Here is a 115,343-nt window from a genome sequence, read left to right on the forward strand (position 1 = left end):
CGCGCGGCCGGCCGGCCGGGGGGGGGGGGGGGGGGGGGGGGGGGGGGGGGGGGCGGGGGGGGGGGTTGGGGGGGGGGGGGGGGGGGGGGGGGGCCGGGCGCCCCCCCCCCCCCCCCGGCCGCATTTTCATGACGAAATCCCGGGACGCGTCGGCGAGACGCGTGTGGTACCGCATCGTCGGACCCGAGCCGGCTGAACGAGGAGCAACGGGGCATGGGTCGACTGGGCAACATCTGGCCGCGCCGCGGATCGGGGGCGCCGGCCGGCGACGGCACCACCCCGGATCCCGCCGCAGCGCCGGCGGCGGACGGGGCCGGCGCACCCGCGGTGCCCGCGTCGACGCCGGATCCGGCGGGTGTCGACTCGACGGCGCCGGCCAACCCGGGGGTCGCACCGGGGAGTTCGACCGAGCCGGTGCCGGTGCCGGCCCAGGTGGGGCCGGCCGATCCCGATGCGGCCGACGCGTCGCCGCGGCCGGACGTGGTCGGCGCCGGGGACGACGTCGTGGGCGCGGGTGCGGACGCGGGCACGGTCCTCCCGACGCAGGCCGACGGCAAGGCGCCCGCCACGGCGCCTGTTTCGACCCTCGCACCGCCTTCCTCCCCGGCCCCCGCCCCGGTCCGGCCGTGGACCGGCGTCGGCTCGCGGTTCGGCGAACCGGGCCAACCGCTGCGGCGTTCCTCGCCGTTCTACATCGGCTTCATCGGCGGACTCGGGCTGATCACCGCGTGGTTCCTGGCCCAGGCGGTGATGGGCATTCAGCACGTGCTGATCATCATCCTGATCTCGTTCTTCCTGGCCGCGGGCCTGAACCCGTTCGTGGAGCGGCTGGAGCGTCGCGGCATGGCCCGCCGCTGGGCGGTGTGCACGGTCGCCTTCGGCTTCGTGCTCGTGACCGCCGGGTTCGTCACCGCGATCGCACAACCGCTGGTCGATCAGACGTCGAGCCTGATCAACTCCATCCCGGACAGCCTCACCGAACTGCGCAACAACGAGCGGTTCCGCAAGCTGGACGAGAAGTACGACCTGGTCACCCGGGCCAAGGACTGGGCCGCCAACGCCAATACCGCGCAGAACGTGGCGGGCGGCCTGTGGGGCTTCGGCAAGATGGTGCTGACCTCGGTGTTCGACACGCTCACCGTGATCGTGCTGACGCTGTACTTCCTGGGCGCGCTGCCCAGCATCAAGAACCACCTGTACAACCTGTTCCCGAGGTCGCGTCGGGCCCGGGTGCGGCTGCTCGGCGACGAGATCCTGTCCGGGATCGGCGGCTACGTGAACGGCGCGCTGATCGTGGCCACTTGCGCGGGGTTGTCCTCGTTCATCTTCCTGATGATCCTGGGCAACGACTACGCGCTGCCGCTGGCCCTGGTGATCGCCTTCACCGACCTGATCCCGATGATCGGCGCCACCATCGGCGCCGCGGTGGTGTCGATCGTGGTCTTCTTCGACTCCCCCGGCAAGGCACTCACCTGCGTGATCTTCTTCCTGGCCTACCAGCAGTTCGAGAACTACCTGATCTATCCGCGGGTGATGAACCGTGCGGTGAACGTACCGCCGGCGATCACGGTGATCGCGGCGTTGGTCGGTGGCGCGCTGCTGGGGGTGACCGGGGCGCTGCTCGCGATTCCGATCGCGGCCGCCGTACTGCTCATACTTCGCGAAGTGGTCACCCCGCGTCAGGATCAAGCCTGAGGTTGTCAATCGTCCCTCGGGATGATGTGTGTGACTTCCCTCGCCCCTGTGGGCGGTTTCGCGCCCGTCGCGCGGCTGCCGTCGGCAGCGGCATTCCGGGCCTAAGCTCGAAACCTCGGTACTCGAGTCCCGGTACCCCGGTACCCTCGTCGGCTCATACGCCGAAACCGTCCTGCAAACCACCCTGGGAGTGCGGCAACAGATGATCGAAGCGAGAGGGCTCACCAAACGCTACGGAACCAAGCTGGCGGTGGATCAGCTTTCCTTCCAGGTGCGTCCGGGCTCGGTGACCGGCTTCCTCGGCCCCAACGGCGCCGGTAAATCGACCACCATGCGGATGATCCTCGGGTTGGACGCGCCCACCGGCGGCAACGTCACGGTCAACGGTCGCCCGTACAACCATGTCCAGGCCCCGCTGCGGGAGATGGGCGCGCTGCTGGACGCCAAGGCGATGCACGGCGGCCGGACCGCGTACAACCACCTGCTGTGCCTGGCGCAGAGCAACGGCATCCCCAACCGCCGGGTGGACGAGGTGCTCGGGATGGTCGGCCTGACCCAGGTCGCCAAGAAGCGGGCGGGCGGCTTCTCGCTCGGCATGGGCCAGCGGCTGGGCATCGCCTCGGCGCTGTTGGGCGACCCCGGCATCCTGATGTTCGACGAGCCGGTCAACGGGCTCGACCCCGAGGGCATCCTGTGGATCCGCAACCTGATGAAGCAGCTCGCTTCCGAGGGTCGCACCGTCTTCGTCTCCAGCCACCTGATGAGCGAGATGGAGGTGACCGCCGACCACCTGATCGTGATCGGTCAGGGGCGGATGATCGCCGACACCTCGATGCGCGACTTCATCGAGACCAACTCGCAGTCGTTCACGGTGGTGCGCTCGCCGCAGGTGGACAAGCTCAACACGCTGCTCCAGGGCAAGGGCGCGACGATCACCCCCGACCAGGCGGTGGCGGGCGCGTTCCGCGTGCACGAGTTGCCGCCCGCGGCGATCGGTGACCTGGCCGCCGAGCACGGCATCGCGCTGCACGAACTCTCGCCGCGATTCGACTCGCTCGAAGAGGTCTACATGCGGATGACCCAGCACAGCGTGGAGTACCGCGCCGGGCTGCCGGGCGGTCCGCCGCCCGGCTGGGGGCCGCCCGGGATGGCGCCGCCGCCCGGCTACCCGCAGCAGGGGGGTCCGCAGTTCGCCGGTCCGCCGCCCGGTTACCCGCAGCAGGGCGCGCCCGGCGCGCCGTGGGGAGCCCCCGTCGGGGCACCGGGCACCGGCGCCCCGACCCTGTCCAAGCCGCAGTCCAACGGAAGCGAGGGCTGAGCGATGGCACAGAACACTCCGCCCCCCATGCCGCAGAACCAGCCGCACATGATGCCGCCGGCGCAGATGGCTCCCCCGCAGCAGACGCTCCCGCAGCAGGGTGGGCAGTTCGTGCCGCCCGCGCAGCAGGCGCCCTACCCGCCGGTGCACCAGATGCAGCTCGGCGGTCAGGTCGGTGGCGGCAACGCGGGCTTCGGCCGGGTGCTGCTGTCCGAGTGGACCAAGATCCGCACGGTCCGCTCGACCATCTGGACGCTGGTCGTGATGGTGGTGCTGATCCTGGGTCTGGGTGTGCTGCTCGCCGGCACGGTCAAGCCGGACACCGACGACGACTACGTGAGCGTCTCGCTGATCGGTGTGATCGTCGCGCAGCTCGCCGCCGCGACGCTGGGTGTGCTGACCATCTCCGCCGAGTACACGACGGGCATGATCCGCACGACCTTGACCGCGTACCCGCGCCGGCTCCAGGTGTTGGTGGCCAAGGGCGTGGTCTTCGCGGGCCTGATGTTCGCGGTCGGTGTGGTCACCATGGGTCTGACCGCGATGATCGGCAAGTCGATGCTGACCTCCCGGATCGGCGACTCCACCGCCGATGTCGACCTGCTCCGCAGTGTCGTCGGCGGTTCGCTCTACCTGGCCGTGATCGGGCTGTTCGGGCTCGGCCTGGGCGTGTTGTTGCGGCACTCGGCGGGCGCGATCACCGCGCTGATGGGCGCCATCCTGCTGCCGATGATCATCGGCCCGTTCCTGCCGCAGTCGGTCGGCGAGAAGGTCATGCAGTACTCGCCGATGTTCGCGCTGGGCAAGCTGATCGGCGGTGGCGGCGACGACGGCGGACCGGGCCCGTGGCCCTCGCTGTTGCTGATCGCGACGTACGCGACGGTCGTGCTGATCGCGGGCGGGATTCGGCTGCGTTCGCGCGACGTGTGAGCCGGCCGGTTCCGCGGTTGGGCCCGATCGGCCGACCGTCCGCCGGGGCAATCGGCTGACCATTCGTCAAAAATGTTGGTCCGTATACCGAAAAGGTCTCGCTCGACAGTCGTCGAGCGAGACCTTTCGGCCGTTTTGGGGGCGACTCGCACAGTCGTCGAAAGCACATCGAAAGATGGTCCGACGATATGCTCACGTCTCATGTATGGGCAGGGGGATCCAGGAACACCCAACGCAGCGGACGCGGCACCTGTGCGCGTTCCCGCTCCCGTTCACCAGAGCCGGCGCTCGGGGGGCGGAGTGGCTGCGGGGCTCGGTTCCGCGGCGGCCGTCTTCGCGTTGGCGGGGATCGCGACCGCCGTCGTCCTGCTGGGCGATTCGGACACCGTATGGCAGTCGGTACTCGCCGGCACGCTGCTCACCACCGCCGTCGCGCTGTCCTCGATCGCCGCGTGGTTGCGCCATCGGGTCTCCGAGCGGCGGATCGCCCGACTGCGTGAGCTGACCGTGCGTCAGGCCGCGGAAAGCGCCCGGCTGGAGGCCGAACGCGCCCGTCTGGAGACGGAACACGACGAGTTGTTGCGCGGACGCGCCGCGCTCGCCGACGAGGAGACCCTGATGCGCGGCCGGGTCCACGACGTGTTCGTGAACCTGTCGATGCGCACGCTGACCCTGGTCGAGCGGCAGCTCGACCTGATCGAGAAGCTCGAACACGGCGAGGACGAACCCCAGCGGCTCCAGGACCTGTTCCGGCTCGACCACCTCGCCACCCGGATGCGACGCAACAGCGAGAACCTGCTCGTGCTCGCCGACGCGGACGAGCGGCGCGGGCGACGCCCACCGATCCCGCTCCTGGACGTGGTGCGCGCCGGTGTCTCCGAGATCGAGCGCTACGAGCGCATCGACGTCGGCCACGTACCGCGCGCCGAGGTGCTCGGTCGTGCCGCCGACGACGTCGGCCACCTGCTCGCCGAGCTCCTGGAGAACGCCGCCGCGTACTCGGCGCCCGAGTCCCGGGTGGAGATCGGCGGCTGGACGCTGGAGAACGGCGAGGTCGTGTTGTCGGTGGACGACAACGGGATCGGCGTACCGGCGGACCGGCTCACCGAATTGAACTCGCAGATCGAACGGGACAGCACCGAGGAGGAGGCCGCCGGCGGCGGTGGCGGCCTGGGCGTGTTCGTGGTCGGCCGACTGGCTCGCCGACACGGCATCCGGGTGCAGTTGCGCCCGCGCCCGCAGGGCGGCCTGAGCGCGGTCGTGGTGATCCCGGCGACGGCCTTCAACGGTCAGGGCCCCTCGCCCGCCGAGTTCTCCGCCGAGCGCGATCGGGAACAGGAGCGCGAGCGGGACCGGATGGCCATCCCGGGCGTGGCCCCCGGCGCCCGGGCCATCCCGCCCGGCGCGGCCCGACTGGCGTTGCCGGCGGCCCGGCCGGTCGAGGCCGGTGCGCCGCCCGCCGTCGCGGTCGATCCGCCGACGCGGGCCGGGGCCGCCGCGCCGCGCGGTCCGGTGGTGCCGCGCGAGGACGCCGCACCGCCCGCCCGGACGCCCAAGGGGCTGCCCAAGCGCACACCGGCCGCCAACCCCGCGCCGACGCCGGAGGAGGCGACGGCCAAACTGACCGCCCCGGGCGCGCTGTTCGCGGCCGGCGAGGCGGTCGAGGCCGGGACGGCAGCGGTCGACGGGGCCACGGCTTCGGCGAAGCCGGCCGCCGTGGTCGCGCCGCCCGCCCGGCGCGGTGCCGCGGTGTCGAAGTCGGCCAAGGCCGTTCCTGCTCCCGCTCCCACGAAGCCGGACTCGGCCGCCGGTGGGGACGGCACGGGGCCCGCCGTCTCCGCGGTCGGCCGCACCCGACGCGGGTTGCCCAAGCGCCTCGTGGCGGGCGACAACAGCGGTGCGATGCGCGTCGTACCCGCCGCGGACGCGTCCCGGGACACCGGCACGCTCTCCGCCGACGAACTGCGCAAGCGGCTGACCGGCTTCCAGGAGGGTCTGGAGGCGGCTCGCCGGGAGGGCGAGGCGACCGACCCGGTCGTGTCGTCCGACGAAGAACCCACCTTCCCGCCGCCCGCGCGGGAGGAGACAGGAGGTGGAGACCGGTGACCGGGTCGAATGGCACCACGGCACGCGACGTCGACTGGCTGGTGGCCGGCCTCGCCGGGGATGTCCCGGGGGTCCGCGAGGTCGTCCTGGTCTCCTCCGACGGCCTGATGCTGGCCAGCGCGCGCGGCCCGGACGCGGCCGCCGGCGCGGCGGACGCGGAAGAGCAACTCGGCGCGATCGTCAGCGGCCTGGTCGCCCTGGCCGAGGGCACCTCGCGCGTCCTCGACATGGGCGCGGTTCGCCAGGAGATCGTCACGATGGCCGAGGGCTACGTCGTGGCGATGTCCATCAGCGACGGCTCCTGCCTGGGCGTGCACGCGGGCGGAACCGCCGATCTGGGCGTGATCGCCTATCAGATGACCTCGTTCGTACGGCGCGCCGGCCACGTCCTGACACCGGCCCTGCGCGCACAGATGCACCAGGACCGTGGAGGTGGTCGCGTTGGCTCCTGACGACGGGTATTCCGATCACGACGCAGAGCGGGGGTACGCGACCCGGCCCGACACGGGCGGTCGTACCTCGCGGGTGCGTCCCTACACGCTGACCCGAGGCCGCACCCGGTACGGCCACGTGTTGCTGGTCGAGACGCTGGTCACCACGCTGGACTGCCCACAGGACGGCACCGGCGACATGCCGGAGGTCGCCCGGATCGTGCACCTGTGCCGGGGCGTTCGCTCGGTGGCCGAGGTGGCCGCGATCCTGCACATGCCACTCGGCGTGGTGCGGGTGTTGATCAGCGACCTGGCCTCGCAGGGCCGCATCAGTGTGTACCAGGCCGAGCACGAGGCCGGCCGACCCGATCGCGCGCTGCTGGAGAGGGTGCTCGGTGGACTACGCAAGATTTGATCTCGGCGGGCTCGGCGGACTCGGCGACGAGGTCCCGGCCATCCCGTTGCCCGCGGCGGGGGCCGGCGGTCGCCGGATCGGCGAGGGGCCGCCGATCACCTCGACGAAGATCGTCGTCGCGGGCGGCTTCGGCGTCGGCAAGACCACGCTCGTCGCGGCCGTCTCGGAAATCCCGCCGCTGACCACCGAATCGGTCATGACGGTGCTCAGCGAGGACGTCGACGACCTGTCCGGCCTGCCCGAGAAGCGCACCACCACGGTCGCCATGGACTTCGGCCGGATCACCCTGGAATCCGACCTGGTGCTCTACCTGTTCGGCACCCCGGGACAGAACCGCTTCTGGTTCATGTGGGACGACCTGGTGCGCGGCGCGGTGGGCGCGATCGTCCTGGTGGACACCCGGCGGCTGGAGGACAGCTTCCCCGCGGTGGACTACTTCGAGCGCTCCGGCATCCCGTTCGTGGTGGCGGTCAACCTCTTCGACGACGCACCGCGCTATCCGGAAGAGGACCTGCGCGACGCCCTGTCGATCGGTCCCCGTACTCCGATGACCGAATGCGACGCGCGAATCCGGGAGAGCGCGGTGGACGCGCTGGCCGAATTGGTCGTGCACGCGCTCGACTTCGCCCCCTAGGACGGCACCGGGGCGGGCGACCGGGGACTCCGACTCAGGCCGATCGGGTCGCCAGCCGGTAACGGTAGGTGCGCCACGGCCAGTTCGTGGTCACCCGCCCGTCCGCCCCCTTGTACCAGCTCGTACAGTCCGCCTCCAACGCCGTGCCGGCCAGCCCGGCGACCAGCGCCCGGTGCGCGGCCAGATACCGGTCCTCGCCCACCTCGTGCACCCGCCCGCCGCGCAACTTCCGGACCACATACGCCACCTGACTCTCGATCATGTAGACGATCGAGTTGTGTCCCAGGTTGGTGCCCGGCCCGTACAGCAGGAACAGGTTCGGAAAGCGCGGCACGTCGATGCCCAGGTGCGCCGCCGCCCCCTCCCGCCACACGTCGTGCAACCGCACCCCGTCGCGCCCGACGATCTCCATCGGCCGCAGGAACTCGGTGGCCAAGAAGCCCGTTCCGTGGATCAGCGTGTCCACGTCGTAGCCGCGCACGGCGGTCTGCGGCCCGCGCGCGGTCACCTCGGTGATCGGGTCGGTGACCAGCTCGACGTTGTCCCGGGTCAACGTCGGGTAGAAGTCCTGCGAGATCAGGATGCGCTTGCACCCGATCGGGAAGTCCGGCGTCAATCGCCTGCGCAGGTCCGGATCGGCGATCTGTGCGGCCAGGTGACGCCGGGCCGTCTTCTCCACCAACGTGCCCCTGCGATCGCCGCGCACCGCCCAGTAGACCGCGGTCTCGCCGCGCAGGTAGGTCGCCCCGCGCACGGCCAGGCGGGCCGGCGGCACCAGCCGGAACACCCGGCGGGCGGTGGGCCCGTAGGCCCGATCCGGCTTGGGCACCACCCAGTTCGCCGAGCGCTGGAACACGTACAGCTTCCGGACCCGTTCGGCGATCCGGGGCACGAACTGCACCGCACTGGGCCCGGTACCGATCACCGCGACGGTACGGTCGGTCAGGTCGTGATCGTGCCGCCACCGCGCGGAGTGGAACGCGGTGCCGGCGAACGTGTCCAGGCCAGGCACGTCCGGCAGCCGCGGCCGGTTGAGCTGCCCCACCGCCGAGACCACCGCACGGGCGCTCACCGACCCGCGCGAGGTCTCCAGGCGCCACACCGATTCGTCGGGATGCCAGCCGGCCGAGAATACCTCGGTGTCGAACCGGATCCGTCCGACGACGTCGAACCCCTCGGCACACTCGTGCAGATAACGCAGGATCTCGCGCTGCTCGGGGTACACCCGGGACCAGTCGGCGCGCTGCGCGAACGAGTAGGAGTAGAGCACCGACGGGATGTCGCAACCCGCGCCCGGATAGGTGTTGTCCCGCCAGACGCCACCGAGAGCGTCGGCCTTCTCGTACACGGTGAAGTCGTCGATGCCGGCCTGCCGGAGCCGAATCGCCATGCAGATCCCGGCGAATCCGGCTCCGATGATCGCGATCTCCGGCATCGTGAACCCCCTTGTGGTCAGGGCCAATACGGTCTGATCAGGTCGAAGGCGTTGGGCAGGCCGAGCCGGTAGCGCAGATCGTCCGCGCGCCGCCAACCGGCCAGTGCCGGCTCCTGGTAGAGCGTGAACACCGTCGCCGGGGCGGCGTTCGAACCGGCCGCGTGCAACACCGCGTTGGCCGCCATCCGTCCGCTTTCGTTGGCGCCTTCCATGGTGGCGAGGTTGATGGTGTTGCGTACATAGTCGCCGGCCAGGAACAGGTTGGGGATCCGGGTCGTCGCCTCCGGCCGGTCGTCCCACGAGCCGATCGTGTTCACCAGGAGCGGTTCGTCGTTGGCCACGCTCGGCAGGCCGGCGTCGGTGATCCCGGGGTCCAGGAACCACGAGTGGATCTGCGCGTCCGGCACCGACGTGGCACCGCCGTCCAGGTTGGCCCGCACCTGCGCGAGCACCTCGTCCACGATCTGCGCGGGCGTGCACTTGCGGGCGCTCACCCCGTAGAGGATGCCCGGGTCGTCCCAGTCGGACAGATCCAGCGACAGTATGTCGTGCACGCTGCCGTCGCCGTACCGTGCCGCGAAGTCACCGCGCCAGAACTGGGCCTGGCTGATCGAGGTGACCGCCCAGGGCGCGTCCATGTACGCGACGTGGCCGTGCGTGATCGGGGTCGGCCGGCGCAGATAGATCATCAGGCCGTTCATCCAGTCCGTGGTCAATCGGCGCAGTCGGCCCAACGCCGGGTCGACGGCCACCAGTTGCGGGGTCATCAGCGGCACGGCCCGCTCCACCGGCACCGCGAGCACGTACCAGTCCGCGTCGATCGTCCCGGCGGTGCCGCGCGGGTCGACCACTCGCGCGCCGGTGATCCGGCCGCCGGTCAGGTCGAGTCCGGTGATCGTCCAGCCGATCCTGAAATCCACGCCCAGGTCCACGAGTCGCGTGTGCCAGGGATCGATCCAGACCTCGTTGGTGGGCCCGGCCAGGACCCGGTCCGGAGCGCCGTCGGCACCTCGGCCGAGCATGGTCCACAGGAAGATCTCCACCATCATGGTGATCGTCCGGGTGCCGGCGACGTTCTCCTTGGCCGCGACCAGCGTCGAGGTGAACGCCTTGACCAGGATGTTCCGGTAGGCCGGCGACATGCGATCCATCCGCAGGTAGTCGGCGTAGGACATGTGCTCCCACTGGCCGTTGCGTCGCAGTTCGCCGCTGGTGAGGAAGACGATCATCTTCTCCGCCCAGAACGCGATCTCGTGCAGCGGCACCTGGGAGGCGACGCTCGCCATCGACATCAGCGCGTCGCGCAGCGCCTCCGGTGTGATGCTGCCGATCCCGCTCGGCAGGGTGAAGCGCAGGTCCGGCCGACCCGCCTGGGCGAAGATCGCGTTCGGCGCCGGGACGAGGTTGTCGAAGACGCCGTTGGCGTTGCCCTGGAAGGGAATTCGCCGCATCGTGTCGGGTACGTTCCGATAGAAGCCGGGGAAGAATCGGAAGCCGTGCTCACCGGGCAGATCGCGCCGACCGCCGGTGCCGGTGCCCGGGACGGGGATGCTCCGAGCCTTGCCCCCCGGCGACCTGCGCTCGTACACGGTGACCTGGAACCCGCGCTCGATCAACTCGTGCGCGACGGTGAGCCCGGCCATCCCCCCCGCCGAGCACCGCGACCCGACGCCCGGTGGCGCTCGGTGCCGCGCTCACGGCCCGGGCCGAGGCCGAAGCCACTCCGGCGGCCAATCCCAACGCACCCGCCGCCGCCACGAAGTCGCGTCGCGATGGTGCCGATCCGCTGATTCCGGCCGAACCCTGCACGTGCTCAGTCATGGGTGACTCCCGTAACCGACAACGGTGGCAACAGGTGCGAGGATCCGACTATCGCGTCACTTGGCGAATCCCGCAAGACATCCCCGGACGCCCTTCTTGTCCCCCGGTGATCCACTCACTACCGTCGAAAAGGCATCCCACATACGGCATATGGTCATCATCGGCCCCGCTGGAGGAACCCTCGTGAGCACTCCGGACGCCAACCCCACCCCGGATCTTCCCACCCGTGGTCCCGCTTCCGGATTCACTTCCGAGCCCACCCGGGCGGACCCGCCGCACGCTGCCACCGCCGGGTTCGGCAGGGACGCGGACGCCATCGTGGTCGGGGCGCGCTGCGCGGGGTCGGCGGCGGCGATCGCGATGGCGCGGGCCGGGCGTCGGGTGATCGCGCTCGACGCGGTGCGCTTCCCGTCCACGACCGTGTCCACCCACCTGCTGTTCGCGGGCGGCGTCGCGGAGTTGTCCCGGCTGGGTGCGCTGGATCGGGTCGAGGCCCTGGGAGCGCCGCACCACGACGACGCGTACATCGAGCTGCCGGACGGGCGTGCCCGAGGCACCTACAGCCCGGTCGACGGCATCGCGTACGGAATGTGTGTGCGCCGCTCCGGCCTGGACCAGGCCCTGGTGGACACCGCCCGCGCGGCCGGTGCCGAGGTACGCGAGGGCGCCCGCGTCACCGGCCTGGTGTGGTCCGGCGATCGGGTCACCGGTGTCCACGTCGAGGAGCGCGGCGCGGCCTCGTACACGCTCCGCGCCCCGCTGGTCGTCGGCGCCGACGGCCGCCGCTCGCTGATCGCCAGGGAGGTCGGCGCGGGCAAGCCGCACACCACCAACGTCAACCAACGCGCCTGCTACTACGCCTACTACGACGACCCGCGCACCGAATGGCGCGGCACCGCCGCGATGTGGCGCACCGGCCGCGAACTGGGCACCGCGTTCCCGTGCGACGGCGGCCTGACCCTGGTCCTGCTGATGCCGCCCCGGGAGCGCGCCGACGCCTTCCGCCCGGGCCTGGAGGGCGAGTACGACCGCACCCTCACCCTGCTGCCCGGCCTGGCCGACCGACTCGCCGGCTGCACCCGAACCACCAAGATCGTGCAGGCCACCGACCTGCCGTCGTACTTCCGCCACTCCACCGGCCCCGGCTGGGCGCTCGCCGGCGACGCCGGTCACTTCAAGGACCCGGTCACCGCGCAGGGCATCCGAGACGCCCTCCGCTTCGGTCGCCTGCTCGGCGAGGCGGTCGCCCCGGTACTCGACACCCCGACCCGCCTCGACGCGGCGACCGCGTCCTGGGAACACCGTCGAGACCACGAATGCCGCGAGACCTACCACTGGACCAACATCCTGGCCCGGTCCACCGCCGTATCGCCCCTCGAAGAGACCCTCATGCGCTCGATGGCCACCCGCCCGGAAGGCTCCCGCCCCCTCCTCGACGTCTACTCCCGAATCCGCAAACCCTCCGAACTCCTGACCCCGAGGGTGCTCGCCACCCTGCTGGCCCGCACCCTGACGCATCCGGGCGTGGACCGTACCGCCGTCCTGCGCACGGCCCTCACCGAGGCCCGCTCCCGACTCGCCACCCACCGATCCCTCCGCCGGCGATAGCGGCCATCGGCTCTGCGACGAACCGCGCGAACGGCCGGCCGACCGGTGTCAGAACAGCTTCAGCTTGTCGTCCTCGGTGCCGCGCAGCGCGTTGTAGTCCAGGGTCACGCAGGTGATGCCCCGGTCCACCGCGAGTACGCGGGCCTGGGGCTTGATCTCCTGGGCGGCGAAGACGCCCTTGACCGGGGCGATCAGCGTGTCGCGGTTGAGGAGTTCGAGGTAGCGGGTGAGTTGTTCGACGCCGTCGATCTCGCCGCGGCGCTTGATCTCGACCGCGACGGTGGTGCCGTCCGCGTCCCGGCACAGGATGTCCACCGGGCCGATCGGCGTCGGGTACTCGCGCCGGATCAGCGTCCAGCCGGCGCCGAGCGCGTCGAGCCGGTCGGCCAGCAGCTCCTGGAGGTGCGCCTCGACACCGTCCTTGACCAGACCGGGGTCGATGCCCAGCTCGTGCGACGTGTCGTGCAGCACTTCCTCGATCGTGATGATCAGCTTCTCGCCGGCCTTGTTGATCACCGTCCACACGCCGTCCCCCTCCTTGAGGGTGCACGGCGGACTCATCCAGTTCAGCGGCTTGTACGCGCGGTCGTCGGCGTGAATGGACACGCTTCCGTCCGACTTGACGAGGATGAGCCTGGGGGCGGACGGCAGGTGGGCGGTGAGTCGCCCGACGTAGTCCACGGAGCAACGGGCGATGACGAGACGCATACCCCGACGCTACCGCCTCCGGCCCACCTCCCCCGGCCATCCCACCCGAGCCCCCACGACACGTGTGACGCACCTCATGACGACCCTTGCCCCGGCCGATCCGATACCGCGTGCACGCGTCGGGCCGCAGGCCGTGTTCACCGACCGTTCGCTATGGAGCAACGTGTACCCGATGTCCTACGGTGAGTCAGGAGACGGTGCGGGTCGGGCGGATGGGCGTTCGGGCGTGTCGTGATCGACGCATGGGCGCCAACTGCCAGGTACGAGACACGACCCGAAGCGCCGGGCGGAACTTGCGTACGTCCCGGCCGGAAGGAGCACCCATGTCGCTCGATGTGCCTCCGAAGCTGTTGGAACAGGCCGAACACGGGGACGTGGACGAGGCCGAGTTCGTCGACTGTGTGCGCACCTCGCTGCCCTACGCGTGGAATCTCGTCTCCTCGTTGGTGACGCAACTCCAGGTGGACGGGGGTCCGTTCGCGGACAACCAGGTGCCGCCCGGCACCGAGGCCGAGCGCGGGCAACTGTTGCGCGCGTTGGCCTCGGACGCGATCCGGGGCTCGATGGAACGGCATTTCGGGGTCCGGCTCGCGTTCCAGAACTGCCACCGGGTCGCGGTCTTCCCGGTCGAGGGTCTGGACGCGGACCGGTACGCCAAGTTCACCTCGATCCGAGGCCAACTGCTCAACCAGTCACCGACCCTGCGCGACTGCTGACACCGAGCGCGACCCTTCGGCGGCGCGGGCGGGCCTGACGGCGTGCCCGCGCCTTCGCATCCGGGCGTCCGCGCCATCCGCGCCTCCGCGCCATCCGCGCGCCCGCACCGTCCAGGCATCCACACCGCCCCGCACACCCACACGCGTCCGGGCGGATCGCCCGCCCGCGCACACCCCTGAGCCCCTCCCTCCCCTCCCCCGCGAGGAGCAGCCCATGGGCATCACCCAGCCATTGCACCGATGGGCCCAACAAACCCCCACGCGCCGGGCCGTGATCGACGGCGACGCGGGCCGCACGTTCCACGAACTGCGCGAGCGGGTGGCCCGGTTCGCCGGCGCTCTGCACGGGCTCGGCGTCCGCGCGGACGACCGGGTCGCGATCCTGGCCCTGAACTCCGCCCGCTACCTGGAGTGCCTGAGCGCGATCCCCTGGGCCGGCGGCGTACTGAACCCGGTGAACATCCGCTGGAGCACGGCCGAGATCGCCTTCTCCCTGGACGACTCGCAGTCCCGCGTGCTGATCGTCGACGACGCGTTCGCGGCTCTGGTGCCCGCGTTGCGCGCCGCCTCGTCGAGCGTGCGCGAGGTCGTGCACCTGACCGACGCGCCCACCGGACCCGGGATGCACGACTACGAGGCACTGCTCGCCGCGGCCGAGCCGATCCCGGACGCCGATCGCGGCGGCGCCGACCCGGCCGGGATCTTCTACACCGGCGGGACCACCGGATTCCCCAAGGGCGTGATGCTCTCGCACGCCAACGTGCTCGCCTCCGCGATGGGCGGCCTGCTCGCCACCGCCCCCTACCGGGTCGCGCCGGACGCCCGTGTCCTGCACGCGGCCCCGCTGTTCCACATCGCCGGGTTCGGGGTGTGGCTGATGAACTCGATCGTCGGCACCCCACAGGCGGTCCTGCCGGCGTTCGACCCCGAGCAGGTCGCCGCGACCATCCAACGCGAACGGGTCACCGAGATCTTCCTGGCCCCGACCATGGTGCAAATGATGCTGGAGCACCCGAAGTTCGCCGGGTACGACCTGTCCACGCTGCGACTGCTCACCTACGGCGCGTCGCCGATCACCGCCACGCTGCTGGGCCGGGTGCTCGAAGCGCTGCCGGACACGGCCCTGATCCAGGCCTACGGCCAGACCGAACTATCCCCGCTGGCCACGCTGTTGTTGCCGCAGGACCATCTGGACGCGGACCCGGTGAAGCTGCGCTCGGCCGGCCGGCCGTGCCACCACGCGGAGGTACGGGTCGTCGGCCCGGACGAGCGGGAACTCGCGCGCGGCGAGGTCGGCGAGATCGTCTCGCGCGGGGACCACGTGATGCTGGGGTATTGGAATCGGCCGGAAGAGACCGGACAGGCGCTGCGCGGCGGCTGGATGCACACCGGCGACCTGGGCTTCATGGACGCCGAGGGCTATCTGACCGTGGTCGATCGGCTCAAGGACATGATCGTCACCGGCGCGGAGAACGTGTACAGCGCCGAGGTCGAGAACGCGGTCAACACCCACCCGGACGTGGCGGGCTGCGCCGTGATCGGCCTGCCCGACCCCGAGTGGGGCGAGCGGGTGCACGCCGTCGTGGTGCCGCATCCGGGCCGCGAACTGACGGCCGAGTCGCTCCGGGCCCACGTGAAGACGTTGATCGCCGGCTACAAGGCGCCCAGGAGCGTCGAGTTCGTCGAGGCACTGCCGCTGACCGCGGCCGGCAAGGTGCAGAAGTCGGTGTTGCGAGAGAGGACGAACCAGCCGTGACCACGACCGTGGAGACCTTCGCCTCGTTCGACCCGGCGACCGGCAAGGAGTTGGCCCGCTACCCGATCCACGACGCCGGGCAGGTGCGCGCGGCGGTGGACCGGGCCCGGGTCGGCGGCACCTGGTGGGCCGGCCTGGCGCCCGCCGAGCGGCGCCGCCGGATGCGCGCCTGGGCCGCCGAACTCGTGCGCACCCGCCACACGTTGGCCGCGCTGATCCACGACGAGACCGGCAAACCGCACGACGACGCGTTCCTGGAGCTGCTGTTGGGCCTGGAGCACATCGCCTGGGCGTCGCCGCACGCCGCCCGTGTGTTGCGCCGGCGTCGCCTGCCCAGTGGCCTGGCGATGGCCAACCACGCGGCGTACGTGGAGTATCGGCCGTTCGGTGTGGTCGGCGTGATCGGACCGTGGAACTACCCGGTGTTCACCCCGCTGGGCTCGATCGCCTACGCCCTCGCGGCGGGCAACACGGTGTTGTTCAAGCCGAGCGAACACACCTCGGGGGTGGGGGTGTTCCTGGCCGACGCGTTCGCCCGGGCCAATCCGGACGCGATGGCGGGCGTGTTCGAGGTGGTCACCGGCGGCGGCTCGACGGGTGCCGCGCTGTGCGGGGCCGGCGTGGACAAGCTGGCCTTCACCGGCTCGGGTGCCACCGGCACGCGGGTGATGACCGCGTGTGCGCGCACCCTCACGCCCGTGCTGATGGAGTGCGGCGGCAAGGACGCGCTGATCGTCGGCGCGGGCGCGAACGTCAAGGAAGCCGCCGAGGCGGCCCTGTGGGGTGCCCTCTCCAACGCCGGCCAGACCTGTGTGGGGATCGAACGGGTCTTCGTCGAGCGCTCGATCAGGGCCGAATTCCTGGACGAACTCCGCGCCGGGATCGCGGACTTGATCCCACCCGACGAACCCGGCGGCGGATACGGGCCGATGACCGTGCCGACCCAGATGGAGGTGGTGCGCCGGCACATCGACGAGGCGCTCGCCGGCGGCGCGACGGCGCTGGTGGGCGGGATCGGCGCGGTGCGACCGCCGTACATCGACCCGGTCGTGCTCGTGGACGCGCCGGACGACAGCGGGGTGGCCTGCGAGGAGACGTTCGGCCCGGTGATCGCGGTCCGCACGGTCGAGGACCTGGACGAGGCCGTGCGGTTGGCCAACGGCACCGGTTACGGCCTGGGCGCGGCGGTGTTCGCCCGGACCGGCCGCCTCGGCGTGCAGGTCGCCCGGCGGCTGCGGACCGGCATGGTGTCGGTGGACGCGGTGATCGCCTTCGCGAGCATCCCGGCGTTGCCGTTCGGCGGAGTCGGCGCGAGCGGTTTCGGCCGCATCCACGGCGCGGACGGGCTGCGCGAGTTCGCCCGGCCGCAGTCGATCACCCGGCGCTTGTTCCGGACACCGATCGAGCCCACGTCGTTCGCCCGCACCCGGGGCACCATGAAGCTGCTCGACCGCTACGTCGCCCTGCGCTTCGGACGACGAGCCTGAGTGCGGCGACCGGACCGACCCGTCCGACGCACACCCGACGGTCGAACGTACTCTCGACAAACCCACGGCCGGCGGGCACGATCGCGGCTTATGACGTTGACCCGGGGGATCGTGACGTACGCGGCCGTGGTGACCTTGAGCATCGAGGCGCTGGCGGCGAGCATCGGCTGTGGCGTGGTCGCGCCGATCGTGTTCCTGAATGTCCTGGCCGACCGGTACGGCGACCGACCCGAGGGCCGACAGGCCATCGCGGGCACCGTCGGTGTCACCTTCCTCGTCCTGCTCGCCCTGGTGATCACGATCTGGTCGATCTGGGCGGTGAGCAACCTGCGCGACCGGCTGCGCACCGGCTCGACCTCCCGGGTCGGCCTGATCGGCGCGGCCGGGATGCATGTGGCGGCTTCGGCGGTCGCGCTGCTCTTCCCGCTCGTGCTCGCGGCGACCCTGCCCATCCTGGCGCTGCTGCTCGCGGCGACGCTGGCGACCCGACCCCGGCGGCCGGCCGGTCGACGCATGGCCACGGGGCGGGACCAGGCGTCTACCGTCGCCGGGTGATCCGTCGTTGCCCGCGGCTGTTCCAGCACGGGCGATGCCAGTGCCGACGCTCTTCGACCCGGCCGTCCGCGGACCACGCGACCAGGTGCGGCACACCCGGCGGGATCTCGTGGTCGCACCCGGGGCAACGATAGGTCTTGGTCGCCGCCTGACCGCTGATCGGACGCACCAGCCACTCCCCGTCCGCCCCCGACTCGCGCTCCTCGAAGCCGAGGCTGGGGTCGCGGGGCTCGTCCCGGTCGACGATCCGGGAGCGGCTGGTGGGCTTGTTACGACGCGGCACACAAAAAGGGTACGGGTGCACGTGGTGCGTGCGCCCGTACCCCTCTCGTACTACTGCCCCCGACCGGTCCGCCCGCCTACCGCTTCGCGTAGTCCCGGAACCCGCGACCGGTCTTGCGGCCGAGGTAGCCCGCCGTGACCAGGTGCTCCAGCAGCGGCACCGGCGACCAGCCCGGCTCGCGGAACTCGGCGAACAGCACCTTCTGGATGGCCAGCGAGACGTCCAGCCCGACCACGTCGAGCAGTTCGAACGGGCCCATCGGGTAGCCGGCGCCCAGCTTGATCGCGGTGTCGATGTCCTCGGCCGTCGCGTAGTTGGCCTGGAGCATGCGCACCGCGTCGTTCAGGTACGGGAACAGCAGCGCGTTGACGATGAAGCCCGCGCGGTCGCCGCAGTCCACCGCGTGCTTGCGGGTCCGACGACAGACCTCGTGGATGGTGGCCACCACGTCGTCCGAGGTGGCGACCGTACGCACCACCTCGACCAGCTTCATCACCGGCGCCGGGTTGAAGAAGTGCATGCCGACCACGTCGCCGGGCCGCGAGGTGGCCACCGCGCAGTCGATCACCGGCAACGAGGAGGTGGTGGTGGCCAGGATCGCGCCGGGCTTGCAGATCTCGTCGAAGTTCTCGAACAGGGCCTGCTTGACCGACAGTTCCTCGACCACGGCCTCCACGACCAGGTCCGCGAAGGCCAGGTCGTCCAGCCGGGTCGAGCCGGTCACCCGGGCCAGCGCCTCGGCCTTGGCCTCCTCGGTCAGCCGGCCGCGCTGGATCTGCTTGTCCAGCGAGCGCACCAGCGCGGTGCGCACCCGCTCGACCTTCTCCTCGCTGCGCGCGACGTAGACCACGTCGTAGCCGGACTTGGCGAACACCTCGACGATGCCGGTGGCCATCGTCCCGGTGCCCACCACGCCCACCGCACGCACCTCGCGCGCCGTGCCGGCGACCGCCGCGGACTCGCCCGCCTCGGCCACCACGACCGGCGAGCCGGCCTGCTCGTAGGTGTAGAAGCCACGACCGCTCTTGCGCCCGAGCAGCCCCGCGGTACGCATCTGCTTGAGGATCGGCGCGGGCGCGTGCAGGCGATCGCGCGACTGGCGATACATCTGCTCCAGGATCTCGTACGCGGTGTCGATCCCGACCAGGTCGAGCACCGCGAGCGGACCCATCGGCAGACCGCAGCCGAAGCGCATCGCCGCGTCGATGTCCTCGCGCGTGGCGTACTTCTGCTCGTACATCGACGCCGCGTGGTTGAGGTACGCGAACAGCAGCCCGTTGGCGATGAACCCGGCCCGGTCGCCGGCCACCACCGGCGACTTGCCCAGCCGCTCGGCGAGCGCGACCACGTCGGCGAGCACCTCGGGTTCGGTGACCACCGTGCGGACCACCTCGACCAGCTTCATCACCGGCGCGGGGTTGAAGAAGTGCAGCCCCACCACGTGCGAGGAGCGCGCGGTGGACACCGACAGCTCGGTGACCGACAGTGAGGAGGTGTTGGTGGCCAGGATGGTGTCCGGACCACAGATCTTGTCGAGCCGAGCGAAGAGTTCCTGCTTCTGCTCGAGCTGCTCGGGTATCGCCTCCAGGACGAGGTCCGCCGCGGCCACCGAGTTCAGGTCGGTGCCCAGGGTGATGCGCTCGAAGATGTCTCGCTGCTGGTCCTCGGTCAGCTTCCCACGCGCCGCCGCGCGGGCGGTCGACTCGGCGATCCGGGCCCGGCCGCGCGCGATGGCCTCGTCGGAGACGTCCACGCCCACGACGGTGAGTCCCGCCCGGGCCAGGACCTCGACGATGCCGGCACCCATGGTGCCCAGGCCGACCACACCGACCGTGCTGATGTCACGGGTCATCTGCTGTGCTCCTCGCTGCTGAAATGGCGTCTCCCGAACGGGAGTACGCCTTGGTTACTGCGAAGTAGTACCGCGGGGTTCCAGGAGTATGGCAGCCCCTGTGAGACAGGCACAGGCCGGTGGGATGTGCCGTTCGCCTCGGTCCGTCCCGAATATCTGTTCGGGTGGATGATCGAGTGTTCCCGTCGACGATCGGGCGCGGGTGCCGTCCTGTCGATAGCCGCCCGGTCGGGAGGAAAACCATCAGTGGTGAAGGATTACCTCCGAGGTCCTTCGAGCGTTGTGTTGTCTGTGGCCGCAGGGCCGACGGGAACACGGACAAGGAGGACGCGATGAAGTTGGGCATCTTCCTGCTGGCGGCACAGTTCGACGCGGGCGATCACGGTGAGGTGCTCACCGGTGCCATGGACGCGGGAATCGCCGCGGAGGAGGCCGGGTTCGACGAGGCGTGGATCGCCGAACACCATTTCGTGCCGTATGGGTTGTGCCCGTCGGCGGTCACCTTCGCCTCCATGCTACTGGGGCGTACGCACCGAATCGGGGTGGGTACGGCCATCAGCGTGCTGTCCGACCAGCACCCGGTGGCGCTCGGTGAGCAGACCGCCCTGCTGGACCAGCTCTCCGGCGGCCGATTCACCCTGGGCGTCGGGCGCGGCGGGCCGTGGGTGGACCTGGAGGTCTTCGGCACCGGGCTGCGCCGGTACGACGAGGCATTCCCCGAATCACTGGACCTGCTGATGCGCTGGCTCACCCACCAGCGGGTGGGCGCCGAGGGCGAACACTTCGCGTTCCGCAAGGTGCCCGTGGTGCCGCGCCCGCGCACCTACCCGCACCCGCCGGTGATCGTCGCCTGCACCTCCCGCGAGAGCGCCTCGTTGGCCGCCCGACACGGCCTGCCGATGTTGCTGGGCATGCACGCCGACGACGCGGAGAAGGCCGCGATGGTCCGCACCTACGAATGCGCCGCGTCCGCGTGCGGCCGGGACCCCAACGCGGTCGAGCACGCCGCCGCGAGCGTCGCCTACGTCGCGGACACCTGCCGCGAGGCCACCGACACCCTGCGTCGCGCGATGCCCAGGTGGCTGCGCCGGGGCCTGTCCGCGCACGTGACCGCCGACGACCGGCAACGCCACATGCGCGACCCGGCCGAGTACACCGACTTCCTGTGCCGCATCCACCCCGTCGGCTCCCCCACCGACTGCGTCCGCCGCCTCACCCGCACCGCCGAACGCACCGGCATCAACCGTTTTCTCCTGTTCACCGAAGGCGCGGGAGCCCCGTCGATGACCCTGGAGAACGTGCACCGCTTCGGTAAGGAAGTACTCCCGGCCCTGCACTGACCCGGCCCATCCCCCGAGCCCACCACCGACCCGAACCACCGTCGTGTTCGTCTTCGCGTTCGGCGTGCCGTCCCCCGGCTGCCGCCGAACGTGGACCGGCCGTCCCGCGTGGCGTCGGCGATCCTCGATCGGCGTCGGGTTCCGGCCGCGGGGTTCGCCGCCGGCTCGGGGGCCGAGCCGGCTCAGGTGCCTCCGCCGTCCGCCGGGGCTTGGATCGGGGCCGAGGCGGAGGTGGTCGACGCGGGCGAGCTCGGCGGCGGTGCCGAGGTCGTCGCCGGTGCCGAGCTGTCGGTGTGAGACGGGGAGTTGGCCGGGCTCGACGAGCGCGGCGAGTTGGCCGGTGCCGAAGCGGTGGCCGAGCTCGACGACCGCGGCGTGCTGCCGGTCGTCGTCGTCGCGGCACCCGTCGAGCCGGGTTTGTGGCTGCCGGTCGGCGGAGCCGGCTTGTCCCGGTCGGACTTGGGTTCGGCCTCGACGCCTCGGTTGGGCGTGTTCGGGTCGTACGCCGCCGAGCCGGTGGAGCCCACCGGGCGGCGGCGGTCCTCCTTGTCCGGCGAGTCCGAACCCATCGCGACCACCGCGGCCAGGGTGACCACCAGGACCACGGCCGCGCCCGCCGTCATCAACACGCCGCGTCGGCCGATCCCGCCGCGCGTCACGCCGGCCGCGCCCTCGGTGGTCGCCGCCACCACCCGGTCGCCGCCGGCCAGGGCCAACACCCGGCGGTCCGCCGCGAGGCCGCGCTTGTCCGAGCCGACGTCGCGCATCCGGGTGGCCGCGACCGCCTCTTCGCGCGCGCCCCGCGGATCGCCCGTGCACAGCGCCAGGATGGCCAACTCGTGCCGGAACCAGGCGTGATCGGACGCCGCCGCGGCACCCGCGTCGCGCGCCGAGGACAGGCCCAGGTCGAGCACCTCGCCCCAGGCGTCCCAGCGGGCCGAGGCGCCGAACGCGGGCGCCGAGGCCCGGGCCAACGAACGCGCCGAACCGGCCTTGCCCAGCCGCTCGGACTCGCGCAGGCAGGCCAGGATCGTGTCCGCCTCACGGGCGATCTCGGCGGGAGTGACCGAGGGGTGCGAGACCCACCAGGTGAAGTGCTGTATCGCCGCGACCGCCCACGAGGACGGTCCGCGCACGATCGCCGCGATCGCCTCGGCGGTGCCCCCGGTGAGCCGATATCGGCCGAACTCGCATGTCGCCAGCCCGGCTTCGACCAGTTCGTCGGCGGCGCCCACCGCGTCCACCGCGCCGGTCAGGGCCGGCAGGTGTACCGGGTCCGGCAGTTCGCCGTCCAGGGCCGAGGCCAGTCGCAACACCTGCTGCGCCGACGCGGACACCAGCGGCACCAGGCGGGGTACGAACTGGCGCGGCTCGCCGGGCGAGGGCAGCTCGCCCGACCCGTCCGCCGCGCCGTCGTCGAGCAGCCCGTAGCCGGACCGCCCGCGCTCGCGCCGCGCGAGCAACGCGCCGGCCTGGACGAACCGCCCCGGATGGCCGCCGACCTGGAACCACAACGCCGAGGCCCAGGCGAGTTCCTCGTCGTCGAGTTCGCGCCCGGCGGCACGACGCAGCAGATCGAAGCACGCCTCCTGGGGAAGACCGCCCAGGGTGATCTCGTGCAGCGGCGAATCCCGGCGCACGATCGGATCCACCACCTCCGGACCGGCCACCAGGAACGCGCATTCCGGCGCCATCCGCAGGAGCTCGGACAGGTCGTCCTGACCCAGCGCCAGGTCGTCCACGACCACGAGCGCGGCCGGCTCGGCCAGGAGCCCGGCCAGTTGCTCGCGGGTGGGTCGATACGCCGGGCCGGCGAAGCACGCGTCGTGCAGTTGCTGCAACAGGTCGTCCAGGCCGCGGCGCCGCCCGTCGAGCAGGATCACCCCGTCCGGCGCGCCCGCGGGATCGAGCGCGGCGAGGTAGCGCAGCAGGGTGCTGCGTCCGCTCGACGACGGGCCGCCGATCCGGACCGACGTGCCGCGCTGCAACAGGCCGGTCAGCTCGGCGATCTCCACCCCCCGGCCCAGCGGCGGCAGGTCGGTCGCGGGCACCGAACCGGGCAGCCTGGACGGCCGCGGCGGCCGCGCTCCGGCGGACAGCGGCGCGACGTCGGTGCCGTCCACCCCGCCGAAGGTGAGGAGCAGGTCGCCGGCGACCAGTTGCAGCACCCCCGGCCCGGACTCGCCGACCCCGCTGCGATCGGCCGCCGGGTCCGACCATTCGTCGTCGAGCCGGATCGGCTCGCCCCGACCGATCCGAGGCTCGGACGAAGACGGAAACGAAGGCGCGGCAGGAGGCACGGACGACTCGGCGGCGGCCCCGGCCCAGTCCCCGAACTCCGGCGCGGACGGCTCGAACGCGGCCCCCGAGCCACCCGGCCCGCCCTGCGCCGACCCGGCCCCGGCCCTCGGACGCGGCCCGAACAACTCGTCCAGATAGGCGTCGTCACCCCAGGACTCGCCGAAGGAGTCCATCGCATCGCCGGCGGAATCCGTGCGCGCGTCGGCCGGGGTCCCGAGCGGATCGTCCTCGAAGCGCTTTTCCCCGTCTTCTTCCGGCCGTTCCCTGCCGACGCCGTTCATGCCACTCCCTGTGCTCCCCGTCGTGGTTCCTCGACGCGCCGGTGCGGCCGGGGACAAGTCCGGGCACTCGGGGGCGGAAACCGGTGATCAGTGTGCCGGGCGCGGCCGGCACACCGATACCCGGCGCCGGGTTCGTGACAAGATCGTTGAGCACCGACGCGTCGAGCAGCGGGGCGGCCGACCACGGGCTGCGCGCACCCCCGCCGCACCGCATCCCACCCTGCCACCTCCTGCCGTCGAGCGGACCGGGTCCGGGCCGACCTTCGCTCCCTCTTCACAACACAACGCGCGCGCCTTCGAGTGGTCACGGGACGATCCTGTCGAGCCGGTCCCGAGGGCACCCGGGCTTGTCGAAAAGTCGGTGTATACCCGCCGAGTCGCCCTATGGTGCACAAGTGACGCCACAACGGTCCGGCGCACAGGGGGAACAGGGGGACATACATGTCCGGTTCCATCATGTCCGGTTCCATACGATTGCGATGTACGGGACGGCGGGTGAGCCGGCACAGGACCCGACTCGCCTGCGCCGCCGCGCTGCTCGCCTCATTGGCACTGTCGATACCCTCGGCCGGCGCATCGCCGGCCTCATCCGCCGTCGTCTCCGACGCATCCGCGCGGCCGCCCGGTCCGGAGCTGTTCGGCTCGGCACCCAGCGCGCGTGCCGGCTCCGCACAGGCCGCCGCGGTGCCGCCGAAGTTCTCCGACGATTCGGTACTGACCGGCCTGAGCCAGCCGGTCGACGTGGCCTTCGCCAAGGACGGACGGGTCTTCGTCGCCGAGAAGTCCGGCGTCGTCAAGGTGTTCGACTCGCTCACCGATCCCACGCCCACGGTGTTCACCGATCTGCGGGCGAAGGTGCACAACTTCTGGGACCGCGGCCTGCTCGGCCTGGCCCTGGCCCCGAACTTCCCGACCGATCCGTCGGTCTACGTGATGTACGCGCACGACGCACGTCCCGGCGGTTCGGCCCCCTACTGGGGCACCGCCACCGGCCCGGACGACGGTTGTCCGGACCCGCCCGGCGCCCAGGCCAAGGGTTGTCTGATCACCGGCCGGGTCGCCAGGCTGACCGCGACCGGCAACACCGCGGGCCCGGAGCAGGTGCTGGTCGAGGGCTGGTGCCAGCAGTTCCCGTCGCACGCCACCGGCAGCCTCGCCTTCGGCCCGGACGGCTACCTCTACGCGTCCGCCGGGGACGGCGCCAGCTTCGACTGGGCGGACTACGGCCAAACCGCGGCGAGCGGCCCGATCCCGGGCAAGGATCCGATCCCGGCGAACCCGTGCGCCGACGGGAACAGTCCGGTCGGCACCGTACTGACCGCGCCGACCGCCGAGGGCGGCGCACTGCGGGCGCAGGACTTCCGGACCCCGGGTGACCCGTTCGCGCTCAACGGCAGCATCATCCGAATCGACCCGAACACCGGTGCGGGCGCGCCCGGCAACCCACTCGCGGGCAACGCCGACGCCAACGCCCGCCGTCTGGTGGCGGCCGGCCTGCGCAACCCGTTCCGGTTCGGCTTCCGGCCGGGCACGAACGAGCTGTGGGTGGGCGACGTCGGCTGGGGCACCTGGGAGGAGATCGATCGGCTCACCCCCTCCGGCGGCGCCGTGGCCAACTTCGGCTGGCCCTGCTACGAGGGCTCGGCCCGCCAGGGCGGCTACGAGTCGATCGGCCTGAACCTGTGCAACAACGTGTACGCCGACGGGCCCGGGGCGGTCAAGACGCCCTACTACGCCTACCAGCACAGCGCCGCGGTGGTCCCGGGCGACGGCTGCCCGACCGGCAACGGCTCGGCGATCTCCGGGGTGACCTTCTATACGGGGCAGCGCTACCCGGCCGCGTACCGCAACGCGATGTTCTTCGCCGACCACAGTCGGCGCTGCGTGTGGAGCATGCTGGCCGGTGCCGACGGGCTGCCGGACCCCGCCACCCGCCAACTGTTCGTGAGCAACGCGAACCCGGTCCAGTTGACCACCGGCCCCGAGGGCGACGTGTACTACGTCGGCTTCGAGGACGGCGCGATCCACCGGATCCGCTACACCGGCAGCGCGCCCAACGCGGTCGCCTCGGCCACCCCGACCACCGGCACCACGCCGCTGACCGTGGCGTTCACCGGCTCCGCCTCCACCGATCCGGATCCGGGCGAGACCCTCACCTACGCCTGGGACCTGGACGGTGACGGCGCGTTCGACGACTCGACCGCGGCGAACCCGTCGTACACCTACACCACTCCCGGCACCCGCACCGTCAGACTGCGCGTCACCGACCCGGTGGGCCTGACCGGCGTCTCCGCGCCGATCACCATCTCGGCGGGCAACGCACCGCCGACCCCGGTGATCGACACCCCGGCCGGCACGCTCACCTGGAAGGTCGGCGACCCGATCGCCTTCGGCGGACACGCCACCGACCCGCAGGACGGCGCCATCCCGGGCACCGGCCTGAACTGGCAGATCATCATGCATCACTGCACGACGCCCACCGACTGCCACGAGCACCAGATCACCGGCCAGGTCGGCGCCTCGGGCAGCTTCACGGCGGTCGACCACGAGTATCCGTCGTGGCTCGAACTACGGCTGACCGCCACCGACTCCGGCGGCCTGACCGGGACCACCAGCGTGCGCCTGAACCCGAAGACCGTGGACATCACGCTCGCGTCCGATCCGGCGGGCCTGACCCTGGGCCTGTTCTCCTCACAACGCCCGGCACCGTTCACCAGCACGGTGATCGTGGGCGGCACCTCCTCGATCGCCGCGCCGACGACCCAGGCCCTGAACGGCAAGAACTACGAATTCGTGTCCTGGTCGGACGGCGGCACCGCCGCGCACAACATCACCGCGCCCGCGACGCCGATCACGTTGACCGCCACCTATCGTGAGGTCGACGGCCCGACGCCCGGTCTGATGGCCCAGTACGGCTTCAACGCGTCGAGCGGCACGATCGTCACGGACGACGCCGGCCAGGGCAACAACGGCACCGTCACCGGCGGCACCTGGGTCACCGGCCATTCCGGCAACGCGCTCTCCTTCAACGGCACTTCGTCGATGGTGACGGTGCCGCACAGTGCCCGCCTGACACTCACCACCGGGATGACCCTGGAAGCCTGGGTCAAACCCTCGGCGATCACGAACTGGCGCAGCGTCCTGCTCAAGGAACGCGGAGGCGGCCTGTCCTACGCGCTGTACGCGAACGGCACCGCCGCACCCAACACGTCCATCAACACGACCGGCACCAACAACGACACCTACGCCGACGGCACCGCAGCCCTGGCCACCGGTGCCTGGGCACACCTGGCGGCCACCTACGACGGCACCACGCTGCGTCTGTACGTCAACGGCGTCCAGGTGCAGGCCACCGCCCACACCGGCCCGATCGTGGACCAGGGCGGCGCACTCCACATCGGCGGCAACACCGTCTGGGGTGAGTACTTCGGCGGCCTGATCGACGACGTCCGCATCTACAACCGCCCGCTGACCCCCACCGAGATCACCACCGACATGAACCGCCCGGTCCCGTAACCCAGCCAACCCTCGAACGCCGGCCGGGCGCACATCGCCCGTCCGGCGTTCGAGGACACCCCGGCCGGCCGTCCGCGTTCGAGGACGAGCCAGGCCGGGCGAAGCCTCAGCCCGAAGGCACCGCGGCCCCGGCCGCCAGGCCGTTCGCCGCCCGAATCACCTCGACGATCCGCCCCATGATGTCCGTGATCCCGAAGTCCTTCGGCGTAAAGACGGCAGCAACCCCCTGCGACCGCAACACCACTTCGTCGGCGGAGGGAATGATCCCCCCGACGATCACCGGCACATCACCGATCCCCGCGTCGCGCATGCGCGAGAGCACGTCCGGAATCAGCTCCAGATGCGACCCCGACAGGATGGACAGCCCCACGCAGTGCACGTCCTCCTCGACCGCCGCCGCCACGATCTGCTCCGGAGTGAGCCGAATCCCCTGGTAGACCACCTCGAAGCCGACATCGCGCGCCCGCACCGCGATCTGCTCGGCCCCGTTCGAGTGCCCGTCGAGCCCCGGCTTGCCGACCAACAGCCGCAACCGGCCGCCCAGTTCCTCGCCGGTCCGCCGTACGGCACCGCGCACCTCGGTGAGCCCAGCGCCGTCCTGCACGCCGACCACCCCGGACACCCCCGTCGGTGCCCGATACTCGCCGAACTCCTCGCGCAGCGCCTGCGACCACTCGCCCGTGGTCACCCCCGCCCGCACACACGCCAGCGTGGCCGGCATCAGGTTGACCGCCGAGGCGGCCTTCCACGACCGCGCGTCCTCGCGCAGCCGGGCCATCGCCGCGGTCACCGCCTCCGGGTCGCGGTCCGCGCGCCAGGACCGGATCCGCTCGACCGCCGAGCGCTCGGCGTCCGGATCGGCGCTCATGATCGCCGCGTCCAGGTCGGCGGTCAGCGGGTTCTCCTCGGTGGTCTCGAAGCGGTTCACCCCGACCACCACCTCGTCGCCCGCCTCGATCCGGGCCCGCCGGGCGGCGTGCGAGCCGACCAACTGCGACTTCATGTAGCCCGATTCGATCGCCGCGACCGCGCCGCCCATCGCCTGGACCCGGTCGATCTCCGCGCGCGCACCCGCCACCAACTCGGCGACCTTGGCCTCGATCACGTGTGAACCGTTGAAGATGTCGCCGTATTCGAGCAGGTCCGACTCGTAGGCCAAAACCTGCTGGATCCGCAACGACCACTGCTGGTCCCACGGCCGGGGCAGCCCCAGCGCCTCGTTCCAGGCGGGCAACTGCACCGCCCGCGCCCGGGCGTCCTTGGACAGCGTCACGGCCAGCATCTCCAGCACGATGCGCTGGACGTTGTTCTCCGGCTGCGCCTCGGTCAGGCCCAGCGAGTTGACCTGCACGCCGTAGCGGAACCGCCGCTGCTTGGCGTCGCGTACGCCGTAGCGCTCCAGTGTGAGTTCGTCCCACAACTGCACGAACGCCCGCATCTTGCACATCTCTTCGACGAACCGCACCCCGGCGTTGACGAAGAAGGAGATGCGCTGCACCACCTCGCCCATACGATCCGCCGGCACCTGCCCGGAGTCGCGGACCGCGTCCAGCACGGCGATCGCGGTGCACATCGCGTACGCGATCTCCTGCACCGGCGTCGCGCCCGCCTCCTGGAGGTGGTAGCTGCAGATGTTGGTCGGGTTCCACTTGGGGATGTTCGAGACCGTGTACGCGACGGTGTCGGTGATCAGCTTGAGCGAGGGCCCGGGCGGGAAGACGTAGGTCCCGCGCGAGAGGTATTCCTTGATGATGTCGTTCTGCGTGGTGCCGGTGAGCTTGGCGATGTCCGCGCCCTGCTCCTCGGCGACGACCTGGTAGAGCGCGAGCATCCACAGCGCGGTCGCGTTGATCGTCATCGAGGTGTTCATCTCCTCGACGGGGATGCCGTCGAGGAGCGCTCGCATGTCGCCGATGTGCGAGATCGGCACGCCGACCTTGCCGACCTCGCCGCGCGAGAGCACGTGGTCGGGGTCGTAGCCGGTCTGGGTCGGCAGGTCGAAGGCCACCGACAGGCCGGTCTGGCCCTTGGCGAGGTTGCGCCGGTAGAGCGCGTTGGAGGCGGTGGCCGAGGAGTGACCGGCGTAGGTGCGCATCACCCAGGGACGGTCACGCTTGAGCGGCGCGGCCTGCTCGGTCGGCGAGGGCTGACCGGCCGGGGACGGCGTGGCCGGCTGCGAGGGCTGAGCTGAGGGCGTCTGGCTCGCCACGGAATACCTCCGGAGGGTTCCGGACCGACCGGTACTCGGCGACTACCGGCCTGGGCGTGCCCGCTGGTCCGCTGTCACCGCGCCTGGTGCGGCCCTGCTTACCACGGAGTGTACTGACGGGTAACAGCTCCGGACAGGGTGTGTTCGACCACAGCACGCAAGTCGTCGCCGGACTCGCCTGACACTGTGTCGGCCTGCTCGCACGATCGACCGGCTCGGACCCCGGCGGTTTCGCGGAGGGTGAGGATACGGTGCAATCGAGTCAACACGAGCACCCGGTAGACGTCGGGGTTGACCCCGGTCAGCACGAGGCGACGTTCGCGCCGACCCGCCCGCCGATGCGCGCCGACGATCAGGCCCAGTCCGGTGGTGTCCAGTGCGGGCACCCGGGTGAGGTCGAGAATCAGGTCGCCGTCGCCGTTGTCCAGCGCGTCGTGCAACGCCAGGCGCACATCGGCGGTGGCCCGCACGTCGAGTACGCCCGCCAAGTGCAACTCGCGTGGGTCGCCCCAAACACGCATCGTCTCCTCCTGGGGAATCCGTCCGTTCGATGACGGTTCCGCTTCCCAGAAGAACACCCAAAACCCGATAATCCTCACTCATCACATCGGACTTCACTCGTACAGGTGACGAATCATCAGATGATGCACCGCCCGCGCGCCGCCCATCGGACCAACGGCCGCCCGACGACCGCCTCGTGGGCGTCGAGCCCACGAAACCGGTCGCAAAGCGGCCGTCGCGCCGGACTCAGTACCGGTAGAAACCCTTGCCGGTCTTGCGGCCCAGGTCACCCGCCGCGACCATGCGGTTGAGCAACTCCGGCGGAGCGAACTTCTCGTCCTTGCTCTCGGCGTAGATGTTGCTCGTCGCGTTGCGCATGATGTCCACGCCGGTCAGGTCGGCGGTGGCCAGCGGCCCCATCGCGTGGCCGAAGCCCAACCTGCAGGCGATGTCGATGTCCTCGGCGGTGGCCACCCCCGCCTCGTACAGCTTCACCGCCTCGACCGTGAGCGCGGTGATCAGCCGAGTGGTCACGAAGCCGGCCACGTCCCGGTTGACCACGATGCACGTCTTGCCCATCGCTTCGGCCAGTTCGCGCGCGGTGGCCAGCGTCGCGTCCGAGGTCTTGAAGCCGCGGACCAGTTCGCACAGGCTCATCAGCGGCACCGGCGAGAAGAAGTGCATGCCCACGACCGACTCGGGTCGGTCGGTGACGGCGGCGATCTCGGTGATCGGGATCGCCGAGGTGTTGCTCGCCAACACCGCGCCGGGCTTGCAGATCCGGTCCAGCTCGGTGAAGACGGCCTGCTTGACCTCGACCTTCTCGAACACCGCCTCGACCACGACGTCCGCGTCCGCGACGGCTTCCAGGTCGGTGGTGCCGGTGATCCGGGCCAGCGCCGCCGAGGCGTCCTCGGCGGTCAGCCTGCCCTTGGCGACGAACTTGTCGTACGAGGCCGCGATCCCGCTCAGCCCGCGCTCCAGGGCGGCGTCGGTGACATCGCGCAGGACGACGTCGTAGCCGGCCTGCGCGGCGCCCTGGGCGATGCCCGAGCCCATGAGCCCGGCCCCGATGACGGCGATCTTGTTGGTCACTGCGCTACCCCTCCAGTACACGAACCCGAACCGACGCCCTGCGGACGTCCCTCGCCCGGGAGCGTAGCCGGACCCTCGAAGACACCGACTCACCCCTACCTGACGACCCGTCAGAAACGCGAGGTACTCTCCGGCTCCGGCTCCCGGACGATCTTCGCGCCGAGCGACTGGAGCTGCACCTCCAGGCCGGTGTAGCCGCGATCGATGTGGTGCACCCCGCTGACCGTGGTGTCCCCGTCGGCCACCAGGCCGGCCAGCACCAGTCCCGCCCCGGCCCGGATGTCCGCGGTCAACACCGGTGCGCCGGAGAGCTGTTCGACTCCACGCACGATCGCGTGGTGTCCGTCGGTACGAATCGAGGCACCCAGCCGGAGCAGTTCCTGCAGGAACACGAAGCGCGCCTCGAAGAGGTTCTCGGTGATCATCGCCGAACCCTCGGCGATCGAGTTCATCGCGGCGAAGAACGGCTGCATGTCGGTGGCGAACCCCGGATACGGCAGGGTGACCACGTCCACGGCCCGGGGCCGCCGGTCCATCACCACCCGGAAGCCGTCCCGCACATGCGACACCTCGGCGCCGGCCAGGGTCAACTTGTCGAGCGCGATCTCCAGATGCTCGGGATGCGCGTTGCGTACCGTCACATCGCCCAGCGTCATCGCGGCGGCGACCGCGAACGTACAGGCCACGATCCGGTCCGGCACCGTGCGATGGCGCACCGGCTTGAGCCCCTCGACGCCCTCGATCTCGATCGTGGACGAACCCGCGCCCTCGATCCGCGCGCCCATCTCGGTGAGCATCGAGCAGATGTCCACGATCTCGGGCTCGCGTGCCGCGTTGTCGATCACCGTACGGCCCTGCGCGAGCACCGCGGCCATCAGGATGTTCTCGGTCGCGCCCACGCTCGGGAAGTCGAGCCAGACGGTGGTGCCCTTCAAGCCGTTCGGCGCCTTGGCGATCAGCACACCGTGCGAGTTCTCCACGGTCGCGCCCAGCTTGACCAGGCCCTCGATGTGCATGTCGAGACCGCGCGAGCCGATCGCGTCCCCGCCCGGATAGGCGACGTGCACCTCCCCGCAACGCGCGAGCAGCGGGCCCAACACGCAGATCGACGCGCGCATGCTGCGCACCAGGTCGTAGTCCGCCTCGAAGCGCGGCGCCGCCGGCACATCGATCCGCACCGTCCCGGTGGTCTCCCCCTCGACCTCACAACCCAGCCGCCGCAGCAGCTCGCTCATGATCTCCACGTCGAGGATCCGGGGTGCCTCCTCGAGCACCGTGGTGCCCTCCGCCAGCAGCGCGGCGGCCATCAATTTGAGCGCGCTGTTCTTCGCGCCCGTGATCCGCACCTCGCCGACGAGTCGCTGACCACCTGTCACCCGGAACCTGTCCATCGGAGAATCGTACTGATTCCCGGACCCCGCCACGGACCGCGCCAAGCACGGACAAAGCGCGCCCCGAGGCCGGTTGCGAACGAACCCCAGGCCACGGGCCTAAGGTGTCCGTCATGGTCAACCTCACCCGGATCTACACCCGCACCGGCGACGACGGCACCACCGCGCTCGGGGACATGTCGCGCACCGCCAAGACCGATCCTCGACTCGCGGCCTACGCCGACGTGGACGAGACCAACGCGGTGATCGGCGTCGCGCTCTCGCTCGGCAACCTGGACGAGGATGTGGTCCGGTTGTTGACCCGCATCCAGAACGACCTGTTCGACCTGGGCGCCGACCTGTCCACTCCGGTGGTCGAGGACCCCAAGTACCCGCCGCTGCGGGTGGAACAGGGCTACATCGACGCGCTGGAAGCGGCCTGCGACGAGTACAACGAGAACCTGGAGAAGCTGCGCAGCTTCATCCTCAACGGCGGCACCCCGGGCGCCGCGCTGTTGCACCAGGCCCGCACCGTCGCCCGCCGTGCGGAGCGCACCACGTGGGCCGCCCTCGAAGTACACGGCGACTCGATGAACCCGCTGACGGTGAAGTACCTCAACCGCCTGTCCGACCTGCTGTTCATCCTGGCGCGGCACGCGAACCGCGAGGTCGGCGACGTGTTGTGGGTGCCGGGCGCCAACCGCTGACGCCAACGGCCGGCGCTGCTAGGCGACGTTCACCCGTTGTCCCGGCGGCGCCGCTTCCAACCAGGCCAAAAAGCCGGTCAACGCGTCGTCGCTGAGCGCGAGTTCGATCCGCGCGCCGTCGTGTTCGCAGACCAGGATGACCGCGCCCGCCAGCAGCGCCAACTCCTCCTGGCCGGCCGGTTCCCGGCGACCGATCACGTGGATCCCGCCGCGCTGCAACACCCGGCGCGGTCGCGGCGCGTAGCTGAACACCCGGAACCATTCGATCCGGTCGCCGCTGTAACGGGCGATCCCGAAGACCCAGCCCTTGCCGTGGTCGGGATCGGCCGACGGCGCCGCCGGGTCCCCCTCGGCCGCGTCCGCGGCCCGCTCCGGGGACGACGACGCGGCGCCCCCCGGGGCCTGGTGCCCGGGTGACGCCGCGGTGGTCGATCCGGCTTCGCCGGCCGGCACTACCGGTGGCCGCATGCGAAGCGAACAATCGAAGGTGCCACCCGGTCGCTGGATCAGCCGGCGACGCAGCGCGAAGGCCGCGACGCCGACCACCAATACGACGACAACAGCCAGAATCACGCTCAGCACAACGAGGACCATCCGGATCGACCTCCTCGTTCGCGCGTTGAGCAGTGGTCCCGGCCGTGTGTCGGTCCGGGCTCTGGTGCTGCGACTGGCCTTGTCAGTCCCGCCGCTGGGCGGCCAACAGCCGCGTCTCCGCGCGCCGCTCGGCGCTGGAGTCCTTCGCCGCGCCGGCGCGCTCGAGCGCCCGCTCCGCGCGGGCGACATCGATCTCGTCGGCCAGCTCGGTGATCTCGGCGAGCAGCGAGAGGTTGTTGTCCGCGAACGAGATGAACCCGCCGTGGACCGCCGCGATGACGACCGAACCGTCGGCCTGACGGATCGTCACCGGACCTGATTCGAGCACTCCGAGAACCGGCTGGTGACCGGCCTGGATGCCGATGTCGCCGTCCGCGGTGCGTGCGATGACGATGGTGGCCTCGCCGGACCACACCTTGCGGTCGGCCGCGACCAGCTCGACGTGCAGCTCAGCCAACGTGGCTCCTCATGTCGGGTCGAAGACACGCTGGTCTTCGCCTCCGCCCTCACGGGACGGGTGGTGTCCAAGGATAGTGGCCCGGACGGGCCTGGCTCCAACCGGCGCAGGCGCCGGCGGGTTTCCGGCCACGCCGAAGGGCGCGGTCGGGAACCGACACGAGGGGCGGACCCATGCGGGACCGCCCCTCGTCGATCAGGCGATCGTCAGCCCTTGTTGAGCTCGGCGATCTTCTTCTCGAGGTCGTCCAGCCCACCGAGCATGAAGAATGCCTGCTCGGGAGCGTGGTCGTACTTGCCGTCGGCGATCGCGTTGAACGCCTCGACGGTCTCGGACAGCGAGACGTCCGAACCGTCGAGCCCGGTGAACTGCTTCGCCACGTGGGTGTTCTGCGACAGGAACCGCTCGATGCGCCGCGCCCGGTGCACGGTGAGCTTGTCCTCTTCGGACAGCTCGTCCATGCCCAGAATCGCGATGATGTCCTTGAGGTCCTTGTACTTCTGCAGGATGTTCTTGACCCGCATCGCGCAGTCGTAGTGGTCCTGCGCGACGTAGCGCGGGTCCAGGATCCGCGACGTCGAGTCCAGCGGGTCCACCGCCGGGTAGATGCCCAGCTCCGAGATCGGACGGGAGAGCACGGTCAGCGCGTCGAGGTGCGCGAACGTGGTCGCCGGGGCCGGGTCGGTGAGGTCGTCCGCGGGGACGTAGATCGCCTGCATCGAGGTGATCGAGTGACCACGCGTCGAGGTGATGCGCTCCTGGAGGGTGCCCATCTCGTCGGCGAGGGTCGGCTGGTAACCCACCGCGGAGGGCATCCGGCCGAGCAGCGTCGACACCTCGGAACCGGCCTGGGTGAACCGGAAGATGTTGTCGATGAACAGCAGCACGTCCTGCTCCTGCACATCGCGGAAGTACTCCGCCATGGTCAGGGCCGACAGCGCCACCCGCAGACGGGTGCCCGGGGGCTCGTCCATCTGGCCGAAGACGAGCGCCGTCTGGTCGTAGACGCCCGCTTCCTTCATCTCCTCGATCAGGTCGTTGCCCTCACGAGTACGCTCGCCGACGCCGGCGAACACCGACACACCCTCGTGCAGACGGGCGACACGGACGATCATCTCCTGGATGAGCACCGTCTTGCCGACGCCCGCACCACCGAACAGACCGATCTTGCCACCCTTGACGTACGGGGTGAGCAGGTCGATGACCTTGATGCCGGTCTCGAACATCTCGGTCTTCGAGTCGAGCTGGTCGAAGGCCGGCGCCTTGCGGTGGATCGGCCAGCGCTCGGTCACCTCGAAGCTCGCCCGGTCCACGTCGAGGACCTCACCGAGGGCGTTGAACACGTGCCCCTTGGTGACGTCGCCCACGGGGACGGAGATCTGCGCGCCGGTGTTCGTGACGACGGCGCCGCGAACGAGGCCGTCGGTCGGCTGCATCGAGATCGCGCGCACGATGCCGTCGGCAAGGTGCTGCTCGACCTCGAGGGTGAGGGTGGTCTTGCCCTCGTCCTCGCCCTGGCCCGTGAGGTCCAAGTCGACGTGCAGCGCGTTGTACATCTCCGGCATCGCGTCGACGGGGAACTCCACGTCGACGACCGGGCCGATGACGCGGGCGACGCGGCCCGTGGCAGCGGCCGTCTCAACAGTGGCAGTCATGATGTCTAATCACTCCCCGCGGTCGCGTCGGCCAAGGCGTTGGCGCCACCGACGATCTCGCTGATTTCCTGGGTGATCTCGGACTGGCGAGCGTTGTTCGCCAGACGAGAGAGGGTCCGGATGAGGTCTTCGGCGTTCTCGGTCGCCGACTTCATCGCCCGCCGGCGGGCCGCGTGCTCGGAAGCGGCGGACTGCAGCAGGGCGTTGAAGATGCGGCTTTCGACGTACCGCGGCAGCAGTGCGTCGAGAACACCCTCGGCCGAGGGCTCGAAGTCATAGAGCGGGAAGGGACCGCCGGCCGGCGGCTCGTCCGTCTCCTCGACCGCCAACGGGAGCACCCGCACCGCGACCGGGCTCTGCGTGAGCATGGAGACGAACTCGGTGCTGACGAGATGAATCTCGTCCACACCGCCCTCCTCGGTGGGCGTCACGAACGCGTCGATCAGCTCACCTGCCACCTTCTTGGCGTCGGAGTACTCGGGGCGGTCGGAGAATCCCTTCCACTGCCCGGCCAGGTCCACGTCGCGGAACTGGAAAAATCCGATGCCCTTGGACCCGATCACGTAGCGGCTGACCGTCTTGCCCTCGTCCTCGAGCAGCTTGGTGAGCTGCTCGGCGGCCTTGATGGCATTCGAGTTGTAGCCGCCCGCGAATCCGCGGTCACTGGTTACCAGCAGCACCGCGGCCCGAGTGGGCCGCTCCACCGAAGTGGTCAACGGGTGCTGCGTGCTGGAGAAGGTGGCGACCGCGGAAACGGCGCGCGTCAGCTCGTCGGCGTACGGCTTGGAGGCCGCGACGCGCTGCTGCGCCTTCACGATCCGCGACGCCGCGATGAGCTCCTGGGCGCGCGTGATCTTCTTGGTCGCCGACACGGAACGGATCCGACGCCGGTAGACCCGAAGTTGGGCTCCCATTGGTCAGGGTTCTCCGTTCTTTACTCGGACTTGGCCACGTGACGGGTGATCTTCTCCTGGCCGACGTCTTCCTTCGTCAGCCCGGCAGGCGCCACGTCCTGGATCAACGGCTCGCCGTCGAACTTGGTGAACGTCTGCTTGAAGGAGTTCACCGCGTCGGTGAGCGCCATCACGGTGTCGTCTTCCAGCTTGCCGGTCTCGACGATCCCGGTCAGCAGGGCCGCGTGCTTGTGCTGCACGTACTCGTGCAGCTCCTTCTCGAAGCGGCGGATGTCCTGCACCGGCACGTCGTCCAGCTTGCCGGTGGTACCGGCCCAGATCGAGACGACCTGGAGCTCGATCGCGAACGGCTCGAACTGACCCTGCTTGAGCAGCTCGACCATGCGCGCACCGCGCTGGAGCGAGGCCTTGGAGGTGGCGTCCAGGTCGGAACCGAACGACGCGAACGCCGCCAGCTCGCGGTACTGGGCCAGGTCGACACGAAGTCGACCCGCGACACTCTTCATCGCCTTGATCTGCGCCGAGCCACCGACTCGCGAAACCGAGATACCGACGTTGACCGCGGGGCGCACGCCCTGCAGGAACAGGTCGGACTCCAGGAAGCACTGACCGTCGGTGATCGAGATGACGTTGGTCGGAATGTACGCCGACACGTCGTTCGCCTTGGTCTCGATGATCGGGAGACCCGTCATCGAACCGCCGCCGAGCTCGTCCGACAGCTTCGCGCAACGCTCGAGCAGACGCGAGTGCAGGTAGAAGACGTCACCGGGGTACGCCTCGCGCCCCGGCGGACGACGCAGCAGCAGGGACACGGCGCGGTACGCCTCGGCCTGCTTCGACAGGTCGTCGAACACGATCAGAACGTGCTTGCCCTGGTACATCCAGTGCTGGCCGATGGCCGAACCGGTGTACGGGGCCAGGTACTTGAAGCCGGCCGGGTCGGACGCCGGGGCGGCGACGATCGTCGTGTACTCCAGCGCGCCGGCCTCTTCGAGCGAGCGGCGCACGGACGCGATGGTCGTGCCCTTCTGGCCGATCGCGACGTAGATGCAGCGAACCTGCTTCTTCGGGTCGCCCGAGCGCCAGTTGTCGCGCTGGTTGATGATCGTGTCCAGGCAGACCGCGGTCTTACCGGTCTGCCGGTCGCCGATGATCAGCTGACGCTGGCCCCGACCGATCGGGGTCATCGCGTCGATCGCCTTGATGCCGGTCTGCATCGGCTCGTGCACCGACTTGCGCATCATCACGCCGGGAGCCTGAAGCTCCAGCGCGCGACGGCCTTCGGCCGCGATCTCGCCCTGGCCGTCGATCGGCTGGCCGAGCGGGTCGACGACGCGACCCAGGTAGCCGTCACCGATCGGTACCGACAGAACCTCGCCCGTACGACGGACCTTCTGGCCCTCTTCGATGCCGCTGAAGTCACCGAGGATGACGACACCGATCTCGCGGACGTCGAGGTTCTGCGCCAGACCGAGGGTGCCGTCCTCGAACTTGAGCAGCTCGTTCGTCATGACCGAGGGCAGGCCCTCGACCTTGGCGATACCGTCGTACGCCTCGGTGACGGTACCGACCTCTTCGCGCGCGGCCGTCTCCGGCTCGTACGAGGCGACGAAGCGCTCCAGCGCGTCCCGGATCTCCTCCGGCCGGATCGTGAGCTCCGCCATCTGGTGTCCCTGCTCTCCTAGGTGGTGGGGTTAACGGTCCGCTGTCCGTCGCTTGTCGTACGGAACCGCGGTGCTGCTGTGGGGGTCGCTGTGCCGCTCGGGGATTTCCCCGGGCGGTCGACGACGCCCCTGTCGTCCGGTGTCTCAGCCGGCGAGCCGTCGGCCCGCTTCTTCGAGACGTGTGGTCACGGTGCCGTCGATGACGTCGTCACCGATCTCCACGCGGACCCCGCCGATGACGTCGGCATCGATTTCCACGTTCAGGTGGACCTCGCGGCCGTACATCCGGCCCAGCGCCGCGGCCAAGCGGGTGCGCTGCTCCTCGGTGAGAGGCAGTGCGACCGTGACCAACGCGACCATGCGACGCCGGCGATCGGCGGCAAGGCGCGCGTACGACTCGAGCCCGTGTTCAAGGTTACGGCTACGGGGGTGTGCGACAAGCCTGGTGATCAGCCGCCGGGTGACGGGCTGGGCCCGGCCGTCCAGCAGTCCGGAAACCAGTTCCGCCTTGCGCTCGTTCGCCACACCCGGGTCGGTCAGGGCGGAGCGCAGCTCGCGCTCGCCCACCACGATCCGGCCGAAGCGGAACAGCTCGTCCTCGAGCTCGTCGAGCTTGCCGTCGCGCTCGGCGGCGATCAGCTCGGCGGACACCGAGAGTTCGGCGATCGCGTCGACCAGGTCGGTCGGCCGCGACCAGCGGGTACGGACCAGTCCGCCGAGCAGATCCGCCGTGGTACCGGAGATCTGACCGGAGAGGAGCTGGGCCAGGAAGGCCGCGCGGGCCTCCCCGGAACGTGTCGAGTCGGTGAGGACCCGACGCAGCGACACCGTCCGGTCGAGCAGGATGACCACGGAGTCGAGCTCCTGGGCCAACCCGACCATGTCGGTACCGGTCACGGTCGCGAGCGCGTCGAGGCGCTCACGAGCCGCGGCGAGGGATTCCCTGCTGGCGCCCTGCATCAGCGCACCTTCTCCGAGGTCGCCGTTGCGGAGGCCTTGGCCTCCAGCTCCTCCAGGAAGCGGTCGACGACCCGACGCTGACGCGCCTCGTCCTCGAGCGACTCCCCGACGATGCGCGACGCGAGGTCGACGGCCAGCCGGCCGACGTCCTGACGAAGCGCGTTCTGGGCCTGGTTGCGGTCGGCCTCGATCTGGGTGTGGCCGGCGGTGACGATCTCGTCCTTGATCCGCTGGCCTTCGGCGCGCATCTCGGCGATGGCGACTGCACCCTGTTCGCGGGCGTCCTCCGTGAGGCGACCGGCCTCACGACGGGCTTCGGTGAGCTGGTCGCGGTAGCGCTCCAGCTCGGCCTGGGCCTCGGCCTGCGCCTCTTCGGCGCGCTTGAGACCGCCCTCGATGGCGTCCGTACGGTCCGCCAGCGTCTTGGCGATCTTGGGAAGGAGCATCTTCCACAGGAAGCCGAAGACGATGAGGAACGCCACGCCACCGATGATGATCTCGTCGAGCGGCGGGAGAAGAGGATTCATCTTCTCTTCGCTGTTGGCGAGGAAAATCACGGTGTGAGGACCTTCCGTCCGTAGCGGATTGATCAGGTGCCGTAGACGAACGGCATGACGACGCCGATGAGGGCGAGCGCCTCGGCGAGGGCGAAGCCGAGCAGCATGTTCTGGCGGACCAGACCGGCAGCCTCGGGCTGACGGGCCATGGCCTGGACACCGTTACCGAAGATGATGCCGATACCGATGCCGGGGCCGATCGCGGCGAGGCCGTAGCCGATGGAACCGAGGCTGCCCGAGACGCCGTCGGCGGCGAGGTTCATCATGGGAACTGATCCTTTTTTCGAGGCCGATGGACGATCCACCGGACGACGGTCGAGGAGGGAAAGGGGTCTGCGGGGTCTCTCAGTGCTCGGCTTCGAGCGAGCTGGAGATGTAGGAGGCCGCGAGCAGCGTGATGATGTACGCCTGCAGCGCCTGAATCATCAGCTCGAAAGCGGTCAGGATGACGACCACGATGAACGAGGTCGCCGAGAAGAGCGCCCCGATGTGGAAGCCGAGCAGGTACCAGGCGCCGACGCTGAAGGTGACGATCAGCATGTGTCCGGCGAACATGTTCGCGAACAGTCGGACCGCCATGGTGAACGGCCGGGTGATCAGACCCTGGAGCAGCTCGATCGGCGCGAGGAGGAAGTAGATCGCCTTCGGCAGACCGGGCGGGAACATCATGTTCTTGAAGTAACCGACGAAGCCCTGGTTCTTGATACCGAGGACGAGGTAGGTCACGTACACGACGCCGACGATCGATGCCGGGAAAGCGATGCGCGAGGTCGCGGGGAACTGGGCGAACGGGATGATCGCCATCACGTTCATGACCCAGACGAAGAAGAAGATGGAGAACAGGAAGGGGACGTAAGGGTCGCCCTTCTTTCCCATCGTCTCCCGCGAGATGTTGTCGCGGACGAACAGGTAGCCCAACTCGCCGACGTTCTGCGCGCCGCGCGGGACCATCTTGGGCTTGGCGAAGGCCGACCAGAAGAAGCCGATCACCAGCAGCATCGAGATGAGCGCGAGCAACATCGGCTTCGTGAAGTCGAAGGCCCCGATGGAGAAGATCGGCTTGAACTCGAAGACGTTCAGCCCGGGCGAGGGGAAGCCGCACCCGGAGAACAGGTGACATCCGCTCTCGCTGGCGAGCGTCTGGACGTCAGCAGTCACCACCGACTCCTTCGTCGTGAAGCATGATTTCGGCTACCTCGATGTGTCGGCGTGGCGAGGGCCACGGAGCGGCACGCAACAGGGCCCGGTCAGGAGGACCTGCCGTGGCGGACAAAGACAAGAACCAGGGACAGAGCGATTCCGACGACCAGGCCGATCGGCAGGAACAGGGCGGAGTGGCCCGTCCACCGGTCGATCAGCCAGCCGATGCCGCCGTAGAACAGCATGCCGCTCAGCAGGTAACCGACACTCGACCATGCGGCACCGTCCATCGCCCGATTCTCTCGGTCCGGTGGACGGGGGCCTCTCTCGCTCATGACGCCCCGGACATTAGCAGTACCTGCGTCGCGTCTACATACCCGGCCCGCGAACCCCGTGCCGAGTGCGACCGGCGTGGTGCGTAGGTCATCGCTCTCCGTCCGGTTCGACATAGGCGATCTTCAGTCGGGTGAAGATCCAGACCTGCGAGGCGACCCAAACCAGCGTGGCCCCGAGAATCGTGAGTCCGAACACCTTCGTGTCGAATGCCTTGGTGTCCTTGAACAGGAACAAAACCAACCCCAGCAGCAGGATCTGCACGATGTACGTGAAGAGCGCCATGTTCATCATCATCAAGGGGTTGTCGCGCGAGATACGCCCGATCGCGACCTGGCCGATCGCGAAGAAGGCCAGGACGACGACGGTGGCGAACACCGCGCCGAGCAGTCCTTTGCCACCGGCCGCGAAGAAAGCCGCGATGGCCGCGATTACTCCGGCGGCGGTCGTGAACACGACCGAGCCTCGGAGAAGGCGGACGTCGTTGGCCTGCATGTCGGTGACTCCGGCATCAAGTGGGGGGCAAGGAGTGGATCAGTCGTCCCGCCAAGCGCTCGGAACGACGCAACGCTCGGGACTGGCCGTGAGGTATCAGAACCCTCGTTGCTGGGGGTTCATCGGCTGTTGATCCTGGTTCGTGAACGATATCACAAACTATTTGAGCAGAGCTTTACCCGTTCGTGTGTACAAGCTCACAGCCTTCCACCACCCTTTCGCGTCCCTCTCCCCACCGGCAAATCCGCAGGTCGGGAGGGGTCTGCGGGATTTCGTGAGGGGCCTGTGGCGGGTGTGGCGGTTGCTCCGTTCAGCCGTACGCCGTCTGATTCGCCGGGAACCATCCGCTCGACCGGAACGTTCGCGCCGCGCCCGCGACGACGCAGCCTGCGATAGCGCGGCGGGACCACCTGGTGCAGCTCGGTGGGCACATGCGGCTTGAACCACGGCAACATCAGGATCACCAGGCCCAGGACGATCAGCCCCAGGCCCGCGTAGACGATCGGACGCCGTTCCGGGCGGACCGAGATGAGCACGGTGAACGACGCGATCAAACCGGACCAGAAGTACATGATCAGCACCGCGCGGCTGTGCGAGTGGCCGATCTCCAGCAGCCGGTGGTGCAGGTGGCCCTTGTCCGCGGCGAACGGCGAGCGCCCCGCCCAGCCGCGTCGACCGACCGCCATCACCAGGTCCATCAGCGGCACCACCAGCACCGCGAACGGCAACACCAGCGGAATGTAGACCGGCACCAGCTTGTGCGTCGTGAAGGTCAGCGAGCCGTCGTTTTGCGCGACGATCGCGCCCGGGTCGATCCGACCGGTCACGGTGACCGCAGCGGCGGCCAGCATCAGGCCGATCAACATCGAGCCGGAGTCGCCCATGAAGATCCGCGCGGGGTGCAGGTTGTGCGGCAGAAAGCCCAGGCACATCCCGACCAACAGCGCGGTGAACAAGGTCGGCGCGGCGGCACTGGAGACGCCGTACCCGAACCAGAGCCGGTAGGAATAGCCGAAGAAGGCGAGCGCGGCGATGCACACCATGCCGGCCGCGAGGCCGTCCAGGCCGTCCACGAAGTTCACCGCGTTGATCGTGATGACCACTATCCCGATGGTCAGCAACGTGCCCTGGGTCGGCGTCAGCCCGACCGTGCCGTAGCCGGGGATGGGCAGCCACAGGATGACGATGCCCTGCCAGACCATCACGCCCGCGGCGAGCGCCTGACCGAGCAGCTTGATGATCGCGTCGACGCCCCATTTGTCGTCGATCACCCCGAGCACCGAGATCAGCGTGCAGCCGGACAGCAGTGCCTGCACGTCGGTCGAGGAGATGAACACGTCCTGGAGCACCGGCAGATGCCGGGCGACCAGCAGGCCCGCGCACAATCCGCCGAACATCGCCAAGCCGCCCAGGCGCGGCGTCGGCTCCTTGTGCACGTCCCGCGCGCGGATCTCGGGCATCGCGCCCGCGGCGATGGCGAACCGGCGGACCGCGCCCGTCAGCAGGTAGGTCACCGCAGCGGCGACGAACAGCGTGAGCAGGTATTCGCGCAAGACTCAACCGTCCCCGGCTTCGGCACATCCCAGCGGCAGCACGGGCATCAGACTAGACGTGCCGCCGCTCCCCGGGAGAATCACCAATCTTCACCGGCGAGGGACGATCGCACAATGCTCGGTGGCGCCGCCACCGGCCCGTCGCCCCACACGTAACCACAGTCCCCCCGGTCCCAGCCACCCCGTGGGCGGGTTTGCCGGATACGCACCTCACCGACGCGGGTACGCCGGACGGGTGGCGACGAGTTCGCCGACCGCGACCCGCACCTCGCGCAGCACGCCTTCGTCGTCCTCGCGCACCGCCCGGCCGATCAGCAGGGCGATCTCCTTCATGTCCGTCTCGGTCATGCCCTGCGTGGTCACCGCGGCCGTGCCGACCCGGATCCCGGACGCGATCATCGGCTTGACCGGGTCGAACGGGACCGCGTTCTTGTTCAGCGTGATGCCCGCCCGCTCGCAGCGGCGCTCCGCGTCGCTGCCGCTGACCCCGATCGGGCGCAGGTCCAGCAGCGCGAGGTGGGTGTCGGTGCCGCCGGAGACCGCCCGCAGACCCTCCGCCTGCAAACCCTGGGTCAGGGCCTGCGCGTTGGCCACCACGCGTCGTGCGTACACCCGGTACGCCGGGGTCGACGCCTCGCCCAGTGCGACCGCCTTCGCCGCCACCGCGTGCATGTGCGGGCCGCCCTGGCTGAACGGGAACACCGCCCGGTCGATCCGGTCGGCGAGTTCCTCCCGGCACAGGATCAGCCCGCCGCGCGGACCGCGCAGCACCTTGTGCGTGGTGCAGGTGACGATGTCCGCGAACGGGATCGGCGAGGGCACCGCGTCGCCCGCGACCAGGCCGATGAAGTGGGCCGCGTCCACCATCAGGTAGGCACCCACCTCATCGGCGATCTGTCGAAATGCCGCGAAATCGACAAGTCGCGGATATGCGGTCGCGCCGCACACGATCAGCCGCGGCCGATGCGCCCGAGCCAGCTCCCGGACCCGGTCGTAGTCGATGCGCTCGTCGCTCTCCCGCACCCCGTAGGCGACCGCGTGGAACCAGCGGCCGGAGAAGTTCACCCGGGAGCCGTGGGTGAGATGGCCGCCGTGCGGCAGCGACATGGCCAGGATCGTGTCGCCCGGTACCAGCACCGCCGCGTAGGCCGCCAGGTTCGCGGCCGTGCCCGAGTGCGGCTGCACGTTGGCGTGTTCGGCGCCGAACAGGGCGCGGGCCCGGCGTACGCCCAGTTCCTCGGCCCGGTCCACCTCGGCGCAACCGCCGTAGTAGCGCCGTCCGGGGTAGCCCTCGGCGTATTTGTTGGCGAGCGTGCTGCCGAGTGCGGCCAGCACCGCCGGGGAGGTGAAGTTCTCGCCGGCGATCAGTTGCAGGCCGCCGCGTTGCCGGGCCAACTCGCCCAGGAGCACCTCGGCGATCTCCGGATCCGCCTCGTGCAGGGCGGCGAAGTCCGGCCCCCAGAAGGGAGTTGGCGTGGAGTCGGGAGTGCCCATGGGACTGCTCCTCAAGGCCGCAGGGACGGTCTCCACCATAGGCCGGGGGTCGGGGCACCGACAGGCTCTTCGCGGGCCGATTCGGGCCCGTTGCCGCCCGCGCGAGGCGTCCGCTCACGGCCCGCGCGCCGACGCTCGGTCAGAGGCTGTGCGCGGGGTGACCGGTGAGCGCGGTGAGCACCGGGTCCAGGGCCGATCCGATGTCGGAGGCACAGGCCCGGAAGACGCTCAGCGGCGCGCCGTACGGGTCGGCCACCTCGTCCCACTCGGGATCGGGCGCGGCCAACCGACCCCGCAGCGCCGCCGCGGCCCGCACCAACGAGCGACCGCGCTGGACCAGATCACGCTCGGGGTAGGGCGCCCGCTCCAGCACCGCGACCAGCCGGGTGAACTCCTTGAGGGTGAACGTGCGCAGGCCCGAGGCATGCCCCATGGACACCACGTGCGCGCGGTGGTCGAGCGTCGCGGTGAGCACCAGGTCCGCCTCGGCGACGTGCTCGTCGAGCAGCTCGCGGCCGTGGAAGTCGCCCGGATCGGCGCCGTATTCGAGCAGCACCTCGGCGGCGTGCGGCTCCATCGGCGCACCCTCGTGCCCCCAGGTCCCGGCGCTCTGCACGCTGAGCCGGACCGCGTCGTCGGCGGCGAGCCGGCGCTCCAGGCCGAGCCGCGCGAGCCGCTCGGCGATCGGCGAGCGACAGATGCTCCCCGTGCACACGAACAGGATCCGAAACGAATCGGCCGCGGACCCGTACGGCCCGTAGGAATGCCCCACGGGTGGTGGCGGGGTCAATTCACGCCCTCCAGGTCGGGTACGACCTCGCGCAACGTGTCCAGCGACAGGGCGCCCTCACGCAACAGCCGGGGGCGGCCGGCGGTCAGATCGATGATCGAGGACGGCGCGGTCGAGGGGCACGTGCCGCCGTCCAGGTACACCGACACCGAGTCGCCGAGCTGGGCCTCGGCCTCGTCGACCGTGGTCGCGGCCGGATTGCCGGAGCGGTTCGCGCTGCTGACCGCCAGCGGGCCGGTCTCGGTGAGCAACTCGATCGCGACCGGGTGCAGCGGCATCCGCACCGCGACCGTGCCGCGCGTATCGCCCAGGTCCCACATCAGCGACGGCTGGTGGAACGCGACGATGGTGAGCGCGCCCGGCCAGAACGCGTCGACCAGTTCCCAACCCACCTCGGGAAAGCCGGTGACCAGTCCGTGCAACGTGTTCGGCGAGCCGACCAGTACGGGCGAGGGCATGTTGCGGCCCCGACCCTTGGCGTCCAGCAACGCGTGCACGGCGTGCGGGGTGAACGCGTCCGCGCCGATGCCGTACAGGGTGTCCGTCGGCAGCACGACCAGGTCGCCGCGCTTGATCGACCCGGTCGCCTCACGCAGCCCGAGCCCACGGTCCATCGCGTCGGAGCAGTCGTAGCGTCGGCTCATCGGGCACTTACCTCCTGAAGCGGTACGGGCGGTACAGGCGATACGGGTGGTACCAGTGGTGCGGGTGCTGCGGGGGTTCTGCGCGGCGCGCGGTTCACGCGCCTTCCTTGCGGGCGGTGGTGAAGCGCGGGCGATTGGTCAGGTCGCGGTGGTCGGCCGCGTCCACCCAACCGGCTTCCTCGTTGAAGATCCATGGCACCGCGCCGCCCTGGGTGTCCGCGTGCTCGACCACCACCAGGCCCCCCGGGCGCAGCAGCCGGTAGGCGGTCTTGGACAGGATCCGGATGAAGTCCAGCCCGTCCGGCCCGGAGAACAGCGCCAGTTCGGGATCGTGGTCGCGGGCCTCGGGCGCCATCTCGTCCCGCTCGTCCAGCGGCACGTAGGGCGGATTGCTGATCACCAGGTCGACCGTGCCGTCCAGGGCCGGCAGCGCGGCGAGCGCGTCGCCCCGATGCAGGATCACCCGCGAGCCGCTCGCGTTGCGCGTGGCGTAGCGGTGGGCGTCCGGGTCCAGCTCGACCGCGTGCACGACCGAGCGCGGCACCTCCTGGGCGACGGCGAGCGCGATCGCGCCGGAGCCGGTGCACAGGTCGACCACGAGCGGCTCGGCCACGTCCATCGCGCGCAGCGCGTCTATCGCCCAGCCGACCACCACCTCGGTCTCCGGGCGGGGCACGAACACGCCGGGTCCCACCTGGAGTTCGAGGTAGCGGAAGAACGCGCGCCCGGTGATGTGCTGCAACGGCTCACGGGCCTCCCGGCGCGCGATGGCCTCCCAGAACCGCGCGTCGAAGTCGCCGTCGGCGACGGTGTGCAGGGCGCCGCGCTTGACGCCGTGCACGAACGCCGCGAGTTCCTCGGCATCGAAGCGCGGAGAGGGAACGCCCGCGTCGGCCAGTCGCAGGGTGGCCTGGGCCACCTCGGCGAGCAGCAGATTCATCTCGTCTCCGTTATTGGTGGGCGAGCCGAGCGGCCATGTCGGCGTCCACACACGCCTGGATGACCGGATCGAGATCGCCGTCGAGCACCTGGTCCAGGTTGTACGCCTTGTAGCCCACGCGGTGGTCGGAAATCCGGTTTTCCGCGAAGTTGTACGTGCGGATGCGCTCGGAGCGGTCCACCGTGCGGACCTGGCTGCGACGCACGTCGGAGGCTTCCTTGTCGGCCTCCTCCTGGGCCGCGGCGAGCATTCTGGCGCGCAGGATGCGCATCGCCGACTCCTTGTTCTGGAGCTGGCTCTTCTCGTTCTGGCAGGAGACCACGATGCCGGTCGGCAGGTGCGTGATGCGCACCGCGGAGTCGGTGGTGTTGACCGACTGGCCGCCGGGGCCGGACGAGCGGTAGACGTCGATGCGCAGGTCGTTGGCATTGATCTCGACCTCGACGTCCTCGGCCTCGGGCAACACCAGGACGCCGGCCGCGGAGGTGTGGATGCGGCCCTGCGACTCGGTGGCGGGCACACGCTGGACGCGGTGCACGCCGCCCTCGAACTTCAGCCGGGCGTAGACGCCCTCGCCGGGTGCGGGGTTGCCCTTGGTCTTGACCGCGACCTGGACGTCCTTGTAGCCGCCGAGATCGGACTCGTTGGATTCGAGGATCTCGGTCTTCCAGCCGGCCCGCTCGGCGTAGCGCAGGTACATCCGCAGCAGGTCGCCGGCGAACAGGGCCGACTCCTCGCCGCCCTCGCCCGCCTTGACCTCCAGGATCACGTCCTTGTCGTCGGCCGGGTCGCGCGGCACGAGCAGCCGGCGCAGCTTCTCCGCGCACTCCTCGCGGCGCTGCTCGGCCTCCTCCGCCTCGGCGGCGAAGTCCGGGTCCTCGGCGACCAGTTCGCGGGCGGCCTCGACGTCGTCGGCGGCACTGGACCACTGCCGGTAGGCGTCCACGATCGGCCCCAGTTCGGCGTAGCGCCGCCCGAGGTTGCGGGCGCGCGTCTGGTCCGTGTGCACGGCCGGATCGGCGAGCTGTCGCTCCAGGTCGGCGTGCTCGGCGAGCAGGTCGTCCATCGCCTCGAACACTGGGGGGCTCCTCTGGGGTATGGCCGCGAACTCGGCGGGATCGGTGTCACGGTGGCGGGATCGGCGGGACGCCGGACGGGCGGACAAACGAACGGCGCCGGAGGAGCGGGCGGACCTTGGACAAGGCCCACCGCTCCTCCGGCGCCGCAGGGTCGCTACTTGTTGCCGGCCACCGGCTGCTTGCCGAAGCGCTTCTCGAAGCGCGCCACACGGCCACCCGTGTCGAGGATCTTCTGCTTGCCCGTGTAGAACGGGTGACACTGCGAACAGACCTCGACGCGGATCTGGCCGCTGGTCGCGGTGCTGTGCGTGGTGAACGTCGAGCCACAGCCACAGGTGACGGTGGTCTCCACGTACTCGGGGTGGATGTCGGGCTTCACAGGAGTCTCCTTGAGGTTCGGGAGGGCGCCGGGTCGTACGCCCGAGCGGGCGTCACGTGAACCGGGGCCGACAGAGCAGTCTGCCAGGAGGGGGCGACCGGACCCAAATCAGGGTCTGTACCGCCCAACCACGATCGAGGTCGTGGCATTCCCTCCCGGCCGACGCCGTGCCTTTGTCTTGTCGTGCGTCGAGACGAGCAGTCGAACGAACTAGTCGTTCGGCATCGGCGTGGTCTTCTGGATCTGCATGAGGAACTCGCCGTTGCTCTTGGTCTTCTTCATCTTGTCCAGGAGCAGCTCGATGGCCTGCTGCTGGTCGAGGGCGTGCAGCACCCGACGCAGCTTCCAGACGACCGCGAGTTCGTCCGAGGCCATCAGGATCTCTTCCTTGCGGGTGCTGGACGCGTCCACGTCCACCGCCGGGAAGATCCGCTTGTCGGCGAGCTTGCGGTCGAGCTTGAGCTCCATGTTGCCGGTGCCCTTGAACTCCTCGAAGATCACCTCGTCCATCCGCGAGCCGGTCTCGACGAGCGCGGTGGCCAGGATGGTCAGCGAGCCGCCGTTCTCGATGTTGCGCGCCGCGCCGAAGAACTTCTTCGGCGGGTAGAGCGCGGTCGAGTCGACACCACCGGACAGGATGCGGCCGGAGGCGGGCGCCGCGAGGTTGTACGCGCGGCCCAGGCGGGTGATCGAGTCGAGCAGCACGACCACGTCGTGGCCCAGCTCGACCAGACGCTTGGCCCGCTCGATGGCCAGCTCGGCGACGATCGTGTGGTCCTCGGCGGGCCGGTCGAAGGTCGAGGAAATGACCTCGCCCTTGACCGAGCGCTGCATGTCGGTGACCTCTTCGGGGCGCTCGTCCACGAGCACGACCATCAGGTGGCACTCGGGGTTGTTCACGGTGATCGCATTCGCGATCGCCTGGAGCACCATCGTCTTGCCCGCCTTGGGCGGCGCGACGATCAGACCGCGCTGGCCCTTGCCGATCGGCGACACGAGGTCGATGATCCGCGTGGTCAGCGCACTGGAGTCGGTCTCCAGGCGGAGCCGGTCCTGCGGGTAGAGCGGGGTCAGCTTGTTGAAGTCGGAGCGCTGCCGCGCCTGTTCCGGCTCCATACCGTTGACCGTGTCCAGCCGCACGAGCGCGTTGAACTTCTCCCGACGCTCGCCGTCGCGCGGCTGACGCACCGCGCCGACGATCGCGTCACCCTTGCGCAGGCCGTTCTTGCGGACCTGGGCGAGCGAGACGTACACGTCGTTGGAGCCGGGCAGGTAGCCCGAGGTCCGCACGAAGGCGTAGTTGTCGAGGATGTCCAGGATGCCCGCGACGGGCACCAGGACGTCGTCGTCGGCCAGCACGGGCTCGTTGGTCTCGAAGCCCTCGCGGCCGCCGCGGCGACGGTTGCGGTCGCGGTAACGGCCACGACGCCGACGGCCGCCGCCCTCGAAGTCGTCGTCCGGACCCATCGGGTCGTTGTCCTGCTGCTGCTGTTGCTGCTGCTTGCCGCGCTCGCCGCCACGATCGGCCCGCTCGGCGCGGTCGTTGCCGCGCTCGCCACGCTCGCCGCGCTCGTTGTTGTTGCGGTCGCCGCGCTCGGCCCGCTCGCCACGCTCCGGGCGCTCGGCGCGCTCGCCGCCGCGCTCGTTGTTGCGCTCGCCGCGGTCGCGCCGGTTCTGGCCGCGCTCGCGACGCTCGCGGCGGCCTTCCCGCTCGCCGCCCTCGCGCTGCTCGCCCTGGTCGTCACCGGCGCCGGGGCGCTCGGCACGCTCGGTGCGCTCGCCGCGGCGGCGGGTCGGGGCCTCGGTGGCCTCGGCCGTCGCCTCGCCCTGCTCACGCCGGGTGCGGCCGTTGGTGGGCGCCTCGGCGGCGGCCTGCTCGGGAATCTCGATCTGCGGTGCCTCGACCGCGACCCGCGTGCGGGCGGCGCGACGGGCCCGGGTGGGCGCCTCCGCGACCGGTGCCTCGGCGGGCGCCGCTGCTGCCGGGGCGGCCTCGGCGGGCGCCGCGCCGTTGTCGGCGGCGACGGCGGCGGCCTTGGCCCGGGTGGCCCGGGCGGGCTTCGTGGCGGCAGCGGGAGCGGCGTCCGAACCACCCTGCTTCGCCTGGATGGCCTCGATCAGCTGGCTCTTGCGCATGCGACCGGTGCCGCTGATGCCCAGACCGGTGGCGACCTGCTGCAGCTCCGCCAGCACCATGCCGTTGAGGCCGGTGCCCGTCGAGCGGCGGCGCCGCGTGGCGGGAGCGGGGGCGTCCGCGGTGGCAGCCGCGTCACCCGAGGCGGACGCGGCCTGTGGCGTTGCGTCCATGAGTTCGGTGGTGTCGCTCACGAAGGGTCCTTCCCTGGAGCGGGCGTCGGCCTTGAGGGGGCTCGGCGACCGGTTGTGCTGTCCGTCCCGCTTCCAGTGCGGTCCGGTGCGGTGGTCCGCCGGATGGCGGGAATCGTCGAAAATGTGCCCAGTACTGCGAGGATCGGGCTCATGTGTGCCTGTGGGGGCTCGTATTCCTGTAGGGGCTCGATTTCCTGGAGAGGAAAAGCCCTCGGGTCCCCGGGATGAGCTCGACGCGGCGCGGTGGTTCCGCCGGTCTGTTTCGGGGAGCCACGTTCGTCACGAAGGACAGGCAGGAGGGGAGACTCCCAAAGGATCGTGGCCACAGAGCACCGAACGCGCCCAACCCTATGCGGGTGGGGGATCTGGTGCGGTGATGACGCTAACACTACCGGACCCAAGAGACATTCCCCCACCCCATCGCTCCCCCGGCGCAGCCCTTTTTTCCAGCGGTAGTGCAGTGGAGTGAACGGGCCCACCACCGTCGCCGACCGCTCGCCCGGCCACGCCGGGTCCGCCGTCGGGCCGGCTCCCGCCTACCGGGCGTACTGCCAACGAACAGCGAGTACGCAGGTCACGCCAGTGGCATGACGCTTGCTCCGGCCCCGTCCACATCCAGTTGCCGAACCACCCAATCGGGCCCGGCGCTGCCGATCGCCTCGTCCACGCGGTCGTGCGTGACCAGGGCGAGCACGGTCGGCCCCGCGCCGGAGACGACCGCAGCCATCCCCTGTGCGCGCAGCTTGTCGATCAATTCGGCGCTCGCGGGCATCGCGGGCGCACGGTAGGTCTGGTGCAGCCGGTCCTCGGTCGCGGCGAACAGCAGGTCCGGACGCGAGGTCAGCGCGGTGACCAGCAGGCCGGCGCGCCCCGCGTTCGCCGAGGCGTCGCGATGCGTCACCTTGGCCGGCAGCAGACCGCGCGCGACCTCGGTGGACAGTGGAACCGCGGGTACGAACACGACGGGAGATATACCCCGGTCGGGGGTCGATCGCACCGCCTTGGGGCCGTCCTCGTCGGTCCAGGCGATGGTGAAGCCGCCGAGCAGGCACGCCGCGACGTTGTCCGGGTGGCCTTCGAGCTCGGTCGCCAGGGCCAGGGTGGCCTCGTCGTCGAGCCGTTCGGCGCCGCCTATCGTCAGCGCCCGGGCCGCGATCACGCCGGCGCAGATGGCCGCAGCGGACGAGCCCAGTCCGCGCCCGTGCGGGATGCGGTTGGCACACACGACGTCCAGGCCGGGCGGTCGGCCGCCCATCGCCTCGAACGCGGCGTAGGCCGCGCGCACGACCAGGTGGTTCTCGTCCCGGGACAGGTCGTCGGCGCCCTCGCCTGCGATGTCGATCGACAAACCCTCGTCCGCGACCCGGACGGCGACGTCGTCGTACAGTCCGAGCGCGAGTCCGAACGCGTCGAACCCGGGGCCCAGGTTGGCGCTCGTGGCCGGGATGCGAACCCGGACGGGGGCGGCACGGAATGCGGGGCCGGCCATACGCGTGGACACTCCTCCTCGTGGAGTTCCGGGCACCTTCACGGGACGGTCCGAACCGGTGGCGCATTCGGGAAATCGCGGGTGCTGCGGAACGGCAGGAACAGACGCGAGACTCGGGCGACATGCGCCGCGGAACGAGTGCAAAGTCGCGTCCGGTGATCAGCCTACCGAAGGTGCGTTCCCTCGCGGGACACCGTAACCACCGCGTCGTGGGATTGGTACCGGAATCGGGATCGAAAGGGTCCGGGAGCGGTCGACGGATGATCATCGACCGTCCCGGTGTGTTCCCGTGTACGGCAAAGGTGGGGCGCGACCGCTTTCGGCGGCGGGTGCCGGGTCGGCTTTCCCGGAGTCGGCTTCCCGGACCGGGGCCGAATTTTTCTACCGGTGCCGGGGTGCGGCGGCGCGGGTCGCTTTCCGGCCGGGTGCCGGGAGCGGGCGTCCGCGCCGCCGATGGGTGTCGCGGGTCAGCCGAGGCCGAGTTGTGCGGCTGCGGCAGAGGCGTCGATCGGGACCACGACGGGCTTGGGCGCGCCGGCCACCGCCCAGTCCGGGTCCTTGAGGCCGTTGCCGGTGACCGTGCAGACGATCCGCTGGCCCGGGTCGACGCGACCCTGATCGGCCGCCTGGAGCAATCCGGCCACACTCGCGGCGGACGCCGGCTCGACGAAGACGCCCTCCTGCGCGGCCAGGAGGCGATACGCCGAAAGGATCTGACGGTCGGTCACCGACTCGATGTGGCCCCCCGATTCGTCCCGCGCGGCGATCGCGAAGTCCCACGAGGCGGGGTTGCCGATCCGGATCGCGGTGGCGATCGTCTGCGGCGAGAGCACCGGCGCGCCGTTGACCAGCGGTGCCGAACCGGCCGCCTGGTAGCCCCACATGCGGGGGCGGCGGGCGGACAGGCCGTCGGCCGCGTATTCGTTGTAGCCCTTCCAGTACGCGGTGATGTTGCCCGCGTTGCCCACCGGAAGCACGTGGATGTCGGGCGCGTCGCCGAGCATGTCGACGATCTCGAAGGCGGCGGTCTTCTGGCCCTCGATGCGGACCGGGTTGACCGAGTTCACCAGCGCGACCGGATACTTTTCGGCCAGATCGCGGGCGAGCGTGAGGCAGTCGTCGAAGTTGCCGTCGACCTGGAGGATGCGCGCGCCGTGCACCAGGGCCTGGCCCATCTTGCCCAGCGCGATCTTGCCCTGCGGCACCAGCACGGCGCAGACCATCCCGGCGCGCACCGCGTAGGCGGCGGCGGAGGCCGAGGTGTTGCCGGTGGACGCGCAGATGACCGCCCGGGCGCCCTCCTCCTTGGCCTTGGAGATCGCCATCGTCATGCCGCGGTCCTTGAAGGACCCGGTCGGGTTGGCGCCCTCGACCTTGAGGTGAACCTCACATCCCGTGCGCTCGGAGAGCACCTGGGCCGGGACCAGCGGCGTACCACCCTCACGCAGGGTGACCACGGGTGTGTTCACCGAGACCGGCAGACGGTCGCGGTATTCCTCGATGACCCCGCGCCACTGAGTGGTGCGGACGCCTTCCTTGAGCGCGCTCACGGTCCCTCTACTCCCCTTCGACCCGCATGATGCCGGCGATGTCACGGACGATGTCCATACCGCGCAGATCGGCGACGGTCGCCGCGAGCGCGGCGTCGGTCGCGGTATGGGTGACGATCACGAGTGTGGCATCCCCGTCCCGGCCCTGTTGACGGACCGTGTCGATGGACACGTCGTGCTGGGCGAATACCGCGGCCACCTGGGACAGCACGCCGGCCCGGTCGGCCACGTCCAGGCTGAGGTGGTAGCGGGTGCGGACGATGCCCACCGGCTGCGGGGTCAGCTGTGCGTAGGCCGACTCGCCGGGCCCGGTCGCGCCGGAAAGCTTGTTCCGGCAGACCGCGACCAGGTCGCCGAGCACCGCGCTCGCGGTCGGCGCGCCGCCCGCGCCGGGGCCGTAGAACATCAACTGGCCGGCCGCCTCGGACTCGACGAAGACCGCGTTGTACGCCTCGCGCACGGACGCGAGCGGGTGCGTACGCGGGAGCATCGCCGGGTGCACGCGGGCACTCACGCTCTGCCCGTCGGCGCCGCGCTCGCAGATCGCCAGCAGCTTGACCACGCAGTCCATCGCCTTGGCACTGGCCACGTCGGCGGCGCTGACCTCGGTGATGCCCTCGCGGTACACGTCGGCGGCGGTCACCCGGGTGTGGAACGCCAGACCGGCCAGGATCGCGGCCTTGGCGGCGGCGTCGAAGCCCTCGATGTCGGCGGTGGGGTCGGCCTCGGCATAGCCCAGCGCGGTGGCCTCGTCGAGCGCCTCGGCGAAGCCCGCACCGGTGGAGTCCATCCGGTCCAGGATGAAGTTGGTGGTGCCGTTGACGATGCCCAGGACCCGTTCGACCTTGTCCCCGGCGAGCGACTCGCGCAGCGGACGCAGCAGCGGGATCGCGCCGGCGACGGCGGCCTCGTAGTAGAGGTCCACGCCGTGTTTCGCGGCGGCGGCGTGCAGCGTGGAGCCGTCCTCGGCCAGCAGCGCCTTGTTGGCGGAGACCACCGAGGCGCCGTGCTCCATCGCGGACAGGATCAGGCCGCGGGCGGGCTCGATGCCGCCGATCACCTCGACCACCACGTCGATGTCGTCGCGTTTGACCAGTTCCACCGCGTCGGTGGTGATCAGCGCGGGGTCGATGCCCGCGCGCTCGCGCCCGGCCCGGCGCACGGCCACGCCGGCGAGCTCGATCGGGGCCCCGATTCGGGCGGCGAGGTCGGTCGCGTGCGTCGTCATGATGCGGGCCACTTCGGAGCCGACCACACCACAACCGAGCAGCGCCACCTTCAGCGGCTGCGTACGCATCATCCGACCTCACTTCTCGAAGACAAAGGTTGTCCGAGTCTGCCGTCCGGGGGAATTCCGGAGACAGGCAGTGCCGACAAGTGTCGCTCGGATCATGGGCCGAACCAGGGCCGGTCCAGGATCCGAGACGACAATTCTTGCGGCCTCACAGGCGGGCCGCGGGATTTTCTCCCGGGCCCGGGGGCCACCGCGGGGTGACCCCCGATCATTGCGTTGCTCTTGTTTCGTTGTGCTGCGTTGCGTTTCTTCGCTCTTGTTTCGTTGCTGTTGTTTCGTTGTTCTCGTCCTGCCGCCGGCGGCGGCGCTCGGTTGCCGGAGTCCGCTCAGCCGATGTCGAGGCGGAGCAGGTCCTCCTCGGTCTCGCGCCGCACGATCACGCGTGCGCTGCCGTCGTGCACCGCGATCACCGGCGGGCGGGTCACGTGGTTGTAGTTGCTCGCCATCGAGCGACAGTAGGCGCCGGTGGCGGGCACCGCGAGCAGATCGCCGGGGGCCAGGTCGGCGGGCAGGTAGGCGTCCTTGACGATGATGTCGCCGGACTCGCAGTGCCGACCCACCACGCGGGAGAGCATCGGCGCCGCGTCGCTCGCGCGTGAGACGAGCGTCACGCTGTACTCGGCGTCGTAGAGCGAGGTGCGGATGTTGTCCGACATCCCGCCGTCCACGCTGACGTAGGTGCGCAGGCCCTCCAGCGGCTTGATCGTGCCCACCTCGTACAGCGTGAAGGTGCCGGGCCCGGCGATCGCGCGGCCGGGTTCGACCGACAGACGCGGCACCGCCAGGCCGGCGGTGGCACACTCGCGGCGCACGATGTCCAGCAGCGAGGCGGCGATCACCGCGGGCGACTGCGGGTCGTCGGCGGAGGTGTAGGCGATGCCCAGGCCGCCGCCGAGGTCGATCTCGGGCAGTTCGACGCCGTGCTCGTCGCGCACCGCGACCAGCAGGCCGACCACCCGGCGCGCGGCGACCTCGAAGCCGGCCGTGTCGAAGATCTGCGAGCCGATGTGCGAGTGCAGGCCGACCAGTTCGAGAGACTCGAGCTTGCGGATCCGGCGCACCGCCTCGGCCGCTCGGCCGTCGGCAAGCGAGAAGCCGAACTTCTGGTCCTCGTGCGCGGTGGCGATGAACTCGTGGGTGTGCGCCTCGACCCCGACGGTGATCCGGACCAGCACCTTCTGCGTGACGCCGCGCCGGTCGGCCAGGAAGGCCAGCCGGCTGATCTCCTCGAACGAGTCGACCACGATCCGGCCGACGCCGACCTCCAGCGCGCGGTCCAGCTCGGCCCCGGACTTGTTGTTGCCGTGGAAGGCGATCCGGGCCGGGTCCATGCCGGCGGACAGTGCGACGGCCAGCTCGCCGGCGGTACACACGTCCAGGTTCAGGCCCTCCTCGGCGATCCAGCGCACCAGCGCGCGGCACAGGAACGCCTTGCCCGCGTAGAACACGTCGGCGCCCTCGAACGCCTCGCGCCAGGCGCGGCAGCGGGCCCGGAAGTCGGCCTCGTCGAGGATGTAGGCGGGCGTACCGAACTCCCGGGCGAGTTCGCGCACGTCCAGGCCGGCGATGGTGACCACGCCGTCGGCGCCGCGCTCGGCGCCGGCGGGCCAGATCTTCGGGTCGAGCAGGGTCAGATCCTCGGGCGCGATCGGCGGCGCGCCGTCGGGCAGGACGTCCGCGTGGCGGGGACCGGCGGGGTGGGCGGAGCGGCTCATGTCGTGGTGCTCCCCGTGGGGTGAGGGCGTCGGTGTGGGGTGGGTGGTGTGCGGCGGTGTGGCGGGGGCGGCGGTTTGCGTGTGGTGCCGCGGCGGGTGCCTGCGGTGGGGCGGTGGGTGGCGTGCGGTGGGTGGCGGCCCGTGGTCGGGAACGGCCGAAGGCCGGGCATGTGCCCGGCCTTCGGCCTGTCGTCGCCTGCGTTGTGACGATCCGTCACATGCGCTCGGGGGCGGACACCCCGAGCAGGGCGAGGCCGTTGGCCACCACGGTTTTCGTGGCCTCGGCCAACCACATTCGGGCGTGCGTCAGGTCGGTGACCTCTTCCTCGCCCTTGGGCAGGATCTGACAGTGGTCGTAGAAGCGGTGGTACGTGCCGGCCAACTGCTCCAGGTAGCGCGCGACGTGGTGCGGCTCGCGCATCTCGGCGGCCTTGGCGACCACCCGCGGGAACTCGCCGAGCATGCCGAGCAGGTCGGACTCCCACTCGCTGGACAGCAGCTCGGGCTTGAACTCGCCCTTGACGATGCCGCGTTCGGCCGCCTTGCGCTCGACGGCGGACATCCGGGCGTGCGCGTACTGAACGTAGAACACGGGGTTCTCGTTCTTGTGCGACGTGAGGATGTCGATGTCCAGCGTGATGGTGGAGTCGGTGGACGAGCGCGCCAGCGAGTACCGCGCGGCGTCGACGCCGATCCACTCGACGACGTCGTCGATGGTGATGATGTTGCCCGCGCGCTTGGACATCCGGACCTCTTCGCCGGCGCGCATCATCTTCACGAACTGGCCGACGATGATCTCGATGTTGCGCTCGGGGTCGTCGCCCGCGCAGGCCGCGATCGCCTTGAGCCGCCCGACGTAGCCGTGGTGGTCGGCGCCGAGCATGTAGACGGCGACCTCGTTGCCGCGGTCGCGCTTGTTCAGGTAGTACGCGGCGTCGGAGGCGAAGTAGGTCTTCTCGCCGTCGGACTTGATCAGGACCCGGTCCTTGTCGTCCCCGTAGTCCGTGGTGCGCAGCCAGATCGCGCCGTTGTCGTCGTAGACGTGGCCCTGCTCGCGCAGCCGCTCGATCGCCTTCTCCACCGCGCCGGATTCGTGCAGCGTGGTCTCGGAGAACCACACGTCGAAGTGCGCGCCGAAGTTCTCCATCGAGCGCTGGATCTCGGCGACCATCAGCTTGAGCCCGGTGGCCCGGAAGACCTTCTCCTGCTCGGCCTCGGCCAGGCTCAGCACATCGGGCTGCTCGGCGAGGATGTCGGCGGCGATGTCGTTGATGTACGCACCGACGTAGCCGTCCTCGGGGACGGGCCGACCGTTCGCCGCCGCCATCAGCGACTTGCCGAACTTGTCGATCTGCACGCCGGCGTCGTTGATGTAGTACTCGGTGGTCACGTCCGCGCCGGACGCGCGCAGGATCCGCCCGAGCGAGTCGCCGACGGCGGCCCAGCGCACGCCACCGATGTGGATCGGCCCGGTCGGGTTCGCCGACACGAACTCCAGGTTGATCTTGAGCCCGTCGAACGCGTTGTTGCTGCCGTACTCGGCGCCGGCCTCGACGATGGAGCGGGCCAGCTCGCCCTGGGTGGCGGTGTCGAACGTGATGTTCAGGAACCCGGGGCCGGCGACGTCGACCTTGGCCACACCGGGCGCCTGCGCGATCCGCACGGCCAGCAACTCGGCGATCTCGCGCGGCGGTCGCTTGGCCGGCTTCGCGAGCTGCAACGCGATGTTCGTCGCGTAGTCCCCGTGCTCGCGGTTCTTGGGTCGCTCGACCGTCGTGCTCTCGGGCACGGCAACGGCGAGCTCGCCCGCCTCGACGGCGGCACGAACCGCGGACAACACTGACTGCGAAAGCTCTGCGGGGGTCACGGGCACAAGCGTAGGCGACCCGCGGACCAACCCACCCGGCGGGCGGGGTCGGTCATTCGGGTGAGACTTCCGCCGGGGAACCGGGTGGGGGATCGAGCGGGCCGTCGGCGACGGAATCCGGCCCGGGCTCGGGCTCGGGCTTCTGCTCCGGCTCCGGCTCCGGCTCCGGCGACAACGCGCGCACGAGCCGAATCAACTGCTCGGGATGAAACGGCTTGGTCAGATACCCGTCGACCCCCACCGCCCGAGCCCGCGAAAAATCCTCGTCCTGCGCACAGGCACTGATCATCAATATCTTCAACCCACTGGTCCGCGGATCCGCCCGCAACCGAGCGGCAGTCCCGATCCCATCCAAATGCGGCATCACCACATCGAGCGTGACCAGATCCGGCCGGACCTCGTGCACGAGCCGCAAACACTCCTCACCATCACACGCGGTACTCACCACGAACCCCTCCAGCCGCAGATTGACCGCGATCAGCCGCCGAATCACCTCGTCGTCATCCACGACAAGCACCCGCGCCGCCTCACCACCAATCCCGCCCACGCCAGTGAGATTAGGCCCCCCACCCCCACCCGCGGGCCCGATCCGCACATCTCGCCCCCGCCTCCCCCCAACCCCTTCGCAACCCACTCCCCGGAGCTGGTAATGTTCACGTCACCCGAGCCCCTGTAGCTCAGGGGATAGAGCAACGGCCTCCGGAGCCGTGTGCGCAGGTTCGAATCCTGCCAGGGGCACACAGCGTCACCAGGATCAGCAGCCACGAAGCCACGTGAGCTGCTGTTTTTGTTTTCCGGCCTCTTTTCCGCCGTCACGATGTGCGTCGCTTCGCGGAGGCGAAAGCAGGCGTTGGACGGCCGTCGTGCAACATGCGTGCGATGATCTGGAGGCTTTTTCCGCAGGTCAGAGTGAGTTTCCGGCGTATCTGCGGCAAGGCCCGGACACGACGAACGCTCCGGATCACTCTGGGGCTTCCTGGCGCCTGACGGCTGGTCCGTCGTCTGGTCAGGCGTCGTCGTCGAGGCCGTCCGAGATGCGCTTGTTGATCGGGTCGCGCTGTCCGTCGATGCACTTGGCGTAGAACTTCAGGAGCGCGTCCGCGGAGTGGCCGAGCCGTTCCGCGACTTCGGTTGCAGGCGCTCTCGCGTTCAGTCGGAGCGAGGTGCAGGTGTGCCGAAGGTTGTACGGCCGAGCTGGCAAGGGTGACGTGACCTGCTTCTCGGTGAGCGCAATGGGCGGCGGCGCTTTCTCGACCCACGCGACCACCTTGGCGATCTCACGGGGCCGATCGATCTCACGACGTATCGGGGGCGACAGGAAGGACCGGAGCGTTTTGACGTCGGGCCGCCCCTAGGCGTCGGGCACGAGCGTCGGAGGGCGGTGGTGAGGGAATCCGTCACGTCCAGCGTCATGCCGTGCGGGATGCTGCCCGGAGGGGGAATGAATCGCGCTCCCCGCAGCAGGACCGGAGGGAAGCCATGGAGCCCGCTCGCTACCACGAGATCACGGACTTTCTGCGTGACCGGATCATGGATGGCACGCTCCCGGCGGGACAACGGCTGCCGAGCGAGGAGGAGTTGGCGAAGGAGTTCGGGGTGTCCCGCCCGACGGTCCGGCAGGGCATCACCGAGCTTCGTGTGGCCGGGTTGGTCGAGGTGTTGATGGGTCGCGGGATGTTCGTGCGCTCTCCGCACGCCAGGCCGAACACGACGCGGCCACGTGGGGTTCGCCGGGACCGGGGCGGGCGGTACGTCGAAGCCGACGCCATCCGCCGGACCACCCGGGACGAGCCGACCGCGACCCGCACCGGCGCGCGCTTGGCGTTGGTCGACGTGTTGCCCGTGCCGCCGGGCGACCCGATGTTCACCGACGACGAGTGGCAGACCGCCGAGCACGGCCGGCTGTGCCGGGTCCGCCGGACGTACGTCCCTTTCTCGGTCCTGGAGAACACGCCCTACTCCGATACCGCCCCGCGGCTCGGCCACGGCCTGCACTGGAGCGAGAACGTCCGCAGTCGCATGCCGCTCCCCGACGAGGCCACTTCGCTTCACCTGGCGGACGGGGCACCGCTCGTCCACGTGCTGCGACTGACCTCGGACCAGCACGAACGGCCCCTCGTGCTGGCGGAGTTCGGGATCTCCGGTGACGATCTGGAGATTTCCTGCGGATTCGGCCGCTCTTCATGAGCGAGGCGCGGCCGCTCGCGGAGGCCCTCCCGGAGCTTCACAGCGAATTGCTCAGGCTGCTGCATGGGGCGGCCGAGCATTCGTTGGCCGACGATCTCCGCAGGGTGGAGTTCCACGACTGGTGCGACTGCGGGGACGACTTCTGCCAAGGCTTCAGGACGGTGTCGGATCGGGAAATCTTCTACGGTCCCGGTCATCGCATGGTCTGCCTGCTCGGAGAGGACGACCACGCCATGATCAACCTCGACGTGGTCCACGGGTCCGTGGTCTACATCGAGATCCTCTACCGACCGCAGCTCAAGGCCCAACTCCGGGCACCGGCCTGAAACGCTTTCGAACGTGCGAGAACCCCCGCTCGGGCCACCGGGCGCGAGGTCTCTGTTTCGGCCGGAGAACAAGAGAAGAAACCGGCCGAGCTTTGGTCGGGCCGGCGCCGGACGATCGTCACGCGCCGGTTCCCGAGCCCGCACCGCGAGGGCGCTCCATGAGGCTTTGGCACTCAGATGAGGCCGCGGCGGGTGAGTTCGGCGGTCAGGTTTCGTTTGCGGTGGTGTTCGGTGCGCAGGGTGGTGAAGTGCTCTTGCCACTCGGGCTCTCGGTCGGCGGTTCGGGATATGTCTCGGGCGCGTACGAGCAGGTCGGCGGCTCGGGCGTAGGCGTGGTTGCCTGTTGCCTTGATGAGGACTGCGGCTTCGCGTAGGTAGATGTGCATGGCTTCGGCGGGGCGGGTGGTTCGGCAGGCTTCGGCAAGGTTCAGCCAGTGGTCGAGGTTGGCGCCGAAGGTTTCGGCCGCGGTCCAGGCCTGGTCGTATTCCTGTTCGGCGAGCAGGACGTCGATCAGGACTCGGGCTGCCCAGGTGCCGGTGGGCCGCTCGGCGGCTGCGTCGCGCAGTAGGTGCAGGGTCTCGGCGCGGTAGTGGTCGAGTTCGCCGATCGCCCGGGCGGCTTCCAGGACTTGGTGGTGGAGCGCGACGCTTGGCCGGTGGCGGAATTGCTGCCGGCGGATCTTCAGGGTGTCCGCCTCCCGGCCCTCGGCGCTGTATCGCTGCGTCAGGTAGTCGGCGAGGCGGGATTCGTCCGGGTGTTCGGCGAAGCCGCGTTCGGCCCAGGTGAGGGCTTCGTCGTTGCGGTCGGCGGCGGTGAGGACCTCGGCTATGCGGAGGTAGGCGTAGCCGTGGGTGAGGTTGTCGGCGATTGCCTCGACCTGCGCGTCCGTGTCGTTTCGTACTTCGGCCAGATCTTGCCGGAGATGTTGGATCAACCATCGGTCCGCGTCGTGGGTGGAGTCGCCCTCCTGTACGGCGCGCAGCCGAGCGGCGTAGTGCGTGATTCCGGTGTCCCCCAGCGACTCGGCGTAGTCCCGGATCGCCAGTTCCGGCCAATCGTGGTTCGCGAGTTGGAAGGCGAGCAGCCAGTCGGCGAGTTCGGCGGGGTCGGGCGAGGTGGCGGCGCACGCTGCGGCGTGCAATTCCGCCAGGGCCTCGCCTTCCACCGTGATGCCGCCGTCGGAGTCGTCGATCTCGCCGAGTGCCCCGCCGATCAGGGCCAGGGCACGGCCGGAGAGGTCCATGACGGCGACGTGGTGGCCGCCCTCGTACAGCTCCCGCAGCGTCTCGGCGATGTCGGCGACCGCCTCGGCGTAGGCGTACGCGCCGTGCCGGTCCAGGTAGCCGTAGGTGCGGAGCGCGCGGCCCAGGTGCTCGCGAATCGAGGTGATGTCCGGGCCGGCCCCGCCGTCGGTGCGCGCCGCGCGCAGGGTGAGCCGGCGGCGCAGGTCGGGATCGTTGCGGGCCGCCTCGTCGAGGAGGTCGACGAGTTCGTGGGGGTCGAGTGAGGCCAGGTAGGCGCGGAGGTCGAACGGGGCGGCCTGGGCCTCCTCTACCGGGCGGGCCGCGACGGACCGAAGGAAGACGAGGCCGACGGCGACGCAGTGCTTGCAGAAGTGGCCCTGCTCGCCGTATGGGCAATCGCAGTCGCCGATGAGACCGTCCGCCCCGTATTCGAGGGCGACCGCGTAGGTGTCGTTTCCGTACACGACGGCGGAAACGTAACCCGGATCCTCTTCGATCAGATTCGCGACCGCACCGAGGTAGCCCTCACCGCGCCCGTACGACTTGGCGCCGGCGGCGTCGAGGAGGTCCTGTTCGGTGAATGGGAGGCGTGGTACCGACATGGCTTCATCAAACCGTACGTCCCCATGCCGAATGTGCTGTTCGCCGACTGGAGGGATTACCGGAGCACTTCTCGGACGTACCGAGCACTCCCCGGGCGTACCGGAGCGCTTCCCCGACGTACCGGAGCACTTCCCGGACGTACCCGCGAGGTGACGCAGGAGTTCAAGAGGCTTGCGTGCTCCGAGACTTCGGCCAAGAAAGTCGCGCCGACCGGCCCGGCTCGCGCATGACTCGCAGCGCCGATTTCGCCCATGCCGTGCCGGGTTCGCGGATGCGGTGGAGTTCGGCCCCGTTGTCGGAGGAGGCGGTCTCTCGGGTCGGGCAGTCCTTGGCTTCGAGGCGACGGCGGGGCCGCGCCGGCGGTCCGGACGTCTCGTCGCCGGCCGGCGACGATGACCGCTCGGGCGTGGGGTGGGCGTCGGCTTCTCCGTGGGCGGCGCCCACCCCACGGTTCGGGGGGTGGTGTGTCCAGTGGGGGGTGTCCTACAGGGCCTTCGCCGTGTATACGGCTGTGCCTTCCACATAGGTGCCCAGGACTTCCGCGTTGGCGATCTCCGCCGCCGGGCCCGCGTAGGGGTCGCGGTCGAGGACTACCAGGTCGGCGAGCTTGCCGACTTCGATCGTGCCCGTGTCGTGGTCGCGGTGGTTCACGTACGCCGTGCCCACCGTGTAGGCGGCCAGGGCCGCCGTGAGGTCGAGGCGCTGCTCGGGGAGGAAGACGGTGTCGGAGGGGTCCGCGAAGGAGGGCAGGACGCGGTTGACCGCCGTGTGGATGCCCCACATCGGGTCGGGGGCGCTGACCGGCCAGTCGCTGCCCGCCGCGAGCGTGGCGCCGGAGCGGAGCAGGTCGCCGAACGGGTATTGCCAGGCCGCGCGTTCGTCGCCCAGGAACGGGATGGTGAGTTCGTCCATCTGGGCCTCGTGGGCGGCCCACAGGGGTTGCAGGTTGGCGGTCACGCCCAGCGCGGCGAAGCGCGGGATGTCGTCGGGGTGGACCACCTGGAGGTGCGCGATGTGGTGCCGGTGGTCGCTGCGGCCGTTGGCCGCGAGGGCTTGGGCGAAGCCGTTCAGTGCCTCGCGGGCCGCCCGGTCGCCGACCGCGTGCACGTGTACCTGGAAGCCGTGCGCGTCCAGCAGCGTGACGTGCTCGCGCAGCGCGACCGGGTCGACGAAGCTCAGGCCGCTGTTGCCGGTGTGGCAGCCGCAGCCGTCGAAGTAGGGCTCGTTCAGGGCCGCGGTGAAGTTCTCCGCGACGCCGTCCTGCATGATCTTGACGCTGGTCGCCGTGAAGCGCCCGACCGACGAGGACGCGCGCAGGTCGAGCAGGCGCTCCAACTGCTCCGCGCCTTGCCCACGTTCCCACCACAGCGCGCCCACGACCCGGGCCGTCAGTTGCCCCGAACGGGCCGCCGTGAGGTAGCTGTCCAGCGGGTCCAGGCCCATGTGGGCCGAGCCGACCATCGCGTCCTGCCAGGACGTCACGCCGACCGAGTGCATGCGTGCCTGGCCGGCGAGCAGCGCGCGCAGGCCGTCCGCCGCGTCCAGGCCCGGTACCAGGTCGCCGACCAGGGCGGCGGCGCCCTCGTGCAGGGTGCCCTGCGGGGTGCCGTCGGCCTCGCGTTCGATCCGCCCGTCGGCCGGGTCGGGGGTGTCCCGGGTGACGCCGGCGAGTTCGAGCGCACGCGTGTTGACCCAGGCGCCGTGGCCGTCCGCGTTGATCAGGAACACCGGGCGGTCCGGCACGATCGCGTCGAGTTGTAGCCGGCTGGGCGTACCGCCCGCGAACGCGTCCATGTTCCAGCCGCCGCCGCTGATCCACGCCTCTTCGGGCCGGTCGGTGGCGTACGCGCGGATCAGCGCGAAGGTCGCCTCGGCGTCCCGCGCGTCGGAGAGGTCGCAGCGGATCAGCGTGGTGCCCGCGAGGGCGGGGTGCACGTGCGAGTCCTGGAAGCCGGGCAACAACGCCCGTCCGGCCAGGTCGATCACGTCGGTGCGGGGGCCGATCAGGTCGCGCACGTCCGGGTCGTGGCCGACGACCACGATCCGCCCGTCGCGCACGGCCACCGCCGTGGCCCGACGACGAGCGGCGTCGATCGTGTGGACCGGTCCACCTCGGAATACGACATCGGCAGGGGTGGGCATGGGGGCTCCTTGCGCAGACGACGGCGGTAGCGGACGGCGGGACGAAAGGGAAACGACGGGCGAACCCGCGACGCTCGGGGCGGGGGGCGGAACAGCCGACCCGGGACGACCGGCAGCGGGGCAGCGAGCGCCCGACCCCGGGCAGCGGGCAGGAGGCGCCCGACCCCGGGCGGCAAACCCCGGACCCTGCGCCCAAGCTGTCTGGAGTATCGACGCGGGAACGTTCCCGCACAAGCGCGTGCGGGAACGGTTTTCCGAAGGTCCTGGCTCCGCACATCGCGCGTGACTCGGGGCTTGTCAGCCGGCAGCATGTCGTGACATGACCACCTCCCCCCGCAGTGGCGGCCGGCGGCCCGCGCCCGTGCCTCGGGTCCGACTCGTCGACGTGGCCCGAGAGGCGGGGCTGTCCAAGACCACCGTCTCGGCCGCCCTGAACGGCACCGGCCGGCTGTCCGACGCGGTCCGGCTGCATGCCCAGGAGACCGCGCGCCGACTCGGCTACCGGCCGAACGCGACCGCACGGCTGCTGCGGGCGGGGCACGCCCGGCTGATCGGGTACGCGGTGCGCGAGTACGTGGAGACGCCGTGGTCGTACATCGAGTCGCCCTACTTCGCCCAACTCACCAGCGCCACCGCCCAGGCCGCGCTCGCCCACGGGTACGCGCTGGTCCTGTTGCCCACCCACTCGGCCCGGGACGAGTGGGCGGACCTGCCGCTGGACGCGGCGGTGGTTGCCGACCCGCTCGCGGAGGACCCGTTGGTCGAGGACTTCCTGGCCGCCCGCATCCCGGTCGTCTCCGACCGGCGGCTGGAGGGCATGACCGGCGGGCACTGGGTGGACATCGACCACGAAGCCGCCGTACGCGGTGTGCTCGACCACCTGGCCGCGGGCGGCGCGCGGCGGATCGGCGTGGTGGCCGCGCACTCCAGCTCGCTGTTCTACGAGGAAAGCTTGACGACCTATCACACCTGGTGTCGGGAACGGGAGTTCGCGCCGCTCGTGGGGATGACCGAGCGTCCCGGCAACCAGGCCGCCCGCGCCGTTATCGACCACATGTTGGGGCAACCCGAGCGCCCGGACGGGCTCTTCGTACTCACCGAGGCGAGCCCGCCGCTGATCCTGGAGACCGTGCGCGCACACGGCCTGAGGGTCCCGGAGGACCTGCTGATCGTCTGCGTCAGCGACGACGCGACGGCCGCGCAGACCGAGCCGCCGATCACCACCCTGAGCCTGAACCCGGCCGAAATCGCGACCGTGGGCGTCGAGTTGCTGATCCGGGCGCTGGAGTCCGGCGACCCCACCCCCACCGGCCGGATCGTCCCGACCAACCTGGAGATCCGCGCCAGTTCACGACGCGGCGACTGACCCGACGAACTCGGGGCCGAGTCGAGCGGTACACACCGGCGCCTTCGTACACCCGGGCCGAGCGGCACCTCCGCCATCACCGAGCGGCACCCCGCCACCGTCGGGCACCCGAGCCCAGCCGCATCTTCGAGCAGCCGCGCCGGCGCGATCCGGTGCGGGCCACCGGCGCCGACGTCCTCGGCCTGCTCCGCACCGCACCCGCCCCGGCCCGACAACTGTCGAACGGCCCGACGGATCGTGATTCGATGGCCCCGGATCACCGACCACGCCACACCGCAGCACGCCGCGCCACACCACACGCCGCCGCACCCCGCCCGACCACCCCTCGGGCCCCGACCCGGAGGAATCGCCGTGATCGAGTCGACCCCGACTCCCCCCGCCGAGCCGACCGTCGTGCAGGGGCACGATCCCCGCACCGGAGCGCCGGTCGGTGATCCCGTGGCGGGCAGTACCGGCGCCGACGTCGACCGCGTGGTCGCCGCCGCCCGGGCCGCCGCGCCGGCGTGGGCCGCACGCTCCGGTACCGAGCGGGCCCGGGTGCTGGAGGCCGTCGCCGACGCGCTCGACGCCGCACGCGCCGAGTTGGTCGCCGTCGCGGACGCGGAGACCGCGCTGGGCGAGGCCCGGCTGATCGGCGAGGTCGGCCGTACGTCCGGCCAACTGCGGATGTTCGCCGGCCTGCTCCGGGACGGCGCGCACGTGGGCGCGGTGCTCAGCCCGGCCGATCCGGCGCTCGGCCGGCCCGACGTGCGGCGGATGTTGCACCCGATCGGCGTGGTCGCGGTGTTCGCCGCGAGCAACTTCCCCTTCGCCTTCTCCGTCGCCGGCGGCGACACCGCGTCCGCGTGGGCGGCCGGGTGTCCGGTGGTGGTCAAGGTCCACGAGGCGCACCCGGCCACGTCGCTCACGGTGGCCCGCGTCGTGCGTGCCGCGCTGGCCGACGCCGGCGCTTCCCCGGATCTGCTCGGCCTGGTCGCCGGTCGCGCCGCGGGCGGCCCACTGGTCACCCACCCCGGGATCGCCGCCGTCGGCTTCACCGGCTCGCTCGCTGGCGGCCGGGCCCTGTTCGACCTCGCGGCCGGTCGCCCCGACCCGATCCCGTTCTTCGGCGAACTGGGCAGCGTGAACCCGGTCGTGGTGCTGCCCGGCGCGGCGGCCGACCGCGCCGAGGAGTTGGCCGCCGGCTACCTCGGCTCGCTCACCCTGGGCACCGGCCAGTTCTGTACCAATCCCGGGCTGCTGTTCGTCCCCGAGGACAGCAAGCTCCCGGACGCCGTCGCCACGCACGCGCGCACCGCGACCGGCGGCCCGATGTTGTCCGAACGCATCCGCGACGCGTACCGGGACGGCGTGTCGGCGCACGCCGCACGCGAGCTGGCCCGAGGCACCGCCGCCGAGGGGGCCTGGGCGGTGGCACCGGTGGTGTGGCGGGTCGACCTCGCCGAATTCGTCGCGCACGCGGCCGAGCTGACCGAGGAGACCTTCGGTCCGGCCGGCCTGATGGTCACCTACGCCGACGAGGAAGCCCTGCTCGCCGCACTCGACCGCCTCCCGGGCAACCTCACCGGCTCGGTACACACGGTCGAGGCCGACCACGCGCTCGCCGCCCGGGTCGGCGCCGCCCTGCGTCCACGCGCCGGTCGGCTGATCCACAACGGCTGGCCCACCGGCGTCGCGGTGTGCTGGGCGATGCACCACGGCGGCCCCTGGCCCGCCACCACCGCCCCCGGCCACACCTCCGTCGGCGGCACCGCGCTGGAGCGCTGGCTGGTGCCGACCGCCTACCAGGACTGGCCCGACGCACTGCTGCCCGCGGAACTGCGCGACGCCAATCCGCTGGGCGTGCCACGACGCAGCCAACCCTGAGCGGTCCCCGCCACCGAACCCGGACGGGCACCCGCCGGGGCGTGCCACGACGCCCGAGCGGCCCGCGCCACGGGCCGGGACGGCCATCCGACCAAGCGCGAGCCCCCGCGGCGCAGCGTTATGGCCGAGTCCTCAGCGGTTGTCCACAACCGTGCCGCACCCTCCGTCCACGTTGTCCACAGACCGGCCTCGGGTGTCGCCGACTGCTCTTAGACTGCTCGGATGACAGCGCTCGACGACGGTCCCCAGATCAGCGAAGCGCTGCAGGTTCTGCATCGCGTCTTCGGTTACGACTCGTTTCGCGGGAGTCAACAGGAGATCATCGACCATGTGATCGAGGGCGGCGACGCGCTCGTCCTGATGCCCACCGGCGGCGGCAAGTCGCTGTGCTACCAGATCCCCGCGCTGGTGCGAAAAGGCGTCGGAGTGGTGATCTCACCGCTGATCGCGCTCATGCAGGACCAGGTGGACGCGCTCACCGCGCTGGGTGTGCGCGCCGGGTTCCTCAACTCGACGCAGAACCCCGACGAGCGGCGCATGGTCGAGTCGGAGTTCCTGGCCGGCGAGCTGGACCTGCTCTACCTGGCGCCGGAACGGCTGAAGGTCGACGCGACCCTGCGGCTCCTCGACCGGGGCACCGTCTCGCTGTTCGCGATCGACGAGGCACACTGCGTGGCGCAGTGGGGCCACGACTTCCGGCCCGACTACCTCACCCTGTCCCAGTTGCACGAGCGCTGGCCGGACGTGCCGCGCGTCGCACTCACCGCGACGGCGACCGAGGCCACCCACACCGAGATCGCCTCCCGGCTGAACCTCCGGCAGGCCCGGCACTTCGTGGCCAGCTTCGACCGGCCCAACATCCAGTACCGGATCGTGCACAAGGACAAGCCGCAGAAGCAGTTGCTCGACCTGCTCCGCTCCGAACACGCCGGCGACGCGGGCATCGTCTACTGCCTGTCCCGGGCGTCGGTGGAGAAGACCGCCGCGTTCCTGGTCGACAACGGCATCGACGCGCTGCCGTACCACGCGGGCCTGGACTCGCGGGTGCGCGCCGCCAACCAGTCCCGCTTCCTGCGCGAGGACGGCATGGTGATGGTCGCCACCATCGCGTTCGGCATGGGCATCGACAAGCCCGACGTGCGCTTCGTCGCGCACCTGGACCTGCCCAAGTCGGTCGAGGGCTACTACCAGGAGACCGGCCGCGCCGGGCGCGACGGGCTGCCGTCCACCGCGTGGCTGGCGTACGGCCTCCAGGACGTGGTGCAGCAGCGCAAGATGATCGACGGGTCGGAGGGCGACCAGGCCCACCGCCGCCGGCTGGGCACGCACCTGGACGCGATGTTGGCGCTGTGCGAGACGGTCGAGTGTCGGCGGGTGCGTCTGCTCGCCTACTTCGGTCAGGAGAGCACCGCGTGCGGCAACTGCGACACCTGCCTGTCGCCGCCCGCCTCCTGGGACGGCACGATCGCGGCGCAGAAGGTGTTGTCGACCGTGTGGCGGCTCAAGCACGAGCGGCGCGGGCAGAAGTTCGGCGCGGGCCAGATCGTGGACATCCTGCTGGGTGCCAAGACCGCCAAGGTGATCCAGTTCGACCACGACACGCTCCGGGTCTTCGGCATCGGCACCGAGCTGGGTCGGACCGAATGGATGAGCGTGGTGCGGCAGTTGCTCGCCATGAAGCTGATCGCCGTCGAGCCCGCGTTCAACGCGCTGGTACTGACCGAGGCCAGCGAGGAGGTGCTCGGCCGGCGGCGCGAGGTGATGCTGCGCCGTGAGCCGGAGCGGCCGGCGCGTGCGGCGAAGGCCGACCGGGCGGCCAAGTCCGGCAAGGGCAAGGCCGCGCCCATCGAGCTGCCCGCGGCGGCGGCGCCGATCTTCGAGGCGTTGCGCGCGTGGCGCGCGGCGACCGCGAAGGAGCAGGGCGTGCCGGCGTACGTGATCTTCCACGACGCGACGCTGCGCGAGATCGCCACCACCGGGCCGGACACCCTGGCCGCGCTGGGCGCGATCAGCGGCATCGGCGAGAACAAGCTGGCCAAGTACGGCCAATCGATCCTGGACACGCTGGCCGGCTCGCCCCCCGGCGCCCCGGCGCCCGGCTCGACGGCCGGCTCGGCCCGGCCCGGCTCGGCACAAGCCGCCTCGGCACCGGCCGCCGAGCTCACCCGCGAGCCGGTGCCCGAGCTGATCCGCGAACCCCTGCCGGACTATCAGCCCGACTACCAGAACGACTACGAGCCCGACTTCGAGCCGGAGCCGGAGTACTACCCGGAGTTCGAACCGGACCCGGACTACCGAAGCTGACCGACCGGGCCGGGGCACACCCGCGGACCCCGGCCCGAACCCGCACCACGGAACCGACCGACCGGGCCGGGCGCACCCCCGGACCCCAGCCCGAACCCGCACCACCGAACCGACCGACCGACCGGGCCGGGCACACCCACGGAACCGCTCCGAACCCGCACCCGACAACGATCGATCAGGCCCGGGCACACCCGCAGGCACGGCGACAGACGGACCCGCACCCGTGCCCCGGCCGAGCGCCGGTCCCGAAGGACCACCAAACGCAAAAGTGGCCGGGCCCGGGGAGGCGATCCCCGGGCCCGGCCACCGGCCGGCCCATCCGACGCTCGGTCAGCCCTTGCCGCCCGAACCGCCGCCCTGCTCCGCGTCCAACTCGTCCAGCTCGGCCAGGAAGCGCTCGATCACGTCGCTGTCGGCCACCAGCGTGCCGACCGGCTCACCGAGCACCTTGCCCGCCAGGTCCGTCGCGATCAGGCCCAGCTCCGCGTGCAGCGACGCGCTCGCCAGGGCGAGGTCCGCGTCCAGCCGCTCGTGGCCGGAGGTGACCAGCTCCTCCTTGATCCGCTGGCCCTCGGCACGCGCCTCGGCCATCAGCCGGGCACCCTCCTCGGCCGCCTGCTGCCGAACCGCCGCGGCTTCCTTGCGGGTCTCGGTCATCTGCGCCCGCAGCTCGGCCAGCGCCGCCTCACTCTCCGCCTGGAGGCCGGTCGCCCGGTCGAAGCCACCTTCGAGCGCGTCGTGCCGCTCGGCGATCGTGCGGCCGATGCGCGGCAGCAACACCTTCGCGAACACCGCGAAGACCACCACGAAGGTGACGAATCCAAAGATCAGTTCGGCGATATCCGGCTTGAGAGGTCCCATGGTTCGAAATCCTCGAACACAGCCGAGCACAAATCAAGTTCCGTCACCCCCCTCGGCCACCGACCGTGAGCAGCCGGCTCCTCTGCGCGCCGTTCGGATCCGCCCGACGGACCCTCATGCCCGCCCACCCGCGAATTCGAGCAGCACGATCGGGTCCCCCGACGGCTGCGCCGAGCCGCCCGCCGGCTCCACCGTGACCCCGACCCCCGAGGCCCGATCGACCGCCGACGCCAGCAACGCGGTGCCCGGCCGAAACGTCCCGATCGAACGCATGCGGCCGTGGTCGACGTACCAGCCCTGGTACACCCGAGCGTTCGGCAAGGTGGGCAGCCCGGACGTCAACAGCACGGTGCGATCCAGCGCGCGGGAGACGACCACCCGTGCCGTACCGCCGCCGGTCACCGGTGCCGACGCCTGGACCGCGTCCGGCGCGGTGATCACCGCCTCGATCACGGCGGCACGCTCGCGTTGTGCGCCCACCGTGTGCTCGGCTCTGCGGGCGTCCCGATACTGGTCGATCGCGACCCCGCCGAGCACGCCGATCGCGGCCAGGCACGCGGCGAGCACGAACACCGTGACCCGCCGGGTCCGGCCCGGCCCCGCGCCGACGGCCGGCTGCCGGGCGGGCAGTTCGGGCGGCAACTGACGTACGGTCACGATGCCGTCGAGCACCCGGCGCCGCAGTTGTGCCGACGGCGTCTCGGCGACCGCCGAGGCCAGCCGGGCGGCGGTCTCGCGAAACTCGCGAACCTCCTGCGCGCAGGCCGGACACACCGTCAGGTGGCGTTCGAATTCCCGCCGTTCGTCCTCGTCGAGGGCGTGCACGGCGTACGCCCCCGTCATCGTGTGCAGGTCGGCGGGGGTCATGTGCCCACTCCCAGGCAGTCGCGCAGGCGGATCAGGCCGTCCCGCAGGCGGGTCTTGATCGTGCCCAACGGCACGTCCAGCAGGCCGGCCACCTCCCGATGGGTACAGCCCCGGTAGTAGGCCAGGGTCACCGACTGACGCTGCAACTCGGTCAGCGTGCGCAGACAACGCCGCACCTGCTCGCGTTCGAGTCGGGCCTCGACCTCCTCGGTCACCTCGTCGTACTCGGTGGTGTGCTCGCGGATCGCGGTGCGGTGTTCCCGATCGGTGGCCGCCTGGGCCGAGCGCACCCGGTCGACCGCACGCCGGTGGGCCATGGTCAGGATCCAGGTCATCGCGCTGCCCCGGTCCGGGCGGAAGCGGGCGGCGGTACGCCACACGTCGAGCAACACCTCCTGCGCCACCTCCTCCGACTGCGCCGGATCGCGGACCACCCGACGCGCGACGCCGAGCACCGCGCCGATCACCGCGTCGTAGACGAACGCGAACGCCTCCCGGTCGCCCTGCGCGACGCTCACCAGCCGGTCCTCCAGCGACGGCCCGCGATCCCCGGACGAGGCGATGTGCACGGCGGTCCTCACCCGTGCTCACCACGCATCCCGATGCCGCGCCCGAATCCGGGCCCGCGTCCGTCCCCGCGCCCGCGCCCGCGCCGATACCTGCACCTGCACCTGCGCCCGCATCCGCGCCCGCCTCGGCGGCGGTGTCCGTACCGATCGTCCATGTCCCACTCCCACTCGCGCCGATCCCGAGGAGGTCACCCGTGGCGGGCGCCGACACTCCGACCCAATGTTCGGCGCCGAACAGCGAACGGATTGCCGTGGACGACGAGCGATTTCCGAACGATTTCCGAGCCGCTCCCCGGAGATCGCAACGCGGCAAACCCGTTCGGGTGAACGGCCAATCCGGAGCACCGTCGGCCGCGAATGGCTCACCGTGAAGGGAAACAGCACCCGCCGATGGATGCGGGCCGGAACGGGCGCGCTGAGCGGACTGCTGTCCGCCGGCGCGGCACTGGCCGTCGCCGAACTCGGCGCCGCGTTCGTCCGGCCCGAGGCGGGGCCTCTCACCGCCGTGGGGGGAGCCGTCATCGACCGCACTCCCCCGGCGGTGAAGGACTGGGCCGTCCGGGAGTTCGGCACCGACGACAAGTTGATGCTGCAGGCCGGAATCCTGGTCCTCCTCGCGCTGATCGCCCTCGGCCTGGGCGGCCTGGCGCTGCGCTTGCGGCGCACCGCGATGGCCGGGGTGTTCGCGTTCGGCCTGCTCGGCGCGTTCGCGGCCCGGCACCGGGCCGGCGCCGGATACGTGGATGTCCTGCCGTCCCTGCTGGGCGGCGTCGCCGGGGCAGCCGCGCTGTGGTGGCTGACCAGGCCGGTGGTCGCGGTGCGCGCGCGGGATCGTGCATTCGATCGTCGGGCCTTCCTGATCGCCGCCGGCACGGTGGCCGCGGGCTCGGTGGTGGCCGGCACCGCGGGCCGCCTCATCGGCAACGGCAGGCGCGCCTCGATCGCCGCCTTCCGCAACCGGATCAGGCTGCCCGCGCCGGCCGAACCGGCCCCGCCGCTGCCGGCCGGCGTCGATCTGCGGCTGGCCGGACTGTCCTCGTTCACCACGTCGAACAGCGACTTCTACCGGGTGGACACCGCCCTCGTGGTGCCGCGCGTCGACGTCGAGAACTGGTCGTTGCGGATCCACGGCAAGGGCGTGCGCACGCCGTTGACCTTCTCCTACCACGACCTGCTGCGCCGCCCCCTGATCGAGCGCGATCTCACCCTGACCTGTGTGTCGAACGAGGTCGGCGGCCCGTATACCGGCACCGCGCGGTGGCTGGGCGTGCGCCTGGCCGATCTGCTGCGCGAGGCGGGTGTGCGGCCGCCGTCCCGGGGTGGTCCCGCCGACCAGCTCGTCTCCCGATCCACCGACGGGATGACCATCGGCACCCCGGTCGAGGTGGTCATGGACGGGCGGGACGCGCTGCTCGCGATCGGCATGAACGGCGAGCCGCTGCCGTTCGAACACGGCTATCCCGTCCGGATGGTGGTGCCGGGACTGTACGGCTACGTGTCGGCGTGCAAGTGGCTCAAGGATCTCGAACTGACCACGTTCGCCGACTACGACGCCTACTGGGTCAAGCGCACGTGGTCGCAACAGGCGCCGATCAAGACCCAGTCCCGGATCGACACCCCCAAGCCGTTCGCGCGCCTTCGGATCGGTACGCCGGTGCCGATCGCGGGCATCGCCTGGGCCCAACACCGGGGCGTGTCGGCCGTCGAGGTCGCCGTGGACGGCGGCCCGTGGCAACCGGCCCGACTGGCCGAGGTGCCCAGTACGGACACCTGGCGCCAGTGGGTGTGGGAGTGGACGCCGAGCACACCCGGCTCGCACCGGATCGAGGTCCGCGCCACGGACGCGGGCGGCGCCGTGCAGACCGACAAACGGGTCGGCACGGTGCCCGACGGCGCCACCGGCCGGCATTCGGTGGTGGTCACCGTCACCTGATCGACCCTCGATTCCGCCCTCGGGCCGGCCACATCAACCAACCCGGCACGATCCCATCCGAAAGACAGAAGGAAGCCCCTGATGATCACCGACATCCGCCTCCCCCGCGCCATCGCCACCGCGGCCGCCCTGGCCGCGCTCGCGATCCCGCTGGCCGCCTGTGGCAGCGACGACAAGGACGACTCGGCCAAGAAGAGCGCGGCCTCCGCGCCGGCCGCGCCGGCCGCCGGCGCCGGTACCCCCGGCCCCGCGGGGGGCAGCACGAGCACCGCCTCCGCACCGTTCGGCAGCGCGTGTTCGGCCGTGCCCGCCACCGGTGCGGGCAGCTTCGCCGGCATGGCCCAGGACCCGGTCGCCACGGCCGCCTCGCACAATCCGGTGTTGTCCACGCTGGTGACCGCCGTCCAGGCCGCCGGTCTGGTGGACACGCTGAACACCGCGCAGAACATCACCGTGTTCGCGCCGAGCAACGACGCGTTCGCCAAGATCCCGAAGGAGACCCTGGACAAGCTGCTGGCCGACAAGGCCGCGCTCACCAAGGTGTTGACCTACCACGTGGTGGGGCAGCGGCTCACGCCCACCGGGCTCGACGGCGGCTCGTTCGAGACGCTGGAGAAGCAGCAGCTCACCACCAAGGGCGCGGGCGGGACGTACACCGTCAACGACGCCTCGAAGGTGGTCTGCGGCAACGTGCAGACCGGCAACGCGACCGTGTACATCGTCGACACCGTGCTGATGCCGCCGACTTCCTGATCGACGGCACGCCAGACCGGTCGAGGTCCGGGACGAGACCGGACCGGACCGAGCCGAGACCGCACCCAACGGACGGTCGTGTCCCCGCGCGTGGGGACACGACCGTCCGTCGGTGTGCCGAGCGCCGCCGGACCTCTCCCTCCCAGGCCCGCCGGCGCCGGCCGCCGTGCGCCGGTCGAGACCGCCCCCATCGGTCGGCCCGTTCGACCCGGCGCACCGAGTGTGTCCTCCCACCCACCACGTCACCGAGGTTGGCGAACCTCACCGTCGAAGCTGAAGCCCCTGTCCAGCCCCCCGCGCTGGACAGCCCTCTTCCGCACCCGAGGTGGAGTCGCCACATGGTCGGTGCCCGTGGCGGGTGGACGTTGATAGCCGGGCACGTACACCCACGCGGTCTCGTCGACCTCCTTGGCCTGCACGTGCACCTCCCCGTACGCCGAGCTCTCCAGGCCGCCGCGCTCCGGGACGACCACCGCCTCGTGCCAGGACCGGGAAACGATCAGCGCGAGGCAGGCGCGTTCGGCCGCGGCCAGCACCTCACGCAGCGGGTCGGCGTTGACCAGCCGACACGCGGTGTTGATCGCGCTGCCCGACCAGCCCCGGGTGTCCTGTACGACGTCGCCGGCGTGCAGGGACACCCGCAGCCGGATCCGCGCCTCGTCGCTCGCGTGCCGATCGTGGTTGCGCAGCCCGGCGTGCAGCCGGTCGATGAACAGATCGGTCAGGTCCTCCTTGGGCACGTTCGCCGGGATCAGCAGGATCGCCCCGTCGCCGCGGTCCTCGACCACGCACGCGTTCCAGGCGATGCCCGCCGATTCGAGCGCGGAGTGCAGCAGTTCGTACAGCCGCCCGCGCACCCACTCCTGGGTCACGTCCGAACGTCGGCCGAATCGCTCGACGTCGAGCACCAGGATCGACATGTACCGCGACTTGGCTCCCACGGATTCCCCCCACCGCGCCGTGCGCTTGTGCGCCCTCGCTCCCTGCCCCTCAAGGAGTACTCCGGCGGCGGCCGGTTGTACGCGTCAGATGACACACAACGCGTTATCCGTCGGCCCATTCGCGCAAAGCCGGCGGATCGGGCACGACGATGCTGCCGCGCCGGGTCTGCACCAACCCCGATTCGTGCAGCACCCGCAGCGCGCGGACCACGGATTCCCGCGAAATGCCGATCGCGTCGCCGAGTTCCTGCTGCGTGGTTCGGATCACGCACGGCCCCTCGGCGCTGCCCAGCGTGCGGTCGGCCAGCGCCCGGGCCACCCGACGCCCGGTGGCCAGCGCGCCGTACTCGACCCGCCACCGGTCCGACTCGCGGATCCGGGACACGGTGCGGATCAACACCGCGTACACCAGCGGCGCGTTCGTGTTGAGCAACTCGCGAAAGCGGGACAGCGGCACCAGTACGGCCACCACCGGCCCCAGCGCGACCACGGTCGCGGACCGGCCGCGCCCGTCGATACAGGCCAGTTCGCCGACCAACTCGCCGGGCCCACGCACCGCGATGGTGACCGCCGAGCCGTCCGAGGTGGCCCGCTCGATCTTGACCTGTCCGTGCTCGATCAACACCACATGGCGCGGGTGGTCGCCCTCCATGAACAGCGCGTCGCCCCGGTCGTAGCCCAGCCGTCGGCCGGACTCGCGCAGGACGTCCCGAAGTTGCGGGGGCAACGCCCTGTCGTCCTCGGTCACGCCCGCTCCTCCGTCGCCCGTGCCGCCAGAGCTTAACCACGCACATCCGATCCGGCAGGCATTCCCGGATCCCGAGGATCACCCCCGAAGGCGTGGATCGCCCGGTTCCCGGGGAGAGATAGGACTCCCGCACCGGGGCGGCGGCACGGCCCCGGTGACGGCATCGACAAGCGGTATCGACCAGGCGAACGAACGGTGGCGGCATGGACGCGCGAATGCTCTACACCCAGGTGGTACAGGACCTGACCGCAGGCTCGACGAATCGGTTCGTGGACCGGGCCGAGGCCGGTCCGGTGGAGGTCGACGCGCTGCGTCGGATCGCCGGCGAGGAATACCGGATCATCCTGAGCGACCGGCGTTCGTTCGCCCTGCTCGCGTCCCGATTCCCGGAGGCGACACCGCTGTTCCTGGCGCTGGCGGGCGGCGAGAGTCAGGCTTTCCAATTGTTGATGCCGTACGCGGAGGCGATCGGCATGGGCGCCGCCGACCTGCTCGGGTACGCCCCGAACGCCGCGGCGCAGGGCTACCCGCATCACCTGGCCTGGTTGGCCCAGTACGGCTCGCGCGCCGAGGTCGCGCTCGCCCTGTTGGCCAACTTCGGTTTCTGGGGCGGGTATTGCGAGCGGTTCGCGCAGGCGCTGCGGAACCACCACGGGTTGACCGAGGACCAGGTCGCGTTCTTCACCTTCTTCGCGTCGTTGCCGCCGGGCTTCGAGGACGCGGCGCTGACCCTGTTGCAGACCGGCCTGGACGAGGGCGACGACCAGGAGGGCGCCAAGACCGCGGCCCGACTGATGCAGAGCTACGAACTGGCTTTCTGGGACGCCCTCCCGACGTCGTGACGGCGGGTCTCGGTACCGCTCCTCTTCCTCCGCCTTCTCCCTCTTCGACTGCTTCGGTTGCTCCGACTGCTTCGACTATTTCGATTCGGTGAGTCCCGCCCCCGCCGCGCCCTCGGAGAAGACCGCGTCCACCACGGTCGAGCGCGCGGTCTGCAACAGCGCCCGGGTCTCGGCGGGGGTGGTCGGGTCGGCCAGCGCCTTGTTCACGTCCAGGATCCGAAACGGCGGGCCCGGATGCGAGTACAGCGGGCGGAACTGCGCCTCGGTCACGCTCCACGTCCCGGCGGCGTCCCGGGAGAAGGTGAACAGCCCGGCCGAGCTGTAGTTCCCGCGCGGTTTGTCCGGGAAGTTGGCCAACTCGTCGCCCATGCCGTAGATCACCCAGGTGCCGTTGACCTTTTCGTACGCCTGCGGCACGTGGTTGTGCGTACCGATGATCAGGTCGACGTCCTTGACGCCGTTGTTCGCCGAGGCGGTCAACTCCTTGGCCAGCGCGCGCTGTTGGGCGTCGGGCTCGCGCTGCCACTCGGTGCCCCAGTGCACGCTGAGCAGGACCAGTTCGGCGCCGGCGGCGCGCGCGGCCCGGGCCTGGGCGATCATCCGGTCCTTGTCGATCACGTTGACCGACCACGGCTTGTCCTCGGGCAGCGGGATGCCGTTGGTGTCGTAGGTCCAGGACAGGTGCGCGACCTTGACGCCCTTGACGTCCAGGATCGTCGGCGCGGCCTCCTGCTCGGTCCGCGCGCTGCCCGCGTGCCGTACGCCCGCCGCGTCCAGCGTGTCCAGCGTGCGCCGCAGCCCGGTGAAGCCGCCGTCGAGCGTGTGGTTGGACGCCGTCGAGCAACCGTCGTATCCGGTGTCCGCGAGCGTGCGGGCGATCTGCGGGGGCGCGGCGAACATCGGGTAGCCGGTGAACGGGCCCTCGGGCGGGGCGTAGGGCGTCTCCATGTGGCAGAGCGCCAGATCGGACTTCTGCACCAGCGGCACCACGTCCGCGAAGATCTTGTGGAAGTCGTTGCCGGAGCCGCCCGCGCCGCTCGATCCGCCCGCGCCGCTCGGCCCGCCCCCCGCGTCGAGCTCGGACTGGGCGATGATCGTCGGATAGGCGAGCACGTCCCCCGTGGTGGTCAGGGTGAGGCTGGTCGGCCGACTCGCGCCTCCGGGCGCTCCGGAGCCGGGCGCGGAGGGGGTGGGCACCGAGGCCGCCGAATCCTTGTGCGGGGTGTCCCGGGTGCGGTCCGCCTCCCAGATCAGGGTGATCAGTCCGGCCAGCAGGCCGACCGCCACCAGCGCGATGGCGAAACGATATTTCTTGCGTGACGTGTCCATGGCCCCGTGTTCCCCCCGTCCCGGCGGCGCAGCCGAAGAGCCGCCGTTTGGCGGAACCCTCTCAGCCCATCCGGGCTCGCGGAACCCCGGATTCGACCGGCTCGACACCGGAGGCCGGGCGCCGCCGCCCGGGCCGGTGGGCGGTCGAGGGCACGATTCGGCGGCGCATGGCACGGGGGGAGCCATGCGCCGCCTGGCGAGGTGTGCGGTCGGCCGCACACCCGGCGAGGTGTGCGGCTAGCCGCACGCCTCCAGGTACTTGTGCAGGATCAGCTTCGCCACCGAGGTGTGCGCGCCGATCGGCTCGGCCGCCGTGCAGCCGGACTGTGCCGCGATGTCCGCGATCCGGCCGGTCTCGACATCCGGGCCGAGCACGTGCGGCGCCAGCGCGATCGAGGCCGCACCCATCTCGCGCAGCCGCTCGGCCGCCGCGAGCACCGTCTTGGGGTCACCCAGGTCGGCGGTCATCACCGGCAGCGCGAGGCGGGCGGCGAGCAGCACCCCGGTCACCTCGGCCGCGGCAACGGCCTCCGGGCCACCGTCGGTGACCAGCACGATCCCCTCGGCGGCGGTCGCGACGCTGAACAGGCGGGCCCGGTCGGCACGGGCCAGGCCGGCCTCGGAGAGCCGCTCGTGCAGCACCTCGGCCAGCAGCGGATGCGGGCCGAGCACGCCGCAGCGCAGGAACTCGCCCTCCGTGCCGGCGAGCACCGCCTCGATCCGGGCCGCGGCCTCGGCGTTCGGACCGAGCAGGAGCGGGACGACGACCGCCGACGGTGCGCCGCGCAGAACGGCGACGAGGTCGGTCTCGCCCTCCTCTATCACCACCGGCCTGATGTCCAGGCCGGGTAGATCCGCGCCGGCCAACAGCGCGACCTCGCCCACCACGGCGAGCAGGTCGGCGGTCGCGGGACCGGGCACGGCAAGAATCAACGGTTTGGCGGCCTCCGGGAGTTCATGGGAATCGGGCCGACGGTGCCGACCGCCCTGACGGGGTTGCGGCACCCTGGTGGGCAGACCTGGAGTGCGGGCGGGCAGCGGGGACGCTGCGTCCGAGGAGGAGCTCATGGGACCGAATTTTATGGAATCCGGCCAAAGCCTTCACAGCCGGACGGCAAGAGCAACAGGACTGTTACGGCCATGATCACCGGCAGTGGTCGTCGGCCGACTCAGATTCGGGTGGCCAATTGCGGATAGTCCAACACCAATCCCTCGTGATCCACGAGCAGATCGCTGCGGAAGTCGCCGGATTCGTAGCGCACCCGCGCCCCGTCGGGCTCCACCCCGAGATGCGTGTACGTCTGCCAGGACGGCTCCACCACCAACTCCGGCACGGCCACGAAGGCCATCAGAAAACGATGCCGGCCGGCCTCCTCGTGCAGGCCGTGCCGCAGGATCGGCATCGTGTTGGTGAGCGGACACAGACCCAGGTCGCAGTCGAGCGCGTCGGCGAGGTCCGGTCGCGGCACGCCGTCCGCGGTCCAGCCGTCGGCCGAGCGGCGCAGATCCAGCCGCCTGGTCTCGCCCGCGCCCTGCGCGACCACCCGCAATCGGGTGGTCACGTAGTCCTGCGTCGTCTCCAGCTCGTAGGTGAGTCGATAGGACCGAGGCGTGGTGCCCAGCGCCTCGCCGCGCGCGGAGAGCCGCGACTTCCCCAACTCGACCCAGGAGGTCTCCTGACCGCCGCTCTCGGTCACCTGCCACGTCAGTACGCGCTCATCCGTCACGTGTGCATCGGTACCCCGAATCAGACCTCCACACCAACGCTTTTCCGACCTCCGCACCGACACTTTTCCCACGTCCACGCCGATGTCGTCCCGGCCTCCACCCGCCGCCGCCCACGCCGAGGGCGTCGCCTTGTGGGCCCGCTCAGCCGGCCGCGGCGGCTGCGGTCGCGAACAGCTCGGACAACGTTCCGGCGAACGCGGGAGCCATCCGCGCGGCGATCACCCGCGCCTCCAGCCCTTCGCCCAGGTGTTCGTCGATGTATCGGGTCATCCGCGCGCGCTGCTCCGCCGCCGACTCCGGGTCGGGGGCGTACCGCTGGATCCGGTCGTAGAGCTCCAGCGCCCGTTCGGCGGGCGTGCCGTCGGCGAACACCCGCTCGACCAGCCCCGGAATCCTCGCCATTTCGGCACGCAATCGACGCACCTCGTTCGTGTGGACCTGGTCGCGCGCATGCGTCCCGTACCACCTCTCGCGCGCCGGCCACCGCCCGCGCAACGTGTCGTCGTCCTCGGTCGCCTCGGCGATCGCGGTCGGGCAGCCCGGGAACTCGGTCAAAAAGCGGGCGGTCACCCCGGGCAACGGCTCCTTGGCGTGTGCGGCCACGAGCGTGGCCCAGCCCGCCTGCGGCTGCCACGGCGCGGCGATCCGGAAGCCCTGCGGCACGCTCGGATGCGCGGACCGCGAGGCCCGCCGGGCGAGTTCGCGCTCGTACTCGGCCCGCAGTCGCACACGACCCGCGTCCCCCGCCGCGAACATCGTGCGCAGCTTGGCCGCCGACGCCTCGCGCAGCGGCAGCTCGTCGACCAGGAGCTCCGCCTGTGCCACCCCGTGCCGCTCCCACAGCGCGAGCAGCGCACCGAGCAGGATCGCCCGGTGCAGCGGCACCACGAAGGGCTCGTATTGCTTGTGCTGGTAGTTGTTGCGGAACTGCGGGCGCAGCGCCTCGATCCCACCGCGTTTCCACAGTTCGACGCACTCGGCGGCGGACGCGCCCATGTGGCGCACCCGCAGCAGCGCCGCACGCACCAGGGCGGGATCGCCGGACCACACCGCGGGGCGCCGGTAGCGGGCGTTGTTCGCGCCGAGCACCCGCTCGATCGTGGCCGGGTCGAGCGGGACCTCGGCCGCGGCGGCCATGATCCGGTTCCGCTCCCGGTCGCCGGCCCAGGAATTGGCGTAGACGACCGCGTTCAGCTCCGGATCGCCCAGGTCGATCAGCGCGTCGTATCCCTCCGGGCGCAGGTGATGCGCGGCGGCCAGGGCCCGGCGTTGCCGCGGCGTCGCGCGGCGCACCGCCTCGGTGACGACCGACGCGGGCAGCAGGGCGCCGAAGTGCACCAGGTCGAGCACGGTGGGCGGGCGCAGGTGCGGGACGAGCGCCGCGAGGTGATCCGGGTGGGTCGACAGCAGCAGTTGCCGCCACTCGCCGGCCACCGTGCGCGACGGCGTCGGGATCGCCTCGGTACCGCCCTCGCCGGCGGCGGCCGCCTCGACGAGTTCGGCCACGGTGCCCTGGCAGTCGGGCAGCAGGGTCAGCAGTCGCGACCAGGCTCGCGGATCGGCACCGAGCCGCGCACCCAGCAGCGCGCTCACCTCGGTCATCGGGAGCAGGTAGGAGATGCCGTTGCTCGCGCCGCAATGCCGCAGGAAACGCAGGACGGCGACGGCGGGGCCGGCCTCGGCGAGAAGTTCGTCGAGCATCCGGAGGTTTCGGGTCCGCGCCGCGATCTTGATCAGCTCGGCGCCGGTGCCGTATCGGATCGCCGAGGTGATCAGCGGGGCCGGGAGGCCGGCTGCCTCACCCAGGTGCGGCGCGTAGGAGCCGCGTACCCGGGCGAACACCTCGCCGTTGGCGTTGTCCAGCGCGGCGAGCAGCGCGAACGCGGAGCCGTAGTGCATGTCGGGAAGCCCTCTCGGGAGGCGGGCCCGCTCGGGGCCGGCGGTGGAAAAAAGGTCAGCCGCGCGCGGCGGCAGCGGCGGTTTCGACGAGTTCGGCCAGGCTGCCCTCGAACTCGGGGAGCAGGCGCAGCGCGACCACGGCGAACGCGACACGGTCCGCCGGGGGGACGTGCCGGTCGATCGACTCGGCGAAATCGTCGTGGAGTCGGTGGGCCGCACGGGCGTCGGGGGCGATCGTGTCGCGGAGGGCGAGCAGTTCGGCGGCCGCGGCCGCGCGCGTTCGGGTCGGCAACTCGCCGATCGGTGTCCGGCCGGCCGCGAAGTCGGCCGCGAGATCCGCCTCGGTCGTGTGCAGGGCGAGATTGCGTCTGCGGGTCGGGTCCGACCACACCACGGGAACGGGCCACCGCCCGCGCCGAGTCACTCCCGGCGTGGGCGGGACGGATCCCGCTTCGCGCTGCAACTCGGCCGGACAGCCGTCCTGTTCGATCAGCATCGCCAACGCCCGGTCGGTGAACGGCGTGCGCCGGTGCGCCGGGGCGACCTGCGCCCAGTCCACGATGCTCGTCTCCAGCATCGGCCAGGCGAAGCCGGGCACGTAACCGCGCAGGCGGCGGATCAGCACCCGGCTGCCCGTCGAGCGGGCCACCCGCTCCCGCAGCGCGGCGATCCCGGTGGGCGAGGACACCAGTTCGCGGCACAACTCGGCCAATCGTGGGTCCAGGGACAGTTCGTTCACCAGGTCGAGGGCGGCCGCGGCGCCGGCGCGCTCGTACAGGCGCATCAGCGCGATCAGCAACAGCGAGCGATAGCGCGGCGCCCGGTAAGGCTGCGGTTCGGCGCCGTTCGTGGGCCGCATCAGGTGCCGGGTGTGCGGGCGCAACCCCTCGATGCCCTTGGCCTGCCAGATCGCCAGGCACTCGGGCAGGGTGATCGTCATCGCGTCGCGCTTGAGCAGCGCGGCCCGCACCAGGACCGGGTCGCCCGACCACAGGGCGGGTCGGCGGATCGTGATCGCCCAGTCGTTGCACACCCGTTCCACCAGACTCGGGTGCAGCGGCGTGGTGGAGGCCATGATCCGGGCTCGGATCGCTTGCCCGCTACGGGGGTTGAGGTAGATCGCCGCGTTCGTCGCGGGATCCCCCAGGGCGAGCAGAGCACCGGCCACCTCGGGCCGGCTCCGTCGGGCGCGGGCCAGTACCAGGCGCTGCGCGGGGGTGGCCCGGGCGATCACGTCCGCGAGCACCGCCGGCGGCACCCGGGCACCGAACCGGAGCAGGTCGCGCACGGTGTGCGCGGGCAGCGCGGGGAGCAACTCGGCCAGTGACGCCGGCGCCGCGAGCAGGAGCAAGTGGCGTACGTCCGAACGCAGGTCGGCGCGAACGCGCAGGCCGGGGGTCTCCGCATCGGCGCCCGCCGCCTCGATCGCCGCGCCGAGCGGCCCCTCGAAGGTCGGCAACAACGCGAACAACCGGCCCCAGGCGGCGGCCGAACCACCGAGGTGTCGGTCGAGCAACTCGCCGATGCCACGCGTTGCTTCGGTGTACGCGCGCGGGTTTCTCGGGCCGAGTGCGCGCAGTGTCCGCAACGTCGGGAGGGCGGGGCCGCCGTACAACTCGGCGAGCGCACCGCGCGGCACCCCCAGGTTGCCCGCGATCGCGAACAGCGCGGCGTCGTCGGCCAGGTGCAGTGCGGTGCGCACCACGGCGGGCGGCATCACCTCGGTGTCGCGCAGTGCCGCCGGCATCTCCTCCCGGATCCGTGCGAAGATCGTTCCGTCGGCATCGTTCATCTCGGCCAGCAGCGCGATCATGGCGGTCTTCGACACTCGTGCACCCTCCGTGGCGTCCTCACCAGGAAGCTACGGGGTCAGGCCGACAACCACTCGGCCGAGGTGCACCCACGCACGCCTGGCGCGTGGGCGCACCGCCGGGTCGGCTCAGCCGCTCGTCGTCGCACACTGCCCGCGGTCGGCGAAGGCCGGTCCCGAGGCCGACGGGCGGATGTCGAAGTCGAAGATCTCGGTCGGTACGTACAGCGTCGCGCACGCGTTGGGGATGTCCACCACGCCGGAGAACCGCCCCTCGATCGGCGCCGCCCCCAGGATCAGGTACGCCTGCTCGGGCGTGTAGCCGAACCTGGTCAGGTAGGTGATCGCGTTCAGGCACGCCCGCCGGTAGGCCAGGGTCGAGTCCAGGTAGCGCTGTTCGCCGTCCTCGGTGACCGAGAATCCGGTGAAGGTCAGGTATTCCGAGTACTGGGGCGCGGACCGTCCCGGCATGAAGATCGGGTTCGTGGTGACGCCGTACGTCTCCATCCCGCCCTTGAGGACGTCCACCCGCAGGTCGATGAACCCGCCCATCTCGATCGCGCCGCAGAAGGTGATCTCGCCGTCGCCCTGGCAGAAGTGCAGGTCTCCCACCGAGAGTTTGGCGCCGTCGACGAACACCGGGTAGAAGATCCGCGAACCGGCGGTCAGGTTCTTGATGTCCTGGTTGCCGCCGTTCTCGCGCGGCGGCGCGGTCCGCGCGGCCTCGCGGGCGGCGGCTGCGGCCTGGGCGGCGTCCATCGAGCCCAGCAGGGCCGCGATCGGCTCGGGCGGCAAGGCCAGCGGCGGCACCCGGTTCGGGTCGGTCGCGCGCAACGCGCCCTCGCGGGCGTTCCACTCGGCGAGCAGGCGCGCGGAGGGCGCGGTGCCCATCAGGCCGGGGTGGATCATGCCGGTCAGCTCGACGCCGGGGATGTGTCGGGAGGTGGCCCGCTGTCCGTGGAAGTCCCACACCGCCTTGTACGCGCCCGGGAAGTGGTCGGTGAGGAAGCCGCCGCCGTTCTCCTTCGCGAACAGGCCGGTGTAGCCCCAGCCTTGGCCGGCCACCGGGCCGGTCACCGAGAAGGTGTCGTCCTGCGGACAGGCGCCGACGTCGAGGATGTCCACGATCAGCAGATCGCCCGGCCGGGCCCCCTCCACCCCGATCGGCCCGCTGAGCTGATGCACCATCGTCAGGTCCGCGTCGCGTACGTCGTCGGCGCTGTCGTTGTTGCCGATCGTGCCGTCGAACCACTCGCGGCATTCGATCCGGAACTCGGCCCCGGGCTTGACCACCGTCACCGGTGGTACGTCCGGGTGCCAACGGTTGTGGCCGAGCGCCTTCTGCTCCCGGAACGGGCGGGACTGGTCGACACCGAACACGACCTCGGGCATGTGACTCCTCGAAGAATCGGAGGTACGGCGGCCGTTGACGATGCGTCAGGGCCGGGGCAGACGCGCGTGCCGGGGGTCGCCCGGCCCGCGTACACCCGATCCGGGCGGCGGGCCCGAGGTCACGGCGGGGGCGTGCGCCGAGCGCTCCTCGGCGGCGGCGGTACGCATGCCGACGCCGTTGTCGCGGAGTCGAGGTGCGGTCCACACGCGTCGGCCGGGCGCCGCGCAGTCGGGACAACACTCGTCCGTGCGGGCCTCGCCGAGCGGGCGGACCAGCTCGAAGTCGCCGCAGTCGGCACATCGGTAGACGTAGGTCGCCACGACCGCTCCCTCGCTTGATCACCGGGTGTGCCTGGAAGCACAACACAGCACCGGGCAAAACAAAACGGCCGACACGCGGGTTGGAGCTGACGCATGGTCAATTGACGGAATCGGTGGTTCCATCGCGCTGTCGATCACCGTTTTCACCGCTTTCCCGCTTCCCGCTTTCCCGGTTTCACCGCGTTCGGAGCACTCGGAGGTCTCGTGAGCAGACGTGTTGCCCTCGTCGTGGGTGCCGACGACGTCGGGGAGGCGGTCGCGCGGCGGCTCGTTCGGGATGGTTACGAGCTGGTTTGGTGCGATCCGGTCGAGCCGGGGTCGGTTGCGGGGCGGATCGCCGAGGGTGGTGGCGATGGTGGTGGCGTGGTGACTCTGGGTGCTTCGCTCGATGTGCTCGATGATCCGGACGACTTCCGGGCCGCCCTGGGCTCGACGTTGCGCGACGCGGGCCACGACGGGGTGGATGTGCTCGTGTACACGCTGGTGTCCGTCGAGGCGTTCGTACCACGCCCGCTGGCCGGCCTGACCGGCGCCGAGTGGCAGCGGCTCGCGGAGGACCCGATACGGCACGGCCTGACCGTGCTCCAGGTCGCCCACGAGGTGCTGGCCCCGCGCCGGGGCCGATTCGTACTGGTCGTGCCCGCCGTCGCGCTCGAAGGCGCCGCCGAGTTGGTCCCGCTGGCCACCGCCGCCGAGACGCTGCGCGCGCTGGCCAAGTCGGCGGCCCGACGCTGGGCGACCGACGGGATCACCGTGAACATCGTCACCCCGGACGTGTTCGCCTACGGCGCGGAACACTTGCGCGGCACGGATGTGGACCGAGGCGAGGCGGTGTTGCCGGGGGCCGGCACGGCGGCGGATGTCGCGGACGCGATGTCGCTGCTGGTGGCGCCTGCGGCGGGGCGGTTGACGGGGACGACTTTGGTCGTGGACGGGGGAGCGCTGATGGCGCCGTGAGCGGGGAGTCGGGTGAGGGCGTGGCCGGGGACACCGGTGGCGGGAGCAAGGACGTGGCCGGGGATGCCGGGGCCGCGCGGGTGGCGTTGGTGACGGGGGCGGCGGCCGGGCTCGGTCGAGGGATCGCGCTCGCCCTGTCGACGGCCGGTTTCACCGTCGTGGTGACCGCGCGCCGACTCGCGGCCGGTGCCGAGGTGGTCGCGGAGATCACCGCGCGCGGCGGCAGCGGGTGGGCGACCGAGTGCGATGTCACCTCGGCGGAGTCGGTACGCGCCGCGATCGAGGCGACCGTGACCCGGTTCGGCCGGCTGGACGCGGTGGTGCACAACGCGACTTCGCGTCGCTCCAGCGAACCGGTGGACTTCGAGCGAGCGCGGCCGCAGTTGTGGCGCGAGCACGCGGACGTCTCGCTCACCGGCTCGTTCACGGTGGCGCACGCGGCCTACCCGCATCTGCGCGAGACCCGGGGGGCGTTGTTGTTGCTGACCTCGCCGGCGGGCATGCGCGGCAGCGCCAACCTGTCCTTCTACGCGGGCGTCAAGGGCGCACAACGCGGCTTCGTCAAGGCGCTCGCCCGCGAGTGGGGCCCGAGCGGCGTGCGGGTCAACGGGCTCGCCCCGCTGGCCGTGACGCCGGCACTGGCATCCGCGTTCGAGGCGGACCCGACCATGGAATCCCGGATCGCGGACAAGGTGCCGATGCGCCGAGTCGGCGACCCGGAAACGGATATCGGCGCACCCGCGGTGTTCTTGTGCGGGGCGGGGTCCCGCTATGTGACCGGGCAGACCCTGATCGTGAACGGGGGACGGGACACGTTCTTGTAGGGCGGACGGGAAGGGCGGCGAGGACACGACCGCGGGGCGAGATCCGAGGCCCGAGTCGGGCGAAACGCCTCGTACCTAGCATGTGTGCGCCTATCGCCACAAGAGTGAACACCATGTGGTAACCGGCCGATCACACGTCTAGCCTGACCGGATCGCCGAGCGGAACGAGGGGGCGCCCGTTCCATGTCCAATACCGCGGCAGTAGCGAGTCGTCGTCCGTCGAGGGGACCGCGACCGCGGTTACCCTCGTCCACGCCGGGGCGATTGGTGGGCCTGGCGCTTTTGGTGGTCCTCGCATTAGCCCCCGTACTGACCCTGTCCGTGTTGATAGCCGACCGATCCGAGGCGACGACGGCCGAGTTGCGTGAGCGTCGGATCCCGGGCGCGCTCGCCCTGGACCAGGCCGCGGCCGCACTGACCGAGGCCGATCGGGCCACCGCGACGAGCCTGGTGTCGGGGGCGTTCTCGCTGACCGGGCCGGGGCAGGACTATCAGGACGCGGTCAAGCGGGCGAACCAGTTCCTGACCCTGGCCGCCGACCTGCACCGCGACGATTCCGGCGCCCGGGCCCGCCTCACCGGTGTCAACGCGCTCATGGTCGAGTACACGATCATGGTCGGCCTGGCCCAGACCGGTGGCGACGGGCCGCTGTCCCTGGCCAACGTGTTCTACGCCTCCGACCTGCGGCGCTCGATCGTGACCAGCCTGTACGAGCAGCGCCGCGCGGACCTGGCGGACATCCGCGAGGCGCGCTCGACCTGGTGGGTGGGCACCTACGTGGCGGTCCCGTTCGGCGCCACCGCGTTCGTGGCCCTGCTGCTCGTACTGATCGCGCACGGCTATCTGCGCCGCCGCTTCCGCCGCCGAATCAGCCCACTGCTGTTGCTCGGCGCCGCCGGACTGGCCGGCCTGATCGCCTGGACCGTGCTGCACGCTCAGACCACGCACGACCGGCTCGCCGAGGGTGCCGGGCGGCGGGTCGCCGAGCAGTCCGCGCTGTGGCAGGCGCGGACCGCCGTGCACGAGGTGGTCGGCACCGCGGCCCTGGACATCGCCTCCGGTGGCATACCGCGCAGCAGCGACGTCAAGGCGGGCCTGACGCTGCGGGATCTGGTCGACCCGCTTCCGTCGGCCGTCGAGATCGAGGCCGTGCGCACCGGGGGCGACCCCCGGTTCGGCGGCCTGATCGCCACCGCGATGGCCGAGGACCGCTCACGGCCGCTGCGCGAGGCGGGTGCTCGGGCGCTCACCGCGCTGACCGCGCTGCGGGCCGCCGCCGAGCGCACCAAGGCCCAGGCGCCGCCGGGTGGCACCCGGGACGGCGGACCGGGAACCGCGTTGTTGACCGGTCGGGCCGCGGACCGGATGTCCGGCGCGGCCGACGACGCCCAGGCGGCGTTGACCGACGCCCTGATCGAGGGCCGCGGGGCGGCCGACGCGGCCTTGACGGAGGCCGCCGACGACGGCGGGCTCACCCTCGGTGGCCCGGTGACATGCGTGGTCGTGCTCGTGCTGAGCGTCGCGGGGTTGCTGATCCGCCGCGTCGAATACGGGAGGCTCCGGTGACCGGAATCGGCAGGTCGAGGTCGGCGTTCGGCGCCCTGCTCCTGGTCGTTGCGGGCTGTGTCCCGGTCGCGTGCTCGACCGGCGAGTCGACTCGGGTGGTGCACGTCCTGGGCACCTGGGAGGACGCCGAGAAACGGGCGTTCGAGGACGTGGTCGCGCCGTTCGAGAAGGACACCGGGATCGACGTGCGCTTCCAGGGCACCCGTGACGTCGCGGCGGTACTGGCCGGCCGAGTGGACGAGGGCGACCCGCCGGAGATCGCCGTACTCAGCTCGCCCGGCGACCTGTTGCACTACGCCAAGACGAACAAACTCGCGCCCCTGGACTGGATCCGGCCGGGATACGCGCCGGAGTGGTTGGCGCCGGGCCGGGTCAACGGGCGGCAGTTGGCGGTGGTTCTCAAGGCCGCGCTCAAGAGCACGATCTGGTACAACCCGGCCAAACTTGCCCGGGTGAGCGAGCCGATACCCACCACGTGGGCGCAACTCCAGTCCACCACCGCGAAGTTGCGCGCCGCCGGGATCACCCCGTGGTGCATGGGGCTGGCCTCCAGCACCACATCGGGCTGGCCGGGTACCGACTGGATCGAGGATCTCGTGCTGGCCCGCTCCGGATCGGACATCTACGACGCCTGGGCGCGAGGCGAACTCTCCTGGCGAGCGCCGGAGATCCGCGCCGCGTGGCAGGCGTGGGGCGCGTTGCCCGGTACGCCGGACACCGTTCCCGGCGGATCGATCGGCACGCTGCTGACCGGGTTCGACAAGTCGGCCGAGGTGCTGGACCCGCGCGGCGGTTGCGTGTTCGACCACCAGGGCTCGTTCATGGCCGGCAACTACGACGCCCGTACCGCGCCCGGCGCCCCGCGCGACTACGACACGTTCGCCTTCCCGGGCTTCGGCACCCCCAGTCCGCGCGAGGTGGCGGGCGACGTCGCGGCGATGTTCCACGAGACCCCGGCAGCCCGGCAATTGCTGACCTACCTCACCGGCACGCCGGCTCAGGAACGGTGGGTCCAGTCGGGCAACGCCCTGTCCCCGGACCGCAACGTCTCCCCCGACGCCTACCGCGACGAGGTGACCAGGCGCCTGGGCACCGCGTTGGCCACCGCCCCCGCGATCCGCTTCGACGCCTCCGACCTGATGCCCACCACGATGCGCAGCGCCTTCCAACGCGCGGTGTCGGCGTACGTCTCCGCCCCGGCGGACCTGGACCGCATCCTGGACGACCTGGACCGGGTGCGAGCCACCGCCTATTGATCGGGCCGGCCGCCGACCCCGTGCCCGGCGGCACCCGATCCCCGCCGGGTTCGAGTGCACATCACAGGTCGGCTGCGGCTGGGACTTGTGCTGTTTGCCGGGGGTCGGGATCTGTCAGGCTGCCCCGGACGGCGTCCTTGGCCTGGTGGGTGGGGGAACGATGGTCGAAGCGGAGTTGTCCGGCGGGTCGGCTCATACCGCGTTGTTGCGGCGGGCGGCTCGGGTGTTGCCGGCGCGGTTGCCGGAGTTGACGGATCGGCTCGTGGCGGAGCTCCAGGCGCTCGAACCCGCGTATCTGGCGGGCGGTGTGCCGCCGGACGAGCTCTGGCAGAGTGCGCACGAGGCGTTGCGGGTCGGCGTGGCGGCGCTCGCGGTGTGGCCTCGCGAGTTGGAGGGCAGCCGGTGGGCTTCCGGGCGGCTGGCCCGGCGGCGGGCCGAGCAAGGCGTGCCGCTGGAGGCGCTGTTGCACGCCTATCGACTCGGCGGGGTGTTGTTGTGGCAGACCCTGGTCGAGGTCGCCGCGGAGCAGGAGCCGGACGAGGTACGGCTGTTGGTGCACGTGGCCACCGACGTGTGGAACTTCGTCGACGGGCATGCCGGTGCGATCGCCGACGCGTATCGGCGCGTGGAGGCCGAGCTGACGAACCGTCATGACGAGCGGGTGCACGCCCTGTTGGACACGCTGTTGGACGGTCGCGCGCCGGCGGCCGACCTCGCCGCCGCGGCTGCCGTGCTGGACCTGCCCGAGCGCGGTCGGTACGCCGTGGTCGCGTTGCGCCATCCGTTCCCCGGTACCGGGGTGCACGACGCGCCTCGGCGGCCGGCGCCGGACGGCGTGCGGGTGGTGTGGCGGGCCCGGATGGAGGGGGAGTTCGCGGTCGTGCTGCTCGGCACCGCGGGGCTGGACGAGGTTGCCGAAACGTTCGGCCCGGCCACCGGATCCCGGGCCGGCATCAGTGCGATCGTCGACGGGCTGGCCGCCCTGGGCCGGGCGCGGCGGCTCGCCGAGATCGCGTTGCGCACCTGTACCGCCGACGGTGAATGCGCCCGTTTGGACGAGCGGTTGCCCGCCGCGCTGGTCGCCTCGCAACCCGATCTGGCGCACGATCTCGCGGCACGGGTACTCGGGCCGATCCTGGCGCTCGACCCGGTGGACCGCGATCTGCTGCTCGGCACGCTCGGCGCGTGGCTCGACTGCGGCGGCTCGGCGGTGCGCGCGGGCCGCCGGTTGTTCTGCCACCGCAACACCGTGCTCAACCGGCTGCGCCGGCTGGAACAACTCACCGGCCGCGAACTGGGCCTCCCCCGCGACCTCGTCGAGCTCGCCCTGGCCCTGGACGCGCACCGCCTGCGCACCTGAAGCGGAGTCGGCGGAAACCATTCGCCGCCTCGCGCCCGCCGGTTCTGTGCCGCTGCACAAGGCCCCACGCGCCGCGTTGGTCGGCTGCCCCGATGTGGCCCGGGTATCTGGACTCCGGTCGCACCCCGTGCTGTGATCGCGGTCACTCCAACAGCGGGGAGGGGTGCGGTGGAATCGGGAGCGCTCCTCGTGGCGGGGCTGGAGGTCGTCTACGGGCGGTCGGTGCGGGCCCTGCGCGGTATTTCGCTCGACGTGCCGCCGAACGGCGTGGTGGCGGTGCTCGGGGCGAACGGGGCCGGCAAGAGCACGTTGCTTCGGGCTGTTTCGGGCACGCTGTCCCTGCAACGGGGCGCGGTCGCCGCGGGCACGATCCACTACGGCGGCGTACGCCTGACCGGTCGCGATCCGGCCGCGATCGTCCGGGCCGGCGTGGTCCAGGTCCCGGAGGGCCGGCGGGTGTTCGCCAATCTCTCGGTGGACGAGAACCTGCAAGCCGGCGCGCTGAGTACACGTGGCCTTCGGCGGGGCAACGGCGGCGCGGCCAGGACCCGGGCCAACCGCGACCGGGTCTTCGAGCTGTTCCCGGTACTGGCCGAACGACGGGCCCAGCGGGCCGGGCTGTTGTCCGGCGGCGAACAACAAATGTTGGCGATCGGGCGGGCGTTGATGGCCGCGCCGCGCCTGTTGCTGCTCGACGAACCCTCGCTCGGTCTGGCGCCGATGATGGTCGGCCGGATCGCGGGCGTGATTCGGGAGATCGCCGCCCAGGGCGTGGCCGTTCTGCTCGTCGAGCAGAACGTGACGGTCGCGCTCGACCTCGCCGACAAGGCCTACGTGCTCGACGTCGGCGAGGTGCGACTCGCCGGTTCCTCGACCGACCTGGCGCGCACCGACGAGGTGCGCCGGTTGTACCTCGGCGAGGAGGAGGCGGTGGGCCCGGACACCGCTGCGGCGCCCGCCCGGCCGACCCCGCGCAAGCCGCTCCGGAGGTGGGTCGGATGACCGTCGGCCAGGCCGAGACCGCCCGGGCGGCGGAGTTCGAAGTCCCCGAACTGACCGTACGCGCGATCACCGTGCGCTTCGCCGGCCTGGTCGCGCTGGACGCGGTCGGCTTCACCGTCGCACCGGGCTCGATCCACGCGGTGATCGGCCCGAACGGTGCGGGCAAGTCGACCTGCTTCAACGTGCTTTCCGGCGTCTACCGGGCCGATCGCGGCACGGTGCACCTGGGCGGGCACGAGCTGACCCGGCTGCCGCCGCATCGCATCGCCGCGCTCGGCCTGGCCCGTACCTTCCAGAACATCGTGCTCACCCGGGGCACCGTCGCGGACAACCTGCTGCTGGGTCGGCACGTATTGACCCGTTCCGGGTTCGCGGCCACCGCGCTGCACCTGCCCCGGGTGGTCCGCGAGCAGCGACGTCATCGTGAACGGGCCCGGGAAATCGCCGAGTTCATGCATCTGGGCCAGGTCTTCGACGCGCCCGTGGGGCTGTTGCCGTACGGCATGCGCAAGCGGGTCGAGATGGCCCGCGCGTTGTGCATGGAGCCCAAGGTGCTGCTCCTGGACGAGCCGGTGGCCGGGATGAACGCCGAGGAACGGACCGAGACCGCCGAGGCGATCGCCTCGATCCGGGAGTCGCTGGGCATTTCGATCGTGCTGGTGGAGCACGACATGGGCCTGGTGATGCGGATCGCCGACGAGGTGACCGTGCTCGACTTCGGCCGCCGGATCGCCGGCGGTGTGCCCGCCGACGTCCAGCGCGACCCGGCGGTGATCCGCGCCTACCTCGGCACCGGCGAGGAAACGGAAGCGGCCGCGGCAACCGACGCCGGGAACGACCGGGAGGTCCCGACATGACCAAGCTCGCCGAGATCCTCCTCAACGGCTTCGCCCTCGGGTCCGTGTACGCGCTGATCGCGCTGGGGTTCGTGGTCATCTTCAAGGCATCCGGGGTGATCAACTTCGCGCACGCGTCGTTGCTGCTGCTCGGCGGATTCACCGTCGCCAAGCTGCACGACGACCTCGGCTTCGCCCTCGCGCTGCTTGCCGCGGTGCTGGTGACGGCCGCCGTGGCGGGCCTGGTCGAGGTGTTGTTCATCCGGGGCCTGGGTCGCACCGAGGTACACACCCTGACCATCCTCACCATCGGCGTGGACATCCTGCTGACCACCGAACTCACCCGTCGGATCGGCTCGGACGTGCTGAGCCTGGGCGATCCGTGGAAGGCCGGCGTGCGGGACTGGGGCGGCGTGCACATCGCCGACGCGCGGATCGCGTGCATCGTGGTCGCGGTGGTGTTGATCGGCACGTTCTTCGCGGCGTTCCGGTTCACCGCGTGGGGCCTGTCGATGCGTGCCGCCGCCGAGGACCGGGAGGCCGCCGCGCTGATGGGCATCCGGCTGGGCCGGATCCAGCTCACCGCGTGGTGCGTCGCGGGCGCCCTGGCCGCGGTGGCGGCGGTGTTCCTGGCCGCGTTCCCGTCCGCCGGCCTGGATCGCTCCACCGGCCAGATCGCACTGGCCGCGTTCCCGGCGGCGATCCTGGGCGGGATGGATTCGGCCGCCGGCGCGCTGGTCGGCAGCCTGGTGGTGGGGCTGACCGCAGCGCTGATGGCGGGCTACCAGAGCGACATGACCTGGCTGGGCGCCAACCTCGGCGATGTCGCCCCCTACGTCGTGATGTTGCTCGTGCTGATCTGGCGGCCGACCGGCCTGCTCGGCTCGAAGGAGCGTGCCCGTGTCTGACCGCGTGTCCACGACGGTGCCCGCGGCGACGCCGCCCGCGCGGCACGCCTCGACCGCCGCGCCGGGGCTGCGCGGGTGGGCCGGGCCCGGCGCGGTGACGGCGGTGGTGCTGGTCCTGCTGGTGCTGCCGTTCTACGTGACCGCGTTCTGGTTGCAGACCGGCTTGTTCGCGATGGCCGCCGCGATCGGCGCGATCGGGCTGAACCTGCTGTCCGGCACCACCGGGCAACTCTCGCTCGGGCACGCCTTCTTCCTCGCCTGTGGCGCGTACGGCTACGTGTGGTTCGCGGGCGACTCGGGCAGGGTCGGCGTGCAACGGCTCAGCGGATTGGGTCTGCCGCCGCTGCTCGCGCTGGTGCTCGCGGTGTTGCTGACCGGCATCGTGGGAGGCCTGTTCAGCCCGATCTCCGGCCGGCTGCGCGGGATGTACCTGGGCGTGGCCACGCTGGCCCTGGTGTTCATCGGCCACCACGTCATGCTCAACGCCAAGTCGGTGACCGGCGGCTTCAACGGGCGCTCGGTCACCCCGATGGAGTTCGGCGGCTTCACGCTCACCGACGGCGACCCGGACGGCCTCGAAGTACTCGGCATCCCGTTCGGACAACTGGAGCGGCTGTGGTACTTCGCGCTGGTGCTGGTCCTGGTCGCCGCCCTGACCGCGCGCAACCTGCTGCGCGGCCGTCCGGGCCGGGCGCTGGGCGCGGTGCGCGACAGCGAGATCGCCGCCGCCGTCATGGGAGTTCCGGTGGCCCGCTACCGCTCGGCGGCGTTCGTGGTGTCGTCGATGTACGCGGGTCTCGCGGGCGCGCTGCTGGCGATGATCTTCAACCGTGTGGTGCCCGACTACTTCGGGCTCGCGTTGTCCATCGACTACCTCGCGATGATCGTGATCGGCGGTCTCGGCTCGGTCACCGGCGCCGTGGTGGGCGCGGCGTTCGTGACCGTGTTGCCGCAGGTGTTGAGCAAGTACGCGGACACGCTGCCGCTGGTGGTGGCGCCGGGCAGCCCGGATTCCGGGGTGGGCCCCGGTGAGGCCGCGCGCTACCTGTACGGCGCGGCGATCGTGCTCGTCCTGCTGTTCGCGCCCGGCGGCCTGGTGGGCCTGCTGCGCGGTCGGCCCGGCGGCGTTCCCACCGGCCGCCGCACCGTACGACTGGGACGTACCAAGGGCTCCATCCGTACCGGCTCGAAGGGGTAACACAGTGAGGCTCCGGAATGGCGTGCGTGTGGGGGCGGCGCTCGCGGCGCTCGTAATGGCCGCGACGGCGTGCAGTACCAAGGGCGACGACGACAAGAAGGACAAGCAGTCCGGTGGAGTCAAGACCGGGCCCGGGATCACCGACACCACCATCACGCTCGGCGCGCTGACCGACCTGTCCGGTCCGTACGCGCCACTGGGCAAGAGCATCGTCAACGCGCAACAGCTCTACGTGGACGAGGTCAACGCACAGGGCGGGATCTGCGGGCGCAAGCTCGCCGTCACGGTCCGCGATCACGGCTACGACGTGCAGAAGGCGGTGGCCGCCTACACCGAGATCAAGGGCGGCGTGGCGGGCTTCCCGCAGGTGATCGGCTCGGCCGTGGTCACCGCGTTGCAGGACAGTCTGAAACAGGATCAGATCCTGACCTTCCCGCAGGCGTGGGCCGCGACGCTGCTCAATCGGCGCGAGATCCAGATCGTCGGGACCACCTACGACATCGACATGATCAACGCGATGGACTTCCTGGGACAGGCCGCCCAGCTCAAGTCCGGGGACAAGGTCGGGCACGTCTACTTCGAGGGCGAGTACGGCGAGAACGCCCTGGCGGGTGCCAAGTTCGCGGCCGGCAAGCTCGGCGTGCAGGTGGTCGAGCAGAAGATCAAGGCGACCGACACCGACCTGACCGCGCAGATCGCCGCGCTGCGCGGCGCCGGCGTCAAGGCGATCCTGATCAGCGCCGGGCCGACGCAGACCGCGACCCTGGTCGGTTTCGGCGCCGTGGCCGGCCTGCGGGTGCCGGTGCTCACCAGTGCGCCGGGCTTCCACCCCCAGGTGATGGCCAGTGCCGCGGCGGGTGCGCTGGAACAACTGCTGTACGTGGTCAGTTCGGCGCCCGCGATGGGGGCCGACATCCCGGCGGTGAAGAAGCTGGCCGCGGACTACAAGGCCAAGTACCCGGACGGGACGATCGATCAGGGTGTGATCTCCGGGTACAACTCGATGAAGATCTTCGGCGAGGACCTCAAGGCGGCGTGCGCCAAGAAGGACCTGTCGCACGCCGGGATCATCGCCGCGCACCGGGAGCAGAAGCAGATGGACACCGGGCTCGGCGCGCCGCAGGACTTCTCCGACCCGACCAAGCCGGCGTCCTACAAGTCGTACATCCTCAAGCCGAGCAAGACCGTGCCGGGCAACCTGGTGGTGGCCAAGGACGCCTTCGAGGTGCCGGCGGTGCACGAGTACAAGCTGCCCGCGGCGGGCTAGGTGTGTTGACCCGTCCGGCGTGACGGCCCCGAGGCGCGCCGGTCTCGGGGCTGCGGCCACCCGGGACCCGGGAGTCAGGGCACCCGGGTCCCGGGGCGGCGGCTTCAGGGCCGCTCGTGCCTGCGGCGGCCGGGGATCGGGCCGGACGGGCCCGGGACGGGCCGGAAGGTCAGGGTGATCCGGGCCCCCGGGCGCCCGGTGGCGTCGGCCGTCAACGAGGCGCCGGTGAGGGTGTCCAGGCGCGCGGTACCGGTGCCGGCGTGTGCGGCGATGCTCGGCCGGGCCCGGACCGCCGCCAACGGGCCGTCGGGGCCGGTCATCCGGCTGGTCGGCCCGCCGTTGTGATGCAGTTCCACCACGCCGGGCCCCAGCACCAGGTATTGCAGCTCGCGCGCCTGCACCCGGCACGCGACCACCGACGCGGCCGGGGTGGCCTCGTGCGCGAGGTCGCAACGAGCCCCGTGCAGCGCGGCGGTCTCGGCGATGGTGTCCGCCAGGCAGGCGGTGATGCCCCGATCCGGGCGATCGGTCAACCGGGCCAGCAGGTGCACGCCCAGCCGGCGCAGGAACCAGTCCATGCCGTGCCCACACCCGCCCACCGGCCCGGTGGACGCGGCGGCCACCACGACGGCGGCCTCGGGCGTGGTGAGCGCGAACGCGCGCTCTGCGGAATCGTTTCGCGGGTCGACGACGACCACCTCGGCATGCACGAAGATCAGTGTTGGGGACAAGGGCCCGATCGGGACAGGGGTGCGCGAACGATTGGCTCGAACGTGCGGCCGGCGGCCCGGGTTCGACCGGTGTATCGGGCGCGTGTCGGTGCCGCGTCGCGCGGCCGTACGCTGACGCCCATGACCGACGTGGAGAGCCGACGCAGGATCAACGAGGCGATCAGCTCGATCCGCAGACTGATGAGCAGCCGCCGGCTGGACGCCCTGCACGTGGAGCGCTCCGGTGTGCCGCTCAGCCTGGTCGCGATCGGCGTGCTGCATCGCATCATCGACTTCGGCCCGATCCGACCGACCGAGCTGGCCGAGCGCGCCGACATCCAACCGGCCGCGCTGAGTCGGCAGATCCGGATCCTGGAGGAGGGCGGCTACACGGTCCGGGTCACCGCCCCCGACGACGGCCGGGTGGCGCTGCTGGAGGCCACCGAGCACGGGCGCGAGGCGTACCGGCTGTTCGTCGCGGCCAACGACGCGATGCTGGCCCGGCAGTTGGCCGACTGGACGGCCGAGGAACTCACCGACCTGGCCGACCGCATGCAACGCTTGGTCGCGGATCTGCGCGGGCCGCTCGACGAGGAGTGACGACGGGTCGGCTCGGACCGGCCCGCGGTCGCAGCGGATCGGCCGGGCGGAAGTCACTGCCCGCCGACAAGATGATTGACCTTGTTAACTATCCGGATTAACGTCCGGCCATGGCATGGGAATTCAGCACCGATCCGGACGTCGCGGCCGAACTCGACTGGATCCGTCGGCTCGTGGTCGACGAGATCGAACCGCTCGACCTGGTCCGCACCCGAATGAGCCCGGAGAACTGGCGGGCCGTCACCGAACCGCTCAAGCAGGCGGTCAAGGACCGCGGCCTATGGGCCGCACACCTGGATCCGGCGTTGGGCGGCGGCGGCTTCGGCCAGGTACGGCTGGCCCTGATGCACGAGATCCTCGGCCGATCCCCCTCCGCGCCCGCGATCTTCGGCAACCAGGCGCCGGACTCGGGCAACGGCGAACTGCTCGCGGTGGGCGCGACCGACGCCCAGAAGGAGCGCTGGTTGTGGCCGCTCCTGGCAGGCCGGCTGACCAGTTCGTTCTCGCTGACCGAGCCGCATACCGCCGGCTCCGATCCGACCGGCATCCGGACCCGGGCGGTGCGCGACGGTGACGAGTGGGTGCTCGACGGGCACAAGTGGTTCGCCTCCAACGCGCGCCGCGCGGACTTCGTGCTGGTCTTCGCGGTCACCGACCCCGATGCCGAACCACACCGCCGGGCCTCGATGTTCGTGGTCGAACGGGACACCCCGGGGATGCGGATCGTGCGCGACGTGCACACCATGCACCACCCCTACGACGGCCCCGCGACCCGCAACCTGGGCGGCCACGCGGAGATCCGGTTCGAGGGCTGCCGGGTGCCCCACGCCCACCTGATCGGCGCGCCCGGCGACGCGTTCACACTCGCCCAGAAGCGGCTCAACGGCGGCCGGATCCACCACACGATGCGCTGGATCGGCCAGTGCCGACGGGCCTTCGACATGCTCTGCGAACGGGCCCTGTCCCGGCACTCGCACGGCCGGTTGTTGGCCGAGCACCAACTCGTGCAGCAGATGGTGACCAAGTCCACGATCGAGATCGAGGCGCTGCGCCTGATGACCCTCAAGGCCGCGTGGACCTGGGACCACGAGGGCCCGAAGGCGGCCCGGCAGGCGGTCTCCGAGGTCAAGTACTGGGGTGCGCAGGTGTTGCACGACGTGGTGGACCGGGCGATCCAGGTGCACGGCGCGCTGGGCTACTCGACCGACCTGCCGCTGGAGGAGATGTACCGCCTCGCCCGCAACTTCCGGTTGTCCGACGGGGCGGACGAGGTGCACGTCGCGCAGGTCGCCAAGCTCGCGCTGCGCGGCCACAGCGCGGTGGAGGGTTGGCCCAGCGAGCACATCCCGACCCGGCGGGCGGTCGCGGAGCAGCGCTACGCGACCTGGCTGGATCTGCCGTGACGGCCGGGGTGGCGACGCCGGGGTCGGCGGAACTGCGGGCGTTCACCGCGTGGTCGGTGGGTCGCGGTGTGCTGGCGCCCGGGGTCGAGGTGGTGGTGGAGCCGCTGACCGGCGGCTCGTCCAATCCCACGTATCGGGTCCGGGGCGGCGGTGCCGATCTGGTGCTGCGCACGCCGCCCGCGCGCGGCGGACTGCCCACCGCGCACGACATGGACCGCGAATACCGGTTCCAGGCCGCGTTGGCGGACGGCGCGGTACCGGTGGCGCCGATGGTCGCGCTGTGTTCGGACCCGACGGTGATCGGTACGCCGTTCTATCTGATGAATCGACTGGACGGGGTCGTACACGCCCGCGCCGAGACGGTACGGGAGTTGCCCGCACACACCGCCGGGGCGATCGGGTGTGCGCTGGCCCGGACCCTGGCCGTGCTGCACGCGGTGGATCCGGTCGCGGTGGGGCTGGCCGAGTACGCCCGGCCGGAGCCCTATCCGGTACGCCAGTTGCGCCGCTGGCAACGGCAGTGGACGACCTCCGGCGCGGATCCGGCACCCGCGGTCGACGAGGTGCTGGCCGCGCTGGCCGCACTGACGCCGCCGGCGGGTCCGGAACGGATCGTGCACGGCGACTACAACCTGGCGAACGTGATGTACGAACGGGCCCGCCCCGAACGGGTGCTCGCGGTGCTCGACTGGGAGATGGCCACGCTCGGCCCGCCCGAAGCGGATCTGGGCCAGTTGCTCGCGTACTGGGGACCGGCGGGCCGGCTGTTGTTCGCCGAGCGCGGTGGACATCTGCCGGACGCCAACCCGGGGTTGCCCACGGCCCGCGAACTGGTCGCCCAATACCGCGCGGCCACCGCCGAGCAGGGCCCGGCCATCGAGCTGAGTATCCGTCATATCCCGTTCTGGGAAGCCTTCGCGGTGATCAAGCTGGCGATCGTCTGCGCGGGTGCGCTGCGTCGCGGCACGAATGCGTCGGGTGCGCGTCGAGCGCGAATCGGGTCGCTGGTAACCGGTTTGGCAGACATTGCCCGGGACACGCTGGAGGAGTGAGGTTCCGCCCGGAACGAACCCCGAATATAGGGACAAATACCTCGATGGTTGTGCGCAGAAAAGTAAAATTCTCAAGAACTTCACTCCGGATACGCATGAGTAGCCGGTTGAGGGGCCAAGATTGCAAGTGTTCGCCAGGGAGCGTGGCGAACACTTCGAGACGAGGCGGGCCCGGCCGGGGCGGGCCCGCGTCGTCCCGCTTGTTGGGCGCCTTCGGCGCCGGCTCGCGAGGCACCACTTTTTTGCTCCGTCGCTGACGCTCCTCCGCGAAAAAGTGGCCCCTCGCTCGTGACTTCGTGTCCCTTCGCTTCGCTGCGGGCCACGAAGTCTTTTTTGCGGCTCCGCCGCTCTCCGCGCTGCGCGCGTCGATCACCTGGGTGGGCCGAGGTCGTGGGCGCTGACGCGCCGGAGGGCAGCGGCGGTCGGGGGCGGGGAAAGCCCGGCGCTCGGTCCGTCCGGCGATCCGATCCGCACCGGCATGCCGTGGCTTGCGGGATCGGGGTGTTCGCAGAGCCGCCGGTGTCGGTTGGGTGGACGGGCGTCGGCGGGTGGCCCTTGGAGAGTGCCCTTCGGCGGGCGGCCTTCGTGTCGTGCTGCTCGGCGGGTTCGCCCGCGTCGGCGTTCGCCGTGACCGCTGCCTGGCATCGTGGGCACGGTCATCGCGTGCCGCGGTACTCGGCTTCGGAGAGTCGCCTCAAGGCCCTTTGTGCCGGGGCCACTTCATGCTGCCGGGCCTTGGGGAGCCGTACTCGACGTCGTTCGCGCCTGCCCGGTATGCCGCCCGACGGGTGGTGACCGGGTCGCGACGTCAGCCGGAGCCCTTCGGGGGGTGTGGCCACGCGAACTGCGGGGCCCGGCGTTCCGTGAAGGCGGTGAGGCCCTCGCGGACGTCGGCGGAGCCGCGGGATTCGGCTTCCCAGTCGGCGCGCCACGTGGTGAGGCGGTCGGGGGTGGGGTCCGTCGCGAGGAGGTCCTTGGCGGCGCGGACGGTGAGTTGGGAGCGGGACGCGATCGTGCGGGCGAAGCCGTAGGCCCGGTCGGCGGCCTCGGTCGGGTCGAACACGTCGTCCACCAGGCCGACCCGCAACGCGTGGGCCGCGTCGATCAGTTCGGCCGAGAACAAGAGGTATTTGGCCGTCGACACACCCACCAGTCGGGCCAACCGCGTGGTGGAGTCCGCGTCGTAGACGATGCCGAGCTTGGCCGGGGTCACCCCGAAGCGGGCCGTCGTGTCGGCGAAGCGCAGGTCGCACGCCGCCGCCAACTGGCAGCCCCCGCCCACGCACGGCCCCTGCACGAAGGCGATCGTCGGCTTCGCGAAGGTCGCCAACGCGCGTTCCGCGGCCGAGTTCAGCGCGTGATAGGCGTCCGCCGCCTCGGCGCTCGCGTAGTGCCCCCGCAACTCGCGGATGTCGGCCCCCGCCGAGAACACCCCGCCGGTCCCGGTCAGCACCAGCACGCTCACCTCGTGGTCGGCCTCCAGCGCCGCCAGGATTCCCGGCAGCGCCGCCCACATCGCGGCGGTCAGCGCGCCGCGGGCCTGCGGCCGATCGATGCGCAGCGTCGCCACCGCGCCCTCGACCTCGACCACGAGCCCCTCGACCCCGGTGTCGTGCATAGCGCCGCCCTTTCCCACACCGACCCACATCCCCGGGCCACGCTACGACCCACCCGCCCCGGCCCGCCCCTCGGCCCCCGCCCCCTCGTGCCCCGGGTCCAACGGCGGCCCCGCCACATCGCACCCCATCCGCACGCACGGCCGCGTACATTCGGCCCCGGTCTCGCTCGGCGTCAGGACCTTGGCCGAGATGGTGAACCAGGCCACCGCGGAGCCCGCGACCAGCAGTCCCGCACAGATCCACAGCGTGCGGTCGAAGCCCGTGTCCACCACGCCCGGGTCCCGGTAGCCGTCGCCCGACAGGCCGACCAGCGCCGGGAGCCCGGCGACGGTGAGCAGCCCCGCCGCCCGGGCCGCCGCGTTGTTGACGCCGCTGGCGATGCCCGCCCGGGTCACGTCCACCGACGCCAGCACGGTCGCCGTCAGCGGCGCCACCAGGACCGCCAGGCCCAGCCCGAAGATCAGCACACCGGGCAGCACGTCGGTCGCATAGTGCGCGTGCGAGCCGACCCGCAGCAGCATCAACAACCCGCCCGCGCACACCAGGGGGCCCACCGTCAGTTGCGGGCGCGGGCCGATCCGCCGGGCCAGGTCACCCGATCGGGCCGAGAGCAGCAGCATCACCATGGTGACCGGAAGCAGCGCCAGACCGGCCTCCTGCGCCGAGTAGCCCGACACGATCTGGAGTTCCAGCACCAGCAGGAACATGAACGCGCCCAAGGCGCCGTAGACGAACAGCGTCACGATGTTGACCGAGGTGAACAGCCGGACCCGGAAGATGTCCAGCGGCAACATCGGTTCGCGCGTGCGCTTCTCCACGAACACGAACGCCACCCCCGCCGCCACCCCGGCCGCGCCCGCGATCACGGCCGGCCCCGGGCTGGTCTGCGCCTCCACCAGGGCCCAGGTCACGCCGGCGAGCGACAACGCGGCCAACGCCGCGCCGTTCACGTCGAAGCGGCCCCGAGGTTGCGGGTCGAAGGTCTCCGGGACGGTGCGCAGCGCGACCACGATGGTCACCGCAGCGAGCGGCAGGTTGATCAGGAAGACCCAGCGCCAGCTCACCGCGTCCACGAGCCAGCCGCCCAGGAACGGTCCGATCGCGCTCGCCACGCCGCCCAGTCCGGACCAGGTGCCCACCGCGCGAGCCCGGTCGTCGGGGTGGAACGTGGCCTGGATGATCGCCAACGAGCCGGGGGTGAGCAGCGCGCCGCCGATGCCCTGGAGGGCGCGGGCCGCGATCAGCGTCTGCACGTTGGGCGCGATCCCGCACAGCAGCGAGGCCACCGCGAACCAGGCCACGCCGATCACGAACACCCGGCGCCGCCCGTACCGGTCCCCGAGCGCGCCGCCGAGCAGGATCAGTCCGGCCAGCGTGAGGGTGTACGCGTTGACGGTCCACTGCAAGGCCGCGAGCGAGGTGTCGAACGAGCGCCCGATGCTGGGCAGCGCGACGTTGACGACGGTCGAGTCGAGCATGGCCATGCCGGAGCCGAGCACGGTGGCCGACAACACCCACCGGCCGGCCGGCGTCCTGGCGCGAATGCCCCCGGAGGGGAAGGAGACGGGCATTCGTGGATCATGCCCGGCCCGAGCGCCGGGAATTCGACCCCGATCATTCGGCGCAGACGGAACACGGCGAGAACGTCGGGAAACGATGTGAAACGAGCGCTCGAACCGGGTCGCCGGCCCGCACCGATCGCGCGCGGAGCCCCGCTAGCGCGCTATCCGCGGCGCCGGGATCGCCCGGATCAATCCCCGCTGGAGGTCCCGATCGGGGCCGGGCAACACCGCCAGCGCGAAGATCATCAGCAACACCGCGACCACGGCGTCCATCCAGTAGTGGTTCGCGGTCACCACGACCACCATCAGGGTGATCGCCGGATGCAGCCAGACCGCCCAACTGGCCACCCGCCGACCGGTGCCGGCCGCGTGCCACACCGAGGCGACCCCGAGCGCGACCACCACCGCCCAGCCCACGTGCAACGACGGCATCGCGGCGAACTGGTTCGCGATCTTGGCGCCCGCGCCGGAGTACGGCGAGTCGCCCGCGTCCATGCCCGTGTCGGTGAAGCCCGGCATCTTCCGCGGCGGCGCCAGCGGAACCAGGATGTGGATGACCAACGCGGCGCCGGTCATCATCGCCAGGATGTTGCGGACCCACTTGTAGTGCTCGCGATGGCGGATCCACAACCACAGCAGGAACCCGACGGTGGCCGGGAAGTGCACGTAGGCGTAGTACTTGTTGCAGAACGTCACGGCCGCGTGCGACTGCATGAACCAGTCCTGGATGGCCGCCTCGTCCGGCAGCCGCAGGTCCTGCTGCATGGTCAGCAGTTGCTTGGCGTTGGAGAACGCGGTGGAGGTCTCGCCCGAGGCCAGGCCGCGGCCGAGCTTGTACACCCCGAACAACAGCGCGACCAGGAGCAACTCGCGGGCCGCGTCCTTGAAGACGCGCATCCGGCGGGCCTTGGCCTCGGCCGGATCCGGTTCGGTCGCCACCCGCCCGGCCGGCTCGCCGGCCCCCGTCACCGAAGCCGCCTGCGCGGCCGACGGCGCCTGCTCGCGCCGATCGACCTCGTGGGAGGGATCCTCCGTGACGTTGCGCCGCACCACGCCCCCATGCTGTCGGTTGAATCGGTCGTGCCGTCGGTCGGCCGCTGCGATCGGATCGCTCGCCACCCGGGTCGTGGACCACTCCCCGCACCGCGCACCCCGGAGCACGGGATGCGGTGTACGGCGGCAACGCTTCAGCCAGGGTAGACGGATCAGGTTAGACGGATCCTCCCCCTGAAGTACCAATCGGGGCCGGCTCCCATGGGGTACCCGGGTCCCGTCCCTCTCCTCTGGACGTCGTAGGCGCCTCCCCGGTTCGAAGGAGCCTCACCAAGTCGCGCACACGGCTCGCCGACGATACGTAGGCTGCGGGTATGACCGACCCGACGGGGGAAAAGCGGCTCGTACTCGTGGTCGAGGACGAGCCCATGATCGCCGACGCGGTGGCCGCCCGGCTGCGGGCGGAGGGCTTCGGCGCGATCATCGCGCCGGACGGCCCCGCGGCACTGACCACGGCCGCGACCACCCGACCCGACCTGGTCGTGCTCGACGTGATGTTGCCCGGTCTGGACGGCCTGGAGGTGTGTCGGCGGCTGCAGGCACTGCATCCGGGCCTGCCGGTGATCATGCTGACGGCACGCGACGACGAGACCGATCTGCTGGTCGGCCTGGCCGTGGGCGCCGACGACTACATGACCAAGCCGTTCTCGATGCGCGAGCTGGTGGCCCGCGTGCACGTACTGCTGCGCCGGATGGAGCGCGCCGAGGCGGCCGCCCGCGCCGTCTCCCCCGAGGCCGCGCTGCACCTGGGCCGGTTGCGGATCGACCGCACCCAGCGCCGGGTCCGACTCGGCGTGGACGAGGTGCACCTGACCCCGACCGAGTTCGACCTGCTGGTCTGCCTCGCGTCGCGCCCGCGCGCCGTGCTCTCGCGCGAGCAGTTGCTCGCCGAGGTGTGGGACTGGGTCGACGCCTCCGGCACCCGCACCGTGGACAGCCACGTCAAGGCGCTGCGGCGCAAGCTCGGCGCCGAGTGGATCAGGACCGTGCACGGCGTGGGTTACGCGTTGGAGGCACCGTCCTGAAGTCCGCCGACCCCCGCCCCGCGCGGCTGCGACGCCTGCGGCTGAGCCGCGGCAATCTGCGTCCGCTCGATCGGCTGCGCTCGATCAAGGCCAAGCTCGGCGTGCTCGTGATCGCGTCCGTGTTCGTCTCGACGCTGCTGATCATCCTGGGGCTGCGGGCCGAGGTCCGGTTCCGGTACATGCTCGTGTTCACCTCGCTGGCCTGCCTGGCGGTGACCCTGGTGCTCGCGCACGGGATGACCTCGCCGCTGCGCGAGATGACCACCGCCGCGCAGGCGATGGCCCGCGGCGACTACTCGCGCCGGGTGCGCGCCACCTCGCGCGACGAGGTGGGTCGCCTCGCCGGCGCGTTCAACCGGATGGCCGCCGATCTGGAGGCGGTGGACCGACATCGCCGCGAACTGGTCGCCAACGTCTCGCACGAACTGCGCACCCCGATCTCGGCACTGCACGCGGTGTTGGAAAACCTGGTGGACGGCGTTCAGGAACCCGACCCCGACACACTGGGACGGGCGCTCAACCAGACCGCGCGACTGGGCCGACTCGTGTCACAACTTCTCGACCTTTCCCGGCTGGATTCGGGGGCCGTTCCGCTCCAGGCACGCGAGTTCGCGGTGCGCCCGTTCCTGACCGCGCTCACCGAGGAGACCGAGGCGCTGAGCAGCGACGTCAGGTTCCGGGTCGACGTGCAACCGGCCGAGCTGACCGCGCTGGCCGACCCCGAGCGGCTGCATCAGGTTGTTACCAATCTGGTGGCCAACGCCTGCCGGCACAGCCCCTTCGGTGGCACCGTGAGTCTGCACGCACGACGCGACGAGGGCCCGGGCAGTCTGCGCCTGGAAGTCCAGGACGAGGGGCCCGGGATCCCGTACGGCGAGCGCGGTCGGGTCTTCGAACGATTCACCCGGGGCGGCGAGAGTTCGTCCACCGACGGGGGAACCGGACTGGGCCTCGCGATCGCCCGCTGGGCCGTGGATCTGCATGGGGGTGATATTTCCGTAGCCGAATCGAGCCATGGGTGCCGTATCCGAGTGCTCCTGCCCGGTGACCCGACGTAATCGGGTGATCGGTCACTTACTGCACGGGACGATCCCGACATGACGTTCCGTGACCACCAATACGGCGGGAAGCAACAAACGCGACTAAACGGTCAACCGTTTGTGATCTACGCGACGCGAAGGCCGAGGGGCCTGCGCGACACAGGTCAAAGGGCGTAGCCTTGTTTCCCGCTGTCCACCACCCCAGGAAGCGGAAGAGGGCGGTTGCCGCCGTGTCGTCACAGTCCCCTAGCAACCCGATGGCCAGCTTCGGCCCCAACGAGTGGCTCGTCGACGAGATTTACCAGCAATATTTGCAAGATCCCAACTCGGTGGATCGTGCTTGGTGGGACTTCTTCGCCGATTACAAGCCCAGCGAGCCGTCGACACCGTCGACGCCCGCCGGTCAAGCCACCGTGGCAAGCCCGAGCGGCCCCACACCAGTGAGCAGTACCACGAACAACTCCGGAAGCATCCCCGCGCCGAGTACGGCGCAACCCCCCGTGACGGCGGCAGTGTCGTCGACCGCGACGGGGACGACGACTCCGAGCCCGGCCCCGAGCCACCCGATAATGACGACCGGTGTACAGGACGCGGCCCCTTCGCCGACTCCCATCCCGGCCGGCACCCCGGCTCCGGCCCAGGTCTCGCCCGCGAAGGTCGCACCGACTCCGACGCCCGCGCAGGCACCGGCCGCCAAGGCCCCCGCCGCGCCCGCGAAGAAGCAGCCCGCCGCGTCCCCCGAGGCCGTCCAGCTCAAGGGCCCGGCGGCACGTGTCGCGATCAACATGGACTCGTCGCTCGCCATCCCCACCGCGACCAGCGTGCGGGCCGTGCCGGCCAAGCTGCTGATCGACAACCGGATCGTGATCAACAACCACCTCAAGCGCGCGCGCGGTGGCAAGGTCTCGTTCACCCACCTCATCGGCTACGCGCTCGTCCAGGCGGCCAAGTCGATGCCGTCGATGAACCACGCCTACGAGGAGCGCGAGGGCAAGCCGTTCCTGGTCAAGCCCGCGAACGTCAACCTCGGCCTGGCGATCGACCTGACCAAGGCCAACGGTGACCGCCAGCTCGTGGTGGCGGCCATCAAGAAGGCCGACGAGATGGACTTCTTCGCCTTCTGGCAGGCGTACGAGGACATCGTTCGGCGGGCCCGCTCGAACAAGCTCACGGTGGACGACTTCGCCGGAGTGACGATCTCGCTGACCAACCCGGGCGGCATCGGCACCGTGCACTCGGTGCCGCGGCTGATGCCCGGCCAGGGCACGATCGTCGGCGTGGGCGCGATGGACTACCCGGCGGAGTTCGCGGGGGCGTCCGCGGACACCCTGTCCCGCCTCGCGGTCAGCAAGACACTCACGCTGACCAGCACGTACGACCATCGCATCATCCAGGGCGCGCAGTCGGGCGAGTTCCTGCGCCGGATGAACCAGCTACTGCTCGGCGAAGACTGCTTCTTCGAGGAGATCTTCCGTTCGCTGCGCATCCCGTACGAGCCCGTGCGCTGGGTGCAGGACATCTCCGCGACACACGAGGACGACGTCAACAAGACGGCACGTGTGCAGGAGCTGATCCACTCCTACCGCGTCCGCGGTCACCTGATGGCCGACACCGACCCGCTGGAGTACAAGCAGCGCCGGCACCCGGACCTCGACGTGGTCGAGCACGGGCTGACGCTGTGGGACCTGGAGCGCGAGTTCGCCGTCGGCGGCTTCGCCGGCCAGGCGCTGATGACCCTGCGCGACGTGCTCGGCGTGCTGCGGGACACCTACTGCCGCACCGTCGGCATCGAGTACATGCACATCCAGGACCCGGACCAGCGCCGCTGGATCCAGGAGCGGGTGGAGGTGCCGCACGCCAAGCCGGACCGCGAGGACCAGCTCCGCATCCTGCGCCGGCTGAACGCGGCCGAGGCGTTCGAGACCTTCCTGGCCACCAAGTACGTCGGCCAGAAGCGCTTCTCGCTGGAAGGCGGCGAGACCACCATCCCGCTGCTCGACGCGATCATCTCGGCCGCCGCCGAGGACGGTCTCGACGAGGTCGCGATCGGCATGGCGCACCGCGGCCGGTTGAACGTGCTGACCAACATCGTCGGCAAGTCCTACGCGCAGGTCTTCCGCGAGTTCGAGGGCAACATCGACCCGAAGTCGATGCACGGCTCGGGCGACGTGAAGTACCACCTCGGCGCCGAGGGCACCTTCGCCTCCGAGGACGGCGCGCAGGTCAAGGTCTCCCTGGTGGCGAACCCCTCGCACCTGGAGGCGGTCGACCCGGTCCTGGAAGGCGTCGTGCGCGCCAAGCAGGACATCATCGACATGGAGGGCGCCGACTTCCCGGTGCTGCCCCTGCTGCTGCACGGCGACGCCGCGTTCGCGGGCCAGGGCGTGGTCGCCGAGACGCTCAACATGTCGCAGCTGCGCGGCTACCGCACCGGCGGCACGATCCACGTCGTGATCAACAACCAGGTGGGCTTCACCGCCTCCCCGGCCGCGTCCCGCTCGTCCATCTACGCGACCGACGTCGCGCGGATGATCGAGGCGCCGATCTTCCACGTCAACGGCGACGACCCCGAGCAGTGCGTGCGCATCGCGCAACTCGCGTTCGAATACCGCCAGACGTTCCACAAGGACGTGGTGATCGACCTCATCTGCTACCGGCGCCGGGGTCACAACGAGGCCGACAACCCGTCCTTCACCCAGCCGCTGATGTACGACCTGATCGACAAGAAGCGCTCGGTGCGCAAGCTCTACACCGAGGCTCTGATCGGCCGTGGCGACATCACCGTCGAAGAGGCCGAGCAGGCGCTGAAGGACTACCAGGACCAGTTGGAGAAGGTCTTCTCCGAGGTCCGCCAGGCCACCGCCCCGCAGGCCCCGCAGGCGGCCCCGGCCGCCCCCGCGGCGGACATCGCCTTCCCGCGGATCGACCCGACCGGCATCGCGCACGAGACGGTGAAGCGGATCGTCGAGTCGCAGGTCTCGCTGCCCGAGGACTTCGCCGTACACCCGCGCCTGCAGCCGCAGTTGCAGCGCCGGGCGGCGATGGTCGAGGACGGCACGATCGACTGGGCGATGGGCGAGACGCTCGCGTTCGGTTCGCTCCTGATGGAGGGTCGCCCGGTGCGGCTCGCCGGTCAGGACAGCCGCCGCGGCACCTTCGGCCAGCGGCACTCGGTCCTGGTCGACCGCACCTCCGGCGCCGAGCACACCCCGCTCGCGCACCTGTCCGACGACCAGGCCAAGTTCACCGTCTACGACTCGCTGCTCAGCGAGTTCGCCGCGATGGGCTTCGAATACGGCTACTCGCTGGCCCGGCCGCAGTCGCTGGTGTTGTGGGAGGCGCAGTTCGGCGACTTCGCCAACGGCGCGCAGTCGATCATGGACGAGTTCATCTCCTCCGCCGAGCAGAAGTGGCACCAGCACTCCGGTGTGGTCCTGCTGCTTCCGCACGGCTACGAGGGCCAGGGCCCGGACCACTCGTCCGCACGCATCGAGCGTTACCTGCAGATGTGCGCGCAGAACAACATGACGGTGGCCGCGCCGACCCTGCCGAGCAACTACTTCCACCTGTTGCGCTGGCAGGCGCTCAACCCGCACCACAAGCCGCTCGTGGTGTTCACCCCGAAGTCGATGCTGCGGCTGAAGGCCGCCGCGTCGAAGATCGAGGAGTTCACCAGCGGGCAGTTCCGGCCGGTGATCGGGGACACCACGGTGGACCCGAGCAAGGTCAAGCGGGTGGTCATGTCCTCCGGCAAGTTCCACTACGACCTGGCCGCCGGACGGGCCAAGTCGGGCCGCGACGACGTCGCCCTGGTGCGCGTGGAGCGGCTCTACCCGCTGCCCGTGGCCGAGCTCAAGGCCGAGCTGGAGCGGTACGGTCTGGACCGCTACGGCAAGGACCTGGAGCTGGTCTGGGCCCAGGAGGAGCCGACCAACCAGGGCGCGTGGCCGTTCATCGCGCTCAACCTGGTCGAGTACGGCCTGCCGGCCCCGCGCCGGATCGCCCGCCCGTCGTCCTCCTCGCCCGCGGTCGGTTCGGCCAAGCGGCACGAGGCCGAGCAGCAGGGCCTGGTCGAGGAAGCGATGAGCTGATCCGCTTTCGCTGATCACCGACCGCGCCCCGGTCCGCGTACGATGCGGCCGGGGCGCGGTCGTGTCGTCGTCCCGGGTGCCCCGCACCCCCACCCATCGGAGTCGGAGAGCATGTACTTCACGGACCGTGGCATCGAGGAGCTGGAGAAGCGACGCGGCGAGGAGGAGGTGTCCCTGGCCTGGCTCGCCGAGCAGTTGCGCACGTTCGTGGACCTGAACCCCGAGTTCGAGACCCCCGTCGAACGTCTCGCCACCTGGCTCGCCCGGCTGGACGACGACGAGGACGACGAGTAGGACGGCGAGTAGCCGGCCGCGCCGAACGTCGCGGGCCCGGGGCCGGGTTCAGGCGTCGGTGGCGCGTCCGGTGCCGCGGGAGTTGCGGGTGTGCCACAGGGCCCAGCACACCCCGTACAACACCAGTCCGACCGCCAGGCCCCGGCCGAACCCGGTCGCCGCGCCGAAGCCGAGTACCTCGAAGGTCGGCACCCGCCCGTCCGGGAACGGCAACAGCGCCCGGGCCGCGCCGAGCACGCCGACCAGCACGAGGGCGCCCAGTACCGTCCAGCGCCCCGCGACGGGCATCCGCAGGCCGGTGATCGGCCGCACCGGCAGCCGGCCGATCCAGCGCCACGTCCACACCGCGCTCACGGTCAGCCCGACCGCCGTGCTGATGTGCTGGAGCAATACGAAGCCCGGCCGCAGGCCGAAGAACTCCCGGCGCAGCTCGGGCAGTACGTGCGCGACCCCGGGGTCGTTGCGATGCGTCCAGGCGTCCCAGCCGATGTGCGTGAGGCCGCCCAGGACCGCCGAGACCACGAACCACCCGCAGACCGCGAGGGTTTCCCGCAGGAACGGCCGGCGAGCCCGCGCGGCGGCGTACAACCGGCCCGGCAGGCGGGGGCGCAGCGGCTCCTCCAGCGCGCCCCGGATCCGGTCCGGGACCAGCACCAGCAGCGGTCTGGCGAGCAGGTGGAAGCCCAGCACGAGCAGCACGGTGAGCACGACGTTCAGGCCCAGCACGCCCGGCCAGAGCTCGTGGGTGGCCTGCCGGTCGGCGCGTATCGGCAGGAAGTGCAGGGGCACGAACAGGATCACGTCCGGTGCCATCGCGCCGAAGGCCAGCGCGGAGGCGATCAACGGGCCGTGTCGGCCCGCCCCGTCCCCGGCCGTGGTGCCGGTACGGGTGGCGCCCTGCAGCGGCAGCACCGCGGCGATGTGGCTGAGCGTGAATGGCATGCGTGGTGCCCCCGGTGATGGTGCCGTCGGCCGGCGTGCCCCGCTCGCGCGCGCACGCGCGTCGCGGGCACGACGCGCGGTGAGCGAAGTCCCTCGGCTTCGAGAAACGTCGAAACCAGACCCGATGGTTCCCTTGACGTTCGGCAGACGCGATATATCGTGAGTGACAGAGCTTCGCGATATATCGCGTTCGGCACTCCGACCCGAAGGGGAGGGTCCATGTCCCAATGGATGATCGAGGCACCGCAGGACCTTACGCTCGACACCGTCCGCGTGCTCCGCGTGCGCACGATCGGCGGACTGGTCGACGTGGTGGGCACCGACGGGCCGCCGCGCCTGGAGGTGCACGCCGTGGAGGGTCCGCCGCTCCAGGTGACCCACGACGAGGTGAGCGGCGAACTGGTCCTGACCTACCCGGACCTGACCGGCAAGCACCTGATGGACTGGTTCCAGAGCGCCCGGCGGCGGTCCGACCTCAAGGGACTCGTGGCGGACGGACGGGCACTCGGCAAACGGCACGCCGAGGTCTCGTTGGCGGTGCCGTGGGACTGCACGGTGGAGATCGGCGTGGTGTCCGCGCACGCGACCGTCTCCGGCATGCACGGCGACACCACGGTGCGCAGCATCGGCGGCGACGTGACCCTGGTCGGGCTGACCGGCACGGTCGACGCGAACACCGTCTCCGGCTCGGTGGACGCCGAGTCGATGGCCGGCGACCTCGGCGTGGTCACCGTGGCCGGTTCGCTCACCGTGATCGAGGGCACCGGCGGCCGGGTCCGGGCCAACTCGGTCTCCGGCCCGATGACCCTGGACCTGGACGCGGTCGGCCGCAGCCACGTGCAGCTGAGTACCGTGTCCGGCGAACTGACGGTACGGCTGCCGCACCAGGGCGACATGCACGTGGACGTACGCAGCGCGGCCGGCTCGGTCGACTCGGCGTTCGACGAGCTGACCACGAACGCCAAGTTCGGCGCCCGGCACGTGAGCGGCAAGCTCGGCGAGGGCTCGGGACGGCTCCGAATCAACTCGATATCGGGCGACGTGACGCTGCTGCGTCGTGCCCCGGAGGGAAAGGTGATCGCATGACCCCGGTCTTCGGTCACGGCCGCCTGCGGCTGTACCTGCTCAAGCTGCTCGACGAGAGCCCCCGACACGGCTACGAGGTCATCCGGCTGCTGCACGACCGCTTCCTGGGCCTGTACGCCCCCTCCGCGGGCACGGTCTACCCGCGCCTGGCCAAGCTCGAACAGGAGGGCCTGGTCGAGCACGACGTCGAGGGCGGCCGAAAGGTCTACCGGATCACCGCCGCCGGGCGGGCCGAACTGGCGGAGCGCCAGGAGGAGTTGGCCCAGTTGGAGGCGCAGATCCGCGAATCGGTCTACGAGCGGGCCCGGGAAATCCGCGACGAGGTGCGCACCTCCGCCCAGAGTTTGCGCGAGGAACTGGCCGGTGCCGCCCGCGAGGTACGCAAGGCCCCCCGAGAGCGCGAGAAGCCCTCGGAATCCGCACGACGCACGAAATCGACCGGCTGGGAACCGATCTTCTCGCAGAAGATGGCCGACCTCGCCGAGGGCCTGGCACACAACCTGGTCGACCTGGCCGGCAAGCCCGGCCTGCACGACCTGGAACGCGAACTACGCCGCCGCTTCGGCACCGCGGACCCCGAGCCCACCACGGCCCGCGACCGAGCCGCCGACGCCTGGTCCAAGGAAACCGACCACACCGCCGACTCCTTCGACCTCGACACCATCCTCGACACCCTCCGCACCGAACTGGCCCCCCTGG

The 115,343-nt window shown here is 71.0% G+C and carries 96 protein-coding genes, 1 tRNA gene and 1 pseudogene (1 of these 98 only partly in view); 43 read left to right on the forward strand and 55 right to left on the reverse strand.

Annotated elements, in window-relative coordinates; all coding sequences use genetic code 11:
• The first annotated feature begins 213 nt into the window (after window positions 1–213).
• The 7 genes from ACH4U8_RS04395 (at window position 214) to ACH4U8_RS04425 (ending at window position 7,529) form a co-directional block, all read left to right on the forward strand.
• Entirely contained in the window at window positions 214–1,695 is a 1,482-nt protein-coding gene (locus ACH4U8_RS04395) for an AI-2E family transporter (RefSeq protein ID WP_395775797.1), read from the forward strand.
• Window positions 1,696–1,897: 202 nt separating this feature from the next.
• Window positions 1,898–3,013 (forward strand): ABC transporter ATP-binding protein, encoded by a 1,116-nt coding sequence (locus ACH4U8_RS04400; RefSeq protein ID WP_379990624.1) that lies wholly within the window; start codon window positions 1,898–1,900, stop codon window positions 3,011–3,013.
• A gap of 27 nt (window positions 3,014–3,040) precedes the next feature.
• Entirely contained in the window at window positions 3,041–3,943 is a 903-nt protein-coding gene (locus tag ACH4U8_RS04405; protein WP_360318829.1) for an ABC transporter permease, read from the forward strand.
• A 300-nt stretch (window positions 3,944–4,243) separates the two neighbouring features.
• The gene (locus ACH4U8_RS04410; RefSeq protein WP_395775798.1) at window positions 4,244–6,049 is read left to right on the forward strand and encodes an ATP-binding protein; all 1,806 of its coding nucleotides are present in this window, start codon (window positions 4,244–4,246) and stop codon (window positions 6,047–6,049) included.
• Complete coding sequence (locus ACH4U8_RS04415; protein ID WP_355546746.1) at window positions 6,046–6,501, forward strand: roadblock/LC7 domain-containing protein; 456 nt, start codon at window positions 6,046–6,048, stop codon at window positions 6,499–6,501. Before ACH4U8_RS04410 ends, ACH4U8_RS04415 begins: the two co-directional genes overlap by 4 nt.
• Before the next feature lie 73 nt (window positions 6,502–6,574).
• Window positions 6,575–6,895, forward strand: coding sequence for a DUF742 domain-containing protein (locus tag ACH4U8_RS04420; protein WP_360318971.1), 321 nt, complete (start codon window positions 6,575–6,577; stop codon window positions 6,893–6,895).
• Window positions 6,896–6,935: 40 nt separating this feature from the next.
• Window positions 6,936–7,529: a GTP-binding protein gene (locus ACH4U8_RS04425; protein ID WP_395775996.1), complete on the forward strand. Its 594-nt coding sequence runs from the start codon at window positions 6,936–6,938 to the stop codon at window positions 7,527–7,529.
• Window positions 7,530–7,563: 34 nt separating this feature from the next.
• Here the strand turns inward: ACH4U8_RS04425 and ACH4U8_RS04430 are convergent, their stop codons facing one another.
• Together ACH4U8_RS04430 and ACH4U8_RS04435 are read right to left on the reverse strand one after the other, a co-directional pair.
• A complete protein-coding gene (locus tag ACH4U8_RS04430; RefSeq protein WP_395775799.1) occupies window positions 7,564–8,964 on the reverse strand; it encodes a flavin-containing monooxygenase in 1,401 nt (466 codons plus the stop codon).
• 17 nt (window positions 8,965–8,981) lie between these two features.
• Window positions 8,982–10,607 (reverse strand): FAD-dependent oxidoreductase, encoded by a 1,626-nt coding sequence (locus tag ACH4U8_RS04435; protein ID WP_395775800.1) that lies wholly within the window; start codon window positions 10,605–10,607, stop codon window positions 8,982–8,984.
• A 361-nt stretch (window positions 10,608–10,968) separates the two neighbouring features.
• Here ACH4U8_RS04435 and ACH4U8_RS04440 point away from each other — a divergent pair, with 361 nt between their 5' ends.
• Window positions 10,969–12,393 (forward strand): NAD(P)/FAD-dependent oxidoreductase, encoded by a 1,425-nt coding sequence (locus ACH4U8_RS04440; RefSeq protein WP_395775801.1) that lies wholly within the window; start codon window positions 10,969–10,971, stop codon window positions 12,391–12,393.
• A 48-nt stretch (window positions 12,394–12,441) separates the two neighbouring features.
• Here the strand turns inward: ACH4U8_RS04440 and nucS are convergent, their stop codons facing one another.
• A complete protein-coding gene (gene nucS / locus ACH4U8_RS04445; RefSeq protein ID WP_360318842.1) occupies window positions 12,442–13,101 on the reverse strand; it encodes an endonuclease NucS in 660 nt (219 codons plus the stop codon).
• Between the two features lie 323 nt (window positions 13,102–13,424).
• Here nucS and ACH4U8_RS04450 point away from each other — a divergent pair, with 323 nt between their 5' ends.
• The 4 genes from ACH4U8_RS04450 (at window position 13,425) to ACH4U8_RS04465 (ending at window position 17,615) form a co-directional block, all read left to right on the forward strand.
• Complete coding sequence (locus tag ACH4U8_RS04450; protein WP_360318844.1) at window positions 13,425–13,817, forward strand: SCO5389 family protein; 393 nt, start codon at window positions 13,425–13,427, stop codon at window positions 13,815–13,817.
• Between the two features lie 214 nt (window positions 13,818–14,031).
• Window positions 14,032–15,573, forward strand: a complete 1,542-nt coding sequence (locus ACH4U8_RS04455) for a long-chain-fatty-acid--CoA ligase (protein ID WP_395775802.1) — start codon at window positions 14,032–14,034, stop codon at window positions 15,571–15,573.
• Window positions 15,570–17,060 carry an aldehyde dehydrogenase family protein gene (locus tag ACH4U8_RS04460; protein ID WP_395775803.1) on the forward strand — a complete coding sequence of 497 codons (1,491 nt, stop codon included), beginning with the start codon at window positions 15,570–15,572 and terminating at the stop codon, window positions 17,058–17,060. Before ACH4U8_RS04455 ends, ACH4U8_RS04460 begins: the two co-directional genes overlap by 4 nt.
• 90 nt (window positions 17,061–17,150) lie before the next feature.
• Window positions 17,151–17,615: a hypothetical protein gene (locus ACH4U8_RS04465; protein WP_395775804.1), complete on the forward strand. Its 465-nt coding sequence runs from the start codon at window positions 17,151–17,153 to the stop codon at window positions 17,613–17,615.
• Here the strand turns inward: ACH4U8_RS04465 and ACH4U8_RS04470 are convergent.
• Both ACH4U8_RS04470 and ACH4U8_RS04475 read right to left on the reverse strand, forming a co-directional pair.
• Window positions 17,599–17,898, reverse strand: a complete 300-nt coding sequence (locus tag ACH4U8_RS04470; RefSeq protein WP_360318855.1) for a hypothetical protein — start codon at window positions 17,896–17,898, stop codon at window positions 17,599–17,601. The two genes, ACH4U8_RS04465 and ACH4U8_RS04470, sit on opposite strands and share 17 nt — an antisense overlap.
• 76 nt (window positions 17,899–17,974) lie before the next feature.
• On the reverse strand, window positions 17,975–19,750 hold the full coding sequence (locus tag ACH4U8_RS04475) for a 3-hydroxybutyryl-CoA dehydrogenase (protein ID WP_360318858.1): 1,776 nt from the start codon (window positions 19,748–19,750) through the stop codon (window positions 17,975–17,977).
• Window positions 19,751–20,082: 332 nt separating this feature from the next.
• On the opposite strand from ACH4U8_RS04475, the gene ACH4U8_RS04480 reads away from it, so the two are divergent.
• Window positions 20,083–21,090, forward strand: coding sequence for an LLM class flavin-dependent oxidoreductase (locus tag ACH4U8_RS04480; protein ID WP_360318861.1), 1,008 nt, complete (start codon window positions 20,083–20,085; stop codon window positions 21,088–21,090).
• 182 nt (window positions 21,091–21,272) lie between these two features.
• Here the strand turns inward: ACH4U8_RS04480 and ACH4U8_RS04485 are convergent, their stop codons facing one another.
• Entirely contained in the window at window positions 21,273–23,672 is a 2,400-nt protein-coding gene (locus ACH4U8_RS04485) for a hypothetical protein (RefSeq protein WP_395775805.1), read from the reverse strand.
• A 495-nt stretch (window positions 23,673–24,167) separates the two neighbouring features.
• On the opposite strand from ACH4U8_RS04485, the gene ACH4U8_RS04490 reads away from it, so the two are divergent.
• Window positions 24,168–27,188, forward strand: coding sequence for a LamG-like jellyroll fold domain-containing protein (locus ACH4U8_RS04490; protein WP_395775806.1), 3,021 nt, complete (start codon window positions 24,168–24,170; stop codon window positions 27,186–27,188).
• A gap of 106 nt (window positions 27,189–27,294) precedes the next feature.
• On the opposite strand, the gene ACH4U8_RS04495 is transcribed toward ACH4U8_RS04490, so the two are convergent.
• The 4 genes and pseudogenes from ACH4U8_RS04495 to murA form a co-directional block, all read right to left on the reverse strand.
• Entirely contained in the window at window positions 27,295–29,283 is a 1,989-nt protein-coding gene (locus tag ACH4U8_RS04495) for a protein meaA (RefSeq protein ID WP_379992474.1), read from the reverse strand.
• Between the two features lie 350 nt (window positions 29,284–29,633).
• Window positions 29,634–29,918: pseudogene (locus tag ACH4U8_RS04500) on the reverse strand (STAS domain-containing protein); the annotation flags it as partial.
• 226 nt (window positions 29,919–30,144) lie between these two features.
• A complete protein-coding gene (locus ACH4U8_RS04505; protein WP_360318875.1) occupies window positions 30,145–30,993 on the reverse strand; it encodes a 3-hydroxyacyl-CoA dehydrogenase family protein in 849 nt (282 codons plus the stop codon).
• 110 nt (window positions 30,994–31,103) lie between these two features.
• Window positions 31,104–32,384 carry a UDP-N-acetylglucosamine 1-carboxyvinyltransferase gene (gene murA / locus ACH4U8_RS04510; RefSeq protein ID WP_360318878.1) on the reverse strand — a complete coding sequence of 427 codons (1,281 nt, stop codon included), beginning with the start codon at window positions 32,382–32,384 and terminating at the stop codon, window positions 31,104–31,106.
• Between the two features lie 113 nt (window positions 32,385–32,497).
• Here murA and ACH4U8_RS04515 point away from each other — a divergent pair, with 113 nt between their 5' ends.
• On the forward strand, window positions 32,498–33,070 hold the full coding sequence (locus ACH4U8_RS04515) for a cob(I)yrinic acid a,c-diamide adenosyltransferase (RefSeq protein ID WP_360318880.1): 573 nt from the start codon (window positions 32,498–32,500) through the stop codon (window positions 33,068–33,070).
• A gap of 18 nt (window positions 33,071–33,088) precedes the next feature.
• On the opposite strand, the gene ACH4U8_RS04520 is transcribed toward ACH4U8_RS04515, so the two are convergent.
• The 25 genes from ACH4U8_RS04520 to ACH4U8_RS04640 form a co-directional block, all read right to left on the reverse strand.
• A complete protein-coding gene (locus tag ACH4U8_RS04520) occupies window positions 33,089–33,664 on the reverse strand; it encodes a DUF2550 domain-containing protein (RefSeq protein ID WP_360318883.1) in 576 nt (191 codons plus the stop codon).
• A gap of 82 nt (window positions 33,665–33,746) precedes the next feature.
• Entirely contained in the window at window positions 33,747–34,121 is a 375-nt protein-coding gene (locus tag ACH4U8_RS04525; RefSeq protein ID WP_360318886.1) for a F0F1 ATP synthase subunit epsilon, read from the reverse strand.
• Between the two features lie 206 nt (window positions 34,122–34,327).
• Window positions 34,328–35,776, reverse strand: a complete 1,449-nt coding sequence (atpD, locus tag ACH4U8_RS04530) for a F0F1 ATP synthase subunit beta (protein WP_360318888.1) — start codon at window positions 35,774–35,776, stop codon at window positions 34,328–34,330.
• Window positions 35,777–35,781: 5 nt separating this feature from the next.
• Complete coding sequence (locus tag ACH4U8_RS04535) at window positions 35,782–36,690, reverse strand: F0F1 ATP synthase subunit gamma (protein WP_360318891.1); 909 nt, start codon at window positions 36,688–36,690, stop codon at window positions 35,782–35,784.
• 20 nt (window positions 36,691–36,710) lie between these two features.
• Window positions 36,711–38,354, reverse strand: coding sequence for a F0F1 ATP synthase subunit alpha (gene atpA, locus ACH4U8_RS04540; RefSeq protein ID WP_360318894.1), 1,644 nt, complete (start codon window positions 38,352–38,354; stop codon window positions 36,711–36,713).
• Window positions 38,355–38,498: 144 nt separating this feature from the next.
• Window positions 38,499–39,314, reverse strand: coding sequence for a F0F1 ATP synthase subunit delta (locus tag ACH4U8_RS04545; protein WP_360318897.1), 816 nt, complete (start codon window positions 39,312–39,314; stop codon window positions 38,499–38,501).
• Window positions 39,314–39,871, reverse strand: coding sequence for a F0F1 ATP synthase subunit B (locus ACH4U8_RS04550; protein WP_020549135.1), 558 nt, complete (start codon window positions 39,869–39,871; stop codon window positions 39,314–39,316). The genes ACH4U8_RS04545 and ACH4U8_RS04550 overlap by 1 nt, the downstream gene beginning before the upstream one ends.
• 32 nt (window positions 39,872–39,903) lie before the next feature.
• Window positions 39,904–40,137, reverse strand: coding sequence for an ATP synthase F0 subunit C (gene atpE / locus ACH4U8_RS04555; protein WP_174861358.1), 234 nt, complete (start codon window positions 40,135–40,137; stop codon window positions 39,904–39,906).
• Between the two features lie 79 nt (window positions 40,138–40,216).
• Window positions 40,217–41,032: a F0F1 ATP synthase subunit A gene (gene atpB / locus ACH4U8_RS04560; protein WP_360318901.1), complete on the reverse strand. Its 816-nt coding sequence runs from the start codon at window positions 41,030–41,032 to the stop codon at window positions 40,217–40,219.
• An 86-nt stretch (window positions 41,033–41,118) separates the two neighbouring features.
• Window positions 41,119–41,301 (reverse strand): AtpZ/AtpI family protein, encoded by a 183-nt coding sequence (locus ACH4U8_RS04565; protein ID WP_020549132.1) that lies wholly within the window; start codon window positions 41,299–41,301, stop codon window positions 41,119–41,121.
• Between the two features lie 133 nt (window positions 41,302–41,434).
• On the reverse strand, window positions 41,435–41,839 hold the full coding sequence (locus ACH4U8_RS04570; protein ID WP_360318904.1) for a hypothetical protein: 405 nt from the start codon (window positions 41,837–41,839) through the stop codon (window positions 41,435–41,437).
• A 197-nt stretch (window positions 41,840–42,036) separates the two neighbouring features.
• A complete protein-coding gene (locus ACH4U8_RS04575) occupies window positions 42,037–43,392 on the reverse strand; it encodes an MraY family glycosyltransferase (protein WP_360318906.1) in 1,356 nt (451 codons plus the stop codon).
• A gap of 210 nt (window positions 43,393–43,602) precedes the next feature.
• Complete coding sequence (gene glyA / locus ACH4U8_RS04580) at window positions 43,603–44,886, reverse strand: serine hydroxymethyltransferase (RefSeq protein WP_360318908.1); 1,284 nt, start codon at window positions 44,884–44,886, stop codon at window positions 43,603–43,605.
• Between the two features lie 139 nt (window positions 44,887–45,025).
• Window positions 45,026–45,676, reverse strand: a complete 651-nt coding sequence (locus ACH4U8_RS04585; RefSeq protein WP_379988075.1) for a low molecular weight phosphatase family protein — start codon at window positions 45,674–45,676, stop codon at window positions 45,026–45,028.
• A complete protein-coding gene (locus tag ACH4U8_RS04590; protein ID WP_360318914.1) occupies window positions 45,673–46,320 on the reverse strand; it encodes an L-threonylcarbamoyladenylate synthase in 648 nt (215 codons plus the stop codon). Before ACH4U8_RS04590 ends, ACH4U8_RS04585 begins: the two co-directional genes overlap by 4 nt.
• A 94-nt stretch (window positions 46,321–46,414) precedes the next feature.
• Window positions 46,415–47,260 carry a peptide chain release factor N(5)-glutamine methyltransferase gene (gene prmC / locus ACH4U8_RS04595; protein WP_360318917.1) on the reverse strand — a complete coding sequence of 282 codons (846 nt, stop codon included), beginning with the start codon at window positions 47,258–47,260 and terminating at the stop codon, window positions 46,415–46,417.
• Between the two features lie 10 nt (window positions 47,261–47,270).
• Window positions 47,271–48,338, reverse strand: a complete 1,068-nt coding sequence (prfA, locus tag ACH4U8_RS04600; RefSeq protein ID WP_020549125.1) for a peptide chain release factor 1 — start codon at window positions 48,336–48,338, stop codon at window positions 47,271–47,273.
• 155 nt (window positions 48,339–48,493) lie between these two features.
• Complete coding sequence (gene rpmE, locus ACH4U8_RS04605) at window positions 48,494–48,718, reverse strand: 50S ribosomal protein L31 (protein WP_355543038.1); 225 nt, start codon at window positions 48,716–48,718, stop codon at window positions 48,494–48,496.
• A 210-nt stretch (window positions 48,719–48,928) separates the two neighbouring features.
• On the reverse strand, window positions 48,929–51,046 hold the full coding sequence (gene rho, locus ACH4U8_RS04610) for a transcription termination factor Rho (protein WP_395775807.1): 2,118 nt from the start codon (window positions 51,044–51,046) through the stop codon (window positions 48,929–48,931).
• A gap of 574 nt (window positions 51,047–51,620) precedes the next feature.
• Window positions 51,621–52,535, reverse strand: coding sequence for a homoserine kinase (thrB, locus tag ACH4U8_RS04615; protein ID WP_360318923.1), 915 nt, complete (start codon window positions 52,533–52,535; stop codon window positions 51,621–51,623).
• A 467-nt stretch (window positions 52,536–53,002) separates the two neighbouring features.
• Window positions 53,003–54,085 (reverse strand): threonine synthase, encoded by a 1,083-nt coding sequence (gene thrC / locus ACH4U8_RS04620; protein ID WP_395775808.1) that lies wholly within the window; start codon window positions 54,083–54,085, stop codon window positions 53,003–53,005.
• 7 nt (window positions 54,086–54,092) lie between these two features.
• A complete protein-coding gene (locus ACH4U8_RS04625) occupies window positions 54,093–55,385 on the reverse strand; it encodes a homoserine dehydrogenase (protein WP_395775809.1) in 1,293 nt (430 codons plus the stop codon).
• A 320-nt stretch (window positions 55,386–55,705) separates the two neighbouring features.
• Window positions 55,706–57,094 carry a diaminopimelate decarboxylase gene (gene lysA, locus ACH4U8_RS04630; RefSeq protein WP_379988074.1) on the reverse strand — a complete coding sequence of 463 codons (1,389 nt, stop codon included), beginning with the start codon at window positions 57,092–57,094 and terminating at the stop codon, window positions 55,706–55,708.
• A 214-nt stretch (window positions 57,095–57,308) separates the two neighbouring features.
• Window positions 57,309–58,961 (reverse strand): arginine--tRNA ligase, encoded by a 1,653-nt coding sequence (argS, locus tag ACH4U8_RS04635; protein ID WP_395775810.1) that lies wholly within the window; start codon window positions 58,959–58,961, stop codon window positions 57,309–57,311.
• 52 nt (window positions 58,962–59,013) lie between these two features.
• Window positions 59,014–59,499, reverse strand: a complete 486-nt coding sequence (locus tag ACH4U8_RS04640) for a response regulator transcription factor (protein WP_395775997.1) — start codon at window positions 59,497–59,499, stop codon at window positions 59,014–59,016.
• A gap of 128 nt (window positions 59,500–59,627) precedes the next feature.
• Here ACH4U8_RS04640 and ACH4U8_RS04645 point away from each other — a divergent pair.
• Window positions 59,628–59,699, forward strand: a tRNA-Arg gene (locus ACH4U8_RS04645).
• Window positions 59,700–59,967: 268 nt separating this feature from the next.
• Here the strand turns inward: ACH4U8_RS04645 and ACH4U8_RS04650 are convergent.
• Window positions 59,968–60,228 (reverse strand): hypothetical protein, encoded by a 261-nt coding sequence (locus ACH4U8_RS04650; RefSeq protein WP_395775811.1) that lies wholly within the window; start codon window positions 60,226–60,228, stop codon window positions 59,968–59,970.
• A gap of 212 nt (window positions 60,229–60,440) precedes the next feature.
• Here ACH4U8_RS04650 and ACH4U8_RS04655 point away from each other — a divergent pair, with 212 nt between their 5' ends.
• Both ACH4U8_RS04655 and ACH4U8_RS04660 read left to right on the forward strand, forming a co-directional pair.
• The gene (locus tag ACH4U8_RS04655) at window positions 60,441–61,148 is read left to right on the forward strand and encodes a GntR family transcriptional regulator (RefSeq protein ID WP_395775812.1); all 708 of its coding nucleotides are present in this window, start codon (window positions 60,441–60,443) and stop codon (window positions 61,146–61,148) included.
• Window positions 61,145–61,474 (forward strand): hypothetical protein, encoded by a 330-nt coding sequence (locus ACH4U8_RS04660; protein ID WP_395775813.1) that lies wholly within the window; start codon window positions 61,145–61,147, stop codon window positions 61,472–61,474. The genes ACH4U8_RS04655 and ACH4U8_RS04660 overlap by 4 nt, the downstream gene beginning before the upstream one ends.
• Window positions 61,475–61,647: 173 nt before the next feature.
• Here ACH4U8_RS04660 and ACH4U8_RS04665 read toward each other — a convergent pair whose 3' ends face one another.
• Both ACH4U8_RS04665 and ACH4U8_RS04670 read right to left on the reverse strand, forming a co-directional pair.
• Window positions 61,648–63,321, reverse strand: coding sequence for an SWIM zinc finger domain-containing protein (locus ACH4U8_RS04665; protein WP_395775814.1), 1,674 nt, complete (start codon window positions 63,319–63,321; stop codon window positions 61,648–61,650).
• A 484-nt stretch (window positions 63,322–63,805) separates the two neighbouring features.
• Window positions 63,806–65,464 carry an amidohydrolase gene (locus ACH4U8_RS04670; RefSeq protein WP_395775815.1) on the reverse strand — a complete coding sequence of 553 codons (1,659 nt, stop codon included), beginning with the start codon at window positions 65,462–65,464 and terminating at the stop codon, window positions 63,806–63,808.
• A gap of 319 nt (window positions 65,465–65,783) precedes the next feature.
• Here ACH4U8_RS04670 and ACH4U8_RS04675 point away from each other — a divergent pair, with 319 nt between their 5' ends.
• The 3 genes from ACH4U8_RS04675 to recQ all read left to right on the forward strand — a co-directional run bounded on the left by ACH4U8_RS04675 (window position 65,784) and on the right by recQ (window position 71,000).
• Window positions 65,784–66,830 carry a LacI family DNA-binding transcriptional regulator gene (locus ACH4U8_RS04675; protein ID WP_395775816.1) on the forward strand — a complete coding sequence of 349 codons (1,047 nt, stop codon included), beginning with the start codon at window positions 65,784–65,786 and terminating at the stop codon, window positions 66,828–66,830.
• A 351-nt stretch (window positions 66,831–67,181) separates the two neighbouring features.
• On the forward strand, window positions 67,182–68,696 hold the full coding sequence (locus ACH4U8_RS04680; RefSeq protein WP_395775817.1) for an aldehyde dehydrogenase (NADP(+)): 1,515 nt from the start codon (window positions 67,182–67,184) through the stop codon (window positions 68,694–68,696).
• 222 nt (window positions 68,697–68,918) lie between these two features.
• Complete coding sequence (gene recQ / locus ACH4U8_RS04685) at window positions 68,919–71,000, forward strand: DNA helicase RecQ (protein WP_395775818.1); 2,082 nt, start codon at window positions 68,919–68,921, stop codon at window positions 70,998–71,000.
• A 330-nt stretch (window positions 71,001–71,330) separates the two neighbouring features.
• Here recQ and ACH4U8_RS04690 read toward each other — a convergent pair whose 3' ends face one another.
• From ACH4U8_RS04690 to ACH4U8_RS04700, 3 genes are all read right to left on the reverse strand, one after another.
• Window positions 71,331–71,861 carry a hypothetical protein gene (locus ACH4U8_RS04690; RefSeq protein ID WP_360319454.1) on the reverse strand — a complete coding sequence of 177 codons (531 nt, stop codon included), beginning with the start codon at window positions 71,859–71,861 and terminating at the stop codon, window positions 71,331–71,333.
• 114 nt (window positions 71,862–71,975) lie between these two features.
• Window positions 71,976–72,728 (reverse strand): anti-sigma factor domain-containing protein, encoded by a 753-nt coding sequence (locus ACH4U8_RS04695; protein ID WP_395775819.1) that lies wholly within the window; start codon window positions 72,726–72,728, stop codon window positions 71,976–71,978.
• Window positions 72,725–73,309, reverse strand: coding sequence for a sigma-70 family RNA polymerase sigma factor (locus ACH4U8_RS04700; protein ID WP_360319450.1), 585 nt, complete (start codon window positions 73,307–73,309; stop codon window positions 72,725–72,727). Before ACH4U8_RS04700 ends, ACH4U8_RS04695 begins: the two co-directional genes overlap by 4 nt.
• Before the next feature lie 382 nt (window positions 73,310–73,691).
• On the opposite strand from ACH4U8_RS04700, the gene ACH4U8_RS04705 reads away from it, so the two are divergent.
• Window positions 73,692–75,230: a molybdopterin-dependent oxidoreductase gene (locus tag ACH4U8_RS04705; RefSeq protein ID WP_395775820.1), complete on the forward strand. Its 1,539-nt coding sequence runs from the start codon at window positions 73,692–73,694 to the stop codon at window positions 75,228–75,230.
• An 81-nt stretch (window positions 75,231–75,311) separates the two neighbouring features.
• The gene (locus ACH4U8_RS04710) at window positions 75,312–75,983 is read left to right on the forward strand and encodes a fasciclin domain-containing protein (RefSeq protein WP_360319446.1); all 672 of its coding nucleotides are present in this window, start codon (window positions 75,312–75,314) and stop codon (window positions 75,981–75,983) included.
• 242 nt (window positions 75,984–76,225) lie between these two features.
• On the opposite strand, the gene ACH4U8_RS04715 is transcribed toward ACH4U8_RS04710, so the two are convergent.
• Window positions 76,226–76,924 carry a hypothetical protein gene (locus tag ACH4U8_RS04715; RefSeq protein ID WP_360319444.1) on the reverse strand — a complete coding sequence of 233 codons (699 nt, stop codon included), beginning with the start codon at window positions 76,922–76,924 and terminating at the stop codon, window positions 76,226–76,228.
• Window positions 76,925–77,027: 103 nt separating this feature from the next.
• Complete coding sequence (locus ACH4U8_RS04720) at window positions 77,028–77,672, reverse strand: Crp/Fnr family transcriptional regulator (protein WP_360319442.1); 645 nt, start codon at window positions 77,670–77,672, stop codon at window positions 77,028–77,030.
• A 203-nt stretch (window positions 77,673–77,875) separates the two neighbouring features.
• Here ACH4U8_RS04720 and ACH4U8_RS04725 point away from each other — a divergent pair, with 203 nt between their 5' ends.
• Window positions 77,876–78,514 carry a transcriptional regulator gene (locus ACH4U8_RS04725; RefSeq protein ID WP_360319440.1) on the forward strand — a complete coding sequence of 213 codons (639 nt, stop codon included), beginning with the start codon at window positions 77,876–77,878 and terminating at the stop codon, window positions 78,512–78,514.
• 75 nt (window positions 78,515–78,589) lie between these two features.
• On the opposite strand, the gene ACH4U8_RS04730 is transcribed toward ACH4U8_RS04725, so the two are convergent.
• From ACH4U8_RS04730 to ACH4U8_RS04760, 7 genes are all read right to left on the reverse strand, one after another.
• A complete protein-coding gene (locus ACH4U8_RS04730) occupies window positions 78,590–79,843 on the reverse strand; it encodes a CapA family protein (protein WP_395775821.1) in 1,254 nt (417 codons plus the stop codon).
• Window positions 79,844–80,080: 237 nt separating this feature from the next.
• The gene (locus ACH4U8_RS04735; RefSeq protein ID WP_360319436.1) at window positions 80,081–80,911 is read right to left on the reverse strand and encodes a hypothetical protein; all 831 of its coding nucleotides are present in this window, start codon (window positions 80,909–80,911) and stop codon (window positions 80,081–80,083) included.
• A 101-nt stretch (window positions 80,912–81,012) separates the two neighbouring features.
• Entirely contained in the window at window positions 81,013–81,570 is a 558-nt protein-coding gene (locus ACH4U8_RS04740; protein ID WP_360319434.1) for a putative glycolipid-binding domain-containing protein, read from the reverse strand.
• Between the two features lie 142 nt (window positions 81,571–81,712).
• Entirely contained in the window at window positions 81,713–83,470 is a 1,758-nt protein-coding gene (locus tag ACH4U8_RS04745) for a hypothetical protein (protein WP_395775822.1), read from the reverse strand.
• 55 nt (window positions 83,471–83,525) lie between these two features.
• The gene (locus tag ACH4U8_RS04750; RefSeq protein WP_395775823.1) at window positions 83,526–85,298 is read right to left on the reverse strand and encodes a hypothetical protein; all 1,773 of its coding nucleotides are present in this window, start codon (window positions 85,296–85,298) and stop codon (window positions 83,526–83,528) included.
• A gap of 111 nt (window positions 85,299–85,409) precedes the next feature.
• Window positions 85,410–86,672, reverse strand: a complete 1,263-nt coding sequence (gene fmdA / locus ACH4U8_RS04755) for a formamidase (protein WP_360319428.1) — start codon at window positions 86,670–86,672, stop codon at window positions 85,410–85,412.
• Window positions 86,673–86,717: 45 nt separating this feature from the next.
• Window positions 86,718–86,993 carry a zinc ribbon domain-containing protein gene (locus ACH4U8_RS04760; protein WP_360319426.1) on the reverse strand — a complete coding sequence of 92 codons (276 nt, stop codon included), beginning with the start codon at window positions 86,991–86,993 and terminating at the stop codon, window positions 86,718–86,720.
• A 204-nt stretch (window positions 86,994–87,197) separates the two neighbouring features.
• Here ACH4U8_RS04760 and ACH4U8_RS04765 point away from each other — a divergent pair, with 204 nt between their 5' ends.
• The 10 genes from ACH4U8_RS04765 (at window position 87,198) to ACH4U8_RS04810 (ending at window position 98,167) form a co-directional block, all read left to right on the forward strand.
• Window positions 87,198–87,950 carry an SDR family oxidoreductase gene (locus tag ACH4U8_RS04765; RefSeq protein ID WP_395775824.1) on the forward strand — a complete coding sequence of 251 codons (753 nt, stop codon included), beginning with the start codon at window positions 87,198–87,200 and terminating at the stop codon, window positions 87,948–87,950.
• A complete protein-coding gene (locus ACH4U8_RS04770; protein WP_395775825.1) occupies window positions 87,947–88,774 on the forward strand; it encodes an SDR family NAD(P)-dependent oxidoreductase in 828 nt (275 codons plus the stop codon). The genes ACH4U8_RS04765 and ACH4U8_RS04770 overlap by 4 nt, the downstream gene beginning before the upstream one ends.
• A 321-nt stretch (window positions 88,775–89,095) precedes the next feature.
• A complete protein-coding gene (locus tag ACH4U8_RS04775) occupies window positions 89,096–90,340 on the forward strand; it encodes a hypothetical protein (protein ID WP_395775826.1) in 1,245 nt (414 codons plus the stop codon).
• Window positions 90,337–91,596, forward strand: coding sequence for an ABC transporter substrate-binding protein (locus ACH4U8_RS04780; protein WP_360319418.1), 1,260 nt, complete (start codon window positions 90,337–90,339; stop codon window positions 91,594–91,596). Before ACH4U8_RS04775 ends, ACH4U8_RS04780 begins: the two co-directional genes overlap by 4 nt.
• Window positions 91,597–91,756: 160 nt before the next feature.
• Window positions 91,757–92,956, forward strand: coding sequence for a helix-turn-helix domain-containing protein (locus ACH4U8_RS04785; RefSeq protein WP_360319416.1), 1,200 nt, complete (start codon window positions 91,757–91,759; stop codon window positions 92,954–92,956).
• A gap of 168 nt (window positions 92,957–93,124) precedes the next feature.
• A complete protein-coding gene (locus ACH4U8_RS04790; RefSeq protein ID WP_360319414.1) occupies window positions 93,125–93,958 on the forward strand; it encodes an ABC transporter ATP-binding protein in 834 nt (277 codons plus the stop codon).
• On the forward strand, window positions 93,955–94,815 hold the full coding sequence (locus ACH4U8_RS04795) for an ABC transporter ATP-binding protein (protein WP_360319412.1): 861 nt from the start codon (window positions 93,955–93,957) through the stop codon (window positions 94,813–94,815). Before ACH4U8_RS04790 ends, ACH4U8_RS04795 begins: the two co-directional genes overlap by 4 nt.
• On the forward strand, window positions 94,812–95,702 hold the full coding sequence (locus ACH4U8_RS04800) for a branched-chain amino acid ABC transporter permease (RefSeq protein ID WP_379990238.1): 891 nt from the start codon (window positions 94,812–94,814) through the stop codon (window positions 95,700–95,702). The genes ACH4U8_RS04795 and ACH4U8_RS04800 overlap by 4 nt, the downstream gene beginning before the upstream one ends.
• Window positions 95,695–96,900 carry a branched-chain amino acid ABC transporter permease gene (locus tag ACH4U8_RS04805; RefSeq protein ID WP_395775827.1) on the forward strand — a complete coding sequence of 402 codons (1,206 nt, stop codon included), beginning with the start codon at window positions 95,695–95,697 and terminating at the stop codon, window positions 96,898–96,900. Before ACH4U8_RS04800 ends, ACH4U8_RS04805 begins: the two co-directional genes overlap by 8 nt.
• A gap of 55 nt (window positions 96,901–96,955) precedes the next feature.
• Complete coding sequence (locus tag ACH4U8_RS04810; RefSeq protein ID WP_360319474.1) at window positions 96,956–98,167, forward strand: ABC transporter substrate-binding protein; 1,212 nt, start codon at window positions 96,956–96,958, stop codon at window positions 98,165–98,167.
• A gap of 104 nt (window positions 98,168–98,271) precedes the next feature.
• Here the strand turns inward: ACH4U8_RS04810 and ACH4U8_RS04815 are convergent, their stop codons facing one another.
• The gene (locus ACH4U8_RS04815) at window positions 98,272–98,898 is read right to left on the reverse strand and encodes a hypothetical protein (RefSeq protein WP_395775828.1); all 627 of its coding nucleotides are present in this window, start codon (window positions 98,896–98,898) and stop codon (window positions 98,272–98,274) included.
• A 120-nt stretch (window positions 98,899–99,018) separates the two neighbouring features.
• On the opposite strand from ACH4U8_RS04815, the gene ACH4U8_RS04820 reads away from it, so the two are divergent.
• The 3 genes from ACH4U8_RS04820 to ACH4U8_RS04830 all read left to right on the forward strand — a co-directional run bounded on the left by ACH4U8_RS04820 (window position 99,019) and on the right by ACH4U8_RS04830 (window position 101,932).
• Window positions 99,019–99,477: a MarR family transcriptional regulator gene (locus tag ACH4U8_RS04820; protein ID WP_360319406.1), complete on the forward strand. Its 459-nt coding sequence runs from the start codon at window positions 99,019–99,021 to the stop codon at window positions 99,475–99,477.
• Between the two features lie 110 nt (window positions 99,478–99,587).
• The gene (locus ACH4U8_RS04825; RefSeq protein WP_360319404.1) at window positions 99,588–100,880 is read left to right on the forward strand and encodes an acyl-CoA dehydrogenase family protein; all 1,293 of its coding nucleotides are present in this window, start codon (window positions 99,588–99,590) and stop codon (window positions 100,878–100,880) included.
• Complete coding sequence (locus ACH4U8_RS04830) at window positions 100,877–101,932, forward strand: phosphotransferase family protein (RefSeq protein WP_395775829.1); 1,056 nt, start codon at window positions 100,877–100,879, stop codon at window positions 101,930–101,932. Before ACH4U8_RS04825 ends, ACH4U8_RS04830 begins: the two co-directional genes overlap by 4 nt.
• 808 nt (window positions 101,933–102,740) lie before the next feature.
• Here the strand turns inward: ACH4U8_RS04830 and ACH4U8_RS04835 are convergent.
• The 3 genes from ACH4U8_RS04835 to ACH4U8_RS04845 all read right to left on the reverse strand — a co-directional run bounded on the left by ACH4U8_RS04835 (window position 102,741) and on the right by ACH4U8_RS04845 (window position 106,166).
• The gene (locus tag ACH4U8_RS04835) at window positions 102,741–103,550 is read right to left on the reverse strand and encodes an enoyl-CoA hydratase/isomerase family protein (protein WP_395775830.1); all 810 of its coding nucleotides are present in this window, start codon (window positions 103,548–103,550) and stop codon (window positions 102,741–102,743) included.
• Window positions 103,551–103,592: 42 nt separating this feature from the next.
• Window positions 103,593–105,122, reverse strand: a complete 1,530-nt coding sequence (locus ACH4U8_RS04840) for an MFS transporter (RefSeq protein WP_395775831.1) — start codon at window positions 105,120–105,122, stop codon at window positions 103,593–103,595.
• Between the two features lie 144 nt (window positions 105,123–105,266).
• Window positions 105,267–106,166 (reverse strand): phosphatase PAP2 family protein, encoded by a 900-nt coding sequence (locus ACH4U8_RS04845; protein ID WP_360319396.1) that lies wholly within the window; start codon window positions 106,164–106,166, stop codon window positions 105,267–105,269.
• Window positions 106,167–106,480: 314 nt separating this feature from the next.
• Here ACH4U8_RS04845 and ACH4U8_RS04850 point away from each other — a divergent pair, with 314 nt between their 5' ends.
• From ACH4U8_RS04850 to ACH4U8_RS04865, 4 genes are all read left to right on the forward strand, one after another.
• Complete coding sequence (locus tag ACH4U8_RS04850; protein WP_379991946.1) at window positions 106,481–107,191, forward strand: response regulator transcription factor; 711 nt, start codon at window positions 106,481–106,483, stop codon at window positions 107,189–107,191.
• On the forward strand, window positions 107,140–108,249 hold the full coding sequence (locus tag ACH4U8_RS04855) for an ATP-binding protein (RefSeq protein ID WP_379991945.1): 1,110 nt from the start codon (window positions 107,140–107,142) through the stop codon (window positions 108,247–108,249). The genes ACH4U8_RS04850 and ACH4U8_RS04855 overlap by 52 nt, the downstream gene beginning before the upstream one ends.
• Before the next feature lie 239 nt (window positions 108,250–108,488).
• Window positions 108,489–112,322 (forward strand): multifunctional oxoglutarate decarboxylase/oxoglutarate dehydrogenase thiamine pyrophosphate-binding subunit/dihydrolipoyllysine-residue succinyltransferase subunit, encoded by a 3,834-nt coding sequence (locus ACH4U8_RS04860; RefSeq protein ID WP_360319392.1) that lies wholly within the window; start codon window positions 108,489–108,491, stop codon window positions 112,320–112,322.
• Window positions 112,323–112,433: 111 nt separating this feature from the next.
• On the forward strand, window positions 112,434–112,616 hold the full coding sequence (locus tag ACH4U8_RS04865) for a DUF6104 family protein (RefSeq protein WP_020557400.1): 183 nt from the start codon (window positions 112,434–112,436) through the stop codon (window positions 112,614–112,616).
• A gap of 48 nt (window positions 112,617–112,664) precedes the next feature.
• On the opposite strand, the gene ACH4U8_RS04870 is transcribed toward ACH4U8_RS04865, so the two are convergent.
• Window positions 112,665–113,558, reverse strand: coding sequence for a DUF4184 family protein (locus ACH4U8_RS04870; protein ID WP_395775832.1), 894 nt, complete (start codon window positions 113,556–113,558; stop codon window positions 112,665–112,667).
• 219 nt (window positions 113,559–113,777) lie between these two features.
• Here ACH4U8_RS04870 and ACH4U8_RS04875 point away from each other — a divergent pair, with 219 nt between their 5' ends.
• Both ACH4U8_RS04875 and ACH4U8_RS04880 read left to right on the forward strand, forming a co-directional pair.
• Window positions 113,778–114,644, forward strand: coding sequence for a DUF4097 family beta strand repeat-containing protein (locus tag ACH4U8_RS04875; RefSeq protein ID WP_360319388.1), 867 nt, complete (start codon window positions 113,778–113,780; stop codon window positions 114,642–114,644).
• Window positions 114,641–115,343, forward strand: partial view of a helix-turn-helix transcriptional regulator gene (locus ACH4U8_RS04880; protein ID WP_395775833.1) — the 5' portion only. It continues 110 nt past the right edge of the window; only the first 703 of its 813 coding nucleotides appear in the window; the start codon lies at window positions 114,641–114,643; its stop codon lies beyond the right edge, outside the window. Before ACH4U8_RS04875 ends, ACH4U8_RS04880 begins: the two co-directional genes overlap by 4 nt.

Source organism: Embleya sp. NPDC020886, from assembly GCF_044333915.1.
Lineage (GTDB): Bacteria > Actinomycetota > Actinomycetes > Streptomycetales > Streptomycetaceae > Embleya.

Coding starts and splice junctions, on each gene's coding strand:
- ACH4U8_RS04515 (WP_360318880.1), top strand. CDS start 32,498: ATGGTCAACCTCACCCGGATCTACACCCGCACCGGCGACGACGGCACC.
- ACH4U8_RS04570 (WP_360318904.1), bottom strand. CDS start 41,839: ATGCAGGCCAACGACGTCCGCCTTCTCCGAGGCTCGGTCGTGTTCACG.
- ACH4U8_RS04625 (WP_395775809.1), bottom strand. CDS start 55,385: ATGATGCGTACGCAGCCGCTGAAGGTGGCGCTGCTCGGTTGTGGTGTG.
- ACH4U8_RS04745 (WP_395775822.1), bottom strand. CDS start 83,470: ATGCACTACGGCTCCGCGTTCGCGCTGCTCGCCGCGCTGGACAACGCC.
- ACH4U8_RS04450 (WP_360318844.1), top strand. CDS start 13,425: ATGTCGCTCGATGTGCCTCCGAAGCTGTTGGAACAGGCCGAACACGGG.
- atpD (WP_360318888.1), bottom strand. CDS start 35,776: ATGACTGCCACTGTTGAGACGGCCGCTGCCACGGGCCGCGTCGCCCGC.
- murA (WP_360318878.1), bottom strand. CDS start 32,384: ATGGACAGGTTCCGGGTGACAGGTGGTCAGCGACTCGTCGGCGAGGTG.
- ACH4U8_RS04400 (WP_379990624.1), top strand. CDS start 1,898: ATGATCGAAGCGAGAGGGCTCACCAAACGCTACGGAACCAAGCTGGCG.
- ACH4U8_RS04670 (WP_395775815.1), bottom strand. CDS start 65,464: ATGCCCACCCCTGCCGATGTCGTATTCCGAGGTGGACCGGTCCACACG.
- lysA (WP_379988074.1), bottom strand. CDS start 57,094: ATGAGCCGCTCCGCCCACCCCGCCGGTCCCCGCCACGCGGACGTCCTG.
- fmdA (WP_360319428.1), bottom strand. CDS start 86,672: ATGCCCGAGGTCGTGTTCGGTGTCGACCAGTCCCGCCCGTTCCGGGAG.
- ACH4U8_RS04655 (WP_395775812.1), top strand. CDS start 60,441: ATGGAGCCCGCTCGCTACCACGAGATCACGGACTTTCTGCGTGACCGG.
- ACH4U8_RS04725 (WP_360319440.1), top strand. CDS start 77,876: ATGGACGCGCGAATGCTCTACACCCAGGTGGTACAGGACCTGACCGCA.
- ACH4U8_RS04565 (WP_020549132.1), bottom strand. CDS start 41,301: ATGGACGGTGCCGCATGGTCGAGTGTCGGTTACCTGCTGAGCGGCATG.
- ACH4U8_RS04825 (WP_360319404.1), top strand. CDS start 99,588: ATGGCATGGGAATTCAGCACCGATCCGGACGTCGCGGCCGAACTCGAC.
- ACH4U8_RS04850 (WP_379991946.1), top strand. CDS start 106,481: ATGACCGACCCGACGGGGGAAAAGCGGCTCGTACTCGTGGTCGAGGAC.
- ACH4U8_RS04835 (WP_395775830.1), bottom strand. CDS start 103,550: ATGCACGACACCGGGGTCGAGGGGCTCGTGGTCGAGGTCGAGGGCGCG.
- ACH4U8_RS04710 (WP_360319446.1), top strand. CDS start 75,312: ATGATCACCGACATCCGCCTCCCCCGCGCCATCGCCACCGCGGCCGCC.
- ACH4U8_RS04875 (WP_360319388.1), top strand. CDS start 113,778: ATGTCCCAATGGATGATCGAGGCACCGCAGGACCTTACGCTCGACACC.
- ACH4U8_RS04495 (WP_379992474.1), bottom strand. CDS start 29,283: ATGCGCACCTACGCCGGTCACTCCTCGGCCACCGCCTCCAACGCGCTC.
- ACH4U8_RS04675 (WP_395775816.1), top strand. CDS start 65,784: ATGACCACCTCCCCCCGCAGTGGCGGCCGGCGGCCCGCGCCCGTGCCT.
- glyA (WP_360318908.1), bottom strand. CDS start 44,886: ATGGGCACTCCCGACTCCACGCCAACTCCCTTCTGGGGGCCGGACTTC.
- ACH4U8_RS04475 (WP_360318858.1), bottom strand. CDS start 19,750: ATGACCCGTGACATCAGCACGGTCGGTGTGGTCGGCCTGGGCACCATG.
- ACH4U8_RS04785 (WP_360319416.1), top strand. CDS start 91,757: ATGGTCGAAGCGGAGTTGTCCGGCGGGTCGGCTCATACCGCGTTGTTG.
- ACH4U8_RS04860 (WP_360319392.1), top strand. CDS start 108,489: ATGGCCAGCTTCGGCCCCAACGAGTGGCTCGTCGACGAGATTTACCAG.
- ACH4U8_RS04800 (WP_379990238.1), top strand. CDS start 94,812: ATGACCAAGCTCGCCGAGATCCTCCTCAACGGCTTCGCCCTCGGGTCC.
- atpE (WP_174861358.1), bottom strand. CDS start 40,137: ATGATGAACCTCGCCGCCGACGGCGTCTCGGGCAGCCTCGGTTCCATC.
- prmC (WP_360318917.1), bottom strand. CDS start 47,260: ATGAATCTGCTGCTCGCCGAGGTGGCCCAGGCCACCCTGCGACTGGCC.
- ACH4U8_RS04480 (WP_360318861.1), top strand. CDS start 20,083: ATGAAGTTGGGCATCTTCCTGCTGGCGGCACAGTTCGACGCGGGCGAT.
- ACH4U8_RS04735 (WP_360319436.1), bottom strand. CDS start 80,911: ATGAGCTCCTCCTCGGACGCAGCGTCCCCGCTGCCCGCCCGCACTCCA.
- ACH4U8_RS04730 (WP_395775821.1), bottom strand. CDS start 79,843: ATGGACACGTCACGCAAGAAATATCGTTTCGCCATCGCGCTGGTGGCG.
- ACH4U8_RS04810 (WP_360319474.1), top strand. CDS start 96,956: ATGGCCGCGACGGCGTGCAGTACCAAGGGCGACGACGACAAGAAGGAC.
- ACH4U8_RS04870 (WP_395775832.1), bottom strand. CDS start 113,558: ATGCCATTCACGCTCAGCCACATCGCCGCGGTGCTGCCGCTGCAGGGC.
- ACH4U8_RS04820 (WP_360319406.1), top strand. CDS start 99,019: ATGACCGACGTGGAGAGCCGACGCAGGATCAACGAGGCGATCAGCTCG.
- nucS (WP_360318842.1), bottom strand. CDS start 13,101: ATGCGTCTCGTCATCGCCCGTTGCTCCGTGGACTACGTCGGGCGACTC.
- ACH4U8_RS04535 (WP_360318891.1), bottom strand. CDS start 36,690: ATGGGAGCCCAACTTCGGGTCTACCGGCGTCGGATCCGTTCCGTGTCG.
- ACH4U8_RS04695 (WP_395775819.1), bottom strand. CDS start 72,728: ATGACCCCCGCCGACCTGCACACGATGACGGGGGCGTACGCCGTGCAC.
- ACH4U8_RS04405 (WP_360318829.1), top strand. CDS start 3,041: ATGCCGCAGAACCAGCCGCACATGATGCCGCCGGCGCAGATGGCTCCC.
- ACH4U8_RS04660 (WP_395775813.1), top strand. CDS start 61,145: ATGAGCGAGGCGCGGCCGCTCGCGGAGGCCCTCCCGGAGCTTCACAGC.
- ACH4U8_RS04795 (WP_360319412.1), top strand. CDS start 93,955: ATGACCGTCGGCCAGGCCGAGACCGCCCGGGCGGCGGAGTTCGAAGTC.
- ACH4U8_RS04465 (WP_395775804.1), top strand. CDS start 17,151: ATGACGTTGACCCGGGGGATCGTGACGTACGCGGCCGTGGTGACCTTG.
- ACH4U8_RS04395 (WP_395775797.1), top strand. CDS start 214: ATGGGTCGACTGGGCAACATCTGGCCGCGCCGCGGATCGGGGGCGCCG.
- ACH4U8_RS04665 (WP_395775814.1), bottom strand. CDS start 63,321: ATGTCGGTACCACGCCTCCCATTCACCGAACAGGACCTCCTCGACGCC.
- ACH4U8_RS04455 (WP_395775802.1), top strand. CDS start 14,032: ATGGGCATCACCCAGCCATTGCACCGATGGGCCCAACAAACCCCCACG.
- atpA (WP_360318894.1), bottom strand. CDS start 38,354: ATGGCGGAGCTCACGATCCGGCCGGAGGAGATCCGGGACGCGCTGGAG.
- ACH4U8_RS04590 (WP_360318914.1), bottom strand. CDS start 46,320: ATGAGCCGACGCTACGACTGCTCCGACGCGATGGACCGTGGGCTCGGG.
- ACH4U8_RS04430 (WP_395775799.1), bottom strand. CDS start 8,964: ATGCCGGAGATCGCGATCATCGGAGCCGGATTCGCCGGGATCTGCATG.
- ACH4U8_RS04865 (WP_020557400.1), top strand. CDS start 112,434: ATGTACTTCACGGACCGTGGCATCGAGGAGCTGGAGAAGCGACGCGGC.
- recQ (WP_395775818.1), top strand. CDS start 68,919: ATGACAGCGCTCGACGACGGTCCCCAGATCAGCGAAGCGCTGCAGGTT.
- ACH4U8_RS04840 (WP_395775831.1), bottom strand. CDS start 105,122: ATGCCCGTCTCCTTCCCCTCCGGGGGCATTCGCGCCAGGACGCCGGCC.
- ACH4U8_RS04520 (WP_360318883.1), bottom strand. CDS start 33,664: ATGGTCCTCGTTGTGCTGAGCGTGATTCTGGCTGTTGTCGTCGTATTG.
- thrB (WP_360318923.1), bottom strand. CDS start 52,535: ATGGCCGGCCCCGCATTCCGTGCCGCCCCCGTCCGGGTTCGCATCCCG.
- ACH4U8_RS04705 (WP_395775820.1), top strand. CDS start 73,692: ATGCGGGCCGGAACGGGCGCGCTGAGCGGACTGCTGTCCGCCGGCGCG.
- ACH4U8_RS04690 (WP_360319454.1), bottom strand. CDS start 71,861: ATGGGACCTCTCAAGCCGGATATCGCCGAACTGATCTTTGGATTCGTC.
- ACH4U8_RS04485 (WP_395775805.1), bottom strand. CDS start 23,672: ATGAACGGCGTCGGCAGGGAACGGCCGGAAGAAGACGGGGAAAAGCGC.
- ACH4U8_RS04545 (WP_360318897.1), bottom strand. CDS start 39,314: ATGCAGGGCGCCAGCAGGGAATCCCTCGCCGCGGCTCGTGAGCGCCTC.
- ACH4U8_RS04435 (WP_395775800.1), bottom strand. CDS start 10,607: ATGGCCGGGCTCACCGTCGCGCACGAGTTGATCGAGCGCGGGTTCCAG.